The following is a 113,819-nucleotide window of genomic DNA, read 5'->3' as shown; positions in this document are numbered from 1 at the left end:
CCGCGGGCAGCGAGTACACCAGCGATGGGGACTCCCTCGCGTGGGGCAAGAACACGGACGAGTTCTTCGGCCTGCTCGCCGCCGACCAGCCCGTTCCCGCTCGCCTCCTCAGTGGGACCCCGGGAACCGGTTAAGGTGGCGCCATGACTGAACGCGGCCGTATCGGCCGTCCGCCGAAGGTGAACCGGGAGCAGGTGGTCGCCGCCGCGGCCGACATCCTCACCACCGACGGCCCGCTGAAGTTCTCGATGCGCACCCTCGCGGCGCGCCTCGACATCAGCGCCATGGGCATCTACCACTACTTCGATTCGAAGAACGACCTGCTCGGCGCCGTGCTCGAGCACCAGTCGTGGAACACGCCGGTGCCGGAGCTGGCCGAGGATCCGCACGAGCGGCTGGTGCAGCTGCCGCTCATCGTGATCGACCACCTCACCCGGCACCCGTGGGTGATCGACGTGCTCTCGGCCGACGAGATCATCGACGCCTACTCCGCGTGGTCGTTCGACGAGTTCCTGCGGACCACGGACGAGATCGGCATCCCCGAGGACGAGTCGCTGCACCTGCTTCTGGGGTTGTGGCGGTTCACGATCGGCGAGGTCACCGTGCGCACCAACCAGGCGATGCGCGACGCCCGCCCGACGTCGAGCGCGTGGTACGAGCGGGAGATCCCGCAGCACGTCATCGACCGGCCTCGGCTCGCCCGCGCCCTCGGCGCGCTGGATCCGAGCGCCGAGAGCTACGACGTGCGGCAGACGATCCTCGCGTACCTGCGCGGCGCCCTCGGCGACCGCTTCCACGGCTGACCCCGCCGGAGCGGGGTCAGCCGGGCCGGTCTACAGCGAGACCTGGCGGCCGCGCAGGCCGTCGCGGGAGCGCCGCTGCGCGGCGGTGAGCTCGGAGTCGTCGGTCAGGGCCTCGGCGAGACGCTTCGCCAGCTCGACGGTGCCGGCCACCCACTCGTCGGGATGCGACTCGCGGTCGAGGTCGAAGACGGGCACGAGCAGGCCGTCGGAGCGGAACGAGCCGGCGAACCGCGAGCCCTCGCCCACGGTGAGGCCGCCGGCGGCGTGCACGCGGGCCAGGGCGGCCATCAGCTCGTCCTCCGGCGCGGGGTGCACCCAGCGCAGGTGCGCCTTGGAGCCGGTGTCGGCCCACCACGGCGCGCCGACGCCGTCGGCGCCCAGGTCGAGGCGCGCGGCGGGGGTGATGAGCGAGTTGGCGTGCTCGACGAGCTGCCGGGTCTGGGCGTCGGCCTCGCCCGCGAGCCACCAGTCGAAGTCCTTGTGCACGGTGACCTCGAGCGGCGCGTCGGCGGCGAGGACCTCGAGCAGCGCACCGTCGGACTCCTCCGACAGCGCCTCTCCCACCGCGGCGTCGGCGGCGAAGCGGGCGGCGCCGGCGAGCGCGGCCCCGGGCTGCAGCGGGCGGGTGGCGGTCTGCAGGGCGGCGTAGCCGATGACCCCGTCGGCCTCCTCACGGACCAGAGCCTGCGCGGCGCCGGGGAGCACCGTCGCGAGGCGGATCTCGCGGTTCGCGCCGGCGACCGTCAGCGGTGCGGTCGCGCTGGGCACGAAGTTGCGGAGCGCGACGATGTCGCACTCGGCGGCCAGGCCCTCGAAGGGACGGCTGGTGTCCGCGGTGCTGGCCTCGGCGCGGGCGCGCTGCGCGGCCACCTTCTCGGCACGGTTCGATCCCTCGCGGGGAGTGGCATTGCGTTCGCGTCTACCCATGCGGAAAGCCTATCCCCGCAGCCAGGACCGCGTACGGGCCGGGTGGTTGGTGGCGATCCACTCGACGCCGAGGCCGTTGCACAGGGCCACGTCGGCCTCGGAATCGACGGTCCAGCAGTAGGTGAACCGGCCCGCGGCCCGGGCCTTGGCGACGGTGTCGGGCCGCTCGCGCAGCGAGTCCACCGACGGCCCGATGCCCTGCGCGCGGACCGCGGTGGCCGCTCCCCCGCCGAGTAGCCGGGAGGCCTCGCCGAGCAGCACGGCGGGGACGCCCGGGGCGTTGCGGCGCACGCGCCAGATCGCGGAGCCGGAGAAGGAGATGACGACGACGGGCGCGTCGGCGAGGTCGTCGGGCTTGGTGAGCCCGTGGCGCTGCAGGGCGGCGAGCAGCTTCTGCTCGACCATGCCGCCGAAGCGGACGGGGTGCTTGGTCTCGACGAAGAGCTTGCGGCCGGACGTGCGGGCCAGCTCGATCAGCTCGTCGAGCGTGACCACCGGCTCGGGGTGGCCGGGCCGCTTCCACGAGCCGAAGTCCATCGTCTTCAGGTCTGCGAGGTCGAGTTCGGAGACGGCGCCGGTCCCGTCGGACGTGCGCTCGACGGTGCGGTCGTGGAGGCAGACGAGGTGCTGGTCCTTGGTGAGCCGGACGTCGCACTCGATGGCGTCGGCGCCCTCGGTGACGGCGGCCTCGAAGGCGCTCATGGTGTGTTCGGGGAACTCGCCGCTGGCGCCCCGATGGGCCACGATCCCCGCTACGCCGCCAACCATCGCGTCCCGTCCTCCAGCTCCCGGGCCGTCGGCCCCCCGTCGATCATGCGGACCAACCGTGCCGTGACCAGCAGGAACACCCCGCTCAGCAGGTAGGTCAGCGCGGTGTAGACCATCGCGTCGGCGCCGTGCTGCAGGCCGCCGGCCGCGCGTGAGTACGCCACGCACCCCACGGTGACGATAGTCAGCGCGACCCACGCGGCCCACCATCGCCGGATGAACATCGCGCGACGATCCGTCGCCTCCCCCGCCGCGCGGCGCTGCGCGTCGGCCAGCTCCAGAACGAGGACGGGCGCGGCGGCCAGGTTCACCACCGGGACCAGGCAGTACACCCACAGCTGCCACGCCGGACGGGGTTCGCGGGTCCCCAGGGCCGCGAAGGCCCGCTCCCGCGAGACCCGCAGCCACAGCGTGAGCACCACGAACAGCGCGATCACCGCGATCACCGCCAGCCAGCCGATCGCGAAGACCGCGACGGTGGCGACGCCCGCGAGCCACCCCGGCACGGGACCGGACCGGTTGATCACCAGCAGGAGGTAGGCCAGCGCCTCGACGACCGCCGCGGCGAGCACGATGCCGGTGGTCAGGCGCAGGACGAAGGGGGTCGCGTCGGCCGCGGCCTCGGCGGTGGTCGGGGCGGCGGGCGCCGCCGGGGTGAAGTCCTGGCGCAGGCCCCAGCGCGGAGTCGCCGGGTAGCGCGGCGTCGGCTTCGGGGCCGACGGTGCGCGGCCCGGTACCGGCAGCGTCTCGGGCGGTCGCCGGGCGAGCCAGCGGAACCGGGCGCGGGGCTGCGCGGTGCGCGCGGGGTTCGGGTGCATCAGACGGCCCCTTGGCTGCCGTCCGGTCGCACGACGGGGCGGCCGGCGGACGCCCAGGCGATCATCCCGCCGTCCACCACGGCGGCCTCGATCCCCACGGTCTCGAGGTAGCGCACGGCCTGCTCGGAGCGCCCGCCGCCGCGGCAGATCACGTACACCTGGGCGTCGAGGTCGATCTCCTCGAAGCGGACGGGCAGGTCGGGCAGCGGCAGGTGCACGGCGCCGGGGGCGTGCCCGAGGTCCCATTCGCCCGGGTCACGGACGTCGAGCACGGTGAGGCCCGGCGCGGCGGCGAGGTCCTCGGGCAGGGCGTCGACGGGGATCGGACCGTCGGCGGGGTAGTCCGTCATGGCTCCAGTCTTCCACGGGCAGCGGGGGCCGCCGACGATTCATCCACAGTTTCCACAGGCTCATCCACAACTTGAGGGTTGTGCTGTGAGCGCTTCACCAGCGCGGATTCCGCGCCCTGTGGATCGAGCATGTCAAGCCCCGAAATTGGCCCACAGGCCGCGGCGCTGCAGGCCGGCGAGCGCGCCGTCGAGCACGCCGGCCGTGACGGACGCGGCGAGGCCTGCCCCGTCGATCGCGGTGCCGCCGCCCAGGAGGCGTGCCAGCAGGGGCTTCGGGGTGTGCATGGCCTCGACCTCGGCGTCGGGGAAGCGCTCGTCGAGCACGCCGCGCAGGGTGCCGACACCGTCGGCGAGCCCCAGGTCGACGGCCTTGCGGCCGATCCACACCTCGCCGGTGAACAGGGCCGGGTCCTCGCCGAGGCGGTCGCCGCGGCGGCTGGTCACCCACTCGCGGAAGGCGCTGTGGATATCGCCCTGGATCCCGTGGAGCCACTCGATGTCGCCCTCACGGACGTCCTCGAACATGTCGAGCCGGTGCTTGGCGTCGCCCTCGGTGAAGACGCGGCGCTCGAGGCCGATCTTGCCGATCAGCTCCTTCGCCCCGAAGCTCGCGGAGATGACGCCGATCGACCCGACGATCGAGGTGGTGGTCACGAAGATCTCGTCGGCGGCGCAGGCCAGCCAGTACCCGCCCGACGCGGCGACGTCCTCGCAGAAGGCGAGCACGGGCAGCTCGTGCTTCGCCGCGAGCTGCCGGATCCGGGTGGCGATGAGCTCGGACTGCGCGGGCGAACCGCCGGGGCTGTTGAGGACCAGCGCGACGGCGACGGCGTCGTCGGTCTCGAAGGCGCGGCGGAGCACCGACTCGACCCCGGCCAGGTTGAGCGTGCCGCGGCCGAGCCCGCCCGACATGGCGGGCGCCGCGATGGGGCCTTCGAGGCGCACGACGGGGACGACGCCCCCGGCCTGCCCGAGGGCGGCGCGCACGCGGTGGCTGGCGGCCTTCGCCGCGTCCTGCAGTTCGGTCACGAGGGGACTCATGGCCCCGACGGTAGCGGGCGAATCCGACACCCGGTCATCGCCGCTGGTCAGGGGGCGAGCGGCGATCCGGGGAAGTTCCGCGCGACGGTCCACACGAGGGTCAGTACGCCGACGCTGATCCACAGGTACTTGTTCTGCGGCACCGCGGGGACCGTGAAGCCGGCCCGGCGGCCGAGCCAGCCGAGCCAGAGCCACACCAGCACGGCGCCGGCCGGGTAGATCAGCGCGTTCGAGCCGAGTGCGGCGAGGAAGTCGCCGTTGGTGACGTCGTTGACGGCGCGCAGGCCCCCGCAGCCGGGGCAGTACAGGCCCGTCGCGGCGTACAGCGGGCAGACGCCCCAGCTGTTCTGGACGTGCGGATCGCGCAGGTGCAGCGCGAGGACGACGGCGCCCGTGCCCGCCGCGGCGGCCAGCGGCCACGCGGACGCCCGCAAGCGCGAGGATGCCGAGGGCGCGGTCGTGGTCATGGACACCAGGCTAGCGCCGCCGACCGGGCGCCTCAGAGCGTGGACGCGAAGGCGAGGCCGCCGAACACGCAGCCGAACGAGACGAGGGCGTCGAGCAGCGCATAGCCCCAGGCGTTGCGCCGGTTGAGCAGGTTGAGTACGGCGTGCGCGCCGAAGGTCGTGCCGAGCAGCAGCGACGTGAGGAAGGTGATGGCCAGCACGTCGAACGTGCCCGTGTACGTGCACGCCATCGCTGCGCACTCGCGGATCGAGGGCATCGCACGCACCGCGAGGACGAGATTGATGATCGTCGCGGTGAACGACACGACGAGCAGTGTCATCGACACGACGATGTCGGCGCGGGTCTGGCGGCCGCCGACGAGGGTGCGAACGCGGCCGGCCCGATCACCGCTGAGGCGCTGGGTGCGCGCCCCGAAGCTGGTTCCGGTCATGTCCACCATCGTCCCGCGCCGGACTCGGGAATCCAAGCGTTTGCGATAGAAAGCGGCCGCGTTTCTATCGGTCGACGCGGCGCCTGCGCAGGTGGACGCCGTAAATCAATCCATCGGTCTAGTAGGTCACATTTGCTTGAATGAACAACAAACATCGGACATTCGGCGCCCGACTGTCCACGGACGCCGTTTCCGGCGGTTCCGTGCGATCGATTTCCTACTGCTGTGTAGGTCCGCTACAGTGTTCCACACCACATCTGTGACGAGCTTCACAGGTGCAACACACGGAAGGCGGCGCGATGACGGTCAAGCACACCCATTCCCTCGCCACCGGGCCCGACGCCGCGTCGCGCAGCTCGTGCACCGTGTACTTCTCGCGCTCGCTGACCCGCACGCTGCTCACCGTGGCCGTGCTCGCGATCGCGTTGGTGCTCATCGTCGTCCTGGGCTGATCCGCCCCGCCTCGCGGGCGAACCGCGCGGGTTCCGCCGGTCGGCGCACCGTCGGCCTGCGCCGATCCCGCCGAGAACCTCAACCGCACTTCATGCGCTTTCGGCCGTCCTTATTGCGGAACCATTCCAGATAAGAAAGGCTGGAAGGGTACGAAGGACCAACCAGGAAGCGATCGCTTCCGCAATCGAAGGGAAAGACGTGGCCGTCTACACTCTGCCGGACCTCGACTACGACTACAGCGCGCTCGCGCCCCACATCTCGGGCGAGATCATGGAGCTGCACCACAGCAAGCACCACGCCGCCTACGTCGCCGGCGCCAACCAGGCCCTCGAGCAGCTCGCGGAGGCCCGCGAGGACGGCTCGATCGCGACCAAGGCGCCCCTGCTCTCCAAGAACCTCGCCTTCCACCTCGGTGGCCACACCAACCACTCCATCTTCTGGAAGAACCTGTCGCCCAACGGTGGCGACAAGCCGGTCGGCGACCTGGCCGCGGCCATCGACGAGCAGTTCGGCGGCTTCGACAAGTTCCAGGCCCACTTCACCGCCGTCGCCATGACGCTGCAGGGCTCCGGCTGGTCCGTGCTGGCCTACGACCACATCGGCAAGCGCCTCGTGCTGCAGCAGCTCACCGACCAGCAGGGCAACATCTCCATCGGCCTGACCCCGCTGCTCATGCTCGACATGTGGGAGCACGCCTTCTACCTGCAGTACAAGAACGTCAAGGCCGACTACGTCAAGGCCTGGTGGAACGTCGTGAACTGGGACGACGTCGCCGCGCGCTACGCCGCCGCCACCGCCTGAGTCCTTCTTCCCTCAGCCTCGAGACCCCGTCCAGCGCATCCGCGCCGGCGGGGTTTCGTCGTTCCCGCCGCACCCGGCTGCCGGCGAACCGCTTCGTGTCAGTGGTCGATGCGAGGGTGGGCGCATGACACAACCGGGATACGACGCCCTCGCCGACACCTACGCCGCGATGTTCCCGGAGCCGTACCAGTACCCCATCGAGCGGCACGCCGCGGCGGCCTTCGCGGAGGCCGCCGCGGGTCGCCCGGGCCGGACGGTGGACGTCGGCTGCGGCCTCGGCCACGTCGCCTCCGACCTGGCCGGACGCGGCCTGGACGTGATCGGCGTCGACCCCAGCCCCGGCATGCTCGCGCACGCGCGACGCCTGCACCCGGCGCTGCCCCTCGTCGACGGTGACGCCTCCCTCGCCGCCCTGCCCGACGGCCCGATCGCCGCGATCCTCGCCCGGTTCAGCCTGATCCACGTGGAACCGGGCGAGGTCCGCTCGACGGTGCGCGCCTGGTCGGCCCTCGTCGACGCGGGCACGCCGGTCCTCGTGGCCTTCCAGGCGGCCGACGAGCCCGGCCCGCCGCTCGCCTTCGACCACGCCGTCGCGCCCGCCTGGCGCTGGCACCCCGACGAGTTCGCCCGCGTCCTCGCCGAGGCCGGCTTCGAAGAAGCGTGGCGGATCGTCTTCCGCGACAAGGACTACCGCTTCCCCATGGCGCAGCTCCTCGCCGTCCGCGACTGACCACGCGGCACCGCGCCGGGCGCCCGGCACCGTCGGATCCGGGCACCCGAAACCCTCGCGCCGGGCCCGTGAAGAATCGAGACAGGGCTTCAAAACTCCTGCGCTACTTGTTATTTCGAGACCATACGACTAACCTGGAACTCGCACGAAGGGGAGTAGCCCCCAATCGCGCGGTCGACACACTGGCGAGAGCCCGGCCGCACGAACCGGAGCAACGGCTTCCGGTGGGCGAGACCTTTGTGCCACTTGCGCGGTCCGACGGTCGGATCCGTGTGGCACAGGTCTTCGCAGGAGGTTCGCACCGTGCTCAACGCGTTGCTCATCAGTTTCGCCGTCGTCTTCGTCGCCGAGCTCGGCGACAAGTCCCAGCTCATGGCGATGACCTTCGCCGCCCGCTTCAAGTGGTGGGTCGTGCTGCTGGGCATCACCGCCGCCACCGCCCTCACCCACATCGCCTCGGTCGGCATCGGCTTCGCGCTCGGCTCCGCCATCCCCACCCAGCTCATCACGGCCGTCGCGGGCATCTCCATGCTGGTCTTCGCCTTCTGGACCTGGCGCGGCGACACCCTCTCCGACGACGAGAGCGGCACCGCGGACCGCGTCACCCGCTCCGTCTTCCTCGCCGTCGCCTCCGCATTCTTCCTGGCCGAGCTCGGCGACAAGACGATGCTCGCCACGATCACCCTCACCACGCAGCACAACTGGTTCGGCGTGTGGGTCGGCTCGACGCTCGGCATGGTCGCGGCCGACGCCCTCGCCATCGCGGTGGGTGCCCTGCTCGGCTCGCGGCTGCCCGAGCGCGCCATCGCGATCGGCGCGACGATCCTGTTCTTCGGCTTCGGCGCCTGGCTCCTGGCGGAGGCCTGGCCGGAGCTCGACGGCATCAGCCGCATCGTCACCGGGCTGGTCGTCGCCGTCACGATGATCGGCGGCGGGCTCGTCGTGCACCGGGCGCACCGCGCGGCGGCGGCACCGTCGAACCCGGAGGTCCCGGAGGAGAGCACCCCCGGGCCCGGAAGAACCGCCCTTCACTAATGTGAGGTGGGTCGCGCCGCCCTCCGGCGAGTGCGCTCCACTACAGAAGGGAATCAGCCATGGACGTCTCCGGCTCCTCCGTCATCGTCACCGGTGGCGCATCCGGCCTCGGCGCCGCCACCGCGAAGCGTTTCGCCGATGCGGGCGCCACCGTCTTCGGCCTCGACCTGCAGCCGTCGATCGACAAGGCGACCCCGGTCGAGAACGTGCACCTCGTCGCGACCGACGTGACCAAGGAGGACGAGGTCCTCGCCGCGATCGCCGAGGCCGTCAAGGCCGGCCCGCTGCGCGTGGCCGTCAACTGCGCCGGCGTCGGCTGGGCCGGCCGCATCCTGTCGAAGAACGGCCCGCACGCGCTGGACCTGTTCCAGACGGTCATCAACATCAACCTCGTGGGCACGTTCAACGTGATGCGCCTGGCCGCCGACCAGATGAGCAAGCAGGAGGCCGTCGACGAGCAGGGCTCCCGCGGCCTCATCGTCAACACCGCCTCGGTCGCGGCCTTCGAGGGCCAGATCGGCCAGATCGCCTACACCGCCTCCAAGGGCGGCGTGCACGCCATGACCATCACCGCCGCGCGCGACCTGGCGCAGTTCGGCATCCGCGTGAACACCATCGCGCCGGGCATCATCAACACCCCGATGCTCGCGGGCGTGACCCCGGAGTTCAAGCAGACCCTCGAGGCGGGCGTCCCGTTCCCGCAGCGTCTGGGCGAGCCGTCCGAGTACGCCGATCTCGCGTACTTCCTCTCGCAGCACGACTACATGAACGGCGAGACGATCCGCATGGACGGGGCCATTCGGATGGCTCCGCGCTAGACCTGCTCGGCCACCCGAATGGCCGCGGGATCGCAGCCATTCGGATGGCTCCGCGCTAGATCTGCAGTTCCTCCGCCGGCGTCGCCCCGACCGCGTCCGACAGGACGAGGAGCGGGGCGGCGTCGTCGTCGATGGAGGGGCCGTCGGGCGGAAGCACCATGCTCGACGGTGCCGGCGCCGCCCCGGCCTCGTTGCGCAGGTCGATCGCCACGAGCAGGTTGTGCACGTTCTCCTCGGGCACGCCGTCGCCGAAGTCGTCGGGCAGGTACGGGCTGAGCTGGACCAGCACGTCGCGGATCTCGACGACCCGGCGCTGGAAGCGCAGGTGCGGGTCGCGGCGCGCCTTACCCGCATCGAGCACGACCTCGGGGACCGCGGTGGTGAGCAGCGTCCAGAGCGGCTCGAGCCGCTTGTAGTCCCGGCGGTGCTTCTTGCGGTACTGCATCTGCACGACGAAGCCGCGCACGCCCGGGTAGCTCAGGCCCACGACGAACAGCAGGATGCCGCCCGCGGTGCAGGCCTGCGACAGGCTCAGCAGGACCGGCCAGGAGGCCACGTGGCCCGCGCTGGTGAGCACGAACGCGACCTGCGCGAGGGAGCCGACGGCGGTGATCGCGAGGCCCGCGGACATGAGCCGCAGCGACGTCGTGAGGTAGCCGTCGGCGAAGGGCATGAGCCGGGTCAGCGAGAGGACGCAGTCCGCGAGCCCGTACATCAGATAGCCGCCGGCGATGACGAAGAAGACGGCGAAGCCCAGTTCCTGCACGGTGAGGGTGTCGAGGCTCGCGTCGCGCAGCGACGGCGGCGTCACGTTCATGGCGACGGACAGGCCGACGACCGCGGCGATGAGCGGGATGGCCTCCATCCCCGCGCGACGTTGGCGGGCCGATTCGGTGGGGCCGTAGAAGAAGGCGACGGCCAACGCGGCGACGCCCAGGGCGAGCGAGGCGTAGCCGCCGAGGCGGGAGGCGCCCCGCCACAACGCACCGTCGATGGTGGGCGCGATCGGCGAGCCGAGCAGGAGCACGGCGAGCGTCAGCGCGGCGATGGCGACAGTGACCGCGACGGCCTGGATCCCGGCCTTCGCGCGGTAGAGCCGGTCGATGCGCCAGCACAACACCAGGGTGAAGAACGCGACGCCGAGTACGTTCACGAGCTTCACAGCCACCGGGAATGACCTCCCAGGGCGCGCTGGATGCCGCGCAGACTGTCGTGCTTGGCGGTGCGACCGGCGAGCGCGCCGGCTTCGGACGCCCAGCCGAGAATGATGGAGGCGATCATCTCGGCCTCCCACTCGTGCTCGTCGTCGTAACAGGTGCGGTGCAGCGCGGCGTCGGCCTCCGGGGAGGACATCTCCGCGGTCTGCGGTGCGGCCGCTGTTGGACCGGCGTTCTGGTGGCCTGCGATGAGGTGGCCGAACTCATGGATGATGATCTGGTCGCGGTGCGTGCGCGACGTATTGGCCTGGTAGAAGAAGTAGTCCGCGTCGTCGCCGACGAGCCACAGGCCGTTCGGCATGCCGACGGGCAGCGGCTGCGAGATCACCAGGATGTCGCGGCCGCGGCGCTTGCCGTACTTCTCGCACAGCTGGACCGCGTCGAAGGGCAGGTCCAGGTCGAGGCTGCGCACCTCGTTCTCACACAGGCGGCGCAGCGCTTTGACGGAACGCACAGCCCACCTCCACACGGTCGTAGAGGGACGACGGTGCCGGAGGCACACTCACGGCGGCCCGGAGGGCCGCGACGCGTCAGCCGCTGAGGCTAGAGCCCCTCGTTTTCGCGCGAGTCTACGGGAAGCTCGGGCGGGTCGGCGGGCAAGCCCTGCTGCACTCGCAACACCTTGATGAGCTCGTTGACCATGTTCACCGAGTCGGGCGAGAGCCCTGCCAGGCGGAACGCGGCCATCTGCACCTTGGTGTCGGCCTGGAGGCGCATGAGGTGGATCTGGTCGCGCGTGCGCTGGGCGGCCTCGTCCTCGAGGAAGTAGTGCACGTCGACGCCGAACGCGGCCGAGATGCCCTCGACGGTGCGGAAGGACGGCGACTTCGCCTTGCCGGAACGGAGCTGGCTCAGGTAGGACTCGCCCAGGCGGAAGCCCAGGGCGGTCGAACGCTGGGCGATCGCCTTCGCGGTGAATGCGCGACCGTTCGGGCCGGGCACCGTGCGGAACAGCTCCTCGAGACGACTCGCGAACAGGCCCTGGCCCACCAGAGCGTCGCTGTCGTACTTATTACCTGTATCCACTTGTGCCATCCCTCTCTATCACCGGCACTCCGGACTCGCTGAACACATCTTATTGCGAGTCCACAAGCCTCGATCACACTATAGCGCACTTCGCCATGGAACACGACCGCTTCGTGATCGGCTATCACCCATGAGCGCGGATACTGTATTCTTACCTACGCCTGTGCACGAATAGCGGAAGGGGTGTGTTGTGTCGCGTCCGACCCATCTCTCCCGACGTCTCCGGGCCATCGGCATCACCGCTCTCGCCCTCGGCGCCATCGCCTCCGCGCCCGCCTGGGCGACCCCCGATTCGTCGGATTCCGACAGTGGCTCCGGATCCGGCAGCTCGACCTCGCAGAGCACGGACGGCTCCTCGTCCGCATCGTCGAGAGGTTCGAACGACGATGCGTCCACCACGGGCAGCGCCGGCCGCGCGACGGGCAACGACTCCCGGAGCGGCGGTGGCAGCGGCGTCGGAGCCGGCAGCAGCTCCTCTCGCGGCAGTGGCTCGGGCGACTCCTCCACCGACACCGGCTCGCCGAACGGCGGCGGCACGACGACGGGTGACGAGACCGAGACGGGCAGCAACAAGCCCGATAAGGAAGAGGGCGACAACGGCAAGGACAAGGGCCACGGCCACGGCGGCGGCCTGATCGGCATCATCGGCGGCATCTTCGGCGGGGGCGGCTCGAGCAGCGGCGGCTCGACGGGCACCGCGACCTCGCCCACGATCCCCAGCGCGGGCGGCTCCGATTCCGGCTCGTCGTCGAGCTCGTCGACCGGTTCCACCAATTCGACCGGCTCGGGCGGCGCCCCCATCTCCAGCGGCAGCGGCGTGCGCACGGGCAACCCGCTCCCCGAGTCGCCGGGTTCGACCAAGGACAGCGGCTCCACGAGCAGCAGCAGCGACGCCCGCCCCTCGGCTCCGGCCGCAGGCGTCGGCGCAGCGGCACCCGTGGCCCCGGCCGTCGTCGCGCCGGTCATCGTCCCGCCGGTCGTCGTGGCCGGCCCGGTCCTTCCGGCTCCCGCGCCTGCACCGGCACCGAAGCCCGCCGCCCCGAAGCCGGCGGCTCCGGCCCCCGCGGCCCCGGCACCGTCGAACACCGACCGCACGCCGGCGGAGCAGAGCTCCGGCAGCAACGGCAACAGCACCGTCTTCGCGGCGGCGTACACGTCGGCGCAGCGCGTGGCGCCGGTCGCGGCGGAGACGGCGCGGCAGCTCTCCCCCGCGATGATCGCCATCCTCGGTGGCGTCGCGCTCCTGGGCAGCGGCAGCTTCGCCGACGCCCTGCGTCGCGCGCACCTGCGCCAGGCCCAGGCCTAGCCCTCCCGAGCAGATCCCGAGCGCCTTGCTGGTTGGCGGGGTCGCGCGTCGCGCCAACTATCCTTAGCCTAACCTAAAGCGATGACCTCCCCGAGTCCTCGCTCCCCGATGCGCCGCCCCCTCAGCCGACGATCGCTGCTCCTCGGCGCGGGCGGCCTGGGCGCCGCGGCCGCGCTGTCCGCGTGCGGCGCCGACGGCACGTCCGCGCAGACGGGCGACGACGGCCCGAAGCGGGTGGTCGCGCTCTCCACCGGACACCTGGATCACTGCCTCGCGCTGGGAACGGTGCCGGTCGGCCTCGCGGTGGTCGCCCCGGAGGCGAGCAACAGCACCGGGATCCCCCAGTTCATCCGCGACGCCTTCGGCGCGAAGTACGACCTCGACGCGATCCAGATCGTCGGCGAGCGGATGACGCCGGACCCGGAGAAGATCGCCGCACTCAAGCCCGACCTGATCCTGTCGAACAAGCGGGCCGACAAGTCCCTCAACGAGCAGCTGGCGAAGATGGCCCCCACCGTGCTCACCGCGGGCGGCTCGGAGGCGTTCAAGACCGACCTGACGACCGTCGCCGAGGCGCTGAAGCGAAAGCAGTCCGGCGAGAAGCTGCTCGCCGACTACGCGGGCCGCGCCCGCGCGTGGGCGCAGTCGCGCGGCGACGCCGCGACCGTCTCGCTGGTCCGGGCGCGCGGCGATCAGTACCTGTACTTCGGGACGCTGGCCCTGGCGAGCATCGTCGGCACGGATGCCGGCCTGACCCGCCCTGCGGCCCAGCGCTTCTCCGACGTCGCGAGCCGCGCGCTGTCGCCGGAGGAGGTGGGGATGCTCGACGCCGACTGGCTGTTCTACTCGTTCCCGAAGGCCTCGCGCGACATGACGGAGGCGGCGCTGTGGAAGAAGTTGCCGGTCGTCGAGCGCGGACGCGCCTTCGAGGTCGACGTCGACCCCTGGTTCCTCAACGCCTCCACCGTCGCCGCGGAGCGCGTCCTCGCCGACATGCAGAAGTTCATGGCCGGCAGGCCCTAGCCGCCCACCACCGGCAGCGCGAGCACCTTCTCGCTCGACATGAACGCGCGGAGCGCCGCGGTGGCCTTCACGTCGTCCTCGTTGTAGTCGAGGATCCGCTGCCGCTGGACGGCCCGGTCCTCGTCGGCGAAGCCGGCGTCGATCCCGACGCCCACGCGGTACCAGAGCATCGACGCCTCGCCGCCGGCCTCCGCGTCGCGCCAATGGAATCCGGCGACGGGCGCCACCTTCTTCAGGCCTCGGCCCTCGAGGGAGAGGAAGGCGTCGCCGACGGCGTCGAACATGTCGACCCACTCGGGCGAGGCGATGAATTCCTCCACGGCCCGCCGCACGGGCACGCCCGGCTCGCCCGCGAACCGGTCCGCGGAGGCCAGCAGCCACTTGTTCTCGGCGTTCTGCGAGTAGCAGTACGCGGCGAAGGTCTTGCCCGCGGCGTGCGCCTCCGCGCGACGGTCCATGAGGAAGGCCCAGAACTCGGCGAACGAGCGGGCCTCGTCGCGCGTGGGCACGGGGTCCCAGGTGACGAAGGGCCGGTAGCCGAGGTCGACGCCGTCGCGCCGCAGCCACGTGCCCCACAGGTAGGCGCCGTACTCCTGGTAGCTCTCCATATCGACGTCGACCTCGACGTCGGCCCGGCGCACCTTCACCTCGGGCTGCCGCCGCACGAGCACCTGCCCGTCCCGCCACGCGCGGGCCATGGCCCGCAGGTCGGCGATGGGCACGGGCACGTCCTCGGGCTGGGGCCCCACGTACTCGGCCAGCTGGTCGACGGTGCCGATGCCCGCCTCGCGCAGCCCGGGCGCCGAACGCCCGTCGGCCACCAGGCTCACGTCCCGCGCGAGCGTCAGGGTCTGCGCGCACTGCGGCCACCAGGGGCACCGTCGGCACTCGGCCACCCGCACGGGCTCGGTCTCCACGGTGCCGGCCAGGACGGCCCGACGGTCCGCGAACCGCTCGTCGTAGGCGGCCAGGAGCGGCCCGACCTCCTGGACGACGATGCGCGCACCGTCGACCCCGATGCTCCCGCCGAGCAGCGTCCGGGACGCGAAGCCCGCGTCCTGCAGCATCCGGGTGAGGTGCGCGAGGCGCATCTGGTCGCCGCGGTGCTGGCGGGAGCGGACCGTCGCGTCCTCGCGGGGCTCCCAGCGGTCCAGCGGCGACGTCACGGCGCCGGCGCCGGGGTCGCAGGTCTTGTGGTTGACGACGATGACGGGGATGTAGCCGTCGGCGAGGCGGACGAGGAGCTCGCTGTGGCCGCGGCGATCGTGCGCGGTGGGCAGCACGGCGTTCCAGATCCGATCGGCACCGGCCTCCATCGCGGCGAGGGTGCGGCGCACCGCGCCCTCCCCGGGCTCGATGACGGTGAGCCCTGGCAGCCGGTCGCGGACGGACGCGCGGAAGACGGCGGCCGCCTCGACCCGGAGCGCCATGCCCGGGTCGGGCTCGCCCTGCGGGGCGCGGGCCTCGAGCGCCAGACGGTGCCGACAACCGGTGAGCGAGCGCGCGCTCACCGGAGTCGTCTTGATGCCCTGGTCGATGTCCACTGCTTAGCAGTATGGCGGGCGGCACCGACAACCCGCGGAGCCGCGCTGTGCAATGCTGTACCGGACGGCAGTACTGACCTACAAGGACGTGCACTGATGGGTTTGTTCGGCAAGAAGACGAAGTCCTCCCGCGCGGAGCGCCGCGCGCAGGCCAAGGCGCTCAAGTCCAAGGGGCGCCTCGAGGCGAAGCTCGCCGCCAAGAACGCGGACCGTGACGCCAAGCGCGTCGTGAAGAACGCGTCGAAGAGCGAGCGCAAGGCGCTGAAGGCCGACCTGCAGCGCTCGAAGATCGTGGCGAAGGCGCAGGGCAAGGCCGATGCGGCGAACCTGAAGATCGCCGAGACCCAGGCCCGCGCGGCCGTCGACGGCAAGCTCCTCTCCGAGGCGCGGCTCAAGCGCTACATCTCGACCGCGCGCCTGCTGGCGCCTGTCGTGGTGCCGATCGCCTACCGGGCGGCGCAGGCCGGCCGGAACCAGCTCGATGCGGCCAAGGCCTCGCGCCTCGGCGTGCCCGTCGACGAGGTCGCGGCGTTCGCCGGCTACGGCGGCGGCCTCTCGGCCCGCGTCGCGGCGGCCCGTCGCTCGCTGGACCAGCTGGCGGCCACGCACCCCGATGCGGAGACCAAGTCCTTCACCGCCGCCGTGGCGCAGCGCCTCGACGACCTGGGCACCGCCATCACCGCGTCCGAGTCGATGCCGCCCGCGCGCCGCCGCCCGGCGCACCAGGCCATCGCCCGCGAGCTCGACGGCATCGACGCCGACCTCCTCAACCGCCTCGGCGTCAGCTCCTAGTCCACCGCTGCCGCTTCGCGATAGGTCGGCGACTCACCGGCCGGTCTGACTATCCCGTCTTTCGGATCGGGCAGGTTCGACCGTCGATCTGGAGGTCGACACGTTTGACCGTCGCCACCGGAGTGCCGAGCAACGGCGTCGTGGACTCGCTGTACCAGCCCTTACGGGCGTACCCGTCGTCGGACGTGACGGTGTTCGTCCATGAACTGACCTTCCCGTCGGTGGTCGTCACGACAATCCTGGCGTCCTGCGCGACGCGCCGTCCGATCCATACGTGCGTGTTGACCGCGTCGCCGTACCAGTAGCTCCCGGAGCAGGTATCTGCGATCGTAGGGACGGTCGTCGGTTCCGGAACGGACGAGCTTACGGCAGTCGGCGAACTCACTGACGTGGTCGATGCCGGCAGCGTGTGCCCGGGACGAACGTACGTCGTAGGTGCATTTCCAGCATGCTCGAGACCGCACCCTGCCACGGGTGCGACCACACACGCGGCAATCGCGATCCGCAGCGAATATCGAAGCACCGTTCTCATTATTGTTTCCACTCCCCATTGAGTTTGTCGTTGTATCGTTTTATCTTTTGAGCCGCAGTCAGCATCCATCCCGAAGAGCTAGCAACACATCTCTTGCGTCGAGCCCTTGAAGCCGAACTGCTTACGGCAATCGCCCAAAGATCACTTCGATGGCGTTCGAGAAGCTGGTTGCTTCGGGTGCTTCGAATCGCTGCAGTGTGGTGTACATGCGGTGTGCGCTCTCATGCTCACCAACAAACATCGCGTAGATAACAAATGCCTGCTCGCGAGAAAACCGCGGTTTGGCAATCCTCTTTCCTCGCTCTAGGATGGCATACGCCCCACGCTCGATCGATTCGAAAGTGCGATAAAGAGGGAAGAATTCTTCGTCCGAGCGTCGGGGGTAGTAAGAAGTAGCGTAGTCGAGCGCAACACTGTAACCCCAGTGGACGCTCTCCTCGGTGGCGTTGGCACGGAACTTTACAGATGCTGGTGCGCCTGCCCATTCGATGTGCAGCATATTTCGGTGAAATGAGTTGCTGAGCCAGGTTCCGGGGGTGAATCCGTATTGTTGGGGGTCGCGCTGGGCGATTTCGCGCATGGCAGGGTGGGCGATGTACGCTGCGCCGTCGATGACTCCGGAACGTCCTCGGCCATGGATGGTGTATTCGATGACGTCGTCGCATCCGGGGACGGTACTAGGGCGGGTGAGGTAGACGACTCGGTCGCCTTCGGAATTGCCGTGCGGGGGGTAGGCGGGGTTGCCGAGGGTGAAGCCGTGGCCGATCTCGAGGGTGGCGAGGTCGGTTTCGAGGCGACTTGGCCGTGGGTCCACGGGAACCGGCTCGGGAGGTTCGTGGATTGGGCGGGACTTTCTCATGGGGTGGCTACTCCTGCTTCCGGGGCAATTCAGATTTCAGACCTTCCACCACTCCCGGGGGAGATTCATTCGACGGCACTCCGGAGCGTCCCAGGTTTGTCGGAGTTGCTGCGTCTGACTGAAAGGGCACATCTCCAGCCTGCGCCGCGAACGGTAAGTCGCCGTCGTCGTCGCGGTAGAAATGTGGTCACCGACCTGTACGTCGCCAGCATGCATCCGTACCGATGGTGAGGGTACGCGGTGGCGGTGCGCCGCTCATGAAGCAACTACTGGTGACGACTGAACGGCGGGAGGGTTTCTACTCCCAAGCGAAGTCACCTGACTGATCGGTGAATACGGCATCGTCGCCGGGGGCGGCGGTGGTGATGAAGGATTCGACCCACGGGAAGTCTTGGAGGTAGCTGTTGATGCCCCATATTTCGCGGTTGGATGGGTCTGCCATGTATTCCGGGCTTTCACGTCCGGTGGTAGAGGTGAAGGTGAGTCTGCCGTCGACATCCATCAACCCGACGAACCGGGGCGGGTGGTCGTAGTGCTGCTTCGAGACCAGTATCGGCAGGTTTCCCAATTCAGCGACAGTGGGGCGTGCAGCGTCGGTGACGCGCTGTGTGTCGAGCACCTCATCGGGACTGCCGACCGTGGTGAGGAAGGCGTTCCAGCCACGATCATCGACCACGTTCGCTTCTGCCCATGTCAGCAACCGCAACGTCACCACCTGGACGACCCGATCACCCGCGCTCTCAACAATCACATCAGCGTCCGCTCCGAACCGCGATCCCGACGCGATGATCGCCCGCAGTCGTGTTCCCTCCACCAGCGGGCGGGGGAGCCGTGACACCACTTCGAGGGGTGGACGCCGCCGATTATCAACAATGTCTCGGGCGACGGTGCTGATCGCTACCGCAGCCGTGCCGACCTGATCCTTAGCGGAGACCTCAACTGCTAACTCCACAGGTACACCGTCGACGATCACCGACAACCCGTCGGTGGTTACTGTCCGCCGCCTTTGCATGCCGTCGTGAGCGCGGACCTCGACCTCCACCGCGCCTTCGAACAGCGGCTCAAACCGAGCAACCGAAGCCCCGTACACCCGCGTCAGATGACCCGGCACCACCGTCACCGCCCACCCGCCTTCGCCTCATGCGCCTCAATACACGCTGTCAGCGACGGGATCATCGGCCACCGCAACGAACCGTCAGGCTCCCGATACACAAACTCAGGAAACTCCAAAAGCACATTAAAAAACGGAACCTTCACTTCATCGGGTAACAGGCGCGGGTTAGTCATGAAGGTCATTAGGGGGGAGTAGCCTTTACTGGGCTGGAGGTTCAGATCCGCCCCACCTTCCAGTAACCTACGCAGAAGAGGCGCCTCCTTCTCGGGCTCGAAGGTGCGGTTACTGAAGTACAAGTGTAAGACGTTCGTCTTGTTGTCCTCATATGCCACATCGATACCGTCATCGATGAGCCTATTGCAGATAGCTAGCCGTGCGTCAACATTCCTATTGTGCGCAGCTTTCCAGAGTAGGGTGTTATCTTTGGGTTCCGTGTGATTCTGGATTGACGCTTCGTCTTCACTGCCCTCGTAGACTGCGATGAAGTTGTCGTAAGTGCCCATACTGGCGGCGGGGTAGGCGGAGGAGTACCAGTGGTCGTCCATGTGGGTGATCCTAACAGGCGGTTCAGGGGCGCGGCGGCAGCGGAGTCATGTCTTCATCCACGTGGGAGCGGTTGCGAGGTGCATTCGCCGCCTCATAAAGGTCCAAATTACGGAAGTCTTCAACGAAGTCTTCGTCGGACTTGTACTTTCCGCGCATGTAGTCATCGTGGATTCGGCGGTATTCCTCACCCTTGATGTGTCCCATGTCCCAGTTTTGTTTGTCGCCGGGTTTCCAGGTTTCGAGCTTGTATACCTCGGTCTCGCCTGTGCGGGTGTTGAGGGTTTCGCGTATGTCGCTGCCGTTTGTTTTGGTTCCGTCGGGTGCTCGGAGCCAGGTTTGGTCGGGTCGTTCGGTTTTGGGCAGGTCGCGGAGGACGCCGGACTCGATGAGGTTGTTGATATCCGTGTGGGTAGTGTCCCACACGGTTTTGATGTCTTCGGGTTTATGACTCGGTCTGTTCTCGGCGTATTTGCGGAGGTCACCGTTGGCGTCGTAGCCGTAACTGTTGGGTGTGCCCTTCTTAGGCATCCCGTCCGGGTGCAGCGCGTAGTTTTCGGCGCGCCATACTCCGTCGGCGTCCTGGCGCATGGTCCACCCGCGTTTGCCTGCGGCGTCGGTGAGGACCAGTGGTTCGCCGGTGCGGTGATCGACAGGGACACCCTCCTTGTTGTTGGGTGCGTTGTCGAAGGCAGTGCGTACGTCGTCGGCGGTGTACTTGGTGCCGCCACTTTCGCCTGGGTGGAAGTAATTGTCGAGGTCGATGTCGAGTTCTCCGCGCGGGTGCGGTCCGCCGTCGAGGTCTGCTGCCTTGCCTGGCACACCGTCGCCAACGGACGGTGCATCCGCGCGCGCCGCACCTGAGGTGGTGGGGGTGTCCACATCGCCAGCCCTCGGGGCGTCGACTTCGCCGACCTTCGGCGTGTCCACTGTCTTGTCTGCGTCAGCGCCGGCCTTCTCGGTTGGCGAGGCCGGGTGGTGGTCGGGGCGTTCGGCGGGGGCCGCAGCCTCTGCGGCGCGGCGGTCTGCTCCCGGGGTGGTCGTGAAAGCGGGATTGTCCGGCTTCGGGGTGGTGGGTGCGTCGGGGGTGTCGATGCGGGGTGTGTCGACGGACGGGTTCTGTGTGTCCGCAGCGCGGGGCGGTGTCCCTGGGGTGTTGTTAGGTGTCTCGGCTCGGGGGGCGGTAGTTGCGGGTGCCTCGACGCGAGGTGCGGGCGTTGGACTGGCGGGGGCTTCCGCTCGTGGGACGGCAACGGAGGGTGCGGGAGCTTCGGCGCGTGGCGTGGGTTTTCCTGCGGCGGGTGCCGCTTCAGGAGCGTCGACGCCGATGTCGGCGGCGCGGGCTGCGTTGAAGCCTTGGAAGCGTTCTGTGAGGTTTGGTAGGGCGCGGCTGACTGCTCCCATGGCGGCGGCGCGGGTTGCGGTGCTCGCGGTGGAGCGGGCGTTGTCGACGTGCTCGAGGGCGTGGGCTGCTGTGGAGCCGAGGTGCCCTGCGCGAGTGACCTTGGCGACCCAGCCGGGGCCAGGGATGAACCATGAGCCGACACCGACAACCGCGTGTCCGAGGGAGGTGGCGACCCCGTCCTCGGTCCACTCATTGGCGTTGGTCCCCGTCAGGAAGGTGGTCCAGTTGTGGATGACGGTGCGGTCGGCCTTTTCCTGTCCGACCAGTCCCTTCGCTGTCTCCCAGAGCCCGGAAGCTGCCTCGCCCGGGTGGGCAACGGTCTGCGGGACGCTCTTGAGGGAATCCCACACGCTTCCCCCGACGGCGGACCCGAACTTTCCTGCCTGGTCGTTCGCCTTCTGCCCGAAGGAGCGGGTATCGGGCAGTTCCCCGTCTTCACGGAACTTGACGAACTCCCCGTTCGCGCTCCGCCCGTACACCCCGTCGGGGCGGACCTGAATCTCCACCTGCCCGTCGGGGGTGTTCATCACGCCTTCAAGCTGACCACCAACGCCTTGGACTCGGGAGATGAGGTTGTTATCGCGATCCAGAACGGCGATAACCTTCACGCCCGTGTCGAGCACGGTGGTGGTCTCGGTCCGCTCACCTGTGAACGGGTTTACCTCGTGACTGGTCTCAGTCTTGCCGTCGTTGAACGTGGTGATGTCATCGTGGGGACGGCCATCGGGACCTGTTCCAGTGACGATGGAGGAGACAGTGTTGTCGGGGTTTCGCACCGACAGCCCGACGCGTCCGTCGTCGCGGACCCCGAAGTTGCCCACCGACGTGGTTCCGTTCGGATTTTGCCCGACGATCTGCCCTTTGGAGTTGTCGGGAGCCGCGTTGGAGGTGACGATAGGTGCGCTGCCGTACACCGGGGACTCGCCGTACCGGGCGGTGTAAACGTCGCCGAGCGAGCCCTGGCGTTCTGCATACGATGCGGTGCCGTCACTGTTGTCGGACCAGATCTTCCATCCGCCTTGCCCGTCTTTGACCGAACGGATCTTCGTCGACGAACCATCAGGGCGGGTGACCACAGAGTCAACAGTCTGACCGCCCGTGCCGGGGACGATGGTGTGCTGCGCGGACTCGCCACCCGGCAAGCCTTGGGTCCATGAATCACCGTCGTCACGTCCTGCCGTGTCTACCGCACCGACCGACGACTCGGCAGGAGCAACAGCAGGTGCGGAAGGAGCCGCAGGCTGCTGCGCCGGGGCCTGCTGAGCAGGAGCCTGCTGCGCGGGCTCCTGACGATACTGCGGATTCGAATACTTCGGATCAGGAGCATAACTCTGAGCGGGTGTACTCGCCCCCGCCGCAGGCTCCTCCACTCGCGACCCGTCGGGGTAATGCACCGAATGACTACCGTCAGGGTTCGCCGTGAATGTAGTCACCCCACCGTTGCCGTCGGGGACGCTCCGCATCGACGAAGTAGTCCCGTCAGCGTTCTTCACCGTCGTATCGACAGAGCCACCCTCAATCTCAGTTGACGTTGCGACCGATCCGTCAGGATTCGTCGTCGTCTTCTGATCACCAGGAGCATCCGCCACCAGCGGATACAGCGCTCCCTTGTTCGGTGCGATGTGTTGGGTGATCGTCGACGTCTGGTCGTCGACCTTGTCGATGGAGTACCAGGTGGGTTGATCGCGTCCGAGTGCGTCTTTCGCCCACGGCGTTTTGATGGTGCGGACGATCTGTCCGGTTCCGCTGTTGACCAACACGACGGAGCCGTCGCCGCGTTCGACGAGCTCCTCACCCGGGGCGGTGGGGACGTTGGTGGTGAAGTTTCCGGGGCTGTCGGGGGTGGCGAGGATGTACCAGGCTTTGGGTTCTCCGCCTTCGAGGTCTGGGAGGGTGAAGGTGACGTATCCGCCGTTGTCGGCGTGGACGTCCACGTCGGAGGTGGTGACTTGCACTTCGCCGGTGTTGGCGACTGCCTGGCCTGCTTCGAGGTTCTTCAATGTGAGTGCATCGAGGGCGGAGGTGAGTGATTCCTTCGCGCCTTCGTGGGCGAGTTCGCCGGGCTTGGTCGCCCACTCCACCAGCCCGTAGACCCAGCCGACGAAGGGCACCGCGGCGGGCGCGTGGGTGGCTGCCGAGCCGGCTGCGGCGATCGGGTCGGCCAGGATCTGCTCGGGCGTCGCAGACGCTACAGCGCGACCAGCACCCGCAACGGGGCTGGTGACATTCGAGAGCAGCCCCGTCCACGCGCGGACGGGGTCACCACCGACACCGATCAGAGCGGCATTGCCGGCGATGGTGTTGCCGAACCGGTCGACGGCGCCGCCGACGAACCGTCCCGGAACCGAGACCACCTGACCGACCGCATTCTGCGCGATCGACTGCGCCTTCGACTCCTCACCCGACCATCTACGCCCGGCCGCCTTCTTGCGCGGCTGCTCGCGCAGCAGGGTGTTCGGGGAGGCGAGCATCATCATCGCCGTCGGAACACCAGTGGGGTCGAGTCCGAGGATGTTCGTAGCCTGCCCGTCCCGCACGAGCTTCTGTGCCTGCTCGCTCGTCGGATCGGTGAGGAGCTGGTCGCCGACCTTGATCCCGTCCGGGGTCACCTGCGGCGCGAGTTGCTGCCCGCGCGCGGTGATCTGCTGCGGAACCGAGGTGACCGCGCCAGCTACGGCACCCAGCCCGTCGGCGGTCGCCTTCGCGGCGCGTCCCGGCGCCCCGGCCACGCCACCGGCAGCGGAGGCCGCACGCGACGCAGTCGACCGCACACCCTGCGCCACAACACCACCCGCCACCGCTCCGCCAGGCAGCGTGGAGAAGTAGTCGTTGACCGGCACCATCGCCTCGGTGCCCGCGGTGATCGCCGCTGCCGCCTCCTGCCCGGCCACCGCGACCCGCTCGTGCACCACACCCGCAGCGCGGACGAGCTCATCCCACTCGCTGCGCAACCCGCTGTACTCAGTGAACGGGACGTTGACCTTGATCCACACCTTCTGCATGTGCTCGAACACCGCCCGCGCCCGCGCTTCGAGAGGCTTCAAAGCGGCTTGCGAGGCGTCGAGTTCGCGGGCGAGTTCCTTGATCCCCGAACCGACTCGGGAGTACGACTCCACCGCCGCGCCGAGCTGCATCGCCAACTCGCCGGGGACTCGGCCGCGGAAGAACTCGCCCTCCACACCCACGAACTCGGGCACCTCGAGTCCACGAACCCGAGCATGCGCCGACTCCGCCGCCTCCGCGAACCCGAGATACAGACGGGCGTGATCGAGTACCTCGTCGACGCTCACCCCCGGCAGCGTGAACACGGCCTCCGGGAACCCACCGACGATCAGATCACCGAGTAGCTCCAGCTCCCCGACGATGCCGTCGCCGGGATTGATATCGAGACTCATCGCGAGGGGGCCTCTCTAGAGAGAACGTGTAGTGAGCAGGTCGGCGTTACGCGGGGAGGCGGATGCCGTAGCCGCGCAGAAGGTCGTTTTCCAGCTGCGGCAGTCTGTTCCGGTCGTAGGTGCTCGCGCCGACGTAGATGACCAAAGTCTTCCCGTTCGCTTGCGCGAGCGTGTAGCGGCCGCTGACGAAGTACTCACGCTCTGTCGCAGTGGCTGCGTGACGCACGGTCACCGCCTCGGTGGGCAGGCCGCAGGGCCCGGCGACTGATCGCCGGGAGAGCACCTGCCTGTGAGCAGTCTCCGCATCAGCAAATTGGGCGGACGTGGTGATCGTGTTGCTGTTGAGGACACCGATCCACGCGTCGAGGGCGTCCTGCCCGGACGCGTCCTCGAGGCGCCCCAGCGCGAGGCGCGACGCACCGCGAGGGGCGGCGACCTCGTGCCACCCAGCTGCGGCAGGAATCTCCACTCGGACTATGCCTTCCGCGCCCAGCGTCAGTGCCGGTTGAGGTACGGCACGGCAGCCGGCCGTGGTCGGCACGGCTTCCGCGGGCGCGACGACAGCACCAGCGATCGCGATACTGGTCAGCGCCGCTACCGATAGCCGCTTGGCAAGGGTGAAAATGGAGGACATCAGCTCAGTGATCCTTCGATAGACAACGACAGGACGCGGCCGCACACACATGGCGCGGCCTTCAGGACTATGACGAGCTCGTGAGGACAGTCAGTTGCGCGACAGCGCGGAGCGCACCTGCGACCGCATGTCACGAACCTGCTCGGTGTTCGTGCCGAGCGCGGTCTTCATCTGCCCGAGGATCTCGCTCACCGACGCCGCGGCGTTGTTCCACTTGGTCTGCACGCCGCGGTAGAGCACCTGCTCATCCGCGTTCCACTGCGACTCCACCGACGCCACGTACCCCTGCAACTGCTCCAGGTTCGCTTCCAACGCCGCGACGATCGACGCCAGATCATCACCGGCGGTCTCCGCGCCACCCTCGTCGTACGCATACATCTCAGACATGATCATCTCCTCATCGGAAGGCTCAGACGCAGCTCACGGAAGTCCGTGGCTGCAGATCAAAAGTCGGGCTCGAAAGCCCGAAAGGGTCAGCGGAACTTCGCCTGATCCCAGGCCATGCCCCGAGCCGCCTGCTCGAGGTTCGCCGCCTGCTGCTGCTCACCGGAGGTGTACAGCTGCCCGGCCTGCCCCACCGACTCACGGATCGTCGTCAACGCCGCATTGAGCTCCTTGAACGAAGCATCCCACCGCGTCGTCAACTGATCCCACGCGATGAACGACTGCCCCTTCCACGACGCCGGCAACGCCTCCACCGCGGAGACGAACCGCTTGCCCTGAGCGTTCAACGCCCCAGACACCTGCTCGATGTTGGTCGCGTGCGTGGTCACCGCATGATTGGCGACTGAGAAACGAGTACCCATGGCCGTCGTGCCCCTCCGGGAATCTTCCGGGGCAAGACACCCCAGGTTGAATTTGCGCAGGACACTACAAGCGGTTACGACCGTTCGCAACAGTTACCGCAACCAACGTACCCTTCGTCACATCAAGTAGCGAGGGCCGGATCCGCGCGATAAGGTCGCCGCGATCCATATGAAAATCTCAGGTTTGCTGGAGCGGCGCTCCAGCGGACCCAGAACCAGCGGGGAGCACGCCGTGGCGAAACATGCGGTACGTCACAACCGATCTCGAGGTACGTCCGCGCTCCTCTCGCGAGTGCGTGCCGCCGCGGTCGGCTCCGTGGCGGTGTGCACAGTCGCCGCGTGCTCGACCTCCTCAGCACCCTCTCAGACGGTGGAAGCGGGCGCGCAGCCCTCTCAGGTCAGTGCCCAGGGTTCATTTCCCTACGCCGTGCCACCCGCTCCCGGGGTTCCGGGGCTCCCCGTGGTCACAGCCGCACCGAACGGTCCCGGCGGGCCGGGCGGACCCGCGAAGCCGGCCGCACCGGCCGCCGAGCCTCCCGGGGCCGGCCAGCCCGCTCTGCCGCAGGGTCGATCGGTGACGAACGCCTTCGTCTCGAAGATCACTGGCGCCCAGTCGTATTCTCACACCGACAAGAACTGGGGAGTCGCCGGCGCGGCCTGGGCCGTGCCGTTCGCGGACTCGCGGGGACGAACCCTCGTCGCCTTCGGCGACACGTTCGGCGGCCCGCGCGCGACCGGGGAGCAGGCCACGACTCCGCCGCTGGTTGACGGTAGCGGATTGAACGTGCCGATCATTCCCTCGGCGGTCAAGATCCCCGTGCCCGACATCCCGTTGATCAACATTCGCGCCGGCGGCCAGCAGGGTTCCGGATCCGGCAGCGGCGGCTCGGGCAGCTCCTCGGAAGGTTCCGGCGGCGGCACCGGGCAGCAGAGCCCCGGCGTCGGTTGGACGGGGACCACGGGACCGACGGGATTCGACTGGAGGTCCAATTCGCTCGCAGTGGCCGACGTCTCCAATCCCTCGGCGGGAATGAAGATCACCTCGTTCATCACGGACCGGCCGGGCCACGCCAAGGAGATTCTGCAGAGCGCGAAGGCGAAGGGTGCCGAAGAGACCGTCATCCCGACCTCCGGGTTCGCGATCGGCGACCGCACCTTCCTGACCTACACCTCCATTCGGACCTGGGGCCCTTCGTCCGGGCAGTGGGTGTCGAACTACTCGGGCATCGCCTACTCGGACGACGGTGGCTCCACGTGGTTCAAGGCCCCGAAGGCCGTCTGGCGCAACTCCGAGCGGAACACGGCCTTCCAGATGACCTCCGCCGTCGTCGTCGGCGACGAGGTCTACCTGTACGGGAGCCCGCCCGGCCGCATCGGCGGCGTGTTCGTGTCGAAGACCAAGACCAAGGACGTCCTCGACTCGTCGAAGTACAAGGTGTGGAACGGCGGCGAGTTCTCCGCCGCGGAGAAGACCGCCCCGTCCCCCCTCGCCTGGGGTGCGCTCGGCGACTTCAACGTCGCATATCATCCCGGCGTTCAGCGGTTCGTGATGGTCAATACGGACATGGTGCGCAACGCCATCGTGATGCGTCAGTCCGCGTCGGCGCTCGGCCCGTGGTCGGACCCCGAGATCATCGCCTCGGGCACCGACTACCCCAGCCTCTACGCACCGCGAGTCCTCCCCGGTTCCTCGGGCAACGATCTGTACTTCGTCGTGTCTCAGTTCAATTCGTACAACACGTACCTGATGCACACGAACGTCACCAAGCAGAATCCCAAGCCGCCGGCGCAGTTGGCCCCGGTCACCCTGCCCGGTGGAGCGCAGGTCCCGTCGATCCCGGTCCCGGACGTGGGCCAGAGTCCGCTCCCGAACGCGCCCTTCCTCCCGCCCGGGCCGGCACAAGGGGCGCCCACCGGGCCGACCAGCCAGCTACCTCCCACCACCGGCAAGCCCGCACCCTCGTCGTCCACCGCGACGTCGCGGGCCGCGTCCTGACCGTTCCTGCTCCGCATCACGCCATCTCGACCGGAAGGGCCGAAGCCGATGACCTCCTCGTTCTCCCAGTTCCCGCTCGACGACCTGCTCGACGCGAGCAGCAGCCTGCGGGTGGTATCCGCGTCGCTGTCGGCCCCGGCACGCCCCGCCGTCGCCGGCGCAGGAGCGGAAGCAGGTGCGGCGGTCAACGCAGCCATGGCCGGTCATGCCGAGGTCGGCGGGGTCTTCACCCAGCAGCTGATCGCGAATATCGCCGAGTTCGGCCGCGCCGCCGACGGTATCGCCGCGCGGGCATCGGCGTCCGACATCGCCGGCAAGGCCCTGTTCAACCGCGTGCAGGCGTGACCGGACACGCGTCGAACGGCGCACACCGCACCTCCGCCCGGTCGGGGACGTTCCGTGGCTGAATTCGTCCGGGTCACCGTTGTCGGCCCGGAGGACAACGCCGCCGACGTCACCGCGCCGCTCGGACGCCCCGTCGCCGAGGTCGTCGACCAGGTCGCCGCCGTTCTCGGTCTCGATCCGTCCGACGAGACGGGATGGCAATTCGCGTCGGTGGCGGCCGGTCCCCTCGCCGCGCACGGAAAGCTCAGCGACTACGGCGTCGTGGACGGGGACCTGCTCTACATCGTGCCCGCCGCGAGCGAGGTCGCCGCACCGGAGATCTTCTCCGCGATCGACGTGGTCGCCGACTACGTCGAGGACGACCGCCGGATGTGGACCGGCAACGCCCGGCATTCCGTCGTCGTCGGCTACGCGGGAATGCTGGTCGTCGTCGCGGCCGTCGCCTTCGCCGTCACCGGGGGCCTCGTCGCCGGCGCATGCGCCGCCGCGATGGGCGCGTTCATCCTCGCCACCTACGCAGCTCCGGAGCCGGCCCGTCACCTCGTCTGGATCACTCCGATCTGCTTCGCCGCCGCCTCGGCGGCGGTGTTCCACGCGTCCCCGTGGCCACAGGTCGTCCTCGCCACCGTCGGCGGCGGACTGTGCGGAATCGCCATCACGACCTTCGTCCTGTCACCGGCCCGGTGGGCGATCGTCGCCTCGTCGTCGATCGCCGGCGGAACCGCGATCGCCGCTGTGATCGCGATCCGATTGGGAGTCAACGCCACCGCGCTCGCGGCATGGATCTCTCCGGTGCTCGTCATCGGCCTCGCCTGCGCCGGACGGCTCTCGGTGGCCTGGTCGGGACTGGGCGGCGTCGTGGCCCGCACCGAGGAGGAGTCTCCCGCCGCCTCGTACGAGGCCGGACGTGAGCGCCCCGGTCGCCCCGAGATCGTGCGGCGGGCGGTCATCGCCACCGACCTCCTCGACGGGATCGTGTGGGCGTGCTGCGCGAGCGCCGTGGGAGCGGTTCTCGTGCTCGCGATCACGGGCGTCTGGGAGCAGGCGGCGTTCGGCGCCTACATCGGACTGGCCTTCCTCCTGCGGAGTCGAAGCTTCTCGGAGGTCCGGCACGTCGCGCCGATCATCGGCGTCGCAGTGACGAGTGCGTTCATCGTGCCGGTCGCCCTGATCGACCAGCGCATCGGGGAGTCGGCACCGTTCATCACCGCGGCCGCGACCATGGTCATCGCCCTGCTCCTCGGCGTGATCATCCTGTTCCTCGGCTATTTCGAGCTCCCCACCGTCACCGGCGCACGGCTGGCTCAGCTCTGGAACATCGTCGATGCGCTCGTCCTACTGGGGCTGATTCCCATGCTGTTCTGGGCTCAGGGCATTTACCAGTACATACTTGGTACCGACCTGGGGCGCTGATTGTGACTTCGCACCCATCCAGCCGGCGATCCACACTCCCGCCAGCACCGCCGCCGCGGCGATCGCCGCGATCGCGACGGACCACAGCACGAGCATCACGACCGAAGCCGTCGACCGCGGGGGAAGTTTGCCGTTCAGGACCGCGGCAGTGGTCAGTTTCGTACGGAGCGAATGCGCCTGCAGAATCCGCTGTCGTTCCGACCGTTCCCAGTGCACCCGCTGCGCCCGCTGACGCGAACCCGCTACCTGATCGTCGACCTGCATTCCACAACGGTATCGCGTGCACGACCCCGAGAGGCCACTCCGTGACGAAATCGACAGCCCGAGCGCCGCAGCATCATTCGGCACGCTTCACCGGTGCCGTCCGCGGCGTCGCCATCGCGGTCGCGCTGACCGTCGTCCTGTCCGGATGTTCCGCGCGCCTGACGCGAACACCCGACGCCCCCGCTTCCTCGGCCTCCAGCGCGCCGTCGGCACCGCGTGCGGCGGCAGCGATGGCCAAGTGGGCTGCCATTCACAGTGGCCCCTATCTCACTCCGACGACGGCGCTGGAGTCCTACTCCTGGGCGGCCCTGGTGATGGGGAAGAACGCACCGCGCTGCCAACTCGGTTGGGCCACACTGGCGGCCATCGGGCGCATCACCTCCGATCACGGGACGTCCCGGAGTCACAGCCTCGGGGACGACGCCGTCGTCCGGCCCTCCTTCCGCGAGGCGCAGAAGCCGGCGGCGAAGGACACGGACGGCGGATTCTACGACGGCGACGCTTCCGCGGACCTTCTCATGGGCCCACTTCTGTTCGCCCCCACCGTGTGGGAGCAATGGGCCATCACCGCGAGCTCCGACACGAGCACGCCGCCCAACCCCGACAATCTCGACGATGCCGCCTTGACCCTCGGACGCCTGCTCTGCGGCGCCGGCGCCGACATGTCGACCCCCGAGGGCTGGCAGAAGGCCGTCGCCTCGTACAACCCCGACCCCAGGTTCATCGAGGCGGTCAACTTCCAAGCGAAGTCGTTCACCGACTGAAGCGCCACTACGTCAGAAACGAAGATCCATGTCGGTCACAATCTTCCGCCGGCCCGCCCGCGGGCGTGGCCCCGAGCTGAACGTCGCTCCCCTCGACATCCCCGCCGTCCCCGCCACCGCCCGTGGCGCGGGCGGAATATCGACCGTCGTCCGCGCGGTGCTCCCGCTCGGCGCGGCGATCGGCGCCGGGGCGATGCTGTTCTCCGGCAACAACCCGATCCGGATGCTCGCCGGCGTCGCCATCATCGCCTCCATGGTGCTCGCCGCGATCGCCAGCGTGATCTTCGCCCGCACGGGTAGCCGTCGGGAAGCACGTGAGGCCCGCCTCGGGTACGTCGACTACATCGGACGACTCCGTGTGGGTATCGACCAGGACATCCTCGACTACCGTGCCGCGATGGCGTGGCGCCACCCGGCGCCCGAAGCCCTACCGCAGATCGCGGTCAACCGCCTCCGACTGTTCGAACGACGCCGCGGCGACATCGACTTCCTCGTGGTCCGCATCGGTGAGGGCATCGGCCCGATAGCGCGTTCCGTCACCCTTCCCGGCGCCTCCGGCTCCGCCGCGCCACCCGATCCGGTCGCCGCGGCGCATGCCGACAGGCTCCTGCAACGCGCGGAGTCGGTCATCGGAGTACCGGTCGCCGTCCGGCTCCGCGGCACGGTCTCGGTGCTGGGCGAGGGGCATGAGACCGGACGGACGATCACGGCCCTCGTGCTCGGCGCCGCCGCTCTTCACGCTCCCGCCGATCTTCAGATCATGCTGTGCACCACGCCCGATGACATCGGCACACCGCCCGACCCCGTCACCGGAGCAGGCCGATTCGACTGGATGAAGTGGCTCCCGCACACGGCCGACCCGGGGCGCTTCGACGGCCCCTTCCCCGCCCGCCGCATCACCACGGATCCGGACGAGATGCGGACGCGGCTCGTCGAACTCATCTCCGCGCGCATCACCGCTCTCAGCGACCGGGGCCACCGGTCGCGTTCGGAGTCCGCATGGGACGGCCCGACCCTCGTGGTCATCATGACCGAAGCGGCCCGCATCGGCAGTGGCCTAGGGGCGGGCACCGATCCGGCCGACCTGCTACCTCCGGGAGTCTCTCCCGAACAACTCGGGATCTGCTTCGTGACCGAGACACTGCGCCGCGTCGATGAGCCGGGACACGTCGATACCCGCGTACGCGTCTCCCCGACGGGCGAGGTGGATGTGACCGACCTGACGGGCGTCCTGACCAGGCTTCTCGGCGGCGACGACTCCGACGCTGACGGTGAGCCGGACACCACCGACGGCGCTACCGCCGTGCGGAGCTCGCGATCCGCCTACGACGGTGACGACGGCAGGATCTCCGCGGCATCGATCAACGGGATCGACCTCGACAGTGGACCGGGATGGGTGAAGCGTCTCATCCTGGGGACGGACCGCGGGACCGTCGACGCCTGGACCCTCGAGCTGGCCACCGTCTGCGCCAGGCGGCTCGCGCCCCTGCGCCTCGTCGCGGACCCGATCCCGTCGAGTGCCCTCGAAGCCACCTTCGATCTTCCGTCCCTGCACGACATCGGGGATCCCGCAGACCTCGACCCGGCGGCACTGTGGAGCACGCCGAGGCCGCTCGGCGATCACCTCAACGTTCCGATCGGCGCGGATGCGGCCGGCGCGCCGGTCCGCCTCGACATCAAGGAGTCCGGCCAAAACGGGATGGGGCCGCACGGCCTCTGCGTCGGCGCCACGGGATCCGGCAAGTCCGAACTCCTTCGAACGCTTCTCACCTCCATGGCCATCGCGCACCCGCCGGATCTTCTGTCGTTCGTCCTCGTCGACTACAAGGGCGGGGCCGCGTTCGCCGGCTTCGAGCGCCTTCCCCACACCAGCGCCTCGGTCGACAACCTGGCCGACGATCTCGGGCTGGTCGATCGCCTGCACGACGCCCTTCTCGGTGAGCTCCAGCGGCGTCAGCGCGTCCTCGCCGATGCCGGCAACCTGCCGAACGTCACCGAATACCAACGCCTACGGCGGATCCGGCTCGCCGATCCCACTGCGGAGCAGCTGCCGCCCCTCCCCGCGCTGTTCGTCGTCATCGACGAGTTCGGTGAGATCCTCTCGGCCAAGCCCGACTTCATCGATCTCTTCGTACAGATCGGGCGGATCGGCCGCTCGATCGGCGTCCACCTCCTCCTGTCCACTCAGCGTCTCGAGGAGGGCCGGCTCCGCGGTCTCGAATCACATCTCTCGTACCGGATCGGGCTGCGGACGTTCACCGCACAGGAATCCCGGACGGCGCTCGGTGTGTCCGATGCGCACACCCTGCCCGCCGTGCCGGGCTCGGCGATCCTCAAGGTCGACCCCGACGTCTTCACGAGGTTCAAGGCCGCGTTCGTCTCCGGCCCGTACCGGCCCAGCGTCGAGCGCGTGCAGAGCGAGGCCGCGCCGGAGGTGTCGCGGTTCGAGTTCTCGCCCGTCGCGGAGAATCCCGGCCGCCATTCCGCAGCACCCACGATCGCCCCGACCGACACGACGACGCTCGACGTCATCCTCGACGCGCTCGATGCGCCCGCCCTCCAGTCCCGCCGCATCTGGCTGCCCCCGCTCCCGGCGACCCTGCCCCTCGACCAGATCGGCTCGGACTCGACCCACTCCGTGGACGGCCTCGCAATCGCGATCGGCCTCGCCGACGAGCCCAAACGGCAACGTCAGTCACCGCTCACCGTCGACTTCCGAGGAACGTCGGGCAACGTCTACATCTCGGGCGCCCCGCAGACCGGCAAGACGACCACGCTGCGGACCATCGTCGCCGCCGGCGCGATCAGCCACCCGCCGGCGAGGCTCGGGTTCCACGTCATCGACGCGAACGGAACGGCGCTCGCGGACCTCGAGCGGCTCCCCAACACCGGGAGTGTCGCGACGCGCTACGACGGCGACCTCGCACGCCGGATCGTGGCCGATCTCCACGGCAGTCTGGATTCCCGCGAGCAGTTCTTCGCGTCGCGCCGAATCCAGGGTATCGCCGACCTCCGGGCGCGCATCGCAAACGGCGAGCAGTTCCCCGAGATCGTGACGGCCGACATCGTCCTCGCGATCGACGGCTGGGCCTCCCTCAAGGAGAACCACGAGGACCTCGTCGACGTGGTCCAGGACATCGGCAACCGCGGTCTCGCGCTCGGTATCCATGTCGTCATCGTCGGTGGGCGATGGGCCGATCTCCGGATGTCGATGCAGGCAGTGATCGGCACCAAGATCGAGCATCGCCTCAACGATCCACTCGATTCGACGATCGGCCGCGCACAGAACACGCTGATCCGCGCCGATCAGCCCGGCCGTGTCATCACGACGGAACCCCTCGGCGCGCAGGCCCAGATCGCCCTCCCCCACCTCTCGTCCGACTCGGGCTTCGACGAGGTCGTCGAAGTGGCGCGGCACCGTGCCGCGGGGCAGGCCATGCCGCCGGTTCCCACCCTCCCCGACGCGCTCGCCTATCGAGGCTTCCGCTCCGGATTTCCCGAGCGCGAGCCGCTCCTCGTCGGCATCAACGAGACCGACCTCGCCCCGCTCGTCCTCGATCCGACGACGACCGACCAGCACCTGCTCGTCATCGGCGAATCCCGTTCGGGGAAAACGAACCTCCTCCGCGTGATCGTCGAGGAACTCGTCTCGACCCACACCGACGAGCAACTCGTCATCGGCCTCTTCGATCCCCGGCGAACACTGCAGGGCTTCGTCCCGGACGACTACCTGGGCGGATACGCGGGCTCGCCGTCCGCGGCCGGGGCCCTTGCGGCGGGGATCGCAGAAGAACTGCAGCGGCGCCTCCCGCCGGAGGACCTGCAACAACAGGCGGCGCCGTTCACCGGACCGCACATCTACCTCATCGTGGACGACTACGACCTGCTCGCGTCCGGCACCTCGAACAATCCTTTGGCCCCGCTGATCCCGTATCTCCCCTACGCGGCCGACATCGGACTGCACCTGGTGGTCGCCCGCCGGTCGGCGGGCATCAGCCGCGCGCTCTATGACAGCGTCGTCGGCGGGATCCGCGAGCACAACGCCACGATGGTGCTGTTCTCCGGCGACCGCCAGGAAGGCAGCCTGGCGCCCGGCGTCCACCTCACCCATCAGCCGGTCGGCCGCGTGCGCATCATCCGTCCCCATTCCGCACCCGTACACGCCCAGACCCTGCTCCTCGAGTCCGACTGACCGGTCCCCCACTCATCGCTGCCGCGCCGAGGCGTCGGACACCATCTCCGGGCACGCCCGCCCGGCCCGCAGCTCGTAGTGCCACACTTCGTTCGCGTACGTGCGGCACAACCCGAACCGCTCCGAGTAGCGGTCCATCCAGTACGCGGCCTCCGTCGGCCCCACGTCCACCGCATCGCCCGTTACGTGCTCCGAGGTCGACGGAGTCGCGACCAACCGCGCCGCCTCCTCCGCCCCGTCCCGCCGCACAGCATCGTCGTAGAGGAACTGCTGGTATCGCTTGGACCGCCACCCCGACGTCAGGTGCATCGCGACGCCCTCCCGGGCCGCGGCGCGTGCAGCCGACCGGATCGCCGTGCGCAGCTTCGGATCGAGCCTTGTCACCGCCGGCACATCCGCATCGACCGCCACCCGGTCCAGCACCACGCCGTCCGCCTCCCCCAACTGCCCGACGGTGCCCGTCTCCACCCCTCCCGGTATCCCCGGGAGCGTCTCCGAACACGCCGCGATCACCGCCGCCACAGCGACGAGGACGACCAGCGCGGCAGCCGATTTCGTGAGTACATGAGCCATGTCCTCACGATGGGCCGCTCACGTCCCGGTACCGTCGCCGACGGTCCGCGATCCCGTCCCGGTTGTGTTTCAAACGCCACATCGCCGGCGACCTGTGAGTAGTCTCACCGGTCGCCGCGCTGCGACGGTCCCGAGGCGGACGTAGCGTTTCGCCATGGCAGAGAGCACATTGACTGTTGTCGTTCCCGCCTACAACGAGGACGAGGTCATCGAGGAATGCCTCGAGCGACTGCTCGCCGAAGGCTCCGAGATCGACGAGATCATCGTGGTCGACAACAACTCGACAGACCGCACCGTCGCCCTGGTGGAGGCCACCGCCGCGGCGAACCCCGTCGTGAAGTTGATCCGCGAGACCCGGCAGGGCCTGGTGTGGGCCCGCAACGCGGGGCTCGACGCCGCCACGTCGTCGGTGATCGCCCGGATCGACGCGGACACCGTCGTCGCTCCGGGGTGGGCACGGCGCCTTCGCACGTTCTTCGACACCGACGACGGCCGCGGCTTCGACGTCGTCTCCACCCTCGGGGAGTTCCGCGGGCTCCCCGGCCGGCGGTTCCAATCCGCCCTGAACAAGTGGAACGACCCGTTCGGGCGCAACGAGAAACGCGCGCAGCGGGTGAGCTACTGCTTCGGCCCGAGCATGGCCTTCCGCGCCGAGACGTGGCGCCGGATACGGCCGCACGTCGCGATGCGCAGAGACGTCTTCGAGGACGTCGACATCGCCCTCTGCGTCCAGGACTCGGGCGGGGAGTGCGCGCTGATCCGGGACGTCGTGGTGGAGGTCTCGCCCCGCCGCTTCTACACCGGTGTCGGCAGTTACGCGACGTACGCCGCGTACCTGCCCCGCACGTTCTGGATCCACGGCCGGCGGGGAACGGCCACCTGGCTGACGGTCGCGCTCCCGCTGACCGTCGGCTTCCACGCGGCGCGGCTCGCCGTCCTGCGCGGCACCGGCGACGGCGGCTTCGCGCTGCGGAACGTCTTCCGAAGCACCGGGGCGGAGCGCGAGCGACCGTGAAGCGACCACCCCCGGCGATCCTGGGCGGGCTCCTCCCGGTCATCGCCTACTTCAGCGCCACCCGCCTGGGTGGCCTCTCGCAGCTGACCGGCGTCGTGCTCGGCATCGTCACGGGGCTGGTGATCGTGACCTGGCGGATGCTCGTCACGCGCCAGGTCGGGCAGCTGGAGCTGTTCACGACCGCCATCCTCGCGGTGGCCCTCATACCGTCGCTCGTCACCGGTGAGCCGCGGATCGCCCTTGCGGCACAGTCCATCGACGGCTTCTTCGCGGCGGCGTACTTCCTCGTCTCGGCGTTCACCCGCAGACCGCTCGTGGCGAGCATCCTCGGGCCGATGTACGTGAAGGCGCTCAAGGTCGAACCGACGGCGTGGGACCGCTGCCTGGACGAGTCTCCACGGTTCCGCAGCCGGATCCGGTGGATGAGCGTGGTCTGCGCCGTCACCGCGGTCACCGGATCGTCGGCCGGCCTGTACCTCGCGCTGCACTACCCGATCGACACCGTGGTCCTCGTCGGGCCGGTGATCGGCTTCGTCCTCGTCCCGCTGGCCCTGCTCGTCATCAAGCTGGCGGACCGGCCCCTGCGCGCGGAACTCCGTCGTCCGGTGGATCCTCGCCCGGCCTGAGGCCGGGCGCGGTCACCAGCGCAGCGTGAGCTCGCCCCCGTCGGGGAGCGCCGCCCAGCGCGGGGCGAAGTCGTCGTAGCGGGCGAAGATCCGCTCGCACAGGGCGGGATCGATGTCCGCGTCCTCGAGGACGCCGGGCCACGCGGGCTCCGGCTTCCGGTGCCCGCGCTCCACCTCCCAGAGCGCCGCGGTCAGCGACGCGAGGTACTCCGAGCGCGCCATGTCCGCGGACTGCGCGGCCGTCGGCTGCCGCTTGCGGCGGGACGCCTTGCGACGCTCCCCCGGGTCGGCGGGCCAGAACAGCCCGTCGAGGCCGTTCGCGTCGGCGATCCGCCCGAACACCCCGCCGCGCAGGCCCGCCTCGGCCTCGACGATGAGGTGCGCCGCGTCGTGCGGCACCGGCGGCCGACCGCCCGGACCGCCGCGGGGCGCCAGCTCCGGGCCCTTCGCGCGCGTGATCCGCACGTCGTACCCGTTCCGGCGCTTGACGAACGTGACCTCCATGCCTCCAGGGTGCGTCGCACGCCGGGCCGCCGCAACCGGTTTTCGACGGGCTGCGGGCCGCGGCCGCGCGCAATACAGTGGCGGCATGTCGATGCGCGCCCGCCCGTCCCTGTCCCTGCTCGGCGCGGCGGTCCTCGCCACGACGGCCGTGGTCGGCGCCGCGCCGGCGCACGCGGCCCCGGCCGCGCCCAGCTACGTCGCGCTCGGCGATTCCTACTCCTCCCTCCCCGCCGACGCCACCGTCGGCGCCTCGCAGCAGGAGCGCGCCTGCGGGCGGTCCACGCACAACTACCCGAAGCTGGTGGCCGCGTCGCTGGGCCTCGCTCCGGACGCACTGCGGGACAACACCTGCGGCGGTGCCAAGACGCGGGACGCCTTCGCGAGCCAGCACGCCGGCTCCGCGAAGACCGGCTACTACGACGCCGCGCCGCAGCTCGACGGGATCACCCCCGCCACGAGGCTCGTCACCGTCTCCCTCGGCGGCAACGACGGCGACCTCTACTCGAGCATCATCGAATCCTGCGCGGTGGCGCCGCGATCGGCCGCGGTTCGCTGCACCGCCGATCAGCGCACCCGCCCGGCCCGCCTGTCCGACGGTGCCGTCGCCTCCCGTCTGGCGAAGATCACCGCGGCGAACGAGCGCATCATCCGCGCCGTCCGCGAGCGCTCGCCGCAGGCGCGGATCCTCGTGGTCGGCTACCCCGCCGTGTTCGCCGGCGACCGGACCTGCGCCACGATCGCACCCTTCCGCTCCGCCTCGATCCCGTGGATGCGCAGCATCCTCACCGAGCGGCTCAACGGCGCCGTCCGGCGGGCCGCCGTGAACGCCCGCGCCGAGTACGTCGACATGGAGGCACCGTCGAAGGGCCACGAGCTGTGCAGCGCGCGACCGTGGATCAACGGCGTCGACGAGGTCCCTCGCGCCGCCGCGCTGCACCCCTTCCCCGAGGAGGGCGAGGCGGTCGCCACCGCGGTCACCGCCGCCGTGCGGGCGTCAGGCCCCCGCCTGTAGCCGCCGCCGCGGCGGCCTCGAGAACGGCGATGGCCCCCTCCACGTGGAGGGGGCCATCGCCGGGTGCCGGACTAACGGCCGATCAGCTTGAGCGCCTTGATCGCCGACGGAACGACGTTGAGGAAGACGTTGCGCGGCACGCCCTTGATGCCGCCGATGCCGATGATCCGCTGCTGCGCGATGGTCTTCGACTCGCAGTACTTGAGCAGGCCCTCGGTGCCGTGGCGGCGGCCGACGCCCGAGATGCCCATGCCGCCCATCGGCGCGGCGGTGGAGCCCCACGCGGCGGCGTAGCCCTCGTTGATGTTGACGGTGCCGGCGTTGATCCGCTCGGCGATCTCCTGGGCCTGCTTGGACGATCCGGCGAAAACGCTGGCGTTGAGGCCGTACTCGGTGTCGTTGGCCTTCTCGACGGCCTCGTCGATGGAGTCGACGGGGTAGATCGAGACCAGCGGGCCGAAGGTCTCCGACTTGAAGCAGACGGCCTCCTCCGGCACGTCCTTGAGCACGGTCGGCTCGTAGAAGAACGGGCCGAGGTCGGGGCGGGCCTTGCCGCCGGCGAGCACCGTCGCGCCCTTGGCGACCGCGTCGTCCACGTGCGCGGCGACGGTGTCGATCTGCGACTTCGACGCGAGCGAGCCCATCTCGTTCTCGAAGTCGTAGCCGGCGCCCAGCGCGAGCGCGGCGGTGCGCTCGGCGAAGGCGCGGGCGAACTCGTCGGCGATCTCCCGCTCGACGTAGATCCGCTCGATCGAGATGCACAGCTGCCCCGAGTTCGAGAACGCGGCGCGGGCGGCACCGTCGGCCGTGTGCGCGATGTCGGCGTCCTTGGTGACCACCATGGGATTCTTGCCGCCCAGCTCGGCGGAGAAGCCGATGAGGCGCTTGCCGCACTGCTCGGCGAGCGTGGCGCCGGTGGCGGAGGAGCCGGTGAACATGAGGTAGTCGGCGCGCTCGACGATCGCGGTGCCCACGACGCCGCCGGGGCCGGGGACCACGGCGAACAGGTCGCGGGGCAGGCCGGCCTGGTACAGCAGCTCGACGGCCGCGAGGGCGCAGTACGGGGTCTGCGAGTCGGGCTTGAGCACGACGGCGTTGCCGGCGGCCAGCGCGGCGACACCGTCGGAGACCGCGAGGGTGATCGGGTAGTTCCACGGCGCGATCACGCCGACCACGCCCTTGGGCTGGTAGCGCACGCGGGTCTTGGTGAACACCGGCAGCATGCCGTCGGTGCTCTTCTCCGCCAGGATCTTCGGCGCGTTCTTGCCGTACCAGCGGGCCGTCATCGCGACGTCCAGCGACTCCTCCTGCGCGTACTGTCGAGCCTTGCCGGTCTCCAGCTGCACCATGTCCATGAGCTCGGCGCGGTGCTCGTTCACCAGGTCGGCGAACTTCAGCAGCACGGCCGCGCGATCCTTCGCGCTGCGGGCCGCCCACTGCTTCTGTGCGAGGCGGGCCCGCTCGAAGGCCTTCTCCACATCCTCGACCGTGCCCACCGGGATCGTGGTGACCTTCGCGCCGGAGAACGCCTCGAGGACGTCGCGCGACTCGCGCTGCTCCGGGTGGTCGATCGCCGCGAGGGCGCGAAGACGGTCGAACGTGGCCTGGGTAGGTGCTGGCATGCCGCCAGATTACCCGCTTGTTGATGCTCACTCAATAGCGTGGTTGGTTCACGATGTGGGGTTCTGCGCAGTCGGACGTGCTCCACGACGTGTCCACCGCACAAGATTGCGAAATCGTGAGCGCCGTTATGATCGCGGCATGAGCGACGTGCAGTTCACCCCCACCGCGGACCTGGTCGACGAGATCGGCCCCGACGTGCGCAGCTGCGACACGCAGTTCCGCCAGTTCGGCGGCCGCAAGCAGTTCGCCGGCGAGGTCGTCACCGTCAGGTGCTTCCAGGACAACGCGCTGCTCAAGTCGATCCTGGGCGAGCCCGGTGAGGGCCGCGTGCTGGTCATCGACGGCTCCGACGAGAACGGCGTCCCGTCGCTGCACACCGCGCTGGTCGGCGACCTCATCGCCGAGCTCGGCCGCGGCAACGGCTGGGCCGGCATCGTGGCCTACGGCGCGGTCCGCGACGCCGCCGTGATCGGCACGCTGGACATCGGCGTCAAGGCGCTCGGCACCAACCCGCGCAAGTCCACCAAGACCGCCGAGGGGCAGCGCGACATCCCGCTCACCTTCGGCGGCGTGACGTTCACCCCGGGCGATGTGCTCTTCAGCGACGACGACGGAATCGTGCTCCGCTAGCGATCATGTGGAGCACGCGCGAGGTCGCTGAGCTGGCGGGGACCAGCCTGCGCACCGTGCGGCACTACCACGACGTCGGGCTGCTGGACGAGCCCGCACGACGGTCCAACGGCTACAAGACCTACGGCGTCGAGCATCTCGTGCGGCTGGTGTGGATCCGCCGCATGACGGGGCTGGGTTTCAGCCTCGCGCAGATCGCCGCGATGGACACCGACGACGTGGACGACGACGCGGCCGCCGAGCTGGACGCGAAGCTGGCCGCCGACATCGAGCGGCTGCAGGCGATCCGCGAGGACCTGCGCGCGCTGCGCACGTCGACGGCGCCGTCGGACCTGCCGCCCGGGCTGTCGGCGGCCCAGCGCCTCTCCCCCGCCGACCGCAAGTTCAGCGTCGTGCTCGCCCAGCTGGTGGGCCCGGCGAGGGCCGAGGAGTACGCGCGGATGCTCACCGCGCACGGCCGCACCGTCGCGGGCGACGACTTCGACCGGCTGCCCGCCGACGCGGACGACGCGACGATCGAGGACGTGGTCGCGCGCCTCGTCCCCGACGTCCTGCGGCAGGTGACGGACTTCCCCGACCTGGGCGTCTGGTCCGACGAGGGCGGACACGATCAGCGCACCGCGCAGCGCGTCCTCCTCGCGGCGCTGACCGAGCTCTACAACCCGGCACAGTTGCAGGTCCTCGGGCGGGTCGCGGTGGCGGCCGCGGCCGCCCGCGAGGACTGACGGCTCAGCGCGCGACGCGGGCGGACCGCCCGAAGACCTCCACCACGTCACCCACCGCGAGCTGCCGGCCGCGGCGGACGTCGACCTCGCCGTTCACCGTGACCTCGCCGTCGGCGATCACCGCCTTGGCCTCGGCCCCGGAGTCGATGAGACCCGCCAGCTTGAGGAACTGCCCCAGCCGGATCACATCGTCGGAGATGGTCACGTCGATCGCCTCACTCACGCGCACCATCATGCCCGACTATCCTCGCCGGTGTGCTGCTCGATCTGGCGGGTACCCGCACCCACGTGGTGGTCGACGAACCGATCGCCCCGGCGAGCGGCCCACCCGTCGTGCTCAACTCCGGCCTGGCCGGGAACTGGTTCGACTGGGACGCCGTCACGGAACTCCTGACCGCGAGCCGCGCCATCGTCCGGCTGGACCGGCCCGGGTACGGCCTCTCCGATCCTTGGCCCGACGGTGCCGTCCCCACCCTGGACTCCGAGGTCACCCGCCTGCGCGAGCTGCTGGACGCGCTGGACATCGACTCGGCCGTGCTGGTCGGGCACTCCATGGCGAGCTTCTACGTCGAGGCCTTCCTCCGCGAATTCCCCGACCGGACAGCGGGATCCGTCCTCCTCGACGGCAGCGTCGAGACCTCACCGCGATGGGTCGTGCCGGGCGAGGTACGCGACGCCGCTCTCCTCCGGTCGGCCGATGCGGCGGCCGCGGTGCGGATGAACCTGTTCGGCCCGCTGGTCCACCGGATGCTGGGCGCGGGCGCGCCACCGCCCGAGTACGCCGAGATCCTCAGTTCCGAGGCGTACTTCCGGGCCGCCTTCCTGGAGAACGGCCGCTACCCGGTGCTGGCGCACGAGCTGGCGGATCTGCGGGAGCGGACGCCCCTCCCGGCCGGCATCCCGTGCACCGTGGCCGCGGCGTTCGCGGGCAGGCGCACTCCGTGGGCGAATCACTGGTTGGAGCAGCAACGGGAACTAGCCGACGTGCTGCACGCGCACTACGCCGTGATCGCGCCGAGCGGGCATCAGGCCATGGTCGATCAGCCCGCGCAGACGGCGGCGCTGATCCTGGACGCGACTAGCCGGCCCGGAGAACCCGCAGGTCCGACGCGGTGACGAGGCGCTCGCCGTCCTCGGCGAGCGAGCGCGCGAGTCGGCGGTTCCGCAACCGGGAGATCGCCTTCGAGCCCAGCAGGGTGGTGCGACGGTGCAGCTTCACGACGGTCTCCGGTGCGATCTTGATGCGGAACGGTTGGTTACAGATACTGTATTCCTCCCTCGGCGCGCGGTCCAGCGCTCGCACCCGAAGCGTGTCGCTCCTCACACGCGGGTTCCGGCGAGCGCCCGCGCACGCCGCGGCTACTCTATGGGTGTTCGTGCAGCAATTTGCGTACTCACACATCCGCCAAGGAGAACCGTGTCCGATCTCGACGACCTGATCAAGTCCATCCCGCTCGCGGATATCGCCGCCCAGCTCGGCGTCTCGGAGGACGTCGCCTCGGAGGCCGTCAACCAGACGGTGCCGACCCTGCTCGCCGGCCTCCAGGCGCAGGACACCACCGAGGCCCCCGCCGATCTCGCCCAGGCCGCCGACAACGGCGACGGCCAGCAGATCGTCTCCAGCCTGTTCGGCGAGAAGACCGACGACGTGGCCGCCGCGGCCGCCGCGCCGCTGTCCTCCGGCGTCACCGACGGCCTGGTCAAGCAGCTGCTCCCGATCCTCGCGCCCATCGTCATCAGCTTCGTCATGAAGAAGCTGACCAGCGGTGGCGCGGCCGCTCCGCAGCAGGAGCAGGCCCCGGCCCCGCAGCAGCAGAGCGGCGGCGACGTCCTCGGCAGCATCCTGGGCAACATGCTCGGCGGCGGCAACCAGCAGGCCGGCGGCAACGCCGCGGGCAACGTGCTCGGCAGCATCCTGGGCGGCCTGCTCAAGGGCAAGTAGCCCCTCGAACGACCGAAGGCCGGCTCCCGCACGGGGAGCCGGCCTTCGTCGTTCGACGGTGCGCTACCGCTGCGGCGCGGCGGTGGGGACGATCGGCGCGGGCAGCGCGGTGTCGCCCATGAGGAACCGGTCGACGGCGGCCGCGGCGCTGCGGCCCTCCGCGATGGCCCACACGATGAGCGACTGGCCGCGGCCGGCGTCGCCGGCGACGAAGACGCCCGGCACCGTCGACTGGAAGTCGTCACCGCGGGCGACGTTGCCGCGCTCGCTGTACTCGACGCCGAGCTTGTCGAGCAGGTCGTCGCGCTGCGGACCCACGAAGCCCATGGCGAGCAGCACGAGGTCGGCCTCGAGGGTGAAGTCGGTGCCCTCGACCTTCTCGAAGCGACCGCCCTCCATCTTGACCTCGTAGGCCTTGAGGCCGGTGACCTTGCCGTCCTCGCCCACGAACTCCTCGGTGCTCACGGAGAAGACGCGCTCGCCGCCCTCCTCGTGGGCCGAGCTGATGCGGTACATGAGCGGGTAGGTCGGCCACGGGGTCGACTCGGCGCGCTCGCGCGGCGGGACCGGCATGATCTCGAACTGGTGCACGCTGGTCGCGCCCTGGCGCAGCGAGGTGCCGAGGCAGTCGGCGCCGGTGTCGCCGCCGCCGATGATGACGACCTTCTTGTCCTTGGCGTGCAGCGGCGGCAGGCCGTTCTCGTCGAGGACGTCGTCGCCGACCGCGGCGCGGTTGGCCCACGGCAGGAACTCCATCGCCTGGTGGATGCCGTCCAGCTCGCGGCCGGGGATCGGCAGGTCGCGCCAGACGGTGGCGCCGTTGGCGAGCACGACCGCGTCGAAGTCCTCGCGGAGCTGCTCGACGGTCACGTCGACGCCCACGTTCACGCCGGTCTTGAAGACGGTGCCCTCGGCGTTCATCTGGGCGAGGCGGCGATCGATGTGCCGCTTCTCCATCTTGAACTCGGGGATGCCGTAGCGGAGCAGGCCGCCGATGCGGTCGGCGCGTTCGTAGACGGTCACCGTGTGGCCGCCGCGGGTCAGCTGCTGCGCCGCGGCGAGGCCCGCCGGACCCGAGCCGACGACGGCGATCTTCTTGCCGGTCAGCTTGGTCGGGTGCTGCGGCGAGACCCAGCCCTCGTCGAAGGCCTTGTCGATGAGCTCGACCTCGACCTGCTTGATCGTGACGGGATCCTGGTTGATGCCGAGCACGCACGACGCCTCGCACGGCGCGGGGCACAGCCGCCCGGTGAACTCCGGGAAGTTGTTCGTGGCGTGCAGCCGCTCGATGCCGTCGTACCAGCGGCCCTTGTACGCCAGCGTGTTCCACTCGGGGATCAGGTTCCCCAGCGGGCAGCCGTTGTGGCAGAACGGGATACCGCAGTCCATGCACCGAGAGGCCTGCTTGCGCAGGGTGGTCCCGTCGAAGGGCTTGTAGACCTCGTTCCAGTCCAGGAGCCGGAGCGGGACCGGCCGGCGAACCGGCAGCTCACGCGAGTTGTTCTTCAGAAAGCCTTGCGGATCAGCCACGAGCGGCCTCCATCACTGCGTCGTCGATGTTGCGGCCGTCGAGTTCGGCGCGCTTGATGGCGGTGAGGACGCGCTTGTAGTCGCGCGGCATCACCTTGGCGAAGAGCTGACGCTCCCGGGGCCAGTTGGCCAGGACCCGCGCCGCGACGGCGGAGTCCGTGTAGTCGTAGTGCTTGGTGACCGCACCGTGCACGAACTCGAGGTCGGCCTCGTCGAGCGACTCCAGCTCCACCAGTTCGGTGTTGAGGTCGCGCTCGAACTGGCCGTCGGCGTTGTACACGTAGGCCACGCCGCCGGACATGCCGGCGCCGAAGTTGCGGCCCGTGTCACCGAGGACCACCACGCGGCCACCGGTCATGTACTCGCAGCCGTGGTCGCCCACGCCCTCGACCACCGCGACGGCGCCCGAGTTACGCACCGCGAACCGCTCGCCCGCCTTGCCGTTGAGGTAGACCTCGCCGGCGGTGGCGCCGAAGAGGATCACGTTGCCCGCGATGATGTTGTCCGCGGCGACGAACTCCTCCGGGGCGTTGCGCGCCGGGCGGACGATGATCTTGCCGCCCGAGAGGCCCTTGCCGACGAAGTCGTTGGCGTCGCCCTCGAGGCGCAGCGTGACGCCCTTCGGCACGAAGGCGCCGAAGCTGTTGCCCGCGCTGCCCTTGAAGGTGATGTCGATGGTGTCCTCGGGGAGACCGTCGGCGCCGTGCGCCTTGGTCACCTCGTGGCCCAGCATCGTGCCCACCGTGCGGTTGACGTTCGAGATCGGCGTCTCGATGGTGACCGGCGCGCCGGTCTCCACGGCGACCCGCGCCTGCGAGATCAGCTGCTGGTCCAGGGCCTTCTCGAGGCCGTGGTCCTGCGGCTGGCTGCAGAACAGGTCCTGCTTCATGAACGGCGAATCGACCTGCGCCAGGATCGGCGAGAGGTCCAGCTTGCCCGCCTTGGCGTCGCCCCAGTGGGCCTGCGCCGCGGTGGTGTCGAGGATCTGCGACTGGCCGACGGCCTCCTGCAGGGTGCGGAAGCCCAGCTCGGCGAGCAGCTCGCGCACCTCCTCGGCGATGTAGAGGAAGAAGTTCTCCACGAACTCGGGCTTGCCGGTGAACCGGCGCCGCAGCACCGGGTTCTGAGTCGCCACGCCCACGGGGCAGGTGTCCAGGTGGCAGACGCGCATCATGATGCAGCCCGAGACCACCAGCGGGGCGGTCGCGAAGCCGAACTCCTCGCCGCCGAGCAGGGCGGCGATGATGACGTCGCGGCCGGTCTTGAGCTGGCCGTCGACCTGCACGACGATGCGGTCGCGGAGGCCGTTGAGCAGCAGCGTCTGCTGGGTCTCGGCGAGGCCGATCTCCCAGGGGGCGCCCGCGTGCTTGACCGAGGTCAGCGGGGTGGCGCCGGTGCCGCCGTCGTGGCCCGAGATGAGCACCACGTCGGCGTGCGCCTTGGAGACGCCGGCGGCGACGGTGCCGACGCCGATCTCCGAGACCAGTTTCACGTGAATCCGCGCCTGCGGGTTCGCGTTCTTCAGGTCGTGGATCAGCTGCGCCAGGTCCTCGATCGAGTAGATGTCGTGGTGCGGCGGCGGCGAGATCAGGCCGACGCCGGGCGTCGAGCCGCGGACCTCGGCGACCCACGGGTACACCTTGTGCGGGGGCAGCTGGCCGCCTTCGCCGGGCTTCGCGCCCTGCGCCATCTTGATCTGGATGTCGGTGCAGTTGCTCAGGTAGTGCGAGGTCACGCCGAACCGGCCCGAGGCGACCTGCTTGATCGCCGAGCGGCGGAAGTCGCCGTTCTCGTCGGGCGTGAAACGCCGCGGATCCTCGCCGCCCTCACCGGAGTTCGAGCGGCCGCCGAGGCGGTTCATGGCGATGGCCAGCGTCTCGTGCGCCTCGGCCGAGATCGAGCCGTAGCTCATCGCGCCGGTCGAGAAGCGCTTGACGATCTCGCTCGCGGGCTCCACCTCGTCGATGGAGATCGACGGGCGGTCGCTCTGGAAGCGGAACAGGCCGCGCAGCGACGCGAGCCGCTCGCTCTGGTCGTCGACCAGCTTCGTGTACTCCTTGAACACCTTGTACTGCCCGGTGCGCGTGGCGTGCTGGAGCTTGAAGACGGTGTCCGGGTTGAACAGGTGGTACTCGCCCTCGCGGCGCCACTGGTACTCGCCGCCCACCTCGAGCTCGCGGTGCGCCAGCTCCTCGGGGCGGTCGTTCATGGCGCGCTTGTGCCGCGCGGCGACGTCGGCGGCGATCTCGTCGAGGCCGATGCCGTCGAGCTGGCTCTGCAGGCCGGTGAAGAACTCGTCGACGACGTCCTGCGAGAGGCCGATCACCTGGAACAGCTGGGCGCCGGTGTACGAGGCCAGCGTGGAGATGCCCATCTTGGACATCACCTTGAGCACGCCCTTGCCGGCCGCCTTGACGTAGTTGGCGTTGAGCTTCTCCAGCGGGGTGCCGTTGAGCTCGCCGCGGATGTGCATGTCCTCGATGGTCGCGAAGGCCATGTACGGGTTGACCGCCGCGGCGCCGCAGCCGATGAGGGCCGCCATGTGGTGCACCTCGCGGGCGTCGCCCGACTCCACGATGAGGCCGACCTTGGTGCGGCTGCGCTCGCGCACCAGGTGGTGGTGCACGGCGGAGGTCAGCAGCAGCGACGGGATCGGCGCCAGCAGCCGGTCGGAGTTGCGGTCCGACAGGACGATCAGGCGCGCGCCGCCGTCGATGGCCTCGGAGACCTGGGTGCGCACGGTGTCCAGCGCCTCGCGCAGGCCCTTGCCGCCCTCGGCCACGTGGTACAGGCCCGGGATCACCACGGACCGGAACTCGGGCAGGGTGCCGTCGTCGTTGACCTTGACCAGCTTCTGCAGCTCGTCGTTGTTGAGGATCGGCTGCTCGAGGTGGATCTGTCGGCAGCTGATCGCCGCGGGGTTGAGCAGGTCGGACTCGCTGCCGATCGTGCCGCCCAGCGCGGTCACGATCTCCTCGCGGATCGCGTCCAGCGGCGGGTTGGTCACCTGCGCGAAGAGCTGCTGGAAGTAGTCGAACAGCAGGCGCGGGCGCAGCGAGAGCACGGCGACGGGGGTGTCGGTACCCATGGAGCCGATGGCCTCGGCCCCGGTCTTCGCCATCGGGGTGAGCAGGAGGTCCAGCTCTTCGGTGGTGTAGCCGAACATCTGCTGCCGCTGCGTGACCCGATCGTGCGCCATCACGGTGTGGGGGCGGTCCGGCAGGTCCTTCAGGCGCAGCAGGCCCTCGTCGAGCCACTCCTGGTAGGGCTCGGCGGCTGCGAGCTCGCCCTTGATCTCCTCGTCGGAGACGATGCGGCCCTGCGCGGTGTCCACGAGGAACATGCGGCCCGGCTGCAGGCGGGTCTTGTAGACCACATCGGCGTGGTCGATGTCGAGCACGCCCACCTCGGAACCGAGCACGACGAGGCCGTCCTTGGTGACCCAGATGCGCGAGGGGCGCAGGCCGTTGCGGTCGAGCACGGCGCCGATGACGGTGCCGTCGGTGAAGCAGACCGAGGCCGGTCCGTCCCACGGCTCCATGAGCGAGGAGTGGTACTCGTAGAACGCCCGGCGGGCCGGGTCCATGTCCTGGTGCCGCTCCCACGCCTCGGGGATCATCATCAGGACGGCGTGCGGCAGGCTGCGACCGCCGAGGTGCAGGAGCTCGAGCACCTCATCGAAGCGCGCGGTGTCGGAGCCGCCCTCGGTGCAGATCGGGAAGATCTTGTCGCCGGCGTCCTCGCCGAAGGCCGAGACGTCGAGCAGCGCCTCGCGGGCGCGCATCCAGTTCTCGTTGCCGTTGACGGTGTTGATCTCACCGTTGTGGGCCACGCGACGATACGGGTGCGCGAGCGGCCAGCTCGGGAAGGTGTTGGTGGAGAAGCGCGAGTGCACCAGGCCGAGGGCCGACTCGACACGCTCGTCCTGCAGGTCCACGAAGAAGCCCCGCAGCTGCGGGGTGGTCAGCATGCCCTTGTAGACGAAGGTCTGGCCGGACAGCGACGGGAAGTACACCGACTCCTCGCCCTGCGAGCCCGCGCCGGCACCGTCGGTCCCGAGCTCGCGCTCGACCCGCTTGCGGATCACGAAGCAGCGGCGCTCGAGATCCATGCCCGAGAGGGGGGCACCGTCGGCGTCCGTGCCGGCGATGAAGACCTGACGCATGGTGGGCATGGCGTCGCGGGCCAGCGCGCCCAGCGAGCCGTCGTCGGTGGGCTGGTCGCGCCAGCCCAGGACCGACAGGCCCTCCTCGGCGACGATGCGCTCGACGCCCTCGGCGGCCCTGGTCGCCTCGGCGGCGGCCTGCGGAAGGAAGGCGATGCCCGTGGCGTACGCGCCCTGGTGGGGCAGCTCGAAGTCCACGACCTCGCGGAAGAAGCGGTCCGGGACCTGGATGAGGATGCCCGCGCCGTCGCCGGTGTTGGGCTCGGCGCCCGCGGCGCCGCGGTGCTCGAGGTTGACCAGGGCGGTGATGGCCTTGTCGACGATGTCCCGGGACTTGCGTCCGTGCATGTCCACCACGAAGGCGACGCCACAGGCGTCATGCTCGTTCGCGGGGTGGTACAGGCCCTGGGGGCCCGGGGGGACGAATCGGCTCATCGAATACCTGCCTCTACGCAGCGCCTCACGGCGGAACGGGTTCTTCAAGGTTCGGCGATCGAAGACTGCTGATCGCCTCAGGCATCGTTGGCTGTACTGAAAACTGTAGTTTCCGCGCTCGGGATCACCAAATGGAAGGTCAACCTTACCGGCTTGGACCTGCGGCGATGCAGCTGTGAACCCCCGGCGGCCACTCGTTTCGGCTACGTTTCCACGACATGACCGGAAGTGATCCGGGCGAGCTGCTCACGGTGGGCCCGGGGCTCGCCGTCGCCCTCGTCGCCCTCGCCCTCACGGGCGCGGCCGTGGCGTGGCTCGGGCGCACCGGATACGGACCGGCGATCCTCGGTTCGACGGTCCGCGCGACGGTGCAGCTCGCGGTGCTCGGGATGGTGCTCAGCCTGATCGTGCGGAGCCTGTGGTTCACCGCGGCGTTCGTGCTGCTCATGGGCGTCACGGCGGGGTGGACGGCGGCGCGCCGCATCGTCGCGCGACGGCCGCGGTGGTCGGAACTGGCGGCGACGACCGCGGCGGTGGCCGGCCCGGCCGCGGTCCTGACGGCGGCGCTCATGGCGACCGGGGTGCTGCCGGCGCGGGGAATCGCGGTGATTCCCGTGGCGGGCAGCGCGATCGGTGCGGCGATGGCCGGCGCGGGGCTCGCCGGGAAGCGCGCCCTGGAGGAGCTGAACGCGCGACGGGGCGAGCTGGAGGCCGGCCTGGCGCTGGGCCTCGATCCGCTGTTCGTGCGGCTGGAGCTGGCGCGCAGCGCGGCCGCGACGGCGCTGATCCCCGCGCTGGACCAGACGCGGACCGTCGGGCTGGTCACGATCCCCGGCGCGTTCGTGGGCATGGTGCTGGGTGGCGCCTCGCCCCTCGCCGCGGCGGTGATGCAGCTGTACGTCCTGATCGCGATCCTGTGCGTGACGCCGATCGCCGTCGTCGCCGTGACGTGGCTGGTCGCCGACGGCCGCTACGAGACCGGGCCGCGCAACTACTGACCGCGTACGGCGGACCGCCGACGGAGCCTCGGTGCATCTCTGCGACCGGGCCCCGGCGTGTCGTCGCCGACACGCACCGAAGATCAGCGGGCGCCGATCGCGTCCAGCTCGGCGAGCGCGTCCTCCGGGAGCTCCAGCGCGGCGCCGGCGACGTTCTCGCGCAGGTGCGCGATCGACGAGGTGCCGGGAATCAGGAGGATGTTCGGCGAACGCTGCAGCAACCACGCGAGGGCGACCGACATCGGGGTGGCGCCGAGCCGGGCCGCGACCGCGTTCAGCGCGTCCGACTGGAGCGGGCTGAACCCACCGAGCGGGAAGTAGGGCACGTACGCGATGCCCTGCGCCGCCAGGGAATCCACCAGCTCGTCGTCGACGCGATGGGCGATGTTGTAGAAGTTCTGCACGCACGCCACCGGCGCGATCGACTGCGCCTCGGCCACCTGCTCGGCCGTCACGGTGCTCACGCCGAGGTGGCGGATCAGGCCCTGCTGCTGCAGCTCGGCGAGCACGGTGAAGGGCTCGGCGATCGAGCCGGCGCTGGGGGTGTCGAAATCGCCGACGCGCAGGTTCACCACGTCGATCACGTCGAGGCCCAGGCGCTCGAGGTTCTCGTCGACGGCGCGGCGCAGGTCGTCGGGCTCGAGGGCGGGAGGCCAGCCGCCGGTGTCGTCGCGCCGGGCGCCGACCTTGGTGACGATGTGCAGGGACTCCGGGTACGGGTGCAGCGCCTCACGGATGATCTCGTTGGTGACGAACGGGCCGTAGTAGTCGCTGGTGTCGATGTGCGTGATGCCGAGGTCGATCACGTCGTGCAGCACCTCGATCGCGGCCTCGCGGTCGGCGGGCGGTCCGAAGACGTGCGGCCCCGCGAGTTGCATGGCCCCGTAACCGAACCGGGTGACGGTGAGGTCGCCGCCGAGGTCGAAGGTGCCGCCGGGCGGGGTGGGTGCAGTCATGCGCCCATCATTGCACCGCCGTCGCCCGGTGTCAGTGCCCGTGCTTGGCCTCGCGAACCCGCCGCCAGCGCTCCATCATCTCGGGGAGCTCGTCGATCATGAACTCGAAGAAGTCGCGCATCACCGAGAGCCGCTCCGCGGCCGGGCCGCCCGTGGGCAGCTCCTCGATCCCCTCGATCGCGACATCGCGCCACCGCTCCAGGATCGGGTTGCGGGCGGCGAAGGCCTCGTACCAGATGTCGTCGCCGAGGGTGATCAGGCTGTGCCGCGACCCCGGGACGTGCGTGCGGCGGATCATGCTCGTCTGCTCGAGGTACCGCACGGCACCCGACACGGCTCCGGCGGACACCTGCAACCGCTCGGCGATCTGCGAGGGCGTGAGCGCCGCTTCCGGCGACGTCAGCACCGCGGCGAAGACGCGGGATGCCATGCGCTGCATACCCGCATCCACGAACGCGGCTGCCATGTTCTCCACGAAGTCCGGCGCGTCCATGCTGGTCACGATAGCTACAATTCAGACACTTCACAAATTTGTGAACTGAGCGTAGCGTCAGCGACATGACAACTGAAGTCATCCGCGTCGAGGGCCTCACCAAGACCTTCGGCAGCGCACACGCACTCACCGGGCTCGACCTCCACGTGACACCGGGAGAGGTCCACGCCTTCCTCGGCCCCAACGGGGCGGGCAAGTCCACCACCATCCGCGTCCTCCTCGGCCTGCTGAAGAAGACCTCGGGCACCGTCGAACTGCTCGGCGGCGACCCGTGGTCGCAGGCCCCCGAGCTGCACCGCCGCCTCGCCTACGTGCCGGGTGACGTGACCCTGTGGCCCAACCTCTCCGGCGGCGAGATCATCGACCTCATGGGGCGCCTGCGCGGCGGCCTCGACGAGGCGCGCCGGGCCGAGCTGATCGAACGCTTCGCCCTCGACCCCGCGAAGAAGGCCCGCACCTACAGCAAGGGCAACCGGCAGAAGGTCGCGCTGGTCGCCGCCTTCGCCGCCCGCGCCGAGCTCATGATCCTCGACGAGCCCACCTCCGGCCTCGACCCGCTCATGGAGGAGGTCTTCACACAGTGCCTCGCCGAGGCGAAGGCCGCCGGCACGTCCATCCTGCTGTCCAGCCACATCCTGTCCGAGGTGGACCGGGTGGCGGACACCGTCACCATCATCAAGGACGGTGCGTCGGTCGAGACCGGTTCGCTGGCCTCGCTCCGCCACCTGTCGCGCACCCGGGTCGAGGCGACGCTGGCGCGCCCCGTCGACCTGGCGAACACCGCGGGCGTGCACGACCTGCAGGCCGACGGTGACCGTGTCTCGTTCAGCGTGGAGTCCGCCGACCTCGGCCGCCTCCTCGGCGAGCTCGCGGCCGCCGGTCCCACGTCGCTGACCAGCCGCCCGCCGACGCTGGAGGAGCTCTTCCTGCGGCACTACGACACCGCCGGGGCCGTGCGATGACCGGCTTGGGCGCCACCCTGCGGCTGGTGGTGCGGCGCGACCGCATCCAGCTGGTGGTGTGGCTCCTGCTCTACGTGGCGATGGCCGCGTCGGCCTATTCGACGGCGAAGACCACCTACGCCGACCAGTCCGCCCTCGACTCCGCCGCGCGGGCCGCGAGCGAGAACCCTTCGCTCGTCGCGATGTTCGGGCCCGTGTACTCCGCCACCACCGGCGCGGTCGGCATGATCAAGATGGTCGTGATGATGGCGGCCGCGCTCGGGCTGCTCACGGGCCTGCTGGTGATCCGCCACACCCGCGCCGACGAGGAGTCCGGGCGGCGGGAGATGCTGGGCGCCTCCGCGATCGACCGCACCGCTCCCCCGCTCGCGGCACTCATCGAGAGCACCGCGCTGAGCCTGGCGATCGGCGTGCTGAGCGCCCTGACGCTCGTCGGCATGGGCGCGGACACGCAGGGCAGCATCATGTTCGGCGCACTCTGGGCGTTCACCGGCATCGTCTTCGCCGCGTTCGCTCTCCTCTGCGCGCAGCTCACGGAGGGTGCGCGCGCGGCGCGCGGCCTGTTCGCCGTGGGCCTCGGGGGCGCCTACCTGCTCCGGGCCGTCGGCGACGTCTCCGTCATCCGCACCGACGGGACGCTGCCCGCCGAGCCCGGCTGGGAGTCGTGGCTCTCGCCCCTCGGCTGGGCGCAGCAGATCCGCCCGTTCGCCGACGACCGGCCCTGGCCGATCCTGCTGCTGCTCGCGGCGTCGGTGCTGCTCACCGCGGCGGCGCTCCGACTCGCCGCGCAGCGCGACCTGGGCGCGGGCCTCATCCCCGTCGGTCGGGGCCGCGCACGCGGCAGCGCCCTGCTCGGTTCGGTGGAGGCGCTCACGTGGCGGCTGCACCGCGGCCAGCTCATCGGCTGGAGCATCGGCATGCTGGCCGTCGGCCTCGCCTTCGGCGGCATGGGCAGCGCGATCGACTCGCTCGCGGGCAACGCCGGCACGCGCGAGATGCTCGAGCGCCTCGGCGGATCCGGCTCCAGCCTGCTGGACGTCTTCTTCGGTGCCGAGTTCTCCATCATGGGCATGGCGGTCGCGGCGCTGGGCATCTCCATCGTCAACACGGCCTGCTCCGAGGAGACCTCGGGCCGCGCGGAGTACCTCCTGTCGGCGCCGGTGGCGCGGCTGCGCTGGTACGCGTCGCACCTGACCGCTGCGGTGATCGCGACGACGGTGGTCAGTCTCGCGCTCGGCGTGGGCGTCTCGCTCACCGCCGGCCGCGAGCTGATCGTCCCCGCGCTGGCCGCGCTGCCGGCGGTGTGGGTGATCACGGCGATCGCCGCCCTCGCGGGCGCGATCTCGGCGCGGTGGTCGTCCGTGGGCTGGATCGTGCTCGCGCTGTGCGTGACCACGATGATCGCCGACGTGCTCAAGCTCCCCGATTGGGTCGCGAAGGTCTCGCCATTCAAGCACGTCGCGACGCAACCCGGCGCCGCCGTGCTCACCGGGGCCACGATCACGCTGGTCGTGATCGCCGCTGCGGGTCTGATCGCGGCCGCCTTCTCCGAGTCCCGCCGGGACCTGGCCGCGTAGGCCAGCGTCGCTCCCGCTCCCGTTTCCGCCTCTTCATCCCGTTGCACCGGGATGAAGAGTGCGAAACGGGCGCGGGAAGGCGACGGCGAGGCCGATGGCGCATTCTGGATAGCGATCGTGTGAGACTGCATCCGTGACGAACGAGCCGCAACAGGACCTCTCGACGCCGCACGATCCAACGCCGGACGACGTCGCGGCGACGGATTCTGCTCCAGAGGCGGGCACAGGCCCCGGGGACACCGTGCCGCCTGAGTCCTCGCCGGACAACGCCGACCGGATCCCTCCGATCACGGTCGAGTGGGTGGCCCAGCCCGGGGACCTCCGCCGCGCGAGCTTGTCCGTACTGCGACAGCGGCGCTTCTGGGTGCGGTCGCTGGTGATCGGGCTCGTGGTGGGAGTGATCGTCGCAGCGGTCTGCATCGCCACGGGCAGCGGCTGGCCCCTGGGGCTGCTGATCGGCGGGTGCTTCTTCCTCGGCCTGAGTCTCGAAATTCTCCTGATCTGCCTGTTCGCCGCGTGGCGCCAGAACCGAAAGGTCCTGCGGGCCGGCACACGCTGGGCGGCCGGGAGCGATGCGACCCGTATCCGCATCGACAACCGGATCAACACGATCATCATCGCGCGAAGCGACATCGAAGGCTTCCGCCGCGTCGGCAGTCTCTTCGTCCTCCAACTTCCCGAGGGTGAAGTCCTTGCGATCCCGGCCGCGCTTCTGGAGTCGACTCTGACCGATCCGGCCTTCGCCCGTCTCATCGACTGAGACAGTTGACGTTTCACCTGAGAGACCCGGGGCTAACTTGAGAGATCAAAAGCCCTGCAAATGACTACTGACCGCAGCGAGCGAGTCAGCTGCGGTCAGTGCCCTCTCAGGATAACAGGAGAGTTGCGGTGATGCATATATCTCATCGCGATTCTTTTGTCACCGCGTTTTCGCGCTGCGACCGCATCGCTCCAGCAACAGCCGCCCGGCGGGATACGCCGCCAGCGACGCGGGCAGCGCGCCGGGCCTCCCGGACTCGAGCACGGCCACCACGGCGCCCAGCTCCGACGGTCCGCCGGGCTCCACTCCGAGCCGGCGCAGCGTCTGCCGTGCGACGGGTTCCGGCGAGTCGAAGACGGCGACCTCGCGCCCCGTCCGCTCCTGCAGCGCGGCCACGATCGGCTCCCTGACCAGCCCGTAGTGGGTGCAGCCCAACACCACCGACTCGATGTCGGCGGGGGTCGCGGCGGCCGCGGCGTCGATCGCCACCGCGACGCGCTCGGGGTCGCCGGAGTCGATCGCCTCGGCCAGGCCGTAGCAGGGGATGCGGTGCGCGAGGGCCGGGTCGGCGAAGGCGTCGATGAGCGAGGTCTGGTAGTCGCTCACCGTGGCCGCGGCGGTCGCCCAGACGGCGAAGGGCCGCCCCGTCGACCCCGCGGGGCGGATGGCGGGCACCACCCCGACCACGGGGACCGCGGGCTCGAAGCGGGCGCGCGCCGCCTCCAACGCGTACATGGAGCCGGTGTTGCAGGCGACGATGATCGCGTCGACGCCGTACCGGGCAGCGGCGCCGGCCATGGCGACCACGCACTCCGAGATCCGGGCGGGTTCCAGCAGACCGTAGGGCATGTTGTCCGGGTCGCGGGCCAGCACCAGCTCGGTGTCCGGCCGCACGCGGGAGAGGGCGTCGGCGTAGTTGACCATCCCGAAACCGGAGTCGATCACCGCCACGCGCATGACCCGAATTTACCGGGCGAGCCGCAACCGGAAGACGGTGGTCGCGCCCTCGCGCCGGTAGTCGACGTCGCCGCCCAGCAGCCGCGCGTTGTCCCGGGCGATCGCGAGCCCGAGGCCCGCGCCCCCGCCGGCGCCGCGCGAGCGGGCCTCCTGGGCCTTGGCGAACCGGCCGAACACCCGCTCCTCGTCGCCGGGCGGCACCCCCGGCCCGTGATCGCGCACCTCGACCACGCTCCCCTGCGGCCCGGAGGCCACGGTCACCGTCACGGGCGGGGCACCGTGCCGGACGGCGTTGCCGACGAGGTTGGTCACCACCGCGACCACCCGGCGCCGATCGGATTCGACGGTGAGGGGCGCACCGTCGACCTGGACGGAGTGCCAGCCGCGGGCGGAGAGCGCGTCGCGCAGGGCCCCGACCAGCTCGAACGGCGTGCGCCGCACCTCGGCGGCGCCGGCGTCGAGGCGGGTCATCTCCAGCAGGTCGTCGACGAGACCGGCGAGGGTGTCGACCTCGGAGGCGACCAGCTCGGAGGCGCGCCGGAGGTCGGCGTCGGCCGGGAGCGTCGCGGCCTCCTCGCGCAGCACCTCCGCGGCGGGGACCAGCGCGGCGAGCGGGCTGCGCAACTCGTGCGAGACGTCGCCGACGAACCGCCGCGACCGCGCGTCCTGGTGGCGCAGCACGTCGATCGACTGGTTCTGCCGGTCGAGCATGGAGTTGAAGGTGTCGGTGAGATCGCGCAGCTCGGTGACGTTCGTCGCGGGCAGGCGGGCCTCGGTGTCGCCGTCCGTGACCCGCGCGGCGACGGACTGGATCCGGCTGAGCGGCCTGGTCACCGTGCGCGCCACGATCAGCGCGACGAGGATGCCGAGCAGAGCGCTCCCGGCCACGGCGACGACGACCAGCAACGTGAGCCGGCTCAACCGGGGCCCGACGTCCTCGAGCGGCTGCACACCGTAGACCACGACGCTCTCCGCGTTGAAGATCGCCGGCCGAGGAACGCTGTGCGCGACGAGCACCTTCCCGTCCGGCAACCGCTGGAAGCGGTACAGCGACGGCACCCGCTCGAGCTCGCGCCGCATCGCCCCGGGGAAATCCTGCGGGGGTGCGGACCCCTGGCGGACGGTCACCCCGTCGACCTCCACGGTGTAATCGCCCGGGAGGAACTCCCCGATGCTCGATCGGCCTCCCGGCGAGGCCCCGCCGCTGCCCGGCGTCGGCATCCCCTGGCGCTCGAAGGTCTCCATGTCGTGCCGGAACGTGGTGAGCACGGCCTCCTGCGCGTCCTGATACACCCAGTCCCGCACCACCATCGCGACGGCGACGCCGGTGACGCCCGCGGTCAAGCAGGTCACGATCACGATGATCGCGAGGATCCGGGTGCGCAGGCCCGCGATCACGGCGTGGGCCGGAACCGGTAGCCGAAGCCGCGCACCGTCTCGATGTGGCTGTTGCCGTCGGGCGGGTCGATCTTGGGCCGCAGCCGCAGGATCGCGTTGTCCACCAGCCGGGAGTCGCCGAGGAAGTCCTGGTTCCAGGCCATCGCGAGCAGCTGCTCGCGGCTGAGCACCTGGCCGGGGTGGTCGGCGAAGGCGTACATCAGCCGCTTCTCGGTGGGCGTGAGCGGCAGGGGCGCACCGTCGCGCAGGACCTCCGCACCGGCCCGGTCGACGGTCAGCGGACCGTCGTTCGACGGTGCCGCCACCTCGGCCGACGGTGCCGGGGCGAGGTCGGCGGGCGCGGAACGGCGGAGCGCGGCCTTGATCCGGGCGTCGAGCACGCGGGGGCTGACGGGCTTGACGACGTAGTCGTCGGCGCCGGCCTCGAGCCCGGCGACGGTGTCGATGTCGTCCGAGCGGGCCGTGAGCATGAGGATCGGGACCGTGCTGGAGCGGCGGATGCGGCGGCACACGGCGAAGCCGTCCTCGCCGGGCAGGCCGACGTCGAGGATCACCGCGTCGGCGGCGGTCACGCGCTCCTCGAGGTCGTCCGTGGCGGCGGCCAGGTGCTCGACGGTGTGGTCGAGCCGGCCGAGCGAGAGCGTCAACGCGTCGACGATCGCCGGGTCATCCTCGATGAGCAGCAGTCTGACCACCCGTGAGGCTCCCTTCCACGTCGGACGTCCAGGCCCAGGCGGCCTGACCGACCCGGACCACCGCGGCGGCGCCGACGGCCACCAACCATGCTCCCAGGACATCGCCGGGGCGGTGCCACTGTTGGGCGACGACGAGGACGGAGACCACACTCCCGGCGGCGACGGCGAGGACGAGTGCCGCGGTCCGGTAGCGGCGCGCGGCGGAGCCGACCAGGATCACCGCGAGCGCGGCGACCACGGCGACGGTGTTCGACGGGAAGGAGTTGAGCTCGGGGCCGATGCCGAAGGAGGGCCGATCGAGCAGGGCCTTGAGCAGGTAGGCGCCCGCGACCGTCGAGGCGAGGACGAGCGCCGCCGAGACGGCGACCGTCTTGGACCGGCGGCTCGCGACGACCGCGGCGACGACGAGGCCGCCGACCGCGAGCATCGGGAGCTGATACCGGCCGAGCGCGCCCTCGACGGGGTTCTCCACCCCGAAGGCGGCGGAGATCATCCGCATGAGCTCGTGGTCGACGAGCTGGCCGGTCGAGTTTCCGACCGCCGCGAGGTAGAGCCCGCCGAGCGCCAGCGCGGCGACGACGGCCGTCGTCGCGGCGGTCCAGGGGCGTGTTGTTGCGAACATGACGCCGAGCATTGTCCCCCATCGTCGCCCGCCCGCCTCCGTTTCGCCCCACGAATGTCACAGCCGTGTCGCAGTCCGCGGGGGGTAGGCACACCCTCGCGACAACCCTTCCCTTACGGGAGGGTAGAGTTCGTCGCATTCGCGCGACACCTCCGCGCACATCCCTCACCTCGCACGCGCCGCGGCGCGGCGCGGCGAACCGACACGAAGGATCGACCGATGGCAGTGGACGCGCGCCTCCCCCGGGCCGTACGGGACAGCGACGTCGTCGCCGCACTACGGAGCCCGAGGCGCCTCAAGACCGAGTCACTCGCAGGGCTCGTGGTCGCGCTGGCGCTGATCCCCGAGGCGATCTCGTTCTCGATCATCGCCGGCGTCGATCCCCGGGTGGGGCTGTTCGCGTCGTTCACCATGGCCGTGACGATCGCGATCGTGGGTGGCAGGCCCGCGATGATCTCCGCCGCCACGGGTGCGGTCGCCCTCGTGGTGGCCCCGATCGCGCGGGAGCATGGACTGGACTACCTGCTCGCGACCGTGATCCTCGCCGGCGTCCTGCAGATCGTGCTCAGCGCCCTCGGTGTGGCGAAGCTGATGCGGTTCATCCCGCGGTCGGTCATGGTCGGGTTCGTCAACGCCCTCGCGATCCTCATCTTCCTCGCCCAGGTACCGCACATGACCGGCGTGCCGTGGCTCGTCTACCCGATGATCGCGGCGGGGCTGCTCATCATCATCGGCCTACCGAGACTGACCACCGCCGTGCCCGCTCCGCTGGTGGCGATCGTCCTGCTGACGGCGGTCACCATGACCGCCGGCCTCACGGTGCCGAACGTCGGCGACGAGGGCGATTTGCCGAGCACCCTTCCCCAGTGGCTCATCCCCGACGTCCCGTACGACCTGGACACGCTGCGCCTGATCGCGCCCTACGCCCTCGCGATGGCCCTCGTCGGCCTACTCGAATCGCTCATGACCGCCACCCTCGTCGACGACATCACCGACACCCGCTCCGACAAGACCCGTGAAGGCTGGGGCCAGGGCGTGGCGAACGTGGTGACCGGCTTCTTCGGCGGCATGGGCGGCTGCGCGATGATCGGGCAGACGATGATCAACGTCAAGAGCTCCGGCGCGCGGACGCGGATCTCGACCTTCCTCGCCGGCCTGTTCCTCCTGGTCCTCGTCGTGGGGCTCGGAGACCTCGTGGCCCGGATCCCGATGGCGGCACTGGTCGCCGTGATGGTGATGGTCGCGGTCGGCACCTTCGATTGGCACAGCATCGCCCCCGCGACCCTGCGCCGCATGCCGCGCAGCGAGACCGCCGTCATGCTCGTCACCGTCGCGATCACCGTCGCCACCCACAACCTCGCCTTCGGCGTCGTCGGCGGCGTCATCGTCGCGACGCTGCTCCTCGTCCGGCGCGTCGCACATTTCACCGAGGTCGTTCCCACTGAGTCGGCCGCCCCGGGCACGCGCACCTACCGCGTGCAGGGCGAGCTCTTCTTCGCCTCCAGCAACGATCTGGTGCACCAGTTCGACTACGCGAACGACCCGGACCACGTGATCATCGACCTGTCCGCGACGCACGTCTGGGACGCCTCCACCGTCGCGGCGCTCGACGCGATCGAGACCAGGTACCGCGGCAAGGGCAAGGAGGTGGAGTTCGTCGGGCTGGACGCGGCCTCCGCCGAGCGGCACGGGCGGCTCAGCGGTCACCTCGGCGGCGAGCATTAGGCTCACGCCATGGCAGAGACACCGGGATCGGGCCGCCTCCTGCAGATCGGACAGGTCGCGGAGGCCACCGGGTTGTCGCTCAAGACGATCCGGCACTACGACGAGGTCGGCCTGGTCACGCCGTCCGAGCGCAGCCCCGGGGGCTTCCGCCTCTACACCACCGCCGACGTCGACCGCCTGCTGGTGATCCGCCGCATGAAACCCCTGGGCTTCACCCTCGAGCAGATGCGGGACCTGCTCGCGGCGTTGGACACTCTCGCCGCCCCGTCCGCAGCGGCCGAGGTCCGCGCCGACGCGGAGGCCTTCGTCGACCAGTGCTCCGAGGCCGCGCAGCAGCGCTGCGCGGAGCTGCGGGCACAACTGGCGATCGCCGAGGAGTTCGCGACCACCCTCGCCGGCCTGGCCCGGCAGCGCTGACGACCGCAGGCGACGGAACGCGCGTTGGGCGGGGCGAACGCGCGGCGCCGCGGGGGTGAGGTCCGCAGCGCCGCGCCGGCGCGTCGCTAGGCGTGGGTGAGAGTGTCCGCCTCCGCGACCGCCGAGTCCGTCACGTGCAGCACCCGGCCGGACGCGATGTCGAAGAACAGGCCGATCACCTCGACCCGCCCCGCGGCGACCGCGTCCCGGACCAGCGGGTGCTCGGCCACCGCCGCCACCTGGACGGCGACGTTGACCAGGGAGAGCTGGTCGGCGGTCCCGAATCCCAGGTCCGCCGCCGCGGCGCGGACCGGGTGCCCGGCGCGGAAGGCCGCGGTCGACGGTGCCGCGTGCTCGATCCAGCGCTCGATCGTCGGGGGCACGGCGGGCGAGGTGAGCGCGACACCCATCGCCCCGCACGCCGAGTGCCCGCAGACGATGATCTGCCGCACCGCAAGCTCGTCGACGGCGAACGACAGGGACGCCTCCAGCGACGGGTCCGCGCCCGCGGGCGGGACCAGGTTGCCCACGTTGCGGACGGTGAACAGGTCGCCGGGGCCGCTGCCGGTGATGACGTTCGGCACCACCCGCGAATCGGCGCAGGTGAGGAACAGCGCCTCCGGCTTCTGGCCGCCGCTGAGCTGGTCGAAATCGTCGCTGAGCAGGGCGGCGTGCCGGCGGTGGTAGCGGGCGATCCCGTCCGCGAGGCCGCCGCGGGCGTGCGCGCGCCAGGGCAGCAGGCCGCGCTCGGCCGGGCGTTCCGTGGTCCGACGGGGCGTGACGGTCGCGGCCGCATCGAGGGCCGCGCCGCCCAGGTCGTCGACGGTGACGGTGCCGCCCGCGGCCCGGTAGCGCCGCGCCCACTCCTGGATCTCCTCCGCCGCGGCGTGGTCGAGGAAGTCGACGGTCAGCTCGATCGCGACGTCCTGCCCGGGCGGGACGGTGGCGAGCACCCGCGTCAGTCGCGGCAGGGAGAAGAAGGACAGCGTCCCGTCGACGGTGACGTGCCAGCGGCCGGCACCGTCGACCACGGCCTCGATGTGGGCCCGCGCGACGCGCCACAGGACGAGGACCAGCGCGACGACCAGCCCGGCGAGCACGCCCTCGAGCAGGTTGAGGAACAGGACACCGCCGATGGTCACGGCGTAGACGAGCAGGTCGCCGGTGCGGCGGGCGGTGCGGATGTGGGAGATCTTCACCAGCTGGACGCCGATCACGATGAGCAGGCCGGCCAGCGCCGAGGTGGGGATCTTCTCGACGAGGCCCGAGAGCGCGACGGAGAAGAGGAGCAGCCACACGCCGTGCAGGACCGCGGACCAGCGGGTGCGCGCCCCGGCGGCGACGTTGGTGGCGCTCCGCACGATGACGCCGGTCACGGGCAGGCCCCCGAGCAGGCCGGAGACGGTGTTGGCGGCGCCCTGGCCGACGAGCTCGCGGTCCAGGTTCGTCTTGGCGCCGTCGTGCATGCGGTCGGTGGCGACCGCGGAGAGCAGGGACTCGACGCTGGCGATGAGCGCGACGGTGAGCACGCCGAGGGCGACGGCGCCCCAGTTGCCGGTGGGCATCTCCGGCAGGCCGATCGCGTCGATGATGGAGCCGTTCAGGCGGATCCGCTCGACGTTCATCGGGACCACGAGGGAGAGCACCGTCGCGGCGGTCACGGCGACGAGGGCGCCGGGGACGCGGCGCCACGCCGCGGGCAGCTTCGGCCAGAGCACCATCACCGCGATCACGACGAGGCCGACGGCGAGGTCGGGCCAGTGCAGGGCGCCGATCCTCGAGGGCAGCTCCGTGAGGTTCTGCAGCACCGAGCTGCGCGAGGATCCGCCGAGCAGGACGTGGGCCTGCTGGATCACGATCGTCACGCCGATGCCGGCGAGCATGGCGTGCACCACGACCGGCGAGATGGCCAGCGCCGCACGGGCGATCCGGCTCAGGCCCAGTCCGATCTGCACCAGGCCCGCGGCGACGGTGATCGCGGTGGTCACCTTCCAGCCGAAGGTCGCGATGAGTTCGGCGACCACCACCGTCAGGCCCGCCGCCGGGCCGCTGACGAGCAGCGGCGATCCGCCCATCAGGCCGCCGACGATGCCACCGATGACGCCCGCGATGAGGCCCGCCATGAGCGGCGCGCCCGACGCCAGCGCGATACCGAGGGACAGTGGCAGCGCCACGAGGAAGACGACGATCGACGACGGCCCGTCGAAACGCGCTATGTCTCTGAGTTTCTCCTGCATGGGCACCACTGTGGCGGCGCGGTGTGGTCGCTCCGTCGCGATACCGTGAAGGTTCCGTGAAGACGGCGATCAGGGCGCAGGCAGTGTGAACGCGAAGACGGCACCACGGTCGGGGCCGGCGGACTCCACCCACAGGTGACCGTCGTGGGCGGTCACGATGGCGCGGCTGATGGTGAGGCCCACGCCGCTGCCGCCGTGGTCACGATCCCGGGCGATGTCGGTGCGGTAGAAGCGCTCGAAGATCCAAGGCAGGTGCTCGGCGGCGATGCCGTCGCCGTGATCGACGACCGCGATCCGGATCCGGCGGTGCGGATGGCCGTCGGCCTCGAGTTCGACGTACCCACCGGGATCGCTGTGCCTCAACGCGTTCGACAGGAGGTTCGCCAGCACCTGGTCGAGGCGCTGACGGTCCGCACGGATCGCGCGGCGCGCCCCCGCGCCGATCCGCAGTTGCAGCCGAACCCCCTTGTCGGCGTACGCCCGCGCCGCCGCGGCGGCGGCGGCTTCGAGGGCTTCCGCCACGTCGACCGCGCTGGGCCGCAGGTTCAGCGCGCCCTCCTCCGCGTGCGACACGGACAGCACGTCGTCCGTGAGCCGCGCCAGGCGCGTGGTCTGCGTGCGCAACATGGTGAGGGTGGCGGCGTCCGGCTCGACGACCCCGTCGGCGATGCCCTCCAGGTAGCCGTCGAGAACACTGACCGGCGTGCGGATCTCGTGCGCGAGGTCGGCGAGCAGCCTCCGCCTCGACTCGTCCGTGGACTCGAGCTGCACCGCCATCTCGTTGAACGCCGACACCAGCCCGTCCGCCTCCGGCCCCAGCGCGACGGGGGCGACGCGCACCCCGGACCGACCGTCGGCGACCTGCCGCGCGGCGCCCTCCAGCTTCGCCATGGTGCGACCCAGGCGACGCGCGATGAAGACGCTCGCCACGACGGAGAAGGCCACCGCGGAGCCGAATCCGAAGACCACGGCGACCACGTTCACCGACACGGCGCCGGTGCGCCCCAGGATCAGCGGCCACACCACGAAGTCGACGACGGCGGTCATGGCGAGCGTTCCCAGCGAGACGGCCATGAGCATGCCGCCCATCCGTCCGCCCATCCCGAGGTCGCGCATCCGCCTCATCCGGGTCCCATCCGATAGCCCACGCCGCGCACCGTGCGCACGAAGCGCGGGTCGCCGGCGTCGTCGCCCAGCTTGCGGCGGACGCGCCCGACGTGCACGTCGACGAGCCGCTCGTCGCCGACCCAGCCCGCGCCCCAGATGGATTCGATGAGCTGCGCGCGCGAGAAGGCGACGTTGGGGCTGCGCGCGAGGGTCGCGAGCACATCGAACTCGGTGGCGGTGAGCTCGACGACCCGCTCCCCCACGCGGACCTCGCGCGCCAGCGGATCGACCGTGAGCTCACCGAACCGGCGGGCGGCAGCGGCACCGTCGGGCGAGGAGCGCGGGCGGCGCAGCATGGCCCGCACTCGCGCCACCACCTCGCGCGGACTGAAGGGCTTGACGAGGTAGTCGTCGGCGCCGACGGACAGGCCGACGATCTTGTCCAGCTCGTCGCCGCGGGCGGTGAGCATGATGACGTAGGCGTCGCTGAACGAGCGGACGGCGCGACAGACCTCGAGCCCGTCGATGCGGGGCAGGCCGATGTCCAGCAGGATCACTGCCGGGTCGAGCTCGCGGGCGAGCGCCAGGCCGCGCTCGCCGTCGGCGGCGGTGGTCACGTCGAAGCCGTCGCGGGTGAGGTACTCCTGCGTCAGCCGGGCGAGGGCGGGCTCGTCCTCGATCACGAGGACCGTGTGGGTGTTCATTCTTTATATAGTAATATGCGCATGTGCTGATTCCAGATCCGCCGGTCCCGACACCGTCGATCCTGGGCATGCTCGCCTGGGCCCCGCCAGCGCTCCCCGTGCTGCCGGTGGCGGCGGCGATCGCGGCGGGGCTGTACCTCCTGGGGGTGCGGACGGTGCGCCGGAAGGGCCGGCGGTGGCCGGCCGCGCGCGTCGTGAGCTTCCTGCTCGGCTGCGTCGTGCTCGCGGGCGTCACCGGGCTGCGCATCGAGGCCTACTCGTGGCACCTGTTCAGCGCGTTCATGTTCCAGCAGCTCACGCTGTCGATCCTGGTGCCGCCCCTGCTCGTCGGCGGGGCGCCCGGCGTGCTGCTGCTGCGCGCGACGCCGCACCGCGGGCTCGGCAAGGTCGTGCTCGGTGCGGCGCTCGGGCTGCTGCGCAGCCCCGCCCCGCGGATCCTGCTGCACTCGGGCTTCACCATCCCGCTGTTCCTGATGAGCTACTACGGCGTGTACCTCGGCGGCGTGGTCGACGCGATCGGCGGAACGTGGCTCGGGCACACCGCGCTGCAGGTCTTCTTCCTGGGCGCAGGCCTGCTGTTCATCATCCCGATCCTCTCGATCGGGCCGCTGCCCGGCCGCGACTCCTGGCTGATGCGCTTCTTCGACATCTTCATCGAGATGCCGCTGCACGTCTTCATCGGCGTGATCCTCATGATGGCGACCACGCCGATGGTCGCGCTGTTCGCGACGCCGCCGGCGGCCTGGGGCATCGACCCGCTGCGCGACCAGTCCATCGCCGGGGCGCTGGCCTGGTCCTACGGCGAGCCCATCGCGATGATCACCACGTGCCTGTTCGCGCTGCGCTGGCGCCGGTCCGAGCGGCGCGACGCCGAGCGAGCGGGGGCGGACCGTCGGGAGGAGGACGAACGCGAGGCGTACAACGCGTACCTCGACGACCTGCGGCGCCGGTAACCTGGGGCCCATGCGCCGCGCCCGCCTCATCCTGCTCGCGGGCTGCGTCCTCTACTCCACGTGGATGATCGCACCGCTCCTCGGCTCTCGACTGAGCCCGCTGTACTCCTACGTCAGCGAGACCGGATCCGTCGGGCAGCCGAACGCCCAGTTCTTCCGCGCGACGGACCTGCTCGCCGGCACCGCCTTCGTCGTCGCGGCGGCGCTCGCCCACCGCGCGGCGCGGCCGATGCCGAAGCTCGCCCTGGTCGCGCTCGTGGGTGTATTCGTCCTGGGCGCCGCGACCATGTGCGACGCCCTCATGCCGCTCTCCTGCACCCCCACCGCCGACGCCGCCTGCGCCGCGCGCGAGGCCGCCGGCCAGGTGCCGATCACGCACGTCGGACACGCGGTCTCGTCGGGCATCGCGGGCTTCGGCGGGGTGGTCGCCGTGCTCGGATGGGGGCTGTGGCGCCGCTCGGGCGGGACCGGCGCCCGCGTGTTCGACGGTGCGCGACTCCCCCTCGGCATGGGGGTGGCATACCTCCTGGCGACGGCGTGGACGCTGGCCGCGATGCTGGAACCCGCGCTCTACCTGGGCCTGGCCCAACGCTCGCAGGTGCTCACGCTCACGCTGTGGCTGGTGCTGCTGGCGACGTCCCCGCAGGCTCGGAGACCGCGCGGTCCGCGCCCTCGCGCTCGGCGGCCTCGCGCTCAGCGGCCCGGAGGACCGCTTCGAGGAGGCCCGGATACGCCGCGCTCACCTCGTCGATCAGCAGCAGCTGCCGGGCCGTCGCGCCCAGATCGTCGCGACGCGTGAGCCCCGCCTCGCGCAGCACCTTGAAGTGGTGGCTGGCGGTCGCCTTCGTGACACCGTCGTAGAGCTCCGCGCACACGAGCGCGCGCCGCTCGCGATGCAGGCGCCGCACCATCTCCAGTCGCACCGGATCGGCCAGCGCGCTGAGCACGGTGTGCAGCGGGACGGCGGCTGTCGCGTCGGTCATCATTCTCGTTCCCTGAGATAACGGTTTGATCTTCGTCGAACCGGGTGTACTGTTGCGAACGGTTCGACAATCGTCGAACCACCACCGTACACCCGGAGGCACGGATGAGCCTGGCGCAGCAGGTCGCGGCACCGTCGACCCACGTCCACCCGCAGCGCTGGTCCTTCGCCCTCCTGCTCACGCTGCTCGCGCTGGCCCTCGGCGTCTCCGGGCTGCCGTCGCCGCTGTACCCGCTCTACCAGCAGGAATGGCACCTGTCGGCGCTATCGACCACGATCGTCTTCGCGGTCTACGCGATCGGGGCGCTGGGCGCGGCGCTGACCGTCGGGCCGATCTCGGACGCCATCGGCCGCAAGCCCGTGCTGCTGGCGGCGGTCGGCACGATCCTCGTCGGGCTGCTGTTGTTCCTCTTCGCCGGCGCCGAATGGCAGCTGATCCTGGCGCGTTTCCTCCACGGCGCGGCCATCGGGTCGATCACCGTGGTCGCCGGCGCGGCCCTCCTCGATGTCCGGCCCACCGACGGTGCGCGCAACGGCATGCTGTCCGGCGTCGCCCTCAACGTGGGCATCGCCGCGACCGCCCTCGGCGCCGCGGCCGTGGCCCAGTACGCGCCGCACCCGCTGCGCACGCCGTTCGTGACGATGGGCGTCGTGGTGCTCGCGATCCTGCTCGGCGTGATCGCGCTGATCGAGCCGCACGTCGGGCGCACCGGCGAGCGCGTCCGGCTCAGCCGCCCCGGCGTGCCCGGCGAGATCACCGCCGACTTCTGGTTCTCGGGCATCGGCATCATCACCGCGTGGTCGGTGCTCGGCGTCTTCCTCAGCCTCTACCCCGCGCTGGTGCAGCACGTGACCGGGCACGGCTCGGTGATCTTCACCGGCGGCCTCGTCGCCGTGATGGCGATCGCCTCCGCGATCTCGCAGTTCATCGGCGGGCGGTACCCGGCTAAGCCGACCGCCATCGTCGGCGACATCGGCCTCGCCGCCTCGCTCGCGCTCGCCGTGGTCGCCGTCCGCTACGGCCAGACGTGGCTCATCGTGGTCGACACGATCCTGCTCGGCGCCACCTTCGGCCTGGCCTTCGGCGGATCGCTGCGGCACCTCGGCTCCGTAGCGCCCGCGCATGCCCGCGGCCAGGTGATGAGCGCCTACTACCTACTCGGCTACCTCGCGATGGGCGTACCGACAGTGATCGCCGGCTACCTCGCAACCCAGTACAGCACCGCGACGATCTTCCCCTGGTTCGCCGCCGCCGTCGCCCTGGCCTGCCTCGGCGCCGCCGCGATCGGTCTCCGCGGTCGACGGTCCGCCGTCGTCGCGTAGGGCGGGGCGCACCGCGCCCGCGTCGCCTGCACGTCGACGGGCGGCCGGTGAGGTCGGGCCCTACAGCGCGGCAGTGTCAGCGATCTCGCCGCTCTCGGATTCTGTCCGTTTCGGACACCGCGGCAATACCGGCGGCTCCGGACAGGGAGGGCGCGCTGTGGGGGCTCGATCCCACACCGGAATCCATCGGCTTGGATTGGGGGACGCGGCTTCTCGAAGGAGACGCGTGAACCACCACGGCTCACCGTCGGGGATTCGGCGTCGCGCGGGGGACGTCCGCTCCCCCACCGAACGCCGCGGCTTCCCATGGGGGACCCGACGCCGCGCGGGGGACGGCTGAACCCCCACGAGACGAGCGGCCTCTCGTGGGGGAGCGAACGTCCGGCGCTCCTCTCGGCGCGGCGCGGGGGACGACATGCGGGCACGACTCGTCGATACGGTGCTTTCAGCGCGCGAGCATCGATGCCGACGCTCCTTTGACCGCGCCACGCGGACAGCGACGGAGCACTGCGCCGACCATGCGGAACGCGCGGAACGCCGCCCGTCCTTCCACCCGAGAGCTCTGCGCGCGGGGCGCACGCCTGTCCGAAACGGACAGAATCCGAGAGTCGCCCGCGCGCGGGACCAGCCCGCGACCACGCGCGCTACACGCCGCCGCGAGCTCCGCGGGCCGCGCGGATCAGCCCCCGGGGGTACCCGAGGCGGGAGCGTCCGACGACGGCACCGTCGACGGGGACGGCGCGGCGGACGTGGTCTCGGGCTCGTCGCCCTGTTCGCCCGGCGGAAGCGCACTGCCGGCGACCCAGGTGGCCCACGGCACGGACCAGTCACCGTTCTGCCACTGCTCGAGCGCGGGGCCGCCGGTGTTGCGGACCTCCACCACGTCGCCCGGCTGCGACAGCCCGAAGAACCACTGCGCGTTCGCGGGGCTCAGGTTGAGGCAGCCGTGCGACTCGTTGCGGACGCCCTGCGCGCCGATGTTGTCGAGGGCGTGCAGATAGATGCCGTCGTTGCTGATGCGGGTGGCCCAGCCGATGGTCTGCTTGTAGCCGAGCCGCGAGTTGATCGGCAGCCCGTACGTGGAGGAGTCCATGATCACGGGGTTCGCCTTGTCGAGCACCGTGTAGACGCCGCGCTGGGTCCAGAAGTGGAACGTCTGCCCGTTGATGACCTCGTTGCCGCCCTGCCCCATCGACGTGGGCATCGACCGCACCATCTGGCCGTTGACGAAGACCTGCACCTGCTTGGTGTTGTCATCGGCGATGGAGACGTGCGACTCGCCGATCGAGAACGCGATCGCGATGTCCTTCTCGCCCCACAGCCCCGGGCTGACCTGCTTGCCGAAGGCCTTGACCTCGATCGCCACCTTCGTGCCCGACGGGTAGTAGTCCTTGGGCCGCCACGCCACTGTCTTGTCGGTGGTCCACATCCACGCGCCCTCCACGGGCGGGGTGGTGGTGACCTTGAGCAGCTTCTGGGCCATGGCCCGGTCCTTGATCGCCTCGTCGAAGTGGACGACCGCGACCTGCCCGACGCCGTAGACGGCACCGTCGTTGAGCGACATGCCGCCCGTGTTCTCGAAGTACGGCAGCGTCTTGTTCGTCTCGTCGACGGCGACCGTGGAGAACGTGGTGCGCTTCTCGCGCTGCTGGCCGAGCGTCTCGTACTTCGCGACCAGCGTGTACTGCCCGTTGTACTCGAGCGGCTTCGACGACTTCCAGGTCAGCATGTCCGTCGACAGCGCGCCCTCGACAGCGACGCCCTTCGCGTCGGTCAGCGTGACCGAGCCGAGGACGGCCTTGGCGATGGACACCGTGACCGGGGTGATCGGGCTGATCGCCTGGGCACCGTCGGCCGGGGTGACGGTGACCTCCGCCGGATCGGGCGGGGGCGTGGACGGCCCCGCGCTCGTGCCGCCACCGGTCAGGTCGCCGATCGTGCAGCCGGCGGCGACCAGGGGCACCGCCGCAGCGGCTCCGACCAGGACCGCACGCCGACCGACGCGCTCGTTGAACATGCTCACTCGTCGTTCCCCTCACTGATTACATGCGAGTCTAACGATGCGAGCCGACATCGCCCTCCGGGTAGCGCTCCCGGTGCATCGCCTCGGCCAGCGGGCGACGCTCGCGCCACCCGAATCGCTCCAGGTCGGGGACGGTCTGCAGCGCGGTCACGGGGCCGACACACAGCCACGCGACGACGTGGACGTGCTCGGGCACGCCGACCAATGCACGCAGGAAGGGCTCCCGGTAGAAGGACACCCAGCCCACGCCGATGCCCTCCGCGGTGGCCGCGAGCCACAGGTTCTGGATGGCCAGGGCCACCGAGAGCCGACCGGTCTCGTCGATGGTGTGCCGGCCGAGGATGTGCGTCCCACCGCGGGTGGGGTCGTAGGTGACCACGACGCCGGTGCGGGACGACTCGATCCCCTCGATGACGATCGGGTTGAAGGTGTCCTTGCGGTCCTCCGGCAGGGACCGGGCGAAGTCCTCGCGGCACTCGCCGACGTGCCCGGCGAACCGGGCGAGCGTCTCGGGGTCCTGCACGACGACGAAGTCCCACGGCTGCGTGTTCCCGACGCTCGGCGCGCTGTGCGCGGCGCCGAGGATCCGCACGAGTCGCTCCTCGTCGATCAACTCCCCGGCGAACTCGTTGCGTACGTCGCGCCGGCGCAGGATCGCCTCGAAGACGTCCATCAGGCCCCGTCGGCGCGGGAGGGGACGGCACCGTCGGCGAGCGCGGCCAGGGCCCCGAGGCTCTCGCCGGTGAGGCGCTGCGTGGTCCACTCCTCCATCGGCACGGCGCCGATGGAGCGGTAGAAGCCGATCGCCGGCGCGTTCCAGTCGAGGACGGTCCACTCGAGACGGGCGTAGCCGTTGTCGCGGCACTCCTGCGCGAGCGCGGCGAGCAGCTGCTTGCCGTGGCCGCCGCCGCGGACGCCGGGCCGGACGTAGAGGTCCTCCAGCCAGATGCCGTGCGTGCCGGTCCAGGTGGAGAAGGTGCGGAAGTAGACGGCCATCCCGACGACCGTTTCGGCACCGTCGGGCCCCGGCTCGGCCGCGATGAGCGCGAAGACCGCGGGCGCGGGCCCGAACAGCGCGGCGTGCAGCTGCTCGGCCGTCGCGACGGCGGCGTCGGGCTCCTTCTCGTAGGCGGCGAGCTCGGCGATCATCGTCAGGATCTCGGGCACGTCGGCCGGTGTCGCGGGACGGATCACGCGTCGCCCCGGGCAGCCGCGGCCTGCGCCGCGATCGCGGGCATGAGGCACTCGCGGACCACGCGGCCCGCGGTGTAGGGATCGTCGAAGCTGATCAGGCCGTCGGGCGCGAGCAGCACCGAGTGCCCGACGCGCGCGAAGATCTCGGCGATCGGCTTGGGGTCGAACTCCGGGAGGTCGCCGCTGGACTGGAAGCCCGCGATGATGTTCGCGGCGAACTCACGGCCGATCTCGATGACCATGCCGCCGCCCTGCGCGATCATCGGCAGGCCCACGACGACGTTGCCGTCGCCGATGCCGCGGATCAGGGGCCGGCGGTGCGCCTCGCGCAGGAACGCCACGAACCCCTCGGTGAGCGCCTCCTCGACGGAGCCCAGGCCCTGGACCTGCTGTTCCACCGTCTTGAGCAGCTGCTCGGCCTCGTACCGGATGGCCTGCTGGACCAGGTTGTCCTTGCGGTTGAACCGGCGGTAGACGGTGGCCACGCCGATGCCCGCGAGATTCGCGACGTTCTCCATCGTGGTCCGCGAAATGCCGACGCTGCCGATGCTCGACACCGCTGCAGACAGGATGCTCTGCGCGGTCTGATCGTTTCTGCCGGGACTCACAACGTCCGATTCTAGGCGCAGTGGGACAATGGAGGCATGAACGACGGTCCGAGCAAGCCCAATCCCGTGCAGTACGTCCTGTACTCCTACGGCCGGAGCGTGCTGCCGCCGTCGATGCACGAATGGGTCGCCAACGACCTCGCCGGTCCCCGCGCGGCGCTGCGCACCGTCGTGCGGTTCGCGATCCCGTGTCTGCTGATCCTGGTCCCGTTCTGGTTCATCGACACGTCGGTGCTCAACCGCGCGACGATGACGCTGCCGATCTTCATCCCGTTCGTCTACTTCTCCATCGCGCTGAACAAGATCTACCGGCGCGGGCGGCTGCGGCACCACGGGCTGGATCCCGAGCTGGTCGACGTGATCGCCCGGGAGAAGGAGGCGGACCTGCACGCCGCCTACATCGCCAAGCACGGCCCGCGCGACCACTGAGGCCGCCGCCCGCGCTGATATGTGACGAACGTCCTACTATCAGTGACATGGCGCTCACCGAACTCGTCCAGAAGCTGGCACTGAAGATCCCGACGCCGCTCGTCGCGGGCGGCGCGAAGCTGCTCTTCGGGCTGCCCGTGTCCGTCAAGCAGCGGCTCGGCACCCCGCAGACCGTCGACGGCAACGAGCTGGACCTCGACTCGCAACTCACGCTGCTCATGCTCAAGGCGCAGGGCGTCAACGGGCTCGCCGGCGTCCGCGACGTCGCGCACTCGCGCGCGTCGATGCGGATGCTCAGCGCGGTCGTCGGCGCGGGCACGGCACCGTCGGTCGGCACGCGCGGTCTCATGGTCGACGGTGCCTCCGGTCCCCTCCCGGCGCGGCTCTACACGCCGGCCGGGCTCGAGGCCGGCTCGCCGCTGGTGGTGTTCTTCCACGGCGGCGGCTTCGTGCTGGGCGACCTCGACAGCCACGACGCACCCTGCCGGTACATCGCCGACCGGGCGCGGGTGCGGGTGCTGTCCGTCGACTACCGGCTCGCGCCGGAGACGATCTTCCCCGCGGCCGCCGACGACGCCGTCGCCGCGACCGCCTGGGCCATCGAGCACGCCGACCAGCTGGGCGCCGATCCCGCGCGGGTCGCCGTCTCGGGCGACAGCGCGGGCGGTAACCTCGCCGGCGTCGTCGCGCGCGAGCTGGCGCTGGCCGGCGGCGCGCAGCCGGCGTTCTCGCTGCTCTTCTACCCCGTGACCGGCGCGGATCCGGAGAACCGCAGCCGCGACACCTTCGCCAGCGGCTACTTCCTCACCAAGGCCGACATCGAGTACTTCCGGCAGCTGTACACGCCGGAGCCGGGCCAGGACACCGATCCGAAGTTCGACCTCCGGCACGCCGATCGCCTCGCCGGCATCGGGCGCACGCACGTCGTGGTGGCCGGGTTCGACCCGCTGCGCGACGAGGGTGCGGCGTACGCGCAGCGGCTGCGCGACGCCGGCGTGGACGCCACGACCCAGCTCGCCCCCGGCGCGCTGCACGGCTTCCTCAACATGGTCGGCGTGAGCGCCGATGCGCGGGTCGACGTCGACGCCGCGCTCGACGTCCTGACGGAGGTTCTCGTCCGCAGTTAGCGACAACAACTGTTGGCAGTTGCAGCTGCACGCGAACACGCATGTCACGAAAGGTGGCACCTGTACGCGTATACCCCGTATCGTGGGTTCTGCGGCCGCCATATGACGTCTCCCCCCACGTCGGTGGCTGCGTGATTGAGCCTTGATACCGGCTCCCCCTCCTCCCCCCATTCCGGGAGCCGGTATCAAGGCCTTTCGCGTTTTCGGCCCAGGTGGCCCGGGGTGGATACTGGAGACGTGACGGATCTCGACCAGGCCCCCGCTCCGGCCTCCGCCCCGCCGGAGCAGGCACAACGCACCTTCCTCGATGTCGGCGGCATGACCTGCGCCGCGTGCGTCGGGCGGGTCGAGCGCAAGCTCAACAAGCTCGACGGGGTGCGCGCCGTGGTCAACCTGGCCACGCGGACGGCCACCGTCGAACATGCACCCGGCGTGTCCCTGGAGGACCTGACCGGCACCGTCGAGGCCGCCGGGTACACCGCAGCGCCCAAGTCCCCGAACCCGCGCCGCGCGATCCTCGCCGAGGAGCGCGAGCGGCGCGACGTACTGCGCCGGCTGATCGTCTCGCTCGTGCTGTTCGTCCCGGCGGCGGACCTGTCGATCGTGCTCGCGACCATCCCGTCGACCCGCTTCCCCGGCTGGCAGTGGGTGCTGCTCGCGCTGAGCCTGCCCGTCGTGACCTGGGGAGCCTGGCCGCTGCACAAGCGGGCCTTCCTGGGCGCGCGGCACGGCGCGGCGACGATGGACACCCTCGTCTCGGTCGGCATCATCTCCGCCACCGCCTGGTCGGTGGTCACCGTCCTCACGCCGGGCCGCCAGCGGCCCGATCCGCACGGCTTCTGGAACGCGATCATCCAGTCCGACCCGATCTACCTCGAAGTCGCGATGGGCGTCACCGTCTTCGTGCTCGCGGGACGGTACTTCGAGGCGTCCGCGCGGGCCAAGGCGGCGTCGGCGCTGCGGGAGCTCGCGACGCGCGGCGCCCGCGAGGTGTCGGTGCTGGTCCGCGACGGCTCCGAGCTGCGGATCCCCGTCGGGGAGCTGCGCGAGGAGCAGATGTTCGTGGTGCGCCCGGGCGAGACGATCGCGACGGACGGCATCGTCGAATCCGGGTCGGCGTTCGTCGACAACTCGGCCATGACCGGCGAGTCCCGGCCCGTGCCCGCGGGCCCGGGCGACCGGGTCGTCGGCGGCACGGTCTGCCAGGACGGCCGGCTGACGGTCCGCGCGACCGCCGTCGGCGAGGACACCACGTTCGCCGCGATGCTCCGGCTCGTCGAGGACGCGCAGGCGACGAAGGCGCGGATGCAGCGCCTCGCCGACCGCGTCTCCGCCGTCTTCGTCCCCTGCGTCTTCGCCATCGCCGCGCTGACTTTCGTGGGCTGGCTTCTGGCCGACGGGGTCGACAGCGCCGTGAAGTCCGCGATCGCCGTGCTCGTCATCGCGTGCCCCTGCGCGCTGGGCCTGGCGACGCCCGTCGCGTTCATGGTCGCGTCCGGCCGCGGCGCGCAGCTCGGCGTGTACGTGCGCGGGCACCAGGCGCTGGAGGCCACCGAGACCATCGACACCGTCGTCTTCGACAAGACCGGCACCGTGACCACCGGCGTGCTCTCGGTGGCCGAGGTGAGCGTCGCGCCCGGGTTCACGGAATCCGGCGTGCTGCGGCTCGCCGGGGCCGTCGAGGCGGCGTCCGAGCACGCCGTCGCCCGCGCCGTCGTCGCGCGGGCCGGCGACGACCTGCCCGCCGTCGAGGACTTCCGGTCCGTCCCGGGGCTCGGCGCCACCGGGGTGGTCGACGGTGCCGTCGTGCGGGTCGGCTCGCCGCGGTTCGTCGAGCCCACGCTCCTTTCCGGGGCGGTCTCCGCTGCGGCCGAGTCCGGGCGCACCGTCGCCGTCGTCGAGGTCGACGGTGCCGTCGCCGCCGTCCTCGAGGTGGCCGACACGATCAAGGCGGACGCCGCGGACGCCGTCGCACGACTGCACGAGGCCGGCATCCGGACCGTGCTCCTGACCGGCGACAACGCCGCCGCGGCCGCGAAGGTCGCCGCGCTCGTCGGCATCGACGACGTGCGCGCCGACGTGTTGCCGGACGGGAAGGTCGCCACCGTCCGGGAGCTGCAGGCGTCCGGCCGGAAGGTCGCCATGGTGGGCGACGGCGTGAACGACGGCCCCGCTCTCGCCGCGGCCGACCTCGGCCTGGCGATGGGCACGGGCACCGACGTCGCGCAGAGCGCCGCCGACGTCGTCCTCATGCGGGAGGAGCTGTCCGCGGTGCCCGACGCGCTGGGCCTCGCCCGCGCGACGCTGACGACCATCAAGACGAACCTCGTGTGGGCGTTCGGCTACAACGTCGCCGCGATCCCCGTCGCCGTGGCCGGCCTGCTGAATCCGCTCATCGGCGCTGCCGCGATGGCCTTCAGCTCCTTCTTCGTCGTGTGGAACAGCCTGCGCCTGCGGAAGTTCGGCACGAAGTAGCCGTGCGGCCTGAGGTACAGGCACGTTCGCCGAACAGGTCATGCCGGACCTGCATAGCCTTGTCTCTGCAGGTCACAGCCGTATTCATCGGCGCACGTCATGCGGATTCCGCATGGCCTCCGCGAGCCCCGACCGGCCACAGGTCAGCCGGGTATGCCGATTCCGCATGACTCGGCCGCCAAGGAACTCCGTGACCTGCAGAAACAAGCTATTCAGAATTGGCATAGCAGTCGCCGCGAACAACCACTTCGATACCTGGCCGCCCAGCACCGTCGGGACGGCTGGCATGCGGGACGGACAGCTCAGAGCAGCTCGGGCTCGGAGTCCTCGTCGCGGTTGCGCCAGGCCCAGTGCAGGACCAGGCCGAGGGTGACCAGGGCGATCGCGGCCTCGTCGGTGGCCCAGGCGACGACGCCGCCGACGAACTGGTCGCGGTGCAGGTCCGTCATCCACTCGAAGTCCAGGTACAGGTACAGACGCGACCCGACGAGCCCGTCCATCGTCATCACGATGAGCGCGAACACCATGGTGATCGGCATCATCGCCAGCAGCATGCCGATGCGGCCGATGAAGGGCAGCTCGCCCGGCACCGGATCGATCTGGAAGACGCGCCAGTAGAACAGGAAGCCGGTGAACAGCAGCGCGGCGTAGATCGCCAGGTGGCCCCAGTGGTAGCGGCCGATGCTATCGAAGAGCGGCGTGAAGTACAGCCCGTAGAGCACCGCGGCGAACAGCGCGAGCTGCACGACCGGGCGCATGAGCACGGCGAAGGACCGGGACTCGAGCACCGTCGAGAGCCAGCGCGCGGGCGCCCCGGTCAGGGTGTCGCGCATCAGCGTGATCGGCGCCCCCAGCAGCAGGAAGACCGGCACGATCGACGTCATCAGCATGTGCACCACCATGTGCACGCTGAACATCGCGTTGGAGTAGGTGCGCAGCCCGGAGCTGGTGAGGGTGAGCAGGAAGACGCAGCCGAGCACGAAGAAGACGCTGCGGTACCAGGGCCAGTTCGTCGTGCGGCGGACCAGCAGCAGGTAGCCGACGGCGAGGGCGATCGCGAACGGCGCGAGGTTGAGGTCGGGACGCCAGTTCCCGAGGAAGGCCATCGCACTGGGCGGGTCCGGCAGGTTGTAGCCGAGGAAGTTCTCGCCCACCGTCGGGCGGTCGCGCAGGAAGGGCGGGGGCGTCAGCTCGGACGCCGCGATCGCGGTGCCGAACGCCGCCGTCAGCAGGGCGGCCGCGATCGGCAGGGCGCGCAGCCAATGCGCCGCGCCCGCCGCGAGGAGCAGCCCGCCGGTGGCGAGCAGCAGCAGGCCGTACCAAGTGACCCACAGGTCGGAGCCCGGCGCCATGACCAGGGCGATCACGACGCCGTTGACCAGCGCGACGCCCGCGTACAAGGGGCCGATCCAGCGGCGCTCGGGCCGCGCGGGCAGCCGCACCGCGGACCACAGGGCGCCGAGCCACAGGGCCGCGACCACACCGAGGGTGGTCAGCGCGGCGGTGGTGTAGTCGTGGTTCCAGTTCTGCGCCTCGTTGGCGGTGACGATCGTGGCGAGCAGGCCGACGACGGCCGGCAGCAGCATCCACAGGTGCGCCATCCAGGTCATCGCCGTACGCAGCGCGGCGTACACGATCACCGCGCAGACCAGCGAGACGATCCAGCCCTTGGCGGTGTCCGATGCCGAGATGAGGATGCCGAGGCCGCCGACCCGATAGGTGTCGACGAGGTTCTGCGCGGCGCTCTCCGCGGCCGCCAGGAAGATCATCGGGAGGGAGACGACGGCCCAGGCGACGGCGTACCGCCGGGCCTGCAACTGCGTGAGGTACCCCCGCAGCCCCAGCTCCCCGGTATCGAGCGCCTTGGTCCGGAAGACCGCGTAGGCCACGGCGCCGAAGGTCAGGGCGGCGGCGACGGTGCCGATCACCCGGCCGACGGCCGCCCCGTACGCGGTGAGCGCTCCGGGGTAGGCGTTGCCGTTGACGAGGTAGCGCAGCTCGCCCTCGCTGGCGACCAGCCAGATCACCACCGCGACGGCGGCGACGGAGCCGACGGCCAGCGCCGCGATGCCGCCCGCGCGCGGTGCGCCCGGGGATCCTTCGGTCATCGCAGCGGCGTCGGTCTCCTGCGCCACCGTGGTCAAGCTACTTCGCGTCCTTGATCTTCTTCACGGCCTTGTCGAGGAAGCCGTTGAACTCGCCGCGGTCCGGGTCGCCGCCGAGCTTGGTGCCCTGCACCGCGACGGTGTAGCCGCGCAGCGAGGCCACGCCGACGAGGACCTTCTGGTGGATCGGGAAGGAGTCGGTGCCCTTGGTGCGGGTGCCGTCGAGGGCGATCTCGAAGGTGGCCTTCTGCGTGTCCGAGGAGACCTCCTTGGTGATGGCGCGCACCTTGATGGTGCCGCCCCGCGGATCGTTGGTCTCGATGGTCACGTCCGAGCACATCTTCAGCAGGCCGACCTTGACGGTGTCGACGTCGACGTCCTTGGCGACCAGCGTCTCGCTGAGGCTCTTGCGGTCCTGGTCGTGGACGCCGGCGACGGTGTCGCCGTCGCCCTGGCCGCCCTTGGCGGCGGCGAGGATGTTCTTGCACTCCGGCGGGGTGACCTTCGCCGAATTGGCGAGGGTCAGCGGGTCGGCGCCGAGCTCGTTGGCCAGCCGCTGCTGCGGCGACGGCACGACGATGTAGCCGCCCGGGAAATCGCTGGAGTTGAGCAGCAGCTCCGCCGACGGTGCGGTGGGCTTGGCGGTGGTGTCGGGGTCGGCGACGGCGACGCCGCCGGTCAGGCCGGCGACCAGCGCGGTCGCGGCGGTGAGGGTGGCGGCACGACGCAGGCCCGCTCGCTTGAGGTCAGTGTTCGCGTTCATCGTTTCCTCTATCCGTTCTCGTCGGCCGAGCGTTACCGCACGGCGCGGCCGCGCAGCGCCATCCAGCCGAGGGCGGCCACGGCCACCACGATCTCCGCCGCGGCGAAGACGATCATCAGGGTCATCCAGGGCTGCATCGCGCTCATCGAGTGCCCCATCGCGCCCATGTCCATGCCGGGCATCGAGTGGTCCATGCCGGCCATGCCGGAGTCCATCGCCGACATGAGCACCGGGTGCAGGGCGATCATGATCGCGCCCATCGCGGCGGTCCGGACCCAGGCGCTCACCGTCGGGTTGCGGAACAGGCAGACGGAGCAGTGCGCGCAGCCGATCAGCATCGCGGCGACGATCACCGACGCGACCCAGCTGTGATCGCCGAGCATCGGCAGGTGCACCAGCGACGTGGCGAGGGCGACGGCCGCGCCGACCCACCCCCAGATCCGGATGGTGCGCGACGTGTCGGTGTTCTCCGCGTGCTTGTGCATCACGCGGGCCATCCTACCTGGGATTTCGCGGTGAGCAGAATCCCCTATCGGCCTGTGCGCGGGACCGTCTCCAGTAACCCCGGTCGCTTGACCGTCCCCGGACGTCGTGATCGACTGGGCACAGGTAATCGGCGTTAGGAAACCAGCGCTTCTGCAATCCGACCGATCGGAACGGGTCCGTCATGAACGCGAAGCATCTGGGCGCGGTAGCTGCTGCCCTCCTCACTGCGACCACCCTCACCGCGTGCGGGTCCAGCGACGACCAGCAGGACAGCTCCGTCGCCTTCTCCCAGATCACCGGCGACGACTTCACGTCGAACCCCGGCGCCTTCCAGACCGACGGGGTGCCCGTCCCCGAGAAGGGCGTCACGGTGGTCGGCGACCCCGTCGCCGCGCAGGCCGTCGCGAACGCCGGGCTCGAACAGGGCACCATCACCGCGAGCTCCGAGGACGCCACCGTCTTCTACCCGAAGGCCCCGCCCGTTCCCGGCCTGCCCGTCGCGGAGCAGGAGGTCGCGCCCCCGCCGCCGCAGCTCACGCGGCCCGTGAACACCCGCCCGTGGAACTACACGCCGCACCAGATCACCGTGTACCGGCAGATCTGCGAGACCGGCCGGTGGAACGACTGGGTCGCGGGCGCCGAGGTGCAGTCGCAGACCTGCTGGACCGTCTACGGCCGCCAGCTCGGCGTGCGCCCGTGGTACCCCGGGCAGCCGAAGCCGTGGGAGCGCCCGACCTGGCCCAAGCCCTGGTACGAGCCGACCTTCCGCGCCGACGTCCCCGTCATGTGGGTGTACCCGCGCGACTGGAGCCGGCCGCGTCCGCAGCCGATCGTCTCCGTCTCGATCGGCCTGAACGTGCCGCAGAACCCGCACGCCCGCCCCAACCCGCGGTTCCGCGACGACCCCTACCTCCCGGTGTGGGCGGTCACGCCCGGCCGGCCCGTCGCCGCCCGGGACCAGGCCCGGGTCGTCGCGCCCTGGCTCGCCTACGACGTCACGCCGACGGTGCGCTACACCCCGCCGCCCGTCTACCCGGGCACGGTCCTCGCGGCCATGCCGACGTCGGGCCGGGCCGAGGTCGTCACCGCGCTCCCGGGCGCGGACGGCGAATGGAATCCCAACCGGGACAGGACGGTGCTCGCCCCGTCGGCACGCGCCATCGCCGGCGCCAGCGTCTACAACGGGACCCGCGCCGACGTGGTGCGCGCGCTCGGCGAGGACGTCGACGTGAGCGTCGCGACGAGCCGCAGCCGCGCGTCGACCACCACGACGACGACCACGAAGAAGACGACCGCCACCAGCGCGGACGCCACCTCCACGACGAGGACCACCGATGGCGACGGGGCCGGGGCGGCGACGACCACGCGGACCACCGACCGCACGACCACCACGACCGGCTCGGAGAAGCCGCGCGGCACGACGTCGAAGACCACCGAGCCGACCACGACGACGACCACGTCGAAGTCGACGACGACGGCGCCGTCGGCCACGAAGACCACCACGACCGCACCGAAGACCACGACCGACGCGCCCGTCACCACGTCGCAGGCCGAGAAGCCCGCGACCACGACGACGAAGCCCGTCACGCGGACGACGACGAAGCCGGCCACGACGACGACCACCACGACACCGGCGCGCTGAGGCGCGCCGGGCCCGGCTAGATCCGGCGGGCCAGCCCCACGCGGGTCAGCGTGCCGACGAGGCGCAGGGTGCGTCCGATCTGCCGCGGCGAGGCCATGACGGTGCGCTTGTGCCGGTGACCGGCGGCGGCGACGGGCTTGCCGTCGAGGCGGTCGGCGAGCCAGCCGAGCAGCAGCGGCGCCGACAGGAAGTGCATCGAGAAGTGGTCGCTCCACTGGTCGGTGAGGTACTCGACGTGGGTGCCGCCGGACGTGTACCGCTCCACGTGGGCCTCGGCGTCGGAGGCCGGGGAGATCTGGTCCTTGGTCGACTGCACCACGAGCATCGGCACCGCGGGCGCGGACTGGCCGGGCCGGATGTCGTCGAAGATCTCGAGCAGCTTCGGCAGCCGCGCGACCTCGTCGAACGACAGCTCGGGGCAGTAGTACCCGAAGTCCTTGTGCGCCATCTTGCGGATGGCCCGTTCGGGCGACCAGTCGAGGGCGTCCTCGTAGAAGAGCTTGCGGCCCTTGTCGTCGACGTGCTCGGCCAGCACCTGGCGCAGCGTCGGGTATTCGCGGGCCAGAGCCGCGATGACCAGCGTCGGCAGCCCCGTGAACAGGGTGTTGTTGAGGTAGACGAAGACGTTGCCCGGGTCGGACACGGGCGCGCCCACCGCCCCGGCGATCAGGTTCAGTTCGGGGGCGTACGACGGTGCGATCTCCGCCGCCCACGAGGTGGCGAGGCCGCCGCCCGAGTAGCCCCAGACGCCGAGGCGGGTGTCCGCGGCGAGGCCGAACGGCTCGTGGGAGAGCGCGGCCCGCAGGCCGTCGAGCACCATGTAGCCGGGTTCGCGGGGGATGCCCCAGCGGCCGGACTGGCCGCCGTGGTCGGGCACCGACACCGTCCACCCGCGCGCGACGGCCGCGGCGATGAAGAGGTACTCGATCTGCGGGAACGAGGCGTCGTCGCACTTGACGCCGTGCTGCAGCACGAAGGAGGGGAAGGTCTTGGGGTGCAGCGAGTCGATCGCGCACTGATACGAGACCAGCGGCGCACCCGGCTTCGCGCCGCGGAGCGGGCTGATCACCGTGGTCACGGTGACCTCGGGGACGCCGTGCATGTTCACGGTGCGGTACAGCAGCTGGGTGGCGCGCACCTTCTGCTTGATCCGGCCGAGGAAGCCGATGCTGACGTCGCGGTACCGCAGCACGGTGCCCTCGGGCGCGTCCTCGAAGCCCGACGGGGCGTCGAAGAACGGGTCGTCGCCCACCATCTGCGGCTCCGCGGGTGCGGGCCACTGCTCGGCGAGCTCCGTGCGGTTCTGCACAGCCGTCATGTCGCGTCCTCCTGATCGGGCGTTCGGAGCGACTGTACACACAGTTGGGACAGATCTGAAGAATCTGTCCCATTGCGGTTCGGTTGCGAAGAGCCCGTGGCATGGACAGAGCGCTGCTCGGAGAGTCGATCGGGTGCGCGTGTGAACATCCGGTGAATCCGTCCGCGGGCGCGCCCACGACGGCTAATCTTCAGTTCGCTTAATGAGGGATTGAGGTGAATGTCGTGACTCCTGGCGACCGCGTGCAACTGCGCGACGAGGTGCTCGGCTACGGGACGGTGCTCAGCGCCGACGACGAGGTGGTGTCCGTGAAGCTCGACGACGGCCGCGCCGTCGCGGTGCACCGCGAGGCACTGGTGCTGCTCTAGCCCCTGCGGCCGTGGAGCTACTGGACGCCCATGAGCGCCAGCGTCGTCCGCAGCGACGCGACCAGGGACCCCGTCGGAATCGTCGGGTCCAGCGCGCGGTGGATGCCCATGCCGACCCCCGCGCTCAGCATGAGGTCTGCCGCGTACTCGACCTGCTCACCATCCACGGCTCCGGGATTCTCCGCGTCGAGCAGGCCCTTCAGCCCGTCGACCACCGCCTGCCGCAGGGAGTTCCGTAGCGCCACCGCCATGGCACGCAGTTCGGGGTCGTTCCGGGCGACCACCATGAACTCCAGCTCGAGCATGGTCCAGCCCACGTCCCCGAGGGTCCGTTCCACCCAGTCCGAGAACGTGTCGATCCGGTCCGAGACGTGGCCCGGCGCGGTGGCCAACGCCTCGATCTCGGCTGCCTTCTCCTCGTGGATGGCCTGCAGCACTTCGCGGCACAGGTTCGGCTTGTCGACGAAGTTGGAGTAGACGGCACCCTTGGAGTAGCCGGCGCGATCGGCGATGTCCTCGAGGCTCGCGGCCGCGTAACCCACTTCGAGGAAGCGGTCGCGCGCGGCGACGAGCAGATCGGCGCGCGTCTGCGCGCGTTGCTCCGTCCTGGTCAGCCTGGCCACGCGAGAAAGAATACGTCAGGGAGTATTCAAAAACTGTCAGTATTCGGATACTGTCGGTCGCACCAGATCGAAAGGATCCGCCATGGCCCTCTTCGGCCCCTCCATCGACCACCTCGCGCAGCTCGACGGTGCGCTCGTCGTCGTCACCGGCGGCGCCCGCGGCATCGGCGCGGCCACCGCCCGCCTGTTCGCCCAACACGGCGCCCGCGTCGTGCTCGGCGACGTCGACCTCGACGTCGCCGAGGCCACCGCCGCGACCCTCCCCGGCGCACGCGCCGCCCGCCTCGACGTCACCGACCGCGACTCCTGGGCCGCCCTGATCGCCGACCTCGACGCCCCGATCGACGTCCTCGTCAACAACGCCGGCGTCATGCCGCTCGGACACTTCGAGGAGGAGTCCGAGACCACCACCGACCTCATCCTCGACGTCAACGTGCGCGGCATGCTCAACGGCATGCGCGCGGTGATCCCCGGCATGGCCGAGGCGGGCCGCGGCCACGTCGTCAACGTCGCGTCGATGGCCGGGATGATCCCCATCCCCGGCATGGTCACCTACAACGCCAGCAAGTTCGCCGCGCTCGGCGCGTCCCTCGCGGCCCGCCGCGAGTACGAGGTCGCCGGCGTCGCCGTCTGCGCGATCCTCCCGTCCGCGGTCCGCACCGAACTCTCCTCGGGCGCGCAGCTCGGCGGCGGCATGCCCACGGTCGACCCCGAGGACGTGGCCGCCGCGATCGTCGACACCCTGCGCACCCGCGCCGCCCGCACCTCGGTCCCGAAGTGGGTCGCCCCCGGCTGGAGCCTGGTGGAGGCCTTCGTCCCCGAGCCGATCGAGCGCCTCGCCCGCAAGTTGGTCGACGACCGCCGGACCCTCGCCCTCGACGCAGCGGCCCGCAAGGCCTACACCGATCGCATCGCCCGCCAGGCAACGGATCACGCCGCCCTCGCCGACGACGAGGCCACCCGGTGACCCGCGCGCTCGTCATCGGCTGCGGCGGCACCATCGGCGGGGCCTGGACCATCGCCGCGCTCGCGGCGCTCGAGGAGCAGCTGGGCACGGACGTGCGGGACTTCGACGTGCTCCAGGGCACCTCCGCCGGCTCGGAGATCATCACCGCGCTGCAGGCGTTCTCTGTCACCGACCTGGTCGCCATGCAGGAGGGGCGCGCGGAATCGCCCGTCCTCCAACATCATCTGGCCGCGACCCCGGCGCCGCTGCCCCGGATCCCGTTCTCGCTGCCCGCCGATCTGTCGACCCTGTGGACCCGCCGTGGCGGGCACGCCCCGCTCACGGGCGTGGCCCCGCGCGGCCGCGGCGACGCGACCTGGCTGCAGGAGCTCGCCGACGCCACCGTCGGGCCGGGCGCGCTCGTGCCGCCGAAGGCGCGACTCGTGGCCTACGAGCCCGCCACCGGCGAGCGCGTCGCCTTCGGCGCGCCCAGCGCCCCGAAAGCCACTGCCGGCGCGGCTCTCCGCGCGTCGTGGGCGATCCCCGCCTGGATGCCGCCCGTCGAGATCGAGGGCCGCACGTACGTCGACGGCGGCGCCGCCTCCACCGCCTCGGTCGACCTCATCACCCCGCAGGACGCCGACGAGATCGTCGCCGTCGTCTCCATGGCGTCGGCCCCCGGCGTCCGCGGCCCCGGGGTCGGCGGCCTCCTCGAGTACGCCGCGCTGCGCCGCCCCATGTCCGCCGTCTTCTGGAACGAGGTGGCCGTCGCGCGGGCCCGGGGTCAGAAGGTCACCGTCATCGCGCCCGACGGTGCCGACCTGGCCGGGCTCGGAGCGAACTTCATGGCCCGGGGCAAGCGCGCCGAGGCCTTCGCGGCCGCGCGGCGCACCGCCCCGGTCGCCGTCCGCCGCGGACTGGAGGAGGCCCGATGACCGAGCCCCGCATCGTGGTCATCGGCGCCGGCGTCGCCGGCATCTCGACCGCGCACGTCCTGCAGGAGCAGGGCTTCACCGACTGGATCGTCCTGGAGAAGGGCGCCGACGTGGGCGGCGTCTGGTTCTGGAACCACTATCCCGGCCTCACCTGCGACGTGCCGTCGCAGATCTACCAGTTCGCCTTCGCCCCGAAGGCCGACTGGGAGAAGATCTGGGCCACGGGCCCGCAGATCCAGCAGTACCACCGCGACGTCGTCGAGCAGCTCGGATTGACGGACCGGATCCGCTGCAACACCGAGGTCCTCGCCGCCGAGTTCGACGACGCCTCCGCCACCTGGGCACTCACCCTCAACACCGGCGAGACGATGACGGCCGACTTCGTCGTCTGCGCCACCGGCGTCCTGCACAACCCCGCGATCCCGGACATCGAGGGCCTCGCGGACTTCGCCGGCGACGTGGTGCACACCGCCCGCTGGGACGACTCCCTCGTCACCGAGGGCCGGCGGATCGCGGTCATCGGCACCGGATCGACGGGCGTGCAGGTGGTCTCGGCGCTGCAGCCGGCCGCGAGGCACCTCACACACTTCGTCCGCTCGCCGCAGTGGGTGCTGTGGGCGCCCATGCGACTGCCCCAGATCGGGCTCGTCTCGGAACTCTTCAAGCGGGCGCCGAAGGTGCTCGACCAGGTGCACCAGGGCCTGCTCTGGGGTTCGGGGATCCTCGCCGACATCGCGACGAAGCCCTCGTGGCGCCGCCGCGCCGTGCAGGCCTACGCGCGACTCTCACTGCGCGCCCAGGTCCCGTCGCCGATGCGGGACGACCTCACGCCCGAGGACGAGCCGCTGTGCAAGCGGCAGGTCGTCTCCGGCACGTACTACTCCGCACTCAAGGGGCGCAATGCCTCTCTGGTGACGGAGGGCATCGCCCGTATCGAGTCCGGCGGTATCCGTACCGTGGACGGCACCCTGCACGAGGCCGACCTCATCGTGCTCGCCACGGGTTTCCGCGCGCACGACTACATGCGGCCGATGCAGGTGACGGGCCGCGGCGGGATCAAGCTCGACGACGCCTGGGCCGACGGCCCCCGCGCCTACCGCATGACGGCGATCCCTGGCTTCCCCAACATGTTCACCGTGCTCGGCCCCAACTCCCCGACCGGGTCGATCTCCCTGCAGTTCTCCGCCGACCTCACGGCGAAGTACATCGCGCAGTGGCTCGATCGGTTCCGCCGCGGCGACGTCGCGACGGTGGAGGTCACTGAGGAGGCCACCGAGGGCTTCAACCAGCAGGTGGCGGAGGCGATGGGCCCGACGGTGTGGAACACGGGCTGCAACTCCTGGTACTTCACCGAGGGCGGTTCGATCGACCTCTGGCCGTTCGATCGGAAGACCATGGTGCGCATGCTGTCCGCGCCCGAGGACGCGGACTTCCACATCCGACGGTCCGCCGACCGCACCTGACGCTCACGGCGTCCCGAGGCGGGCGCGGAGGACGGAGAGGGCCCGGTGCTGCGTGAGCAGCACCTGGCCCTCCGTCATCGTCAGCACCTGCGCACACTCGGCGACGCTGCGCCCCTGCACGATCCGCAGGTACAGCACGATCCGCAACTCGTCGGGCAGGCGGTCCACCAGGGACCCGCGCGCACACGTCCGCGCGGCATCGGAGTCGATCATGGGGTGATCCTCCGACGCGCGTGCGGCGAACGTCCTTCCGCACGGTCGCACTCACGTCGCGATCCTGTCTCAGACCACCGTCAGAACCACACCCGCGCGAGCCACGCCGCGAGGCCGAGGCCGCACACCGCGACCGCCACGCGCAGTTTCGCGGCGTCGATCCGGGCGACGACGGGCGGGCCGCACCAGCCGCCGGCGAAACCGCCGATCGCCATCGCGATCGCCGCGGGCCAGTGCACCGGCCCGAAGACCGCGAAGCCGATGGCGGCCACCAGGTTCGCCAGGCCCAGGACGTAGCTCTTGAGCATCGCTGCTCGCCACAGGGGTTCGGACGTGGCGAGGAGGGTGAGTGCCAGGATCATCACGCCCGCACCGGCGCCGAAGTAGCCGCCGTACACCGCGACCAGGAAGACACCCGCCGGGTAGAACCGTGCGAGCCGCCGCACCGCCGCGCGCTCGTGCAGGTGCGGCTGTAGCAGGATCGCGATCGCGGCGACCGCGATGAGGACCGGGACCACCCGCTCGAAGGTGTCGCCCGGGGCGAGCAGGAGAAGAGCCGACCCGACCGCCCCGCCCGCGACGGCGGCCGCCGCAAGAGTCCGCATCTGCGAGCGGTCCTTCGCGAGCTCCGACGCCGACGAGGCGATCGACCCGCCGCCCACCGCCACCATCGCGACGGTGTTCGTGACGTTCGCGGCGACCGGGGAGAGGCCGAACGCGAGCAGCGCGGGATAGGAGACGATCGAAGCCAGCCCCGTGATGTAGCCGATCAGCCCGGCACCGAACCCGGCGACCACCAGCGCTGCCACCGTCAGCGCCGTCATCGTCTCCCCTGTTCCGGGCGTTCCACCAGTGAGGAGACCCTAGCGTGTCACGGCGTGACGATCGAGAATCCCGGATCGGGCTTGTCCGTGACCGACCGCAGCGCCTCGAGCGGATCGGGTGGGCCCACGATGCGGAGCTTCCCCGCCTGGACCAGGTCGGTCGCATTCGCCCCGCCGAGCAGCTGCGCCAGCGCCTGCTTCGACACCTGCACGACGGTGGCCGCCGCGGGCAGTCCTTCGTACCCCGCGGTCTCGAAGTGGGTGAGGACGCCGTTGCGGAGTTCGGTGCGGTACCCGCCTCCCGGCCCGTCGGTGATCTCCCAGTCGACGACGGCCACGACATCCCACGCCTTGCGTCCGTCGATCCGCAGCGCGACGGCGTCGAAGAGCTGCGGGACGGTCAGCGCCGCGGTCAGGCTCGGCGCTGCGGCGGCCGAGGACGGCGGGATCTTTCCGTTCCGCAGCTCGTACGCGCCGCTCAGGTAGAAGTTCCGCCAGGTGGCGTTCTCGGTCGCGTAGGCGAGTTGCTCGAAGGTCGCGGCCTGCAGCCGCTTCGCGCTCTCGTTGCCGGCATCGGCGAAGATCACATAGTTCGCCACCTGCGCCGCCCAGCGGAAGTCGCCCTCGTCGTACGCCTTCTGCACGACGCGCAGCGCGGCGTCCGCCCCGCCCATCGCCGCCACGTGCCGAATCGCGCTCTCGACCGGTGGGTGCTCCCACAGGTGCGCCGGATTGCCGTCGAACCAGCCCATGTAGCGCTGGTAGATCGCCTTGACATTGTGGCTGACGGAGCCGTAGTAGCCGCGGGTCGACCAGGTCCGCTCGAGCGCGGGCGGCAGCGCGAAGTCCTCCGCGATCTCGCTGCCGACCCGGCCCTGATTGAGTTGCCTGAGCGTCTGGTCGTGCAGATAGGCGTACAGGTCCCGCTGCGCGCTCAGGAACTGCACGATCCGCTCCGTGCCCCAGGTCGGCCAGTGGTGGGAGCCGAAGCAGACGTCGACCCGGCGGCCGTACAGGTTGATCGTCTCCGTGAGGTACCGCGCCCAGACGCGGGCGTCGCGGACCAGCGCCCCACGCAGGGTGAGCACGTTGTGCGTGGTGTGCGAGGCGTTCTCGGCCACACACAGAACGCGCCTCCCCGGCAGGTGGATGTTCATCTCCGATGGGGCCTCCGTTCCCGGTGTCATCTGGAACTCCATCTCCACGCCGTCCACCGTCTCCATCTGGCCGGTGCGCGTGATCGACGTCGTCGGAGCGATCAGGCCCTTGTCCCCGAGGGAGGTCGTCTGCCCCAGCCCGGCACCGACGGAGCCCCGCGCGTTCTTGGGCAGTGCAGCGCCGTACATGTAGGTGGCACGACGGGTCATCGCCGTTCCGGCGTAGACGTTCTCCGCCACCGCCTCGTCCATGAAGCCGGCGGGGGCGAGGACAGTGCACCGGCCCTCCGCGACGTCCGCGGCGGTGGTCACGCCGAGGACTCCGCCGAAGTGGTCGATGTGGGAATGGCTGTAGACCACGCCCAGCACGGGCCTTTCCGTGCCGCGCTGCGCGCGGTACAGGGCGAGGCCGGCGGCCGCCGTCTCCCGGGAGATCAGAGGATCGATGATGACGATCCCCGAGTCGCCCTCGATCACCGTCATCACCGACAGGTCGAAGCCGCGCAGCTGGTAGATGCCGGGAATCACCTCGTACAGCCCCTGTTTGCTGTTGAGCTGCGATTGGCGCCACAGGCTGGGATTCACCGAGGGCGGACACTCTCCGCGTAGGAAGCCATAGGAATCCATGTCCCACACCACTTTCCCCTGGGCGTCCTTGATGACACCGCTCTCGGGTCCTCGCAGGAAGCCACGGTCCGCCGCGGCGAAGTCAGCGGTATCGGAGAAGGGCAGAGCCTCGCGGACCGTCCGATTCGCATCGATCACGTGGCGCGAGGGATCGGTCTGGCCGGCCGGTGGGTCGACCCGCGTGGCGCCGCCGGAAGATCCATCGGACGAGCACGCAGCAGTCGCGCCGACACCGAGCGCGGCGAGGGCGGCCGCGCCGAGTCCGACGACTCGGCGGCGGGAGACGACGGTCGGCTGGGGGCGGGCATCGGGTGTTTCATCCATCGGGTCGTCCTGGTTCGATCGCTGCGGGAGCGGCGCCACAGGCGCCACCGAATCTCTATTGCAGTATGACTGCAATAGAGATCGTCCGCCATGATTCGGCCAGAATGGATCGCGCGGCCATCGGAGTGGCCCCCTCCCCGCCACCGCCGGGAGGCAACCGTCGAGCCCAGGAGGTCACCCGATGCCCGACGCGACACCCCGTCGGCGCCGCAATCCCGAGCAGACACGCGCCGCGCTCGTCGAGAGCGCCCTCACCCTGGCCTCCGGCGGATACGGCTACCCCACCGCCCGAGAGATCGCAGCCCACGCGGGCACCTCCGAGCGCAGTGTCTACGTCCACTTCCCGAATCTGGACGACCTCCGGGTGGCCGTCGGCGAGGTCCAGGCCGAGCGGGTCCGCGCACTCGTCGCGCCGATCGAGTCGGCGCAGCCGCTACCGGAGCGGATCGCCGCGGCCGTGGAGCAGAGCATGGACATCTACCGGCTGCAGCGGCACGTCCGGCCGGCCGGCCTCGTCGCGGCGGCCCGAATCCCCGCCGTCGACGCGTCAATGGCCGCGACGGAGGATCGGATCCGCTCGAACTGGGCGCGGACGTTCTCCCCGGAGATCGAGCGCTCGACCGATGCCGGCCTTCTCGACGCGATCGACACCGTGCTCGCCTGGAGCACGATCTTTCACCTCCTCGAGCGCCGACACCTGCCGGAGTCGGCCTGCACCGCCATCTGCACGCGCATGCTCACCGCCCTCGTCCAGGCCCCCGGCGGGCGTCGGTAGCCACCGCGCCGCTCGCCCGGACTCAGACCTCGGGCTGCTGCTGGGTGATGCAGTGGATGCCGCCGCCGCGGGCGAACAGCGGCCGCGCGTCGACGGTGACGACCTCCCGCCCCGGGTAGGCGGCGGCCAGGATCTCCACGGCCACGGCGTCGTTCGGGTCGTCGAAGGAGCAGGCCACCACCGCGTCGTTGACGACGACGTGGTTGATGTAGCTGTAGTCGACGAATCCCTCGTCGTCGCGGAGCACCGTCGGGGCGGGGACGGACAGGACCTCCCAGGTCCGGCCCGCGGCGTCCGTCGACGCCGCGAAGACCTCCCGCAGCGCCGCGCAGCGCGCGTGGTCGGGGTGCGACGGATCGCGCTGATCGTGCAGCAGGACGGTGCCCGGCGACGGAATGGTCGCGACGATGTCGACGTGGCCGCGGGTACCGAAGGTGTCGGAGTCGCGGGCGAGCCCGAAAGGCAGCCAGACGGCGTGCGTGGCGCCGATCGTGCGCGCCAGCTCGGCCTCGACCTGCGCCTTCGACAGGCCGGGATTGCGGCCCGGGTCCAGCTGGACAGTGTCGGTGAGCAGGACGGTTCCGGCACCGTCGACATTGATGCCCCCGCCCTCGTTGACCAGCTCCGACCCGATGTACTCGGCGCCGGCGAGGTCCGCGACGAACCGCCCGATCCGGCTGTCGCGGTCCCACGTCGCCCAGGACTGACCTCCCCAGCCGTTGAAGACCCAGTCGACAGCGCCCAGCCGGCCGGCCCCGTCGACGACGAACGTCGGCCCGATGTCGCGCATCCAGGCGTCGTTGAGCGGCGCCTCCACCACGTCGACGCGGTCCGACAGGTACCGCGCCGCGGCCGCGCGCTCCGCGGGGTCGACCACGACGGTCACGGGCTGGAAGTCGACGACCGCGTTCGCGACCGCCGCCCACGTCGCGCGGGCGGCGTGCTGCTCCTCAGCGGTGTCACCCAGGGAGTAGCCGGCGGACGGGTACGCCATCCACGTCCGGGCCTGCGGCGCCGTCTCCGACGGCATGCGCCACGTCATCGCGCACCGCCGAGCTGCGCGCCGCCCAGCGGGCCGTTGACCTCGACGCCCTCGACGAGCGCGCCGTAGGTGTCGGGGCGACGGGTGGCGAGGAAGGGGAACAGCGTCAGCCAGTCGCGGCGCTGGTCCAGGTCGAGGTCGGCCACGAGCACGGCGGAGGCGTCGCGGGGCGCCTCGACGAGGATGCGGCCGTACGGGTCGGAGATGAAGGAGCTGCCGTAGAAGGTGATCGCGCCCTCGTTGCCCCAGCGGTTGGGCACCACCATGAAGGTGCCGCAGGAGATCCCGTTGCCGACGATCACCTGCCGCCACAGCGGGGCGGTGTCGAAGTCGGGGTGGTCGGGCTCGGAGCCGATCGCCGTCGGGTAGGCGATGACGTCGGCGCCGCCCAGGGAGTAGGCCCGCGCGACCTCGGGAAACCACTCGTCCCAGCAGGTGGGGAGGCCGAAGCGGGCGCCGCCGAGCTCGGCCGGCGCGTGGACGGGGTAGGGCTCGGCGCCGTCGGCCTGCGCGGGGCCGCGGAGGAAGTAGGTGTCCTCGTAGTAGCCGGCGGTGACGGGGATGTGCAGCTTGCGGGTGCGGGCCAGCAGCTCGCCGGACGGCGAGACCATGATCGCGGTGTTGTAGCCGAGCGGCTCCGCATCGGGGTGCCGCTCGTAGAGGGAGGCGTGGACGACGACGCCGTGCTCCTTCGCCGCGGCGGCCGCGAACGCGAAGGTGGGGCCGGTCAGCAGGTCCTCCGCCAGCGCGCTGGGCTGCGCGCCGCCGCGCTCGAACGCCGGGTAGCGCAGGAGGGTGATCTCGGAGAGGAAGACGACCCGCGCACCCGCCCGGGCGGCCCGCCCGATCGCGTCGGTGAGCTCGGCGGCGAGGCGGGGCGCGTCGTCGTGCCAGCGGTGCTGCACGAGCGCGACGCGCAGCGGCTCCCGCTCGGGGGCGTCCACGCGGGCGGGCGACGTCGGGATCCCCGGCGCGACGATGAGCTCCATCTCGGCTCCTCCATCTTTATCGATAGGCTTTCGATAAACGATAGACCGCAGTGACCGCCGCCACAAGGGGTAAATCGAAAGCCTGTCGATTGAGTGCCTCGTCGGGTAGGTTCGTGCAGGTGAGCAGACGCGTCGGCCGGCCGAGCACCCCGCAACTCGATCGCGCGTCGATCGGCGCGGCGGCGCTGGAGCTGGTCGACCGGGAGGGTGCGCTGAGCATGCCGGCGCTGGCCCGTCGGCTCGGGGTGCAGGTCTCGTCGATCTATCACCACGTCGAGGGCCGCGCGGGCGTCATCGGCCTCGTCCGCGACCTCGTGACCGCCGACATCGACGCCACGTGCTTCGCGACCGAGCCCTGGGACCGCGCGCTCGACACGTGGGCCCGCACCTACCGCACCGCCTTCGCCGCACACCCCGCCGCGGTCCGCCTGCTCGCCACCGAGACCATCGGGGGCCGGCAGAACCTCGCGATGTACGCGGCGGCGACCGCCGGACTGCTCCGCGCCGGATTCCGGGTGGAGCAGGTCATGGGCATCGTCGTCGGCGTCGAGAACTTCCTCCTCGGCGCGGCGCTCGACGTCTCGGCGCCCGAGGTCCCCATCGCCCTGGATGACGACGGTGACGACCCGGCCGCCACCGACGACCTGCGCCGGGCCCTCGCCGCGGCACCGTCGGGCCCGGAGCGCTCGCTGCAGGCCTTCGACCTGGGGCTCGCCGCGCTCATCGAGGGCCTGCGGGCGCTACTCGTCGCCGAGCAGCAGAGCCAGTAGGAGCTCGGCGCGCACCCGCGCCGACCGGAGGTCGACGCCGAGCAGGTCCTCCGCGCGCGCCACGCGGGCCCGCGCCGTGTGCCGATGCACCCCGAGCGCCGCGGCTGTCCCCTCCCACTGGCCGTGGTTCTCCAGGTAGGCGCGGAGCGCCTCGGCGAGGCCGTCGTGCGTGCGCAGCGGCTCCAGCAGCGCCCGGTCGAGCCGGGCGAGGGCCTCGCGGGTTCCCGGCTCGGTGAACAGCGTGCGCCCGGCGAGCGCCGAGGCGTCGACGGTGCCGCCTCCGGGCCGGGCCGCGCGGGCCGCGAGCTCGGCCGCCGCGACCGCTTCGGCCACGGCGTGCGGCGCGTGCGGTGCCCCCAGCCCGAGCTGCAGCCTGGCCCGCTCGCCCGGCGCGAGACCCGCCACCAGGGCATCGGCGAAGCCGGGCCCGTCGTCGCCACCCAGCAGCGCGATCACCCCGCTCGCGGCGCCCGCTTCGGACACGAACACCGGCCGGCCCGCGTCGTGCAGCGCGGCCCGCACCGCCGCGACCACGGCGTCCGGGTCCGCGCCGCCGCGGATCATGAGCGCACGGACCCCGGACGGATCGGCCGCCTCCGCGACCAGCTGCGCCGCCTCGTCGAGGTCCCCGCCCGCCGAGAGCACCAGGCGCAGTGCCGCGGCGTTCATCCGCCACTGCGCGAGCCGCAGCCGGAGCGGCCGCTCGAAGTCCAGCGCCAGCAGGGAGTTGGCGTGGCCGATGAGCACATGGTCCGCCGCCGAGGGTTCGCGCGGCAGCACCACGCCCAGGTGGCCGTGGCCGCGGTCGCCCACCCGGATCGGCTGGGTGACGATGGTGCCGAGCCGGCCGGCCGGATCGACGGTCCGCACCGTCACGGGCCCGACCGCCGAGGCCGCGACGTGCGCCCGCGCCTGCTCTCCCACCTCGCGCGCCACGGCCGGGTCGAACTCCGCGGGATGCGCCTGCACGACCCGCCCGCCCCGGTCGAGGAGGAGCGCCGCGCCGCCGCTGCCCACCGACAGCTCGCGCAGGGTGGCCGACGGTCCGCCCGCGACCGCGGCGCGGGTCATGCGCTGCTGGGCCCGGCCGGCCGCCGCCTGCGCCGCGTTCGCCCGCCGCGCGATCTCGTCGATGACGGTGCGCGCGACCGCCACGAAGGGCGTCGGCAGGGGCACGTCGACGAGCGCGAGTCCGAACTCGTCGGCCGCGTCGACGAGGGCCGCCGGCGCGCTGGCGCGGGACACGCCGACGCCGAAACCGAGGCCGGAGACGCCGCGGTCGGTGAGCCGCCGCACGTAGTCGCGGCAGCCGTCGTCGCCGGGCGGGATGCCGATGCCCGTCGTCAGGAGCATCTCGCCGCCGGTGAGCCAGGGCGTGGGATCGGCCAGCTCGGTGGTGATGACGAAGGTGATCGGGACGTCGACCGCCGCCGCGCCCGCCCGGAGCCCGAGGCCGAGATCGCGCTGCCCCAGCAGCCAGCGCACGGTGACCGCCATGGCGCTCCAATCCGTCGAGACGTTGCGACTGATTTCGCCATTCTGGCAGATGCGTAGCCCAGTGACCCAGCGCACAGTAGGAGGACTTCCCCGATCTCCCACCGAAAGGGTTGCGATGTCCGACCGGCTCCAGAACTTCATCGACGGCACGTTCGTCGACTCGACGTCGTCCGCGTCGATCGACATCGTCGACCCGGCCACCGAGGCCGTCGTCGCGGTCTCGCCCGTCTCGACCGAGGAGGAGGTGGCCGCCGCGATCGCCGCGGCCGAGCGCGCGTTCCTCACCTGGGGCCGCACGACGCCGAGCGCCCGCCAGGCGGCGCTGCTCAAGCTCGCCGACGCGATCGAGGAGCACGCCGACGAGATCGTCGCCGCCCAGGTCCGCAACACCGGCCAGATCGCGGCCATGGTGAAGGCGGAGGAGGTCCTCGTCTGCGCCGATCAGGTGCGCTTCTTCGCCGGTGCCGCTCGCATGCTCGAGGGCCGCTCGGCGGGCGAGTACATGGAGGGCTTCACCTCCTATGTGCGGCGCGAGCCGATCGGCGTCGTCGGCCAGGTGACCCCGTGGAACTACCCGTTCATGATGGCCATCTGGAAGATCGCCCCCGCCCTGGCCGCGGGCAACACCGTGGTCCTCAAGCCCTCGGACACGACGCCCGAGTCGACCCTGGTGCTGGCGCGGATCGCCCAGGACATCCTCCCCGACGGCGTCCTCAACGTCGTGCTCGGCGACGGTGCCGTCGGCGCCCGCCTCGTCAGCGATCCCGCCCTCGGGCTGGTCGCGATCACCGGCTCCGTCCGCGCCGGCATGGCGGTCGCGACCGCCGCGGCGGCGGACGTCAAGCGCGCGCACCTGGAACTGGGCGGCAAGGCGCCCGCCGTCGTCTTCGGCGACGCCGACGTCGCCCGCGCTGCCGAGGGCATCGCGCAGGCCGCCTTCTTCAACGCCGGCCAGGACTGCACCGCCGCGACGCGCGCCCTGGTGCACGAGTCGGTCTACGAGGAGTTCGTCGCCGCCCTCGTCGCGCAGGCCGGCACCCTGCGGCCGGGTACCCCCGACGACCCCGACGCCTTCTACGGCGCCCTCAACAACGTGCACCACTTCGGCCGCGTCATGGAGAAGCTGGCCGCGCTGCCCGCGCACGCCACGGTCGCGACCGGCGGGAAGCGGCTCGGCGAGAAGGGCTTCTACGTGGAGCCGACGGTCATCACGGGCGTGCGGCAGGACGACGCGATCGTGCAGGAGGAGACCTTCGGCCCGATCATCACCGTGCAGCCCTTCGCGACCGAGGACGAGGCCGTGGCTCTCGCGAACGGCGTGCAGTACGGCCTGGCGTCCAGCGTCTGGACGACCGACCACGCGACCGCGAACCGCATGAGCATCAGGATCGACGCGGGCGCGGTGTGGATCAACTGCCACATCCCGCTCGTGGCGGAGATGCCGCACGGCGGATTCAAGCACTCGGGTTACGGCAAAGACCTGTCGGCGTACGGCCTGGAGGACTACACCCGAATCAAGCACGTCATGAGCAGCAACGACTGACCTCCCGATCCGGCCGACCACCGCCCGCCGAGAAAGGCACCCCGCGATGCAGAACCCCTCCCCCGCCGCCCACCCGCTCGACCCCCTCTCCGCCGACGAGATCCGCGCCGTCACCGCGCTGCTCGCCCGGGAGCACGGCGTGAACGCCGACTGGCGCTACGCCTCGATCGAGATGTTCGAGCCGAGCAAGGCCGAGATCACCGCCTTCGACACCGACGGCACCCCGGCCGAGCGCGTCGCCGTCGCGGTGCTCTTCGACCGCACGGCGAACCGCACCTACAAGGCCCGCGTCTCCCTGACCGCCGACGCGGTGACCGCGTTCGATCACATTCCGGACGTGCAGGCGAACGTCACCGTCGACGAGTGGGACGAGGCCGATCAGGCCCTGCGGGCGCACCCCGACGTCATCGCCGCCCTCGCGGCGCGGGGCATCACCGACATGTCGCTGGTGTTCATGGACACGTGGACGTACGGCGCGGTGCTCATCCCGGAGGAGTTCGCGGGGCGCCGGATCGGCTGGTCCGACACCTGGGTCCGCGGGTCCGACGGTGCCAACCCCTACGCCGGGCCCGTCAACGGCTTCCACTGCGTGATCGATCTGAACACCATGGAGCTGCTGCGGATCGAGGACACCTTCCGCGTCGACCGCCCGCAGATCATGGGCGAGTACGTCCCGCGCATGCTGCCCAAGGAGATCCGTGAGGCGAGCACGCGCCCCGAGCGCAAGCCCCTCGAGATCACCCAGCCCGAGGGCCCCGGCTTCACCCTCGAGGGCAACAAGTTGACCTGGCAGAACTGGTCGCTGCGGGTGGGCTTCAACTACCGCGAGGGCATGACCCTGCACGCCGTCACCTACAACGACAACGGGAACGTCCGCAAGATCGCGCACCGCCTGTCGTTCGCCGAGATGATGGTCCCCTACCGCGACCACTGCGAGGATCACTACCGCCGCACCGCCTTCGACATCGGCGAGTGGGGCCTCGGCTTCATGACCACGTCGCTCGCGCTGGGCTGCGACTGCCTCGGCGAGATCCGGTACCTGGACGCGACGCTGCACGACAGCAAGGGCGAGCCCTACGACATCGCCAACGCGATCTGCATCCACGAGGAGGACAACGCCGTCCTGTGGAAGCACGTCGACCACCACGCCGGCGCCGAGGTCCGCCGCATGCGCCGCCTGACGGTCTCCTTCCACGTCACCGTCGCGAACTACGAGTACCTCACCTACTGGCGGTTCTACGAGGACGGCAACATCGAGTGCGAGGTGCGGGCCACCGGCATCATGGTGGTCAGCCACTTCCCCGAGGGCGGCTCCCACCCGCACGGCACCCTGGTCGACCAGCGCACCTACGCGCCCTTCCACCAGCACTTCATCGTCGCGCGCATGGACCTCGACGTGGACGGCGAGAACAACACCGTCTACCGGTCCGAGACGCAGATGGTGCCCACCGGGCCGGACAACCCCTACGGCCTGTCGCTGCGGCAGGTCAACACGCCGCTGCGCACCGAGTCCGAGGGCAAGCAGGACCCGCACTACCCCACGCAGCGGTCGTGGAAGGTGGTCAACGACAACGTGACGACCGGCCTCGGCACGTCCCCGTCGTACAAGCTGGTCGCCTCCGCGAACGTGCCCGCCATGTTCGACCCCGACTCGCCGATCCTCGACCGCTGCCGCGCCATCGAGCACACCCTGTGGGTGACGCCGAACGACCGCGAGGAGCGCTGGCCCGCCGGCGAATTCGTCAACCAGGGCGGCGGCGGCATGGGCCTGCCGGCGTGGACCGCGGCGAACCGCTCGATCGAGAACACCGACGTGGTGCTCTGGTACACCTTCGGCATCCACCACATCACCCGGCCCGAGGACTGGCCGATCATGCCCGCCGACACGGTGAGCTTCTGGCTCAAGCCCTTCGGCTTCTTCGACCGGAACCCGTCGATCGACGTGGCCCCCACCCCGGCGAAGTCCGCATCGTGCTGTTCCACCGAGACCGACGGTGCCGCCGCCGGATCGGGTTGTTGTCAGGAGGAGAAGTGAAGGTCTACGTCGCCTATCTCGCCACCGACGGGGGCCGCGACGCGGTCGCCCTCGGCGTGCAGCTCGCCCGCTCCCTGGACGCGGAACTCGCGCTCGGCATGGTGGTCCCGCCCGACCAGACCGGCGCCTTCGTCTCCGGCGACCTCGTGGACCAGGTCCTCACCGATCAGGCCGAGGGCTGGCTCGCGCAGGCGCGCGAGCAGGTGCCGGCCGACGTCGAGACGTCCACGCACATCGGCGTCTACGACTCGATCGCCGAGGGCATCATCGCCGAGGCGCAGCGCCTCGACGCGGCGATCGTGGTCGTCGGCGCGACGGGCGGCGGCCTCCTGGGCCGGCATTCGCTCGGCCCCGTGGTCAACGACCTCATCCATTCCGCTCCGGTCGCCGTCGCGCTGGCTCCGCGGGGACAGCGGCACTCCAAGGCCGCGACGGTGCGGTCGGTGACGTGCGCCGTCGGCGCGCGACCGGGCGCGGAGGAGCTGCTCGACGCGGCGATCACCGGCGCCGAGCGCGCGGGCGTGCCGCTGCGGCTCGTCTCGCTCATCGCCGTCGATCTCATGCCCACCGCGCGGCAGGGCGACCAGGCCAAGCTCGAGGAGGCCCGCCGGCACTCGGCGACGGTGCTCGACGAGGCCCGGAAACGCCTGTCCGGCACCGTCGACGTCTCCTCGGTGGTCGTCCTCGGCGACACCGTCGAGGACGCCGTCAACGGCCTCGACTGGCACCCGGGCGACCTGATCATGGTGGGCTCGAGCCGCCTCGCCGCCCCGCGCCGCCTGTTCCTCGGCTCCACCGCCGCGAAGATGCTCCGTGTCCTCGACGTCCCGATGGTCGTCGTGCCCCGGGCCGGCCTCGCATGACGGAGATCGTCGACAAGGGCCTGGCGAAGGGCCGGATCGGCACCCTCGCGGGCGCCGTCCTCGGGATCTCGACGGTGGCGCCCGGCTACACGCTCACGGCGAGCATCGGCCTCATCGTCGCGTCGGTGGGTCTGAAGATGCCCGCGATCTTCATCGCGGGCTTCATCCCGATGTTCCTCACCGCCTACGCGTACCGCGAGCTCAACTCGCGGGTGCCCGACTGCGGCGCCTCGTTCACGTGGTCCACCAAGGCCTTCGGCCCGTACGTGGGCTGGATGTGCGGGTGGGGCATGGTGCTCGCCACGATCATCGTGCTGTCGAACCTGGCGGCGATCGCCGTCGACTACTTCTACCTGTTCCTGGCCCAGGTCATGAGCAACGACGGCATCGCCGACCTGGCCGGCAACAAGCTCGTGAACATCGCGACCACGCTGGTCTTCATCGTGATCGCCACGTACATCTCGGGGCGCGGCGTCACGACCAGCGCCAAGGTGCAGTACGCGCTGGTCGGCTTCCAGATGATCGTGCTGGTGGCCTTCGCGGTCACGGCGATCGTGCGGTCGCGGGGTGTGCCCACCGGGCTGTCCTTCTCCCTCGACTGGTTCAATCCGTTCACCGGGATCACCATCGCGGCCTTCGTCGTCGGCCTCACCGGCTCGATCTTCGCGTTCTGGGGTTGGGACACGTGCCTCACGCTCGGCGAGGAGTCGAAGGACCCGAAGACGGTTCCCGGCCGCGCCGGCCTGCTCGCGGTGGTCTCGATCCTCATCACCTACCTGCTGGTGGCGATCGCCGTGATGATGTACGCGGGCGTCGGGACCGAGGGCGTGGGGCTCGGCAATCCCGACAACTCCGAGAACGTCTTCCGCCCGCTGGCGACCCCCGTGCTGGGCGGCTTCGGCGGCCTCATGCTGTTCCTGGCGATCTTCGCCTCGTCGATCGCGAGCCTGCAGACCACGTTCCTCCCCGCGGCCCGGACGATGCTCGCGATGGGCTCCTACGGCGCGTTCCCGCGCAAGCTCGCGACGATCCACCCCCGGTACCTGGTGCCGACCTACGCGACCGTCGTCTCGGGCGTCGTCACCGGCGTCTTCTACGCCGTGGTGAAGCTGCTCTCGGACCGGGCCCTGCTGGACACGATCGCCGCGCTCGGCATCATGATCTGCTGGTACTACGGGATCACCGCCTTCGCGTGCGTCTGGTTCTTCCGCCGCGAGCTCTTCACCGGCCCGCACAACATCGTCTACAAGTTCCTGTTCCCCCTGATCGGCGGCACGATCCTCGCGGTCGTCTTCGTGATCTCGGTGCAGGAGAGCCTGAATCCGGAGAACGGCAGCGGCTCCTCGCTGTTCGGCATCGGGCTCGTCTTCTACATCGGGTTCGGCCTGCTCCTGTTGGGCGCCGTGCTCATGTTCGTCCGGCGGGCCACCCACCCCGCCTTCTTCCGCGGCGAAACCCTCCGCCGCACCATCGCCCCCGTCGACGTCGACAAGGAGACCCTCCCGTGACCGCTTCCACCCCCTCGCTCACCTACCGTCTGCCGCAGGTCCGCAACCTCGTCACCGCCCTTCCGGGCCCCGAGTCCGCCCGGCTCGCCGAGCGCCGACGGTCCGCCGTCGCCGGCGGCGTCGGCTCCTCGGTGCCGGTCTACGCCGCGGACGCCGACGGCGGCGTCATCGTGGACGTCGACGGCAACTCGCTCATCGACCTGGGCTCCGGCATCGCCGTCACCAGTGTCGGCGCGTCCGACCCGCGCGTGGCGGAAGCCGTTGCGGCGCAGGCGGGGCACTTCACCCATACCTGCTTCATGGTCACCCCGTACGAGGGCTACGTCGCCGTCGCCGAGCGGCTCAACGCGCTCACGCCGGGCGACCACGACAAGCGCACCGTGCTGTTCAATTCGGGCGCCGAGGCCGTGGAGAACGCGATCAAGGTCGCGCGCCTGGCCACCGGCCGCGACGCCGTCGTCGCCTTCGACCACGCGTACCACGGCCGCACCAACCTGACGATGGCGCTGACGGCGAAGACCATGCCCTACAAGAAGGACTTCGGCCCCTTCGCTCCCGAGGTCTACCGGATGCCGATGTCCTACCCGTACCGCGACGCCGCGGCGGGCCTCGACGCCGACGGTGCCGCCGCCGCGGCCCGCGCGATCTCCCAGATCGAGAAGCAGATCGGCGGCGACGCGGTGGCCGCGGTCATCATCGAGCCGATCCAGGGCGAGGGCGGCTTCATCGTGCCCGCGCCGGGCTTCCTGCCCGCGCTCGCCGCGTGGGCGAAGGAGAACGGCGTCGTCTTCATCGCCGACGAGGTGCAGACCGGCTTCGCCCGCACCGGCGCCTGGTTCGCGTGCGAGGACGAGGGCGTGGTGCCCGACATCATCACCATGGCCAAGGGCATCGCCGGCGGCATGCCGCTCTCGGCCATCACCGGCCGCGCCGACCTGCTCGACGCCGTGCACGCCGGTGGACTCGGCGGCACCTACGGCGGCAACCCCGTCGCCTGCGCCGCGGCCCTCGCCGCGCTCGACACCATGACGGACCTCGACCTGCCCGCCCGCGCCCGCGCGATCGGCGAGCGGTCCGCGGCCCGCCTCAGCGCGCTGGCCGACGAGGTGGGGGTCATCGGCGACGTCCGCGGCCGCGGCGCGATGATCGCGATCGAGCTGGTCCGCCCGGGCACGTCGGAGCCGGACGCCGACCTGACCAAGGCGGTCGCCGCGAAGGCCCTTGCCGCCGGTGTCGTGATCCTGACATGCGGCACCTACGGCAACGTCATCCGCCTCCTGCCCCCGCTGGTGATCGGCGACGAGCTGCTCGACGACGCCCTCACCGTGCTCGAGACGGCGATCCGCGAGGCCTCCGCGTGAACGTCGCCGACCTGCTGAATTCCGTCCCCACCGGACTCTGGCTGAAGGGCGCGTCGACGCCGAGCGAGTCCGGCCGCACCTTCGACGTGATCAACCCCGCCACCGGCGAGGTCCTCGCGTCCGTCGCGAACGCGACGCCCGCCGACGCGACGGCGGCCCTCGACGCGGCGAGCGCCGCCGCTGACGAGTGGGCCGCCACCGCGCCCCGCGTGCGCGCCGATATCCTGCGCGCCGCGTTCGACGCGGTGACCGCCCGCGCCGACGACTTCGCGCTGCTCATGACCCTGGAGATGGGCAAGATCCTGCCCGAGAGCCGCGGCGAGGTGGCCTACGGCGCCGAGTTCCTGCGCTGGTTCTCCGAGGAGGCCGTGCGCATCGGCGGCCGCACCGCGACCGCGCCCGCCGGCACCGGCGAGATCGCCGTCGTCAAGGAGCCCGTCGGGCCGTGCCTGGCGATCACGCCGTGGAACTTCCCGCTGGCCATGGGCACCCGCAAGATCGGGCCCGCCCTGGCCGCCGGCTGCACCGTGATCGTCAAGCCGGCCGAGGACACGCCGCTGACGATGCTGCTGCTCGCGCAGGTCTTCGCCGAGGTGGGCCTGCCGGCCGGCGTCCTGTCGGTGCTCCCGACCCTCGACGCGCCCACCGTCGTCCGGGAACTGATGGACGACGACCGCCTGCGGAAGGTCTCCTTCACCGGCTCCACCGGCGTCGGCAAGATCCTCCTGGCGCAAGCGGCGAACAACGTGCTGCGCACCTCGATGGAGCTCGGCGGCAGCGCCCCGTTCCTCGTCTTCGACGACGCCGACCTCGACAAGGCCGTCGATGGTGCGATGCTCGCCAAGATGCGCAACGGCGGCGAGGCGTGCACCGCCGCCAACCGGATCCTGGTGCAGAACGGTATCCGCGAGGCCTTCACCGCGAAGCTCACCGAGCGGGTGGCGGCCATGCGGGTCGGGCCGGGCTGGGAGGCCGACTCCGCCATCGGCCCGATCATCAACGCCAAGCAGCGCGGCTCCATCGCCGCGCTCGTCGACGAGGCCGTCGCCGCCGGCGCCACCGTGCGCACGGGCGGCAAGCCGGTCGACGGTGCCGGCTTCTTCTACGAGCCCACCGTCATCGACGGCCTGCCCGACGGTGCCCGCATCCGCCGCGACGAGATCTTCGGCCCCGTCGCCGCGATCGTCGGCTTCGACACCGAGGAGCAGGGCGTGGCGATGGCCAACGACACCGACTATGGCCTGGCCGCGTACTTCTTCACGGAGAACGTCGGGCGGGCGCAGCGCGTCGCACGCAGGCTCCAGGCGGGCATGGTCGGCGTGAACCGCGGCGTGATCTCCGATCCGGCCGCCCCGTTCGGCGGGATCAAGCAGTCCGGCCTCGGCTCCGAGGGCGGCAGCGAGGGCATCGAGGAGTACCTGAACACCAAGTACATCGCGCTCCCGCCGGTGTGACGGCTCCCTCACCCGGCCGGCGCCCTCACGGGGCGCCGGTAGGGTGACGACGTGCGGCGATGGCAACGACTCCTGTGGATCGCGACGCTCGTCGTGGTCCTGGTGCTCGCCGCGGTCGGCGGCGTCGGCTACGCGCTGTTCGGCATCGACCATCAGGACCCGCTGCGCAAGGTGGACGCGATCATCGTGCTCGGCGGCGAGCACGACGGCCGCGAGCAGTACGGCATCCGGCTGGCCCAGGAGGGCTGGTCGAAGAACGTCGTGCTCTCCAACCCTTACGGCCGGTACGAACCCGACGACCTCGCCATGCAGGCGATGTGCGGAACCCGCCTCGGCGACGTCAGCATCACGTGTGAGAAGCCCGTGCCCAGCACCACCCGCGGCGAGGCGATGTTCACCGAGCGGCTGTCGAAGCAGAACGGCTGGTCCTCGGTGATCGTGATCAGCTGGGGCTACCACCTCACCCGCTCGCGCTACATCTTCGACAACTGCTACTCGGGCGAGACGGTCATGCGCGCGGTGCCCCGTAGCTACGACTACGGCCCCGCCGACTGGGAACTGATCTACCTCTACCAGTTCGTGGGCACGGCGAAGGCCGTGGTCCAGGGCACCTGCGACTGACACAAGGACCGCCGTTCCGCTTTCCCCTGACGCGCGCGGGCGTTAAGATTGCGTCAAGATCGACGTAAGAGGTGAAAGGCCGGTACGGTTATGTCAGACGATGCGGTGTTCGCGCGCGTCCAGGTCGAGCAGGCCCGGAGCTGCGCGTGGGCGACGACCCTGGACCGCGCCCGCGAGATGGTTCCCCCGAACCCGGCCGACGCGAGCCTGGCCGAGGCCGTGGACACCCTGCGCCGCCGCGGCATGACGGTGACGGACGCCCTCGCCCCGCACATCGGGCCCGCGGAGCTGGCCGCGGCCGACGTCTACGTGATCCCGCACCTCGCCCGGCCCGGCGTCGAGCGCGTGACCGGCGACCTGCCGCCCGTGTACGCACCCGACGAGCTCGACGCGATCGAGCGGTACGTCCGCAACGGCGGCGGGCTCGTGGTCCTCGCGGAATGCGACACCGCCACCTCGGGCAACAACCTCGATGAGCTGCTCGGGCGGTTCGGCGTGCACGTCGAGTCGGTGGTCGTCCAGGAGGCCGCAGGCGAACGCCGCCACGGTGGCAACGCCACCTGGGTCCGCTCCGAGATCGCCCCCGACCTGAACGGCCAGGGCATCGTCGCGGCGGTCGACGGGGCCTGCTTCTACCGCACCGGCGTCCTCGACCTCACCGCCGCGCCCGGCGCCACGGTGCTGGCGCGCACGAGCGATACCGCGGCCCCCGCCGGCCGCGCACTGGCCGCTGCGCTGACGGTCGACCGCGGCCGGGTCGTGGTCTTCGCGGACTCCGATCTGTTCGGGGACGATTCGATCGACGACCTCGACCAGCGCACCCTCTGGGCCAACGCCGTCACCTGGGCCGCCGGGGCGCACGAGGACCCGCCCGCGGATACGGGCAGCGGCGCGGCGGACAGCCCCGACTGGGCGGCGCTCAAGGCCGCGGTGGAGGAGCTGCGCGGGATCCAGGACGAGACCGGCGCGGTCCCCGATGCGGCCCACCACCGGCGGGCCGGCGAGCTGGTCGACGAGATCGTCATCCGGATCGATGCGCTCGCCCACCTGTTCCCCCACGACGCCGACTACCTCGCCGCGGTGCCCCTCGACTTCCGCCGGTGGATCGAGGGCGGCTTCGGCCGGCCCGAGTTCGACGAATCCCTCGCCGCGTTCCGGCCCGACCGCAGCCGGGCCGACGGCACCGAGCACCTCGTCGTCTTCCCGATGTACACCCAGAACGGCAACGCGGGCAAGGTCTTCGAGGCCGTCCTGCTCCGCGTGGTCTGGCCCGAGTGGCTGGCCGAGACCGAGCGTACCTTCGACAACCGACAGTTCCTGGCGGTGGCCTTCGAGGACTTCACCCCCGGCTACGACACCCACTCCGCGGTGCTGTTCCCCGAGACCGTGACGGTCGCGCAGACCCCCGAGTTCCACTGGGGCGCCATCTTCTGCGACCGCGAGGCCGCCCGCTTCCGTCGCGTGACGGGCGCGGCCGCCGAGATCCTCTCGCTGCGCCTCCCGCCCGACGGGGACCGCCTCGTCGCCTCGCAGTCCCTCGCGGAGTCCACCTTCGCGCTGTGGGACCTGATCCACGACCGCACGCACAGCCGGGGCGACCTGCCCTTCGACCCCTTCATGATCAAGCAGCGGATGCCGTACTGGCAGTACTCCCTGGAGGAGCTGCGCTGCGACCTCACCACCTTCCGGGAGGCGTACCGGCTCCAGCAGGACGGCCACCCGTACGGGCTGCCGGTGCAGCTGGCGATCCTGTGCGACCGCCTCTTCCGCTTCCCCATCACCGGTGACCGGGTGCGCAACTACGACGGCCTCGGCGGCCAGCTGCTGTTCGCCTATCTGCACCGCCACGGCGCGCTGCGCTGGCGCGACAACCGGCTCTCGTTCGACTGGAAGGAGCTGCCGCTCCAGGTGATCCGGCTCACCGAGGAGATCGAGGAGCTCTACCGCACCGGCATCGACCGGTCCAAGGTCGGCCAGTGGCTCGCGAGCTACGAGTTCGTCTCCACTTACGTCGCGCCCGGTCCCGGGTCGACGTGGGCGCAGGGCCCGTCGGCGCTCCCGCTCGACGGTCCTCCCAAGGCCCTGGTGGACCTCGTCCTGCCCGACGAGTTCCCCCTCAACATGTTCTACGAGGCGCTGCGGCGCAAGATGGCACCCGTGATCGAGAGCGCGAAGGGCATCACGGCGGCGACGGCGACGGAGGTACCGGCATGAGCGGGGTGACGGGCCGCACCGTCGTGGTGACGGGCGCCAACGGGGCACTGGGGCAGGAGGTCGTGCGGCGGCTCGTCGCCGCCGGGGCGCAGGCCGCCGTCATCACGCGCGGCGCTCCCGCGGAGGAGATCGCGGACCTCGACGGCGTGAGCGCCTACCGCGCGGACCTGTCGGACCGCGCCGCGACGGCGGAGGCCGTCCGGCGCATCGTCGCCGAGCACGGCGGCGCCGACGGCCTGCTGCACCTGGTGGGCGGCTGGCGCGGCGGCACCCCGATCGACGAGGCGGACCCCGCGGATTGGGACTTCCTCGAGGCGGGCCTGATCCGCAGCCTGCAGAACGTCTCCCAGCCGCTGTACCCCGCGCTCGCCGCGAGCGAGGACGCGCGGGTCGCCGTCATCTCGTCGATCTCGGTGGCGAAGCCGACGGCGAAGAACGCGATGTACGCCACCGCCAAGGCCGCCGCCGAGGCGTGGACCCTGGCACTCGCCGACGGCTTCGCCGGCACCGGCGCCGCCGCGACGGTCCTGCGGGTGATGGCGCTGCTCACGCCGCAGATGAAGGCCGACTCCCCGGAGCGGAAGTTCCCGCGCTACACGCCCATCGGCGACGTGGCCGATCGCCTCGTCGCGCTGTGGGACGCTCCTGCGGCCGAGGTGAACGGCACCGTCGACACCCTGGTTCCGGAGGTGACCGCATGACCCGCCTGCACGATCCCGCCAAGCGCGGCTTCGCGAGCGACAACTACGCCGGCGTGCTGCCGGAGGTGCTCGAGGCGATCGCCGAAGCGAACCTCGGGCACCAGGGCGCCTACGGCGCCGACGTCTACACCGCCGCCCTCGATGCGCGGATCGTCGAGCTGTTCGGCGACGGGGCGCGGGCGTTCCCCGTGTTCAACGGCACCGGCGCGAACGTCGTCGCGTTGTCCGCGGTCTCCGACCGTTGGTCGGCGGTGGTCTGCGCCGACACGGGCCACATCCACGTCGACGAGGGCGGCGCCCCCGAGAAGCTCGCCGGGCTCAAACTCTTCGTCGTGCCCACCGTCGAGGGCAAGCTGACCCCCGAGGCGATCACCGCCGCCGTCCCCGACCGGGCGGGCGACGTGCACTGGGCACAGCCTCGCGTGCTCTCGGTGGCGCAGTCCACCGAGCTCGGCACCGTCTACACCCCGGACGAACTGCGGGCCCTCGCGGAATACGCGCACGAGCGCGACTGGCTGCTGCACATCGACGGCTCGCGCCTGGCCAACGCCGCCGCGAGCCTCGGCACGGACCTGCGGGCGATCACCACCGACATCGGCGCCGACGTCGTGAGCATGGGCGGCACGAAGAACGGCCTGCTCGGCGCTGAACTCGTGGTGGTCCTCGACGCGGCCTCCGCGCCCGGCGTCGAGTACGTGCGCAAGCTCTCGATGCAGCTGGCCTCCAAGCAGCGCTTCCTCGCCGCGCAGTTCCTCGCTCTGCTCGACGACGACCGGTACCTGCGGGTCGCGGGCCATGCGAACGCGATGGCGCGGCTGCTCGCGGATCTCGTCCGCGGGATCGGCGGCGTGACGATCACGCAGCCGGTGCAGTCGAACGCGGTCTTCGCGGAGCTCCCGCGCGCGGCCGCCGAGGCGCTGATGGAGCGGGTGCCGTTCTACTTCTGGGACGAGATCCGCGGCGAGGTCCGCTGGATGTGCGCGTGGGACACCACCGAGGAGGACGTCCGCGCGTTCGCCGCGCTGATCTCGGCCGAGCTCAGCCGAACCGCGGGAATTTGATGTAGGCGAGGCCCATGAGGTCGATCGACAGGTAGCCGAGGATCGCCGCCGCGACGCCGCCCCCGACCACGAGGACGGCGCGGCGCCAGTCCCCGCGGGGTGACGCCACCAGCCACCAGCCGATCCCGGTGAACGTGACGATCGGCCCGAGCAGCGCGACCGGCACGGCGGCCAGACCGGTGTCCCCGACGATCCGCACCAGCCGGGCGACGCCTCCGAGGAGCACCGACACCAGCGCCGTGACGCACAGCATCGTCGTCCACCGCGGGCCGCGCGCCACCAGGCGATAGCCGAGGACCGAACCGACGGCACCGCCCACGGCGACGATCACGGTCGTCATCGCCGCGCCCGCCGCGCGAGCACGTAGCCGGCCCCGATGCCCAGGGCCGAGACGAGCGGCGCGCCGAACAGGAACCGGACGCCCGCGGACGGCGGCATCCCGAGCAGGGACACCAACCCGTAGACGCCGACCGAGGCGAACCCTGCGAGCACGCCGAAGACGAGGAACGCGAACCACCGGTCGCCGAGGGCGTCGCGCAGCGCGAACAGCACGCCGGTCACCAAGGAGAGGACCCCGATTCCCACGAACCGGGAGTCGAGCTCGAGGGCCCGCCACGCGGGTGCGGCCGAGAGGCTCGCCGTGGAGACGGCGGCGAGGGCACCACCGATCGCGACGCACACAAGGGTGCGACGGTCGGTGGGCAGCCGCGCACCGTCGGGCACCGGTCGATCCGAGGAGGTCTCCTGCACGCCGTCGACGATACGTCGATCAGTAGGCGCCGTCGGAGGTGAGCACGGTGCGCACCGTGCGCGCGATGATGCCGACGTCCGTGCCGAGCGACCAGTTCTCCACGTACCCCACGTCGAGCCGGATGGACTCGTCCCAACTGAGGTTCGAGCGGCCGTTGACCTGCCAGGCGCCCGTGACGCCCGGCTTCACCAGCATCCGGCGGAGCATGACCGGCGGGTACTGCTCGACCTCGTGCGCGAGCGCCGGGCGCGGCCCGACCACGGACATCGAGCCACCGAGGACGTTGAAGAACTGGGGCAGCTCGTCGAGGCTGTACCGGCGGATGAAGCGGCCCACCCGCGTGACCCGCGGATCGTTCTTCACCTTGAACAGCGGCCCCGCGCCCATGTTCTCGTCGGCCAGGACGCCGCGGCGGGTGTCCGCGTCGACGTACATGCTCCGGAACTTGATCATGTCGAAGGACTCGCCACCGGCACCGACCCGCTGCGCGCGGTAGAAGACCGGGCCGCGGCTGTCCGCCTTGACGGCGACGGCGATCGCGAGCATGACCGGCCCGGTCACGAGCACGCCGGCACCGGCGACGGCCAGGTCGAGCATGCGCTTGCCGAGCCCGTGGGAGCGGGCGGGGCGCGGCGCGGCGACGGCGGTCATCGGGGTACGGCCGACCGAACCGCTCACCATCCGGGAGCGCGCGACGTCGGGCAGGCCCGCCGTGACCACGAGCTCGATGCCCTCCGCCGCGAGCTGCCACATCAGCTCACGGAGGTCATCGGGTCCGAGGGAATCGGTCGCGGTGAGCACCACGATGCCGGCGCCGGTCTCGCGCGCGGCCTCGAGCACGGAACGGTCCGTCCCCACGACGGGCACTCGCGTGCCCGCGATCTCGAGCGCATCGACGACGATGGCGTCGTTGGTGGGGAGGCAGACTCCCACGACCCGCGCGCCTGCGGTCGGCGCGCCGAGGAGGCTCCGGGTCGAGGCCGTGGCCGAGGCGAAACCGCCGACCACCAGGGTGGGTACGGGCGCCACGGCAGTGGCCTTGTGCCGGAACCGGAGTCGCACGAGCAGCGCACCGACCAGAGCGACTGGTGCCGAGGCGAGGAAGAGCGCCTGAGGAAGCATCTGCGGGAAGAGGAGCTCGATCAGGACCAGTGGGCCGTAGACGAGCTGGGCCGTGACGAGAACGCGGCGCAGCTCGGGGGTGCCGAGCCGCAACAGCGGCATGGCCATCGGCCGGGAACGCCAGAGGCGGAGGAACCAGAACAGGTTCGCTCCCACCACGAGGGCGGCCAGTTCGGGCGCGCTCTCGCCGGCTGCATAGCCGACGACGAAGCCCGCGGCCGAGGCGGCGAGCGCCACGACGGCGTCCGCAGCGACGATCCGGCGTGCCAGGCGGTCGCGGTGGGCCTCCGCGACGGCGCGCGCTGACGGTACCTGCGGCAGGGCCACGGGCGGGATCGGCGCGCCGGTCGCCGGAGCCCGCGCGGGCTCGGGCGTGGCGTCGGCGACGGGCTCCGCCGGGGCGGCACCGGCCGCTACCCAGGTGTCGATCGACATGTCCCGCTCCTCATATCCGTTCGCCGTGACCGGACGCGGAATTCGACGTCCCGACCGAATCAGAATCGCTAATCTACATATTGCAGTTGCGAATACCTAATTCCGTGAGCTTCGTCTCATGCATCCCGCACCCGGAGGCCACCGTCGCGCTTCGTGGGTGTGACGGCGCCCACAGCCACTCCGGGAACCGATGCGGAGTGCGCCGTGACGACAACAGTTCACACTGGTCACGGGCCCAACTTCCGCCGTCCGATCCCGATCCCCCGGGAAACACCCCCTCGCTTCCGAGGGTGCCGCGCGATGGATGCGAGTGGCTGCCGGTTGCTACCGTAGACGCTCAGCATTGCAATCGCAAGATGCATTGACCGTTTGCAACCAGAAAAGATGTGAGGTCTATGATCAAACATCGAAGAGCCCGCCGAGAGTTACGGAAGCCATCATGAATTGCCGTCTGTGCGGCTCGTCACAGCTGCGGAGCGTGGTCGACCTCGGTGCCACACCACCTTGTGAAATGTTCCTCACCGCAGCGGAACTGGACGGCCCCGAGCCCACCTACCCGCTGCACCTGCGGATCTGCGAGGAATGCCTGCTGCTCCAGATCCCCGCGCTGATCCTCCCGGAGGAGACCTTCTCCGAGTACGCGTACTTCTCCTCGTTCTCCGCGAGCTGGGTCGACCACGCGCGCCGCTTCGTGGACGAGTCGATCCGCCGGCTCGAGCTCGACGGCGACAGCCTCATCGTCGAGGTCGCCAGCAACGACGGGTACCTGTTGCAGCACGCCGTCGCCGCCGGCGTGCCCTGCGTCGGCATCGAGCCCTCGGTCAACGTCGGGCAGGCCGCCCGGGACCGGGGCGTCCCGACGGTGACCGCCTTCCTCGGCCCGGAGACCGCCGCGCAGGTCCGCGCCGAGCACGGCCCCGCCGATCTGGTGGTCGCGAACAACGTCTACGCGCACATCCCCGACCTCCTGGGATTCACCCAGGGGCTGCGGGGACTGCTGGCCGACGACGGCTGGCTGAGCATCGAGGTGCACCACGCGCTCGCGCTCGTCGCCGAGGGCCAGTTCGACACGATCTACCACGAGCACTTCCAGTACTACACGGTGCTCAGCGCGCAGCGGGCGCTCGCCACCGCGGGCCTGACGGTCGTCGACGTCGAGCTCGTCCCCACGCACGGCGGCTCCATCCGCGTCTGGGCGCGGCCCGACGGGGTGGCACAGGCACCGTCGGACCGCGTGCGCGAGGTGCTGCGGATCGAGGAGGAGGCCGGGCTGCACGTGCTCTCCGGCTACACCGGGATGCAGGCGCTGGCCGACCGGGCCCGGCAGGACCTGCTGCGCTTCCTGCTCGAGTGCCGCGCCGCGGGCAAGCGGGTGGCCGGCTACGGGGCCCCGGGCAAGGGCAACACGCTGCTCAACTACTGCGGCATCCGGCCCGACCTCCTCGAGTACACCGTGGACCGCAACCCGTACAAGCACGGCCGGTTCACCCCCGGCACGCGCATCCCGATCCACGCGCCCGAGCGCCTCGACGCCGACCGCCCCGACGTGGTCGTCGTGCTGCCGTGGAACCTCGAGACCGAGATCACCGAGCAGCTGCGTCCCCTGATCGAGCAGGGCACCGAGGTGGTCTACCCCATGCCCCAGTTGCACACCGCGCGGCCGGTCGCCGCTACCACGGAGGTCTGAGCGATGAAGGTTGTCCTGTTCTGCGGCGGCTACGGCATGCGGATGCGCAATACCGCGGACGACATGGTGCCCAAGCCCATGCAGCTCGTCGGACCGCGGCCGCTCATCTGGCACGTGATGCGGTACTACGCGCACTTCGGCCACACCGAGTTCGTGCTGTGCCTGGGCTACGGCGCGCAGCACATCAAGAACTACTTCCTCAACTACCGCGAGACGGAGTCGAACGACTTCGTGATCCGCGGCGGCGAGGTGGAGCTGCTCGGCGCCGACATGCGGGACTGGACGATCACCTTCGTCGACACAGGACTGGAATCGGCCATCGGCGAACGCCTCCGGCGCGCGCGGCCCTATCTGGACGGTGACGAGTACTTCCTCGCCAACTACGCCGACGTGCTCAGCGACGCCCCGATGAACACCATCATCGACCAGGTCAAGGCGACCGGCTCCGCCGCCTCGATGCTGCTGGTGCCGCCGCAGTCCTCGTTCCACTGCGTGGACGTGGACGGCGACGACAAGGTCACCGGCATCACCCCCGTCTCCGAGTTCCCCATCTGGGAGAACGGCGGCTATTTCGTGCTGACCCAGGAGGTCTTCGACCACCTGCCGCCCGGCGGCGATCTGGTGGCGGACTCGTGCACCGCGCTGGCCAAGGAGGGGAAGCTGTTGGGCTACAAGCACCGCGGCTTCTGGAAGCCCGCCGACACGTTCAAGGAGCGGGCCGACCTCGACGCCGGCTACGCCCGCGGCGACCGGCCCTGGATGGTCTGGAAGGACCCGGTCGGATGATCGGCCTCTCCGCCGGCCGGATCTCGGAGATCGCGGTGCTCGGCGCGCACTGCGACGACATCGCGATCGGCATGGGTGGGACGCTGCTCCAGCTGGCGGAGGCCAATCCCGGCCTGCGCGTGCGGGCCTTCGTGGCCAGCGGCGCCGGCACCCCGCGCGAGGCGGAGGAACGGGCGGCGCTCGCCGCCTTCGCACCCGAGGCGGAGTTGCACATCACCGTGCTGGACCTGCCCGACGGGCGAGCCCCCGCGCACTGGCAGCGCGAGAAGTCCCTACTGGCGCAGTTCAAGCGCTCGTCCACGCCCGACATCGTCTTCGCGCCGCACCGCGGCGACGCGCACCAGGACCACCGCCAGCTCGCGGAGCTGGTGCCGCAGGAGTTCCGGGACCACCTGATCCTCGGCTACGAGATCCTCAAGTGGGAGACCGACACCCCGCGACCCACCGTGTTCAACCCGCTCTCGGCGTACGCCGCGATGGCGAAGACGCGGCTGCTCACGGAGCACTACCCCTCGCAGGTCGACCACGACTGGTTCGACGACGAGTCCTTCCTCGGCCTGGCACGGCTGCGCGGCATCCAGTGCCGCTCCACCTACGCCGAGGGTTTCATGCTGGAAAAGGCGATCGTAGATCTCGGAGGAAATCGATGAAGGTCCTGCTCACGGGTAGCCAGGGATACCTGGGAACGGTGATGAC

The 113,819-nt window shown here is 70.7% G+C and carries 108 protein-coding genes and 1 pseudogene (2 of these 109 only partly in view); 55 read left to right on the top strand and 54 right to left on the bottom strand.

All coding sequences use genetic code 11. The annotated features are described in order from the left end of the window. Positions 1–134, top strand: partial view of an LCP family protein gene (locus BLW32_RS02325; protein ID WP_231857310.1) — the end only. 1,324 nt of this gene lie to the left of the window's left edge; 134 of the gene's 1,458 nt are visible here — the last part of the coding sequence; the start codon falls outside the window, past its left edge; the stop codon is at positions 132–134. A gap of 9 nt (positions 135–143) precedes the next feature. After that, positions 144–803 carry a TetR/AcrR family transcriptional regulator gene (locus BLW32_RS02320; RefSeq protein ID WP_082791253.1) on the top strand — a complete coding sequence of 220 codons (660 nt, stop codon included), beginning with the start codon at positions 144–146 and terminating at the stop codon, positions 801–803. A gap of 30 nt (positions 804–833) precedes the next feature. On the opposite strand, the gene BLW32_RS02315 is transcribed toward BLW32_RS02320, so the two are convergent. The 7 genes from BLW32_RS02315 to BLW32_RS02285 form a co-directional block, all read right to left on the bottom strand. After that, positions 834–1,730: a DUF5926 family protein gene (locus BLW32_RS02315; protein ID WP_068740532.1), complete on the bottom strand. Its 897-nt coding sequence runs from the start codon at positions 1,728–1,730 to the stop codon at positions 834–836. Between the two features lie 9 nt (positions 1,731–1,739). Beyond that, positions 1,740–2,498, bottom strand: coding sequence for a glycerophosphodiester phosphodiesterase (locus BLW32_RS02310; RefSeq protein WP_068523339.1), 759 nt, complete (start codon positions 2,496–2,498; stop codon positions 1,740–1,742). Beyond that, on the bottom strand, positions 2,483–3,316 hold the full coding sequence (locus BLW32_RS02305; RefSeq protein WP_068740531.1) for a DUF4328 domain-containing protein: 834 nt from the start codon (positions 3,314–3,316) through the stop codon (positions 2,483–2,485). The genes BLW32_RS02310 and BLW32_RS02305 overlap by 16 nt, the downstream gene beginning before the upstream one ends. Further along, the gene (locus BLW32_RS02300; RefSeq protein WP_170181046.1) at positions 3,316–3,666 is read right to left on the bottom strand and encodes a rhodanese-like domain-containing protein; all 351 of its coding nucleotides are present in this window, start codon (positions 3,664–3,666) and stop codon (positions 3,316–3,318) included. Before BLW32_RS02300 ends, BLW32_RS02305 begins: the two co-directional genes overlap by 1 nt. Positions 3,667–3,798: 132 nt before the next feature. Next, positions 3,799–4,707, bottom strand: coding sequence for a S49 family peptidase (locus BLW32_RS02295; protein ID WP_068523337.1), 909 nt, complete (start codon positions 4,705–4,707; stop codon positions 3,799–3,801). A gap of 47 nt (positions 4,708–4,754) precedes the next feature. Continuing rightward, the gene (locus BLW32_RS02290) at positions 4,755–5,174 is read right to left on the bottom strand and encodes a DUF2752 domain-containing protein (RefSeq protein ID WP_068740530.1); all 420 of its coding nucleotides are present in this window, start codon (positions 5,172–5,174) and stop codon (positions 4,755–4,757) included. A gap of 32 nt (positions 5,175–5,206) precedes the next feature. Further along, positions 5,207–5,605, bottom strand: a complete 399-nt coding sequence (locus BLW32_RS02285) for a hypothetical protein (protein ID WP_068523335.1) — start codon at positions 5,603–5,605, stop codon at positions 5,207–5,209. A 299-nt stretch (positions 5,606–5,904) separates the two neighbouring features. Between BLW32_RS02285 and BLW32_RS27360 the strand changes: the two genes are divergently transcribed. The 5 genes from BLW32_RS27360 to BLW32_RS02265 all read left to right on the top strand — a co-directional run bounded on the left by BLW32_RS27360 (position 5,905) and on the right by BLW32_RS02265 (position 9,442). Then, a complete protein-coding gene (locus BLW32_RS27360) occupies positions 5,905–6,057 on the top strand; it encodes a hypothetical protein (protein WP_156486384.1) in 153 nt (50 codons plus the stop codon). Between the two features lie 199 nt (positions 6,058–6,256). Then, entirely contained in the window at positions 6,257–6,859 is a 603-nt protein-coding gene (locus BLW32_RS02280) for a superoxide dismutase (protein ID WP_068523334.1), read from the top strand. A 124-nt stretch (positions 6,860–6,983) separates the two neighbouring features. Then, positions 6,984–7,589 carry a class I SAM-dependent DNA methyltransferase gene (locus BLW32_RS02275; protein WP_068740529.1) on the top strand — a complete coding sequence of 202 codons (606 nt, stop codon included), beginning with the start codon at positions 6,984–6,986 and terminating at the stop codon, positions 7,587–7,589. 303 nt (positions 7,590–7,892) lie between these two features. After that, positions 7,893–8,624 carry a TMEM165/GDT1 family protein gene (locus BLW32_RS02270; RefSeq protein ID WP_068740528.1) on the top strand — a complete coding sequence of 244 codons (732 nt, stop codon included), beginning with the start codon at positions 7,893–7,895 and terminating at the stop codon, positions 8,622–8,624. 59 nt (positions 8,625–8,683) lie between these two features. Continuing rightward, complete coding sequence (locus BLW32_RS02265) at positions 8,684–9,442, top strand: SDR family NAD(P)-dependent oxidoreductase (protein ID WP_068523330.1); 759 nt, start codon at positions 8,684–8,686, stop codon at positions 9,440–9,442. 55 nt (positions 9,443–9,497) lie between these two features. Here BLW32_RS02265 and BLW32_RS02260 read toward each other — a convergent pair whose 3' ends face one another. The 3 genes from BLW32_RS02260 to BLW32_RS02250 all read right to left on the bottom strand — a co-directional run bounded on the left by BLW32_RS02260 (position 9,498) and on the right by BLW32_RS02250 (position 11,694). Next, the gene (locus tag BLW32_RS02260) at positions 9,498–10,610 is read right to left on the bottom strand and encodes an MAB_1171c family putative transporter (protein ID WP_068626230.1); all 1,113 of its coding nucleotides are present in this window, start codon (positions 10,608–10,610) and stop codon (positions 9,498–9,500) included. Then, complete coding sequence (locus BLW32_RS02255; RefSeq protein WP_068523328.1) at positions 10,601–11,113, bottom strand: hypothetical protein; 513 nt, start codon at positions 11,111–11,113, stop codon at positions 10,601–10,603. The genes BLW32_RS02260 and BLW32_RS02255 overlap by 10 nt, the downstream gene beginning before the upstream one ends. Positions 11,114–11,202: 89 nt before the next feature. After that, positions 11,203–11,694 carry a helix-turn-helix transcriptional regulator gene (locus tag BLW32_RS02250; RefSeq protein WP_068523327.1) on the bottom strand — a complete coding sequence of 164 codons (492 nt, stop codon included), beginning with the start codon at positions 11,692–11,694 and terminating at the stop codon, positions 11,203–11,205. A 181-nt stretch (positions 11,695–11,875) separates the two neighbouring features. On the opposite strand from BLW32_RS02250, the gene BLW32_RS26925 reads away from it, so the two are divergent. Then, positions 11,876–12,991, top strand: a complete 1,116-nt coding sequence (locus BLW32_RS26925; protein WP_068740527.1) for a hypothetical protein — start codon at positions 11,876–11,878, stop codon at positions 12,989–12,991. An 81-nt stretch (positions 12,992–13,072) separates the two neighbouring features. Further along, positions 13,073–14,014 carry an ABC transporter substrate-binding protein gene (locus BLW32_RS02240; protein ID WP_082791251.1) on the top strand — a complete coding sequence of 314 codons (942 nt, stop codon included), beginning with the start codon at positions 13,073–13,075 and terminating at the stop codon, positions 14,012–14,014. Here BLW32_RS02240 and BLW32_RS02235 read toward each other — a convergent pair. Next, a complete protein-coding gene (locus tag BLW32_RS02235) occupies positions 14,011–15,558 on the bottom strand; it encodes a TM0106 family RecB-like putative nuclease (RefSeq protein ID WP_068740526.1) in 1,548 nt (515 codons plus the stop codon). The genes BLW32_RS02240 and BLW32_RS02235 overlap by 4 nt on opposite strands. A 96-nt stretch (positions 15,559–15,654) precedes the next feature. Here BLW32_RS02235 and BLW32_RS02230 point away from each other — a divergent pair, with 96 nt between their 5' ends. Further along, a complete protein-coding gene (locus BLW32_RS02230) occupies positions 15,655–16,350 on the top strand; it encodes a DUF6474 family protein (RefSeq protein WP_068740525.1) in 696 nt (231 codons plus the stop codon). 49 nt (positions 16,351–16,399) lie between these two features. On the opposite strand, the gene BLW32_RS26920 is transcribed toward BLW32_RS02230, so the two are convergent. The 8 genes from BLW32_RS26920 to BLW32_RS02195 all read right to left on the bottom strand — a co-directional run bounded on the left by BLW32_RS26920 (position 16,400) and on the right by BLW32_RS02195 (position 25,638). Beyond that, the gene (locus BLW32_RS26920) at positions 16,400–16,582 is read right to left on the bottom strand and encodes a hypothetical protein (RefSeq protein ID WP_139286026.1); all 183 of its coding nucleotides are present in this window, start codon (positions 16,580–16,582) and stop codon (positions 16,400–16,402) included. 421 nt (positions 16,583–17,003) lie between these two features. Beyond that, positions 17,004–17,741, bottom strand: a complete 738-nt coding sequence (locus BLW32_RS26915; protein ID WP_139286025.1) for a hypothetical protein — start codon at positions 17,739–17,741, stop codon at positions 17,004–17,006. A gap of 298 nt (positions 17,742–18,039) precedes the next feature. Continuing rightward, positions 18,040–18,861, bottom strand: coding sequence for a hypothetical protein (locus BLW32_RS02220; RefSeq protein ID WP_068740524.1), 822 nt, complete (start codon positions 18,859–18,861; stop codon positions 18,040–18,042). Continuing rightward, complete coding sequence (locus tag BLW32_RS02215; protein ID WP_068740523.1) at positions 18,858–19,400, bottom strand: hypothetical protein; 543 nt, start codon at positions 19,398–19,400, stop codon at positions 18,858–18,860. Before BLW32_RS02215 ends, BLW32_RS02220 begins: the two co-directional genes overlap by 4 nt. Before the next feature lie 22 nt (positions 19,401–19,422). Then, positions 19,423–24,198 carry a GH-E family nuclease gene (locus BLW32_RS02210; RefSeq protein ID WP_068740522.1) on the bottom strand — a complete coding sequence of 1,592 codons (4,776 nt, stop codon included), beginning with the start codon at positions 24,196–24,198 and terminating at the stop codon, positions 19,423–19,425. Between the two features lie 46 nt (positions 24,199–24,244). Continuing rightward, entirely contained in the window at positions 24,245–24,832 is a 588-nt protein-coding gene (locus BLW32_RS02205) for a hypothetical protein (RefSeq protein ID WP_068740521.1), read from the bottom strand. A gap of 90 nt (positions 24,833–24,922) precedes the next feature. Continuing rightward, complete coding sequence (locus tag BLW32_RS02200; protein ID WP_107504231.1) at positions 24,923–25,219, bottom strand: WXG100 family type VII secretion target; 297 nt, start codon at positions 25,217–25,219, stop codon at positions 24,923–24,925. 86 nt (positions 25,220–25,305) lie between these two features. Further along, complete coding sequence (locus BLW32_RS02195) at positions 25,306–25,638, bottom strand: WXG100 family type VII secretion target (RefSeq protein WP_068627341.1); 333 nt, start codon at positions 25,636–25,638, stop codon at positions 25,306–25,308. Positions 25,639–26,212: 574 nt separating this feature from the next. On the opposite strand from BLW32_RS02195, the gene BLW32_RS02190 reads away from it, so the two are divergent. The 5 genes from BLW32_RS02190 (at position 26,213) to eccCb (ending at position 34,612) form a co-directional block, all read left to right on the top strand. After that, a complete protein-coding gene (locus BLW32_RS02190) occupies positions 26,213–27,634 on the top strand; it encodes a glycoside hydrolase family 183 protein (RefSeq protein WP_068740519.1) in 1,422 nt (473 codons plus the stop codon). 48 nt (positions 27,635–27,682) lie between these two features. Then, positions 27,683–27,979, top strand: a complete 297-nt coding sequence (locus tag BLW32_RS02185; protein WP_068526633.1) for a hypothetical protein — start codon at positions 27,683–27,685, stop codon at positions 27,977–27,979. A gap of 54 nt (positions 27,980–28,033) precedes the next feature. Continuing rightward, positions 28,034–29,392 carry an EsaB/YukD family protein gene (locus BLW32_RS27355; protein ID WP_068740518.1) on the top strand — a complete coding sequence of 453 codons (1,359 nt, stop codon included), beginning with the start codon at positions 28,034–28,036 and terminating at the stop codon, positions 29,390–29,392. Between the two features lie 305 nt (positions 29,393–29,697). Next, positions 29,698–30,420 (top strand): lysozyme family protein, encoded by a 723-nt coding sequence (locus BLW32_RS26900; protein ID WP_074850316.1) that lies wholly within the window; start codon positions 29,698–29,700, stop codon positions 30,418–30,420. A gap of 28 nt (positions 30,421–30,448) precedes the next feature. Then, positions 30,449–34,612: a type VII secretion protein EccCb gene (gene eccCb / locus BLW32_RS02170; RefSeq protein WP_068740516.1), complete on the top strand. Its 4,164-nt coding sequence runs from the start codon at positions 30,449–30,451 to the stop codon at positions 34,610–34,612. 12 nt (positions 34,613–34,624) lie between these two features. Here eccCb and BLW32_RS02165 read toward each other — a convergent pair whose 3' ends face one another. Next, positions 34,625–35,185 (bottom strand): M15 family metallopeptidase, encoded by a 561-nt coding sequence (locus BLW32_RS02165; RefSeq protein ID WP_068526629.1) that lies wholly within the window; start codon positions 35,183–35,185, stop codon positions 34,625–34,627. A gap of 154 nt (positions 35,186–35,339) precedes the next feature. On the opposite strand from BLW32_RS02165, the gene BLW32_RS02160 reads away from it, so the two are divergent. Continuing rightward, positions 35,340–36,200: a glycosyltransferase family 2 protein gene (locus tag BLW32_RS02160; protein WP_074850314.1), complete on the top strand. Its 861-nt coding sequence runs from the start codon at positions 35,340–35,342 to the stop codon at positions 36,198–36,200. Then, entirely contained in the window at positions 36,197–36,826 is a 630-nt protein-coding gene (locus tag BLW32_RS02155) for a VC0807 family protein (RefSeq protein WP_068526627.1), read from the top strand. The genes BLW32_RS02160 and BLW32_RS02155 overlap by 4 nt, the downstream gene beginning before the upstream one ends. A gap of 12 nt (positions 36,827–36,838) precedes the next feature. On the opposite strand, the gene BLW32_RS02150 is transcribed toward BLW32_RS02155, so the two are convergent. Beyond that, positions 36,839–37,330, bottom strand: coding sequence for a hypothetical protein (locus BLW32_RS02150; protein WP_102100853.1), 492 nt, complete (start codon positions 37,328–37,330; stop codon positions 36,839–36,841). 85 nt (positions 37,331–37,415) lie between these two features. Between BLW32_RS02150 and BLW32_RS02145 the strand changes: the two genes are divergently transcribed. Further along, the gene (locus BLW32_RS02145) at positions 37,416–38,342 is read left to right on the top strand and encodes an SGNH/GDSL hydrolase family protein (RefSeq protein WP_068740514.1); all 927 of its coding nucleotides are present in this window, start codon (positions 37,416–37,418) and stop codon (positions 38,340–38,342) included. Between the two features lie 71 nt (positions 38,343–38,413). Here the strand turns inward: BLW32_RS02145 and BLW32_RS02140 are convergent, their stop codons facing one another. Continuing rightward, the gene (locus tag BLW32_RS02140; protein WP_068740513.1) at positions 38,414–39,964 is read right to left on the bottom strand and encodes a succinic semialdehyde dehydrogenase; all 1,551 of its coding nucleotides are present in this window, start codon (positions 39,962–39,964) and stop codon (positions 38,414–38,416) included. A gap of 139 nt (positions 39,965–40,103) precedes the next feature. On the opposite strand from BLW32_RS02140, the gene rraA reads away from it, so the two are divergent. Beyond that, a complete protein-coding gene (gene rraA, locus BLW32_RS02135) occupies positions 40,104–40,595 on the top strand; it encodes a ribonuclease E activity regulator RraA (protein WP_068740512.1) in 492 nt (163 codons plus the stop codon). Between the two features lie 5 nt (positions 40,596–40,600). Beyond that, positions 40,601–41,320, top strand: a complete 720-nt coding sequence (locus BLW32_RS02130) for a MerR family transcriptional regulator (protein ID WP_197467580.1) — start codon at positions 40,601–40,603, stop codon at positions 41,318–41,320. A 4-nt stretch (positions 41,321–41,324) separates the two neighbouring features. On the opposite strand, the gene BLW32_RS02125 is transcribed toward BLW32_RS02130, so the two are convergent. Further along, positions 41,325–41,555 carry an RNA-binding S4 domain-containing protein gene (locus BLW32_RS02125; RefSeq protein WP_372456805.1) on the bottom strand — a complete coding sequence of 77 codons (231 nt, stop codon included), beginning with the start codon at positions 41,553–41,555 and terminating at the stop codon, positions 41,325–41,327. Between the two features lie 20 nt (positions 41,556–41,575). Between BLW32_RS02125 and BLW32_RS02120 the strand changes: the two genes are divergently transcribed. Next, positions 41,576–42,436 carry an alpha/beta fold hydrolase gene (locus BLW32_RS02120; RefSeq protein WP_068740510.1) on the top strand — a complete coding sequence of 287 codons (861 nt, stop codon included), beginning with the start codon at positions 41,576–41,578 and terminating at the stop codon, positions 42,434–42,436. Here the strand turns inward: BLW32_RS02120 and BLW32_RS27350 are convergent. Continuing rightward, positions 42,399–42,539, bottom strand: a complete 141-nt coding sequence (locus tag BLW32_RS27350; protein ID WP_156486383.1) for a hypothetical protein — start codon at positions 42,537–42,539, stop codon at positions 42,399–42,401. The genes BLW32_RS02120 and BLW32_RS27350 overlap by 38 nt on opposite strands. A gap of 198 nt (positions 42,540–42,737) precedes the next feature. Here BLW32_RS27350 and BLW32_RS02110 point away from each other — a divergent pair, with 198 nt between their 5' ends. Further along, positions 42,738–43,262, top strand: coding sequence for a DUF937 domain-containing protein (locus tag BLW32_RS02110; protein ID WP_068526621.1), 525 nt, complete (start codon positions 42,738–42,740; stop codon positions 43,260–43,262). A 63-nt stretch (positions 43,263–43,325) separates the two neighbouring features. Here BLW32_RS02110 and BLW32_RS02105 read toward each other — a convergent pair whose 3' ends face one another. Continuing rightward, the gene (locus tag BLW32_RS02105) at positions 43,326–44,792 is read right to left on the bottom strand and encodes a glutamate synthase subunit beta (RefSeq protein WP_068740508.1); all 1,467 of its coding nucleotides are present in this window, start codon (positions 44,790–44,792) and stop codon (positions 43,326–43,328) included. After that, positions 44,785–49,392, bottom strand: coding sequence for a glutamate synthase large subunit (gene gltB, locus BLW32_RS02100; protein WP_068740507.1), 4,608 nt, complete (start codon positions 49,390–49,392; stop codon positions 44,785–44,787). Before gltB ends, BLW32_RS02105 begins: the two co-directional genes overlap by 8 nt. A 218-nt stretch (positions 49,393–49,610) precedes the next feature. On the opposite strand from gltB, the gene BLW32_RS02095 reads away from it, so the two are divergent. After that, positions 49,611–50,390, top strand: a complete 780-nt coding sequence (locus BLW32_RS02095) for an ABC transporter permease (protein WP_068740506.1) — start codon at positions 49,611–49,613, stop codon at positions 50,388–50,390. Positions 50,391–50,473: 83 nt separating this feature from the next. On the opposite strand, the gene BLW32_RS02090 is transcribed toward BLW32_RS02095, so the two are convergent. Both BLW32_RS02090 and BLW32_RS02085 read right to left on the bottom strand, forming a co-directional pair. Further along, entirely contained in the window at positions 50,474–51,346 is an 873-nt protein-coding gene (locus BLW32_RS02090) for an aldo/keto reductase family oxidoreductase (protein ID WP_068526617.1), read from the bottom strand. 31 nt (positions 51,347–51,377) lie between these two features. Continuing rightward, positions 51,378–51,839 carry a GbsR/MarR family transcriptional regulator gene (locus tag BLW32_RS02085; protein ID WP_068526616.1) on the bottom strand — a complete coding sequence of 154 codons (462 nt, stop codon included), beginning with the start codon at positions 51,837–51,839 and terminating at the stop codon, positions 51,378–51,380. Between the two features lie 65 nt (positions 51,840–51,904). On the opposite strand from BLW32_RS02085, the gene BLW32_RS02080 reads away from it, so the two are divergent. From BLW32_RS02080 to BLW32_RS02070, 3 genes are all read left to right on the top strand, one after another. Then, positions 51,905–52,801, top strand: coding sequence for an ABC transporter ATP-binding protein (locus BLW32_RS02080; protein WP_068740503.1), 897 nt, complete (start codon positions 51,905–51,907; stop codon positions 52,799–52,801). After that, positions 52,798–54,378: an ABC transporter permease gene (locus BLW32_RS02075; protein ID WP_068740501.1), complete on the top strand. Its 1,581-nt coding sequence runs from the start codon at positions 52,798–52,800 to the stop codon at positions 54,376–54,378. The genes BLW32_RS02080 and BLW32_RS02075 overlap by 4 nt, the downstream gene beginning before the upstream one ends. Before the next feature lie 133 nt (positions 54,379–54,511). Further along, positions 54,512–55,138: a LapA family protein gene (locus tag BLW32_RS02070; RefSeq protein WP_068526613.1), complete on the top strand. Its 627-nt coding sequence runs from the start codon at positions 54,512–54,514 to the stop codon at positions 55,136–55,138. A 159-nt stretch (positions 55,139–55,297) separates the two neighbouring features. On the opposite strand, the gene BLW32_RS02065 is transcribed toward BLW32_RS02070, so the two are convergent. From BLW32_RS02065 to BLW32_RS02050, 4 genes are read right to left on the bottom strand one after another with little or no spacing between them, the layout of a single operon-like run. After that, the gene (locus BLW32_RS02065; RefSeq protein WP_068740500.1) at positions 55,298–56,095 is read right to left on the bottom strand and encodes a glutamate racemase; all 798 of its coding nucleotides are present in this window, start codon (positions 56,093–56,095) and stop codon (positions 55,298–55,300) included. A gap of 9 nt (positions 56,096–56,104) precedes the next feature. Further along, positions 56,105–57,493, bottom strand: coding sequence for a sensor histidine kinase (locus BLW32_RS02060; protein ID WP_068740498.1), 1,389 nt, complete (start codon positions 57,491–57,493; stop codon positions 56,105–56,107). After that, the gene (locus BLW32_RS02055; RefSeq protein ID WP_068740495.1) at positions 57,490–58,188 is read right to left on the bottom strand and encodes a response regulator; all 699 of its coding nucleotides are present in this window, start codon (positions 58,186–58,188) and stop codon (positions 57,490–57,492) included. Before BLW32_RS02055 ends, BLW32_RS02060 begins: the two co-directional genes overlap by 4 nt. Beyond that, positions 58,160–58,810 carry a hypothetical protein gene (locus BLW32_RS02050; RefSeq protein ID WP_139286023.1) on the bottom strand — a complete coding sequence of 217 codons (651 nt, stop codon included), beginning with the start codon at positions 58,808–58,810 and terminating at the stop codon, positions 58,160–58,162. The genes BLW32_RS02055 and BLW32_RS02050 overlap by 29 nt, the downstream gene beginning before the upstream one ends. Positions 58,811–59,029: 219 nt before the next feature. On the opposite strand from BLW32_RS02050, the gene BLW32_RS02045 reads away from it, so the two are divergent. Together BLW32_RS02045 and BLW32_RS02040 are read left to right on the top strand one after the other, a co-directional pair. Then, positions 59,030–60,535, top strand: a complete 1,506-nt coding sequence (locus tag BLW32_RS02045; protein ID WP_068740491.1) for a SulP family inorganic anion transporter — start codon at positions 59,030–59,032, stop codon at positions 60,533–60,535. Between the two features lie 9 nt (positions 60,536–60,544). Next, positions 60,545–60,952, top strand: a complete 408-nt coding sequence (locus tag BLW32_RS02040) for a MerR family transcriptional regulator (RefSeq protein WP_068740489.1) — start codon at positions 60,545–60,547, stop codon at positions 60,950–60,952. Between the two features lie 86 nt (positions 60,953–61,038). On the opposite strand, the gene BLW32_RS02035 is transcribed toward BLW32_RS02040, so the two are convergent. The 3 genes from BLW32_RS02035 to BLW32_RS02025 form a co-directional block, all read right to left on the bottom strand. After that, positions 61,039–63,189 (bottom strand): solute carrier family 23 protein, encoded by a 2,151-nt coding sequence (locus tag BLW32_RS02035; protein WP_068740488.1) that lies wholly within the window; start codon positions 63,187–63,189, stop codon positions 61,039–61,041. A 69-nt stretch (positions 63,190–63,258) separates the two neighbouring features. Then, entirely contained in the window at positions 63,259–64,314 is a 1,056-nt protein-coding gene (locus BLW32_RS02030) for a sensor histidine kinase (protein ID WP_074850310.1), read from the bottom strand. Next, a complete protein-coding gene (locus BLW32_RS02025) occupies positions 64,311–65,000 on the bottom strand; it encodes a response regulator (protein ID WP_068740484.1) in 690 nt (229 codons plus the stop codon). The genes BLW32_RS02030 and BLW32_RS02025 overlap by 4 nt, the downstream gene beginning before the upstream one ends. 68 nt (positions 65,001–65,068) lie before the next feature. Between BLW32_RS02025 and BLW32_RS02020 the strand changes: the two genes are divergently transcribed. Together BLW32_RS02020 and BLW32_RS28020 are read left to right on the top strand one after the other, a co-directional pair. After that, the gene (locus BLW32_RS02020; RefSeq protein ID WP_082791247.1) at positions 65,069–65,953 is read left to right on the top strand and encodes a cytochrome c oxidase assembly protein; all 885 of its coding nucleotides are present in this window, start codon (positions 65,069–65,071) and stop codon (positions 65,951–65,953) included. Positions 65,954–65,963: 10 nt separating this feature from the next. Next, positions 65,964–66,752, top strand: a complete 789-nt coding sequence (locus tag BLW32_RS28020) for a DUF998 domain-containing protein (protein ID WP_074850308.1) — start codon at positions 65,964–65,966, stop codon at positions 66,750–66,752. Between the two features lie 52 nt (positions 66,753–66,804). Here the strand turns inward: BLW32_RS28020 and BLW32_RS28415 are convergent. Further along, positions 66,805–66,864, bottom strand: a pseudogene (locus BLW32_RS28415) (ArsR family transcriptional regulator); the annotation flags it as partial. Positions 66,865–67,040: 176 nt separating this feature from the next. On the opposite strand from BLW32_RS28415, the gene BLW32_RS02005 reads away from it, so the two are divergent. After that, positions 67,041–68,258, top strand: coding sequence for an MFS transporter (locus BLW32_RS02005; RefSeq protein ID WP_068526601.1), 1,218 nt, complete (start codon positions 67,041–67,043; stop codon positions 68,256–68,258). A 679-nt stretch (positions 68,259–68,937) separates the two neighbouring features. Here the strand turns inward: BLW32_RS02005 and BLW32_RS02000 are convergent. From BLW32_RS02000 to BLW32_RS01985, 4 genes are read right to left on the bottom strand one after another with little or no spacing between them, the layout of a single operon-like run. Then, positions 68,938–70,275, bottom strand: coding sequence for a L,D-transpeptidase (locus tag BLW32_RS02000; RefSeq protein ID WP_068740476.1), 1,338 nt, complete (start codon positions 70,273–70,275; stop codon positions 68,938–68,940). A gap of 37 nt (positions 70,276–70,312) precedes the next feature. Next, entirely contained in the window at positions 70,313–70,954 is a 642-nt protein-coding gene (bluB, locus tag BLW32_RS01995; RefSeq protein WP_068740474.1) for a 5,6-dimethylbenzimidazole synthase, read from the bottom strand. Next, positions 70,954–71,475 carry a GNAT family N-acetyltransferase gene (locus tag BLW32_RS01990; protein WP_068740472.1) on the bottom strand — a complete coding sequence of 174 codons (522 nt, stop codon included), beginning with the start codon at positions 71,473–71,475 and terminating at the stop codon, positions 70,954–70,956. Before BLW32_RS01990 ends, bluB begins: the two co-directional genes overlap by 1 nt. Further along, positions 71,472–72,083: a TetR/AcrR family transcriptional regulator gene (locus tag BLW32_RS01985; RefSeq protein WP_074850306.1), complete on the bottom strand. Its 612-nt coding sequence runs from the start codon at positions 72,081–72,083 to the stop codon at positions 71,472–71,474. The genes BLW32_RS01990 and BLW32_RS01985 overlap by 4 nt, the downstream gene beginning before the upstream one ends. Positions 72,084–72,119: 36 nt before the next feature. Here BLW32_RS01985 and BLW32_RS01980 point away from each other — a divergent pair, with 36 nt between their 5' ends. From BLW32_RS01980 to BLW32_RS01970, 3 genes are all read left to right on the top strand, one after another. Continuing rightward, on the top strand, positions 72,120–72,512 hold the full coding sequence (locus BLW32_RS01980) for a DUF5313 domain-containing protein (RefSeq protein ID WP_068526596.1): 393 nt from the start codon (positions 72,120–72,122) through the stop codon (positions 72,510–72,512). Positions 72,513–72,559: 47 nt separating this feature from the next. Continuing rightward, on the top strand, positions 72,560–73,639 hold the full coding sequence (locus tag BLW32_RS01975; RefSeq protein WP_068740470.1) for an alpha/beta hydrolase: 1,080 nt from the start codon (positions 72,560–72,562) through the stop codon (positions 73,637–73,639). Positions 73,640–73,876: 237 nt separating this feature from the next. After that, the gene (locus BLW32_RS01970) at positions 73,877–76,114 is read left to right on the top strand and encodes a heavy metal translocating P-type ATPase (protein WP_068740468.1); all 2,238 of its coding nucleotides are present in this window, start codon (positions 73,877–73,879) and stop codon (positions 76,112–76,114) included. Positions 76,115–76,416: 302 nt separating this feature from the next. On the opposite strand, the gene BLW32_RS01965 is transcribed toward BLW32_RS01970, so the two are convergent. From BLW32_RS01965 to BLW32_RS01955, 3 genes are read right to left on the bottom strand one after another with little or no spacing between them, the layout of a single operon-like run. Beyond that, a complete protein-coding gene (locus BLW32_RS01965; RefSeq protein ID WP_139286021.1) occupies positions 76,417–78,249 on the bottom strand; it encodes a cytochrome c oxidase assembly protein in 1,833 nt (610 codons plus the stop codon). Between the two features lie 10 nt (positions 78,250–78,259). Beyond that, positions 78,260–78,982 (bottom strand): hypothetical protein, encoded by a 723-nt coding sequence (locus BLW32_RS01960; protein ID WP_068740466.1) that lies wholly within the window; start codon positions 78,980–78,982, stop codon positions 78,260–78,262. Positions 78,983–79,014: 32 nt separating this feature from the next. Continuing rightward, positions 79,015–79,470, bottom strand: a complete 456-nt coding sequence (locus tag BLW32_RS01955; RefSeq protein ID WP_139286020.1) for a hypothetical protein — start codon at positions 79,468–79,470, stop codon at positions 79,015–79,017. Positions 79,471–79,649: 179 nt separating this feature from the next. On the opposite strand from BLW32_RS01955, the gene BLW32_RS01950 reads away from it, so the two are divergent. Continuing rightward, positions 79,650–81,110, top strand: coding sequence for a hypothetical protein (locus tag BLW32_RS01950; protein ID WP_068740462.1), 1,461 nt, complete (start codon positions 79,650–79,652; stop codon positions 81,108–81,110). Between the two features lie 16 nt (positions 81,111–81,126). On the opposite strand, the gene BLW32_RS01945 is transcribed toward BLW32_RS01950, so the two are convergent. Beyond that, positions 81,127–82,428 carry a lipase family protein gene (locus tag BLW32_RS01945; protein WP_068740460.1) on the bottom strand — a complete coding sequence of 434 codons (1,302 nt, stop codon included), beginning with the start codon at positions 82,426–82,428 and terminating at the stop codon, positions 81,127–81,129. A 224-nt stretch (positions 82,429–82,652) separates the two neighbouring features. On the opposite strand from BLW32_RS01945, the gene BLW32_RS27345 reads away from it, so the two are divergent. Next, complete coding sequence (locus tag BLW32_RS27345) at positions 82,653–82,796, top strand: hypothetical protein (protein WP_156486382.1); 144 nt, start codon at positions 82,653–82,655, stop codon at positions 82,794–82,796. A 17-nt stretch (positions 82,797–82,813) separates the two neighbouring features. Here BLW32_RS27345 and BLW32_RS01940 read toward each other — a convergent pair whose 3' ends face one another. After that, positions 82,814–83,419 carry a TetR/AcrR family transcriptional regulator gene (locus tag BLW32_RS01940; RefSeq protein WP_068526585.1) on the bottom strand — a complete coding sequence of 202 codons (606 nt, stop codon included), beginning with the start codon at positions 83,417–83,419 and terminating at the stop codon, positions 82,814–82,816. Positions 83,420–83,501: 82 nt separating this feature from the next. On the opposite strand from BLW32_RS01940, the gene BLW32_RS01935 reads away from it, so the two are divergent. Genes BLW32_RS01935 through BLW32_RS01925 form a run of 3 tightly spaced genes read left to right on the top strand, consistent with a single transcriptional unit; the run spans position 83,502 to position 86,763 of the window. Continuing rightward, positions 83,502–84,386, top strand: coding sequence for an SDR family oxidoreductase (locus BLW32_RS01935; RefSeq protein WP_068740458.1), 885 nt, complete (start codon positions 83,502–83,504; stop codon positions 84,384–84,386). Continuing rightward, complete coding sequence (locus BLW32_RS01930; RefSeq protein ID WP_068740457.1) at positions 84,383–85,300, top strand: patatin-like phospholipase family protein; 918 nt, start codon at positions 84,383–84,385, stop codon at positions 85,298–85,300. Before BLW32_RS01935 ends, BLW32_RS01930 begins: the two co-directional genes overlap by 4 nt. Continuing rightward, complete coding sequence (locus BLW32_RS01925; RefSeq protein WP_068740456.1) at positions 85,297–86,763, top strand: flavin-containing monooxygenase; 1,467 nt, start codon at positions 85,297–85,299, stop codon at positions 86,761–86,763. The genes BLW32_RS01930 and BLW32_RS01925 overlap by 4 nt, the downstream gene beginning before the upstream one ends. A 3-nt stretch (positions 86,764–86,766) precedes the next feature. Here the strand turns inward: BLW32_RS01925 and BLW32_RS01920 are convergent, their stop codons facing one another. From BLW32_RS01920 to BLW32_RS01910, 3 genes are all read right to left on the bottom strand, one after another. Next, a complete protein-coding gene (locus tag BLW32_RS01920; protein WP_068740455.1) occupies positions 86,767–86,976 on the bottom strand; it encodes a sigma factor-like helix-turn-helix DNA-binding protein in 210 nt (69 codons plus the stop codon). Between the two features lie 80 nt (positions 86,977–87,056). After that, the gene (locus BLW32_RS01915) at positions 87,057–87,800 is read right to left on the bottom strand and encodes a sulfite exporter TauE/SafE family protein (RefSeq protein WP_068740454.1); all 744 of its coding nucleotides are present in this window, start codon (positions 87,798–87,800) and stop codon (positions 87,057–87,059) included. A gap of 47 nt (positions 87,801–87,847) precedes the next feature. After that, positions 87,848–89,908 carry an alkyl/aryl-sulfatase gene (locus BLW32_RS01910; protein WP_082791245.1) on the bottom strand — a complete coding sequence of 687 codons (2,061 nt, stop codon included), beginning with the start codon at positions 89,906–89,908 and terminating at the stop codon, positions 87,848–87,850. 181 nt (positions 89,909–90,089) lie between these two features. Between BLW32_RS01910 and BLW32_RS01905 the strand changes: the two genes are divergently transcribed. Beyond that, a complete protein-coding gene (locus tag BLW32_RS01905; protein WP_068740452.1) occupies positions 90,090–90,683 on the top strand; it encodes a TetR/AcrR family transcriptional regulator in 594 nt (197 codons plus the stop codon). Between the two features lie 22 nt (positions 90,684–90,705). On the opposite strand, the gene BLW32_RS01900 is transcribed toward BLW32_RS01905, so the two are convergent. Both BLW32_RS01900 and BLW32_RS01895 read right to left on the bottom strand, forming a co-directional pair. After that, positions 90,706–91,725, bottom strand: coding sequence for an agmatine deiminase family protein (locus BLW32_RS01900; RefSeq protein WP_068740450.1), 1,020 nt, complete (start codon positions 91,723–91,725; stop codon positions 90,706–90,708). Then, positions 91,722–92,714, bottom strand: coding sequence for a nitrilase-related carbon-nitrogen hydrolase (locus BLW32_RS01895; protein ID WP_068526577.1), 993 nt, complete (start codon positions 92,712–92,714; stop codon positions 91,722–91,724). The genes BLW32_RS01900 and BLW32_RS01895 overlap by 4 nt, the downstream gene beginning before the upstream one ends. Positions 92,715–92,833: 119 nt before the next feature. On the opposite strand from BLW32_RS01895, the gene BLW32_RS01890 reads away from it, so the two are divergent. Then, positions 92,834–93,484 (top strand): TetR/AcrR family transcriptional regulator C-terminal domain-containing protein, encoded by a 651-nt coding sequence (locus tag BLW32_RS01890; protein ID WP_068526643.1) that lies wholly within the window; start codon positions 92,834–92,836, stop codon positions 93,482–93,484. On the opposite strand, the gene BLW32_RS01885 is transcribed toward BLW32_RS01890, so the two are convergent. Beyond that, complete coding sequence (locus tag BLW32_RS01885; protein ID WP_068740448.1) at positions 93,455–94,981, bottom strand: PucR family transcriptional regulator; 1,527 nt, start codon at positions 94,979–94,981, stop codon at positions 93,455–93,457. The genes BLW32_RS01890 and BLW32_RS01885 overlap by 30 nt on opposite strands. A gap of 115 nt (positions 94,982–95,096) precedes the next feature. Between BLW32_RS01885 and BLW32_RS01880 the strand changes: the two genes are divergently transcribed. From BLW32_RS01880 to BLW32_RS01835, 10 genes are all read left to right on the top strand, one after another. Next, positions 95,097–96,524: an aminobutyraldehyde dehydrogenase gene (locus BLW32_RS01880; protein WP_068526575.1), complete on the top strand. Its 1,428-nt coding sequence runs from the start codon at positions 95,097–95,099 to the stop codon at positions 96,522–96,524. A 46-nt stretch (positions 96,525–96,570) separates the two neighbouring features. Further along, complete coding sequence (locus BLW32_RS01875; protein ID WP_068740446.1) at positions 96,571–98,559, top strand: primary-amine oxidase; 1,989 nt, start codon at positions 96,571–96,573, stop codon at positions 98,557–98,559. Beyond that, positions 98,556–99,422, top strand: a complete 867-nt coding sequence (locus BLW32_RS01870) for a universal stress protein (protein ID WP_068526573.1) — start codon at positions 98,556–98,558, stop codon at positions 99,420–99,422. The genes BLW32_RS01875 and BLW32_RS01870 overlap by 4 nt, the downstream gene beginning before the upstream one ends. Continuing rightward, positions 99,419–100,930 carry an APC family permease gene (locus BLW32_RS01865; RefSeq protein ID WP_068526572.1) on the top strand — a complete coding sequence of 504 codons (1,512 nt, stop codon included), beginning with the start codon at positions 99,419–99,421 and terminating at the stop codon, positions 100,928–100,930. Before BLW32_RS01870 ends, BLW32_RS01865 begins: the two co-directional genes overlap by 4 nt. Beyond that, the gene (gabT, locus tag BLW32_RS01860) at positions 100,927–102,291 is read left to right on the top strand and encodes a 4-aminobutyrate--2-oxoglutarate transaminase (protein ID WP_068740445.1); all 1,365 of its coding nucleotides are present in this window, start codon (positions 100,927–100,929) and stop codon (positions 102,289–102,291) included. Before BLW32_RS01865 ends, gabT begins: the two co-directional genes overlap by 4 nt. After that, entirely contained in the window at positions 102,288–103,745 is a 1,458-nt protein-coding gene (locus BLW32_RS01855; RefSeq protein WP_068740443.1) for an NAD-dependent succinate-semialdehyde dehydrogenase, read from the top strand. The genes gabT and BLW32_RS01855 overlap by 4 nt, the downstream gene beginning before the upstream one ends. Before the next feature lie 51 nt (positions 103,746–103,796). After that, positions 103,797–104,366, top strand: coding sequence for a YdcF family protein (locus BLW32_RS01850; protein WP_068740440.1), 570 nt, complete (start codon positions 103,797–103,799; stop codon positions 104,364–104,366). A gap of 90 nt (positions 104,367–104,456) precedes the next feature. After that, a complete protein-coding gene (locus BLW32_RS01845; protein ID WP_068740438.1) occupies positions 104,457–106,580 on the top strand; it encodes a DUF6421 family protein in 2,124 nt (707 codons plus the stop codon). Next, positions 106,577–107,281 (top strand): SDR family NAD(P)-dependent oxidoreductase, encoded by a 705-nt coding sequence (locus tag BLW32_RS01840; protein WP_068740436.1) that lies wholly within the window; start codon positions 106,577–106,579, stop codon positions 107,279–107,281. Before BLW32_RS01845 ends, BLW32_RS01840 begins: the two co-directional genes overlap by 4 nt. After that, positions 107,278–108,342 carry a threonine aldolase family protein gene (locus tag BLW32_RS01835; protein ID WP_068526566.1) on the top strand — a complete coding sequence of 355 codons (1,065 nt, stop codon included), beginning with the start codon at positions 107,278–107,280 and terminating at the stop codon, positions 108,340–108,342. The genes BLW32_RS01840 and BLW32_RS01835 overlap by 4 nt, the downstream gene beginning before the upstream one ends. On the opposite strand, the gene BLW32_RS01830 is transcribed toward BLW32_RS01835, so the two are convergent. From BLW32_RS01830 to BLW32_RS01820, 3 genes are read right to left on the bottom strand one after another with little or no spacing between them, the layout of a single operon-like run. Continuing rightward, a complete protein-coding gene (locus tag BLW32_RS01830; protein WP_068627362.1) occupies positions 108,320–108,682 on the bottom strand; it encodes a hypothetical protein in 363 nt (120 codons plus the stop codon). The two genes, BLW32_RS01835 and BLW32_RS01830, sit on opposite strands and share 23 nt — an antisense overlap. After that, positions 108,679–109,092: a hypothetical protein gene (locus tag BLW32_RS01825; RefSeq protein ID WP_068740434.1), complete on the bottom strand. Its 414-nt coding sequence runs from the start codon at positions 109,090–109,092 to the stop codon at positions 108,679–108,681. Before BLW32_RS01825 ends, BLW32_RS01830 begins: the two co-directional genes overlap by 4 nt. Before the next feature lie 19 nt (positions 109,093–109,111). After that, a complete protein-coding gene (locus BLW32_RS01820) occupies positions 109,112–110,650 on the bottom strand; it encodes a sugar transferase (protein ID WP_068740432.1) in 1,539 nt (512 codons plus the stop codon). 439 nt (positions 110,651–111,089) lie between these two features. Here BLW32_RS01820 and BLW32_RS01815 point away from each other — a divergent pair, with 439 nt between their 5' ends. The 4 genes in view from BLW32_RS01815 to BLW32_RS01800 are tightly spaced (at most 3 nt apart) and all read left to right on the top strand, a layout consistent with a single transcriptional unit that may run on beyond the window. Then, entirely contained in the window at positions 111,090–112,337 is a 1,248-nt protein-coding gene (locus BLW32_RS01815; RefSeq protein WP_068740430.1) for a class I SAM-dependent methyltransferase, read from the top strand. 3 nt (positions 112,338–112,340) lie between these two features. Next, entirely contained in the window at positions 112,341–113,123 is a 783-nt protein-coding gene (locus BLW32_RS01810) for a glycosyltransferase family protein (RefSeq protein WP_068740428.1), read from the top strand. Further along, positions 113,120–113,773 carry a PIG-L deacetylase family protein gene (locus tag BLW32_RS01805; RefSeq protein WP_068526560.1) on the top strand — a complete coding sequence of 218 codons (654 nt, stop codon included), beginning with the start codon at positions 113,120–113,122 and terminating at the stop codon, positions 113,771–113,773. Before BLW32_RS01810 ends, BLW32_RS01805 begins: the two co-directional genes overlap by 4 nt. Continuing rightward, positions 113,770–113,819 carry the start of an NAD-dependent epimerase/dehydratase family protein gene (locus BLW32_RS01800; protein WP_068740427.1) on the top strand. 967 nt of this gene lie beyond the right edge of the window, so the window shows 50 of its 1,017 coding nt (coding positions 1–50); its start codon is at positions 113,770–113,772; its stop codon lies off the right edge, out of view. The genes BLW32_RS01805 and BLW32_RS01800 overlap by 4 nt, the downstream gene beginning before the upstream one ends.

This window comes from Tsukamurella tyrosinosolvens, assembly GCF_900104775.1.
In the GTDB taxonomy this organism is placed as follows: domain Bacteria; phylum Actinomycetota; class Actinomycetes; order Mycobacteriales; family Mycobacteriaceae; genus Tsukamurella; species Tsukamurella tyrosinosolvens.
Note: the sequence above shows the minus strand (reverse complement) of the source record. Positions and strands in the feature narration are given on the sequence as shown.

Coding starts and splice junctions, on each gene's coding strand:
- BLW32_RS02320 (WP_082791253.1), top strand. CDS start 144: ATGACTGAACGCGGCCGTATCGGCCGTCCGCCGAAGGTGAACCGGGAG.
- BLW32_RS02315 (WP_068740532.1), bottom strand. CDS start 1,730: ATGGGTAGACGCGAACGCAATGCCACTCCCCGCGAGGGATCGAACCGT.
- BLW32_RS02310 (WP_068523339.1), bottom strand. CDS start 2,498: ATGGTTGGCGGCGTAGCGGGGATCGTGGCCCATCGGGGCGCCAGCGGC.
- BLW32_RS02305 (WP_068740531.1), bottom strand. CDS start 3,316: ATGCACCCGAACCCCGCGCGCACCGCGCAGCCCCGCGCCCGGTTCCGC.
- BLW32_RS02300 (WP_170181046.1), bottom strand. CDS start 3,666: ATGACGGACTACCCCGCCGACGGTCCGATCCCCGTCGACGCCCTGCCC.
- BLW32_RS02295 (WP_068523337.1), bottom strand. CDS start 4,707: ATGAGTCCCCTCGTGACCGAACTGCAGGACGCGGCGAAGGCCGCCAGC.
- BLW32_RS02290 (WP_068740530.1), bottom strand. CDS start 5,174: ATGACCACGACCGCGCCCTCGGCATCCTCGCGCTTGCGGGCGTCCGCG.
- BLW32_RS02285 (WP_068523335.1), bottom strand. CDS start 5,605: ATGACCGGAACCAGCTTCGGGGCGCGCACCCAGCGCCTCAGCGGTGAT.
- BLW32_RS27360 (WP_156486384.1), top strand. CDS start 5,905: ATGACGGTCAAGCACACCCATTCCCTCGCCACCGGGCCCGACGCCGCG.
- BLW32_RS02275 (WP_068740529.1), top strand. CDS start 6,984: ATGACACAACCGGGATACGACGCCCTCGCCGACACCTACGCCGCGATG.
- BLW32_RS02265 (WP_068523330.1), top strand. CDS start 8,684: ATGGACGTCTCCGGCTCCTCCGTCATCGTCACCGGTGGCGCATCCGGC.
- BLW32_RS02250 (WP_068523327.1), bottom strand. CDS start 11,694: ATGGCACAAGTGGATACAGGTAATAAGTACGACAGCGACGCTCTGGTG.
- BLW32_RS02240 (WP_082791251.1), top strand. CDS start 13,073: ATGACCTCCCCGAGTCCTCGCTCCCCGATGCGCCGCCCCCTCAGCCGA.
- BLW32_RS02230 (WP_068740525.1), top strand. CDS start 15,655: ATGGGTTTGTTCGGCAAGAAGACGAAGTCCTCCCGCGCGGAGCGCCGC.
- BLW32_RS26915 (WP_139286025.1), bottom strand. CDS start 17,741: ATGAGAAAGTCCCGCCCAATCCACGAACCTCCCGAGCCGGTTCCCGTG.
- BLW32_RS02215 (WP_068740523.1), bottom strand. CDS start 19,400: ATGGACGACCACTGGTACTCCTCCGCCTACCCCGCCGCCAGTATGGGC.
- BLW32_RS02210 (WP_068740522.1), bottom strand. CDS start 24,198: ATGAGTCTCGATATCAATCCCGGCGACGGCATCGTCGGGGAGCTGGAG.
- BLW32_RS02205 (WP_068740521.1), bottom strand. CDS start 24,832: ATGTCCTCCATTTTCACCCTTGCCAAGCGGCTATCGGTAGCGGCGCTG.
- BLW32_RS02200 (WP_107504231.1), bottom strand. CDS start 25,219: ATGTCTGAGATGTATGCGTACGACGAGGGTGGCGCGGAGACCGCCGGT.
- BLW32_RS02195 (WP_068627341.1), bottom strand. CDS start 25,638: ATGGGTACTCGTTTCTCAGTCGCCAATCATGCGGTGACCACGCACGCG.
- BLW32_RS02185 (WP_068526633.1), top strand. CDS start 27,683: ATGACCTCCTCGTTCTCCCAGTTCCCGCTCGACGACCTGCTCGACGCG.
- eccCb (WP_068740516.1), top strand. CDS start 30,449: ATGTCGGTCACAATCTTCCGCCGGCCCGCCCGCGGGCGTGGCCCCGAG.
- BLW32_RS02165 (WP_068526629.1), bottom strand. CDS start 35,185: ATGGCTCATGTACTCACGAAATCGGCTGCCGCGCTGGTCGTCCTCGTC.
- BLW32_RS02160 (WP_074850314.1), top strand. CDS start 35,340: ATGGCAGAGAGCACATTGACTGTTGTCGTTCCCGCCTACAACGAGGAC.
- BLW32_RS02150 (WP_102100853.1), bottom strand. CDS start 37,330: ATGGAGGTCACGTTCGTCAAGCGCCGGAACGGGTACGACGTGCGGATC.
- BLW32_RS02145 (WP_068740514.1), top strand. CDS start 37,416: ATGTCGATGCGCGCCCGCCCGTCCCTGTCCCTGCTCGGCGCGGCGGTC.
- BLW32_RS02140 (WP_068740513.1), bottom strand. CDS start 39,964: ATGCCAGCACCTACCCAGGCCACGTTCGACCGTCTTCGCGCCCTCGCG.
- rraA (WP_068740512.1), top strand. CDS start 40,104: ATGAGCGACGTGCAGTTCACCCCCACCGCGGACCTGGTCGACGAGATC.
- BLW32_RS02130 (WP_197467580.1), top strand. CDS start 40,601: ATGTGGAGCACGCGCGAGGTCGCTGAGCTGGCGGGGACCAGCCTGCGC.
- BLW32_RS02125 (WP_372456805.1), bottom strand. CDS start 41,555: ATGATGGTGCGCGTGAGTGAGGCGATCGACGTGACCATCTCCGACGAT.
- gltB (WP_068740507.1), bottom strand. CDS start 49,392: ATGAGCCGATTCGTCCCCCCGGGCCCCCAGGGCCTGTACCACCCCGCG.
- BLW32_RS02095 (WP_068740506.1), top strand. CDS start 49,611: ATGACCGGAAGTGATCCGGGCGAGCTGCTCACGGTGGGCCCGGGGCTC.
- BLW32_RS02090 (WP_068526617.1), bottom strand. CDS start 51,346: ATGACTGCACCCACCCCGCCCGGCGGCACCTTCGACCTCGGCGGCGAC.
- BLW32_RS02085 (WP_068526616.1), bottom strand. CDS start 51,839: ATGGACGCGCCGGACTTCGTGGAGAACATGGCAGCCGCGTTCGTGGAT.
- BLW32_RS02080 (WP_068740503.1), top strand. CDS start 51,905: ATGACAACTGAAGTCATCCGCGTCGAGGGCCTCACCAAGACCTTCGGC.
- BLW32_RS02075 (WP_068740501.1), top strand. CDS start 52,798: ATGACCGGCTTGGGCGCCACCCTGCGGCTGGTGGTGCGGCGCGACCGC.
- BLW32_RS02065 (WP_068740500.1), bottom strand. CDS start 56,095: ATGCGCGTGGCGGTGATCGACTCCGGTTTCGGGATGGTCAACTACGCC.
- BLW32_RS02050 (WP_139286023.1), bottom strand. CDS start 58,810: ATGTTCGCAACAACACGCCCCTGGACCGCCGCGACGACGGCCGTCGTC.
- BLW32_RS02045 (WP_068740491.1), top strand. CDS start 59,030: ATGGCAGTGGACGCGCGCCTCCCCCGGGCCGTACGGGACAGCGACGTC.
- BLW32_RS02040 (WP_068740489.1), top strand. CDS start 60,545: ATGGCAGAGACACCGGGATCGGGCCGCCTCCTGCAGATCGGACAGGTC.
- BLW32_RS02035 (WP_068740488.1), bottom strand. CDS start 63,189: ATGCAGGAGAAACTCAGAGACATAGCGCGTTTCGACGGGCCGTCGTCG.
- BLW32_RS02030 (WP_074850310.1), bottom strand. CDS start 64,314: ATGAGGCGGATGCGCGACCTCGGGATGGGCGGACGGATGGGCGGCATG.
- BLW32_RS02025 (WP_068740484.1), bottom strand. CDS start 65,000: ATGAACACCCACACGGTCCTCGTGATCGAGGACGAGCCCGCCCTCGCC.
- BLW32_RS02020 (WP_082791247.1), top strand. CDS start 65,069: ATGCTCGCCTGGGCCCCGCCAGCGCTCCCCGTGCTGCCGGTGGCGGCG.
- BLW32_RS28020 (WP_074850308.1), top strand. CDS start 65,964: ATGCGCCGCGCCCGCCTCATCCTGCTCGCGGGCTGCGTCCTCTACTCC.
- BLW32_RS02005 (WP_068526601.1), top strand. CDS start 67,041: ATGAGCCTGGCGCAGCAGGTCGCGGCACCGTCGACCCACGTCCACCCG.
- BLW32_RS02000 (WP_068740476.1), bottom strand. CDS start 70,275: ATGTTCAACGAGCGCGTCGGTCGGCGTGCGGTCCTGGTCGGAGCCGCT.
- bluB (WP_068740474.1), bottom strand. CDS start 70,954: ATGGACGTCTTCGAGGCGATCCTGCGCCGGCGCGACGTACGCAACGAG.
- BLW32_RS01980 (WP_068526596.1), top strand. CDS start 72,120: ATGAACGACGGTCCGAGCAAGCCCAATCCCGTGCAGTACGTCCTGTAC.
- BLW32_RS01975 (WP_068740470.1), top strand. CDS start 72,560: ATGGCGCTCACCGAACTCGTCCAGAAGCTGGCACTGAAGATCCCGACG.
- BLW32_RS01960 (WP_068740466.1), bottom strand. CDS start 78,982: ATGAACGCGAACACTGACCTCAAGCGAGCGGGCCTGCGTCGTGCCGCC.
- BLW32_RS01950 (WP_068740462.1), top strand. CDS start 79,650: ATGAACGCGAAGCATCTGGGCGCGGTAGCTGCTGCCCTCCTCACTGCG.
- BLW32_RS01945 (WP_068740460.1), bottom strand. CDS start 82,428: ATGACGGCTGTGCAGAACCGCACGGAGCTCGCCGAGCAGTGGCCCGCA.
- BLW32_RS01935 (WP_068740458.1), top strand. CDS start 83,502: ATGGCCCTCTTCGGCCCCTCCATCGACCACCTCGCGCAGCTCGACGGT.
- BLW32_RS01925 (WP_068740456.1), top strand. CDS start 85,297: ATGACCGAGCCCCGCATCGTGGTCATCGGCGCCGGCGTCGCCGGCATC.
- BLW32_RS01920 (WP_068740455.1), bottom strand. CDS start 86,976: ATGATCGACTCCGATGCCGCGCGGACGTGTGCGCGCGGGTCCCTGGTG.
- BLW32_RS01915 (WP_068740454.1), bottom strand. CDS start 87,800: ATGACGGCGCTGACGGTGGCAGCGCTGGTGGTCGCCGGGTTCGGTGCC.
- BLW32_RS01910 (WP_082791245.1), bottom strand. CDS start 89,908: ATGGATGAAACACCCGATGCCCGCCCCCAGCCGACCGTCGTCTCCCGC.
- BLW32_RS01905 (WP_068740452.1), top strand. CDS start 90,090: ATGCCCGACGCGACACCCCGTCGGCGCCGCAATCCCGAGCAGACACGC.
- BLW32_RS01900 (WP_068740450.1), bottom strand. CDS start 91,725: ATGACGTGGCGCATGCCGTCGGAGACGGCGCCGCAGGCCCGGACGTGG.
- BLW32_RS01895 (WP_068526577.1), bottom strand. CDS start 92,714: ATGGAGCTCATCGTCGCGCCGGGGATCCCGACGTCGCCCGCCCGCGTG.
- BLW32_RS01885 (WP_068740448.1), bottom strand. CDS start 94,981: ATGGCGGTCACCGTGCGCTGGCTGCTGGGGCAGCGCGATCTCGGCCTC.
- BLW32_RS01880 (WP_068526575.1), top strand. CDS start 95,097: ATGTCCGACCGGCTCCAGAACTTCATCGACGGCACGTTCGTCGACTCG.
- BLW32_RS01875 (WP_068740446.1), top strand. CDS start 96,571: ATGCAGAACCCCTCCCCCGCCGCCCACCCGCTCGACCCCCTCTCCGCC.
- BLW32_RS01865 (WP_068526572.1), top strand. CDS start 99,419: ATGACGGAGATCGTCGACAAGGGCCTGGCGAAGGGCCGGATCGGCACC.
- BLW32_RS01845 (WP_068740438.1), top strand. CDS start 104,457: ATGTCAGACGATGCGGTGTTCGCGCGCGTCCAGGTCGAGCAGGCCCGG.
- BLW32_RS01840 (WP_068740436.1), top strand. CDS start 106,577: ATGAGCGGGGTGACGGGCCGCACCGTCGTGGTGACGGGCGCCAACGGG.
- BLW32_RS01835 (WP_068526566.1), top strand. CDS start 107,278: ATGACCCGCCTGCACGATCCCGCCAAGCGCGGCTTCGCGAGCGACAAC.
- BLW32_RS01830 (WP_068627362.1), bottom strand. CDS start 108,682: ATGACGACCGTGATCGTCGCCGTGGGCGGTGCCGTCGGTTCGGTCCTC.
- BLW32_RS01820 (WP_068740432.1), bottom strand. CDS start 110,650: ATGTCGATCGACACCTGGGTAGCGGCCGGTGCCGCCCCGGCGGAGCCC.
- BLW32_RS01815 (WP_068740430.1), top strand. CDS start 111,090: ATGAATTGCCGTCTGTGCGGCTCGTCACAGCTGCGGAGCGTGGTCGAC.
- BLW32_RS01810 (WP_068740428.1), top strand. CDS start 112,341: ATGAAGGTTGTCCTGTTCTGCGGCGGCTACGGCATGCGGATGCGCAAT.
- BLW32_RS01805 (WP_068526560.1), top strand. CDS start 113,120: ATGATCGGCCTCTCCGCCGGCCGGATCTCGGAGATCGCGGTGCTCGGC.